We start from the raw sequence: 112,122 nt of genomic DNA on the forward strand, positions 1-112,122 counted from the left end.
CGTTGGGGTTGGTGGCGATGGGATCGGTGACGCGTTCCATCAGCGGGATGTCGTTCTGCGAGTCGCTGTAGAAGTAGCTGCGCTCGAACTGGTCCAGGGTGTGGCCCAGGCGTTCCAGCCAGGCTTCGGTGTGGGTGATCTTGCCCGGGCCGAAGGTCGGCGTGCCGTCGAGCTTGCCGGTCAGGTTGCCCAGGGCATCCAGTTCGGGCAGCGCGGCCAGCAGGTGTTCCACACCGAAGTGGGAGGCGATGGGCTTGGTCACGAAGTGGTTGGTGGCGGTGACGATGGCCACCAGATCACCGGCATCCAGGTGCTTCTTCACCAGGGCCACGGCTTGCGGCAGGATGGCCGGCTTGACCACTTCATCCATGAATTGCAGGTGCATCTCGTCGAGCTGGGTACGCGGGAAGCGCGCCAGGTTGCCCAGCGCGAATTCCAGGTAGGCCACCGGATCGAGCGTGCCGTTCTGGTAGTGGGCGAACCACTGGTCATTGGCCTTCCGGAAGCTGTCGGCATCCACGGCGCCGATACGCGCCATGAATTCGCCCCACTCGTGGTCGGAGTCGAGCGGCAGCAGGGTGTGGTCGAGATCGAAAAGGGCGAGATTCATTGTTTTCCGGATTCCTGTTGTAACAGTTCGCGTAGCAAGGGCAGGGTGATGGCGCGCTTGGTCGCCAGGGAATAGTGATCCAGCGCGTCGAGCATGCGCGACAGTGAGGGCATGTCGCGCCGGTAGTGGGTGAGCATGTACATCATGACCGCCGGCGGGATCTCCAGGCCGCGGTCCAGCGTGATCTGCAGGAGCGCGGCGATCTTCTCATCGTCCGACAGGTCATGCACCTGGTAGATCAGGCCCCAGCCCAGGCGGGTGCGCAAGTCTTCGCGCAGCTCCAGCCGGGTTGGCGGCAGGGTGCCGCTGCAGACCATCCAGCCGCCTTGTTCGCGGATCTGGTTGAAGAGGTTGAAGGCGGCGATCTGCTGTTCCTCGAACAACTGGTCGACGTCGTCGAGCAGGTAGTGGGTGATCTGCGGGCTGTAGTCGAAGTCGCTCTCGGGCGAATCGGTACGGATCAGGCGCGCCTGAGCCCCCACACTGGTGGCCAGGGCGTGCAGCAGGTGGCTCTTGCCGGCACCAGCCTCGGCCCAGAGATAGAGGAAGCGATCAGTGTTGGCACTGCCGGCCTGGATGGACGTGTCCACGCTGGCCTGTGCCAGCAGCTTCATGCGCTCCAGCAGTTCGGCGTTGCGGCCAGTCACGAAGCTGTCGAAGCTTTGCGGCTGTTCCGCGCTCAAATCGAGCGGAATCTGTTTCATCGGCGTGTTTCGGCTACGGATGCCACAGCCAGGCTGCGGCAAGTTAATGCAGGACGGCGCGCGGCGCCAGATCCTGCGCAGCTTCCCGCAAGGACTCGGGGGCTGTGTTCAATCATAGTGACTCTAGCGGTTGTAAAAAAGGCTGGCCAGGTACTCGCGTCGCACATGCATGGCGATCACCGAGACGATGGCCGATGCCGGCAGCGCCAGGAGCACGCCGACAAAACCGAACAGCTGGCCAAAGGCCAGCAGGGCAAAAATCACCACCAGCGGGTGCAAGCCGATACGCTCGCCCACCAGCTTGGGCGTGAGGATGAAGCTTTCCAGCACCTGTCCCACGCCGTAAATCAGGGCCACCCAGACCAGGCCGATGGCGCCATCGAACTGCAGGATGGCCGCCAGCACCGCCAGCACCAGCCCCAGGCCGAAGCCCACATAGGGGATGAACACCAGGACCCCGGTGAGCACACCCACCGGCAGGGCGCTGTCGAAGCCGGCCACACTGAGCGCAACCGAATAATAGACCGCCAGCACCAGCATCACCAGCAATTGCCCGCGCAGGTATTGTCCCAGCAAGCTGTCGACCTCGCTGGCCATGGTGTTGACCCGTGCCACCCAGCGGCGCGGGATCATGACCTGCACGCGCTTGATGAACTGATGCCAGTCCTGCAACAGGTAGAACAGCACCATGGGCACGAACAGCAGGTTGGCCAGCCACGCCAGCAGGGCCGTGCCACCGACCTTGGCGGACGCCAGCAGGGAACTCCAGACTTCATCGCCACCGGTACTGATCTGTTGCGTGAGCAGGGCCTTGATGCCGGCCAGGTCCAGGCGCACGTCGATGCCCAGCTGGTGCAGGCGTGGCGACACGAAGGCATTCAACTTGTCCAGCAGCGGCGGCACCTGGGCCTGCAGCAGCGGGATCTGGCGCAACACCAGCGGCACCACGATCAGTACCAGCGCCAGGGCGGCCAGGATCAGCAGCAGCACCATCACGGTCACGGCCACGAAGCGCGGGATGCGTACCGGCCCCAGGCGGCGGCTGGCGATCCAGTCCACGCCCGGATTGAGGGCGTAGCCGATGATGCCGGCGGCGACGAAAGGCGAGAGCATCGGTCCCAGCGCGGCCAGCAGGGCCAATAGCAAAATTCCGACAATCAGCCAGCCAAGGTTCTGTTTTTGCTCGTCGGACAAAGAAAAAGGCATGGAATCGGAGTTCGGCTGTGTCGGTTTTGTTAAAATCACGGTCTGGCGGGGCGATCTATCCCCCAATCCCCTATTTTACCGTCTTCACTGGCAATATTTCATCATGACTTCACCTTCCAATGTCTCCCTCTCCTACCGCGACGCTGGCGTCGATATCGATGCCGGCGACGCCCTGGTCGAAGCGATCAAGCCCTTCGCCAAGCGTACGACCCGCGAAGGCGTGCTGGGCGGCATTGGCGGTTTCGGCGCCCTGTTCGAGATCAGCAAGAAGTTCAAGGAGCCGGTGCTGGTGTCCGGTACCGACGGCGTGGGCACCAAGCTCAAGCTGGCCTTCCACCTGAACCGCCACGATACGGTCGGTATCGACCTGGTGGCCATGAGCGTCAACGATATCCTGGTGCAGGGCGCCGAGCCGCTGTTCTTGCTGGATTACTTTGCCTGCGGCAAGCTGGACGTGCCCTCGGCCACCGATGTCATCAAGGGCATTGCCGCCGGTTGCGAACAGGCTGGTTGCGCCCTGATCGGTGGCGAAACCGCCGAAATGCCCAGCATGTACCCCGACGGTGAATACGACCTGGCCGGTTTTGCGGTGGGCGCGGTGGAAAAGTCCAAGATCATCGACGGCACCAAGATCGTCCCGGGCGACGTGGTGCTGGGCCTGGCCTCGTCGGGCGCGCACTCCAACGGCTATTCGCTGGTGCGCAAGATCCTGGACGTGGCCAAGCCGGACCTGGAAGCCGATTTCCACGGCCGCAAGCTGGCCGACGTGCTGATGGCCCCGACCCGCATCTACGTCAAGCCGCTGCTGGCACTGATGGAAAAGCTGGAAGTCAAGGGCATGGTCCACATCACCGGTGGTGGCCTGGTCGAGAACATCCCGCGCGTGCTGCAGGATCACCTGACGGCTGAACTGGACGCCAAGTCCTGGACCATGCCGCCGCTGTTCACCTGGCTGCAGCAGCACGGTGGCGTGGCCGACGCTGAAATGCATCGCGTCTTCAACTGCGGCATCGGCATGACCGTGATCGTCTCCAAGGAAGACGCGGATGCCGCCGAAGCCCAGCTGAAGGCCGCCGGCGAGACCGTCTACCGCATCGGCACCATCCGTGCACGCGCTGAAGGCGAAGCACAGACCATCGTGCGCTGATCGCTCCAGGCTTGCTTCAAACAGAAAGGGCTGCATTCAATGCAGCCCTTTTTTATTGTCTGGCGGAAATCAGTTGCCGTGCATACATCACGATCCTGATTGCCCGGAGCCGCAATCAGGCGCTCAGCTCGCCTGTCCCAGCTTGCCATCCTGTTCCGCCAGGATCTGGCGCGGCACCGTCTGTACCCCGCGCGCCACACCACCCGGCGGCGGCACGCGTACCGGCTCGCTGATATCGGCGGCCGAGGAGAGCACATTGAGGGTATCTTCGGGCGGGGCATCCCAGACGGGATCGTCGATGGCCTCGAAGACGCGCTTCAATTGCGAGCCCCAGCTGCGACGGATCATCTGGAAATACTGGTTCTGCTCATCGATGGTCACGAAGCGCGTCACCGCCAGGTCTTCGTTGTTGTAGACCAGCAGATCCAGCGGCAGGCCCACCGAGATGTTGGACTTGAGCGTCGAATCCATGGAGATCAGCGCGCACTTGGCAGCCTCGTCCAGCGTGGTCTGCGGCGTGACCACGCGATCGATGATGGGTTTGCCGTACTTGGATTCGCCGATCTGGAAGTAGGTATTCTCATCGTGCGATTCGATGAAGTTGCCGGCCGAATACATCTGGAACAGGCGGCAGCGCTCGCCACGGATCTGGCCACCGAAGATGATGCTGACGTTGAAGTCGATGCCGAACTTGCTCAGCTCAGCCGCTTCGCGGTCATGCACCGCGCGGATGGCGTCACCCAGGATCTGGGCGGCTTCATACATGGTGGTGGCGGTCCAGATGGTGCGACCTTCGGCATTGGTGCGCTCGGTCAGCAGCTGACGTATCGATTGCGAGATCGACAAGTTGCCTGCGGTCATCATCACCATGACGCGATCGCCAGGATTCTCGTAAACACTCATCTTGCGGAAGGTGCCGATGTGGTCGACGCCGGCATTGGTGCGCGAGTCGGACAGGAACACCAGGCCGCTGTTGAGGCGCATGGCTACGCAGTAGGTCATGATGAAATCGTGGAACTTGGAAACGTAAAGCCGGATTCTACCGTATGCCCCGGTGCCGGAAGTTGCGCGCGGGGTCCACTGTGGCGTTGCATCTACAGTTACGGCAGGTTCGCGGCTTTCCTGAGCCACCGCAGCCGGTGGCGAATGTTATAAATAATTTTCCAGGAAGGGTGCCGGACCCGAGGGCCCGGCACCGGGCTCAGGCCGCCAGCGGGACCAGGAAGTCCCGGCTGATGCGATTGCCCAGTTCGAAGATGCGCTCCAGGAAGACCGTCAGGTAGTCGTGCAAGCCGGCCTCCAGGATCTCCTCGATACGGGCGAACTTCAGGTCGGCATGCAGCTTGCCTGCAAAGCGTTCGGTATCGGCCGAGACATCGTTGCGCACATGATGCAGGTTCGACAGCACATTGCCCATGCAGGCCGCCAGCGAACGCGGCATGTCCGCGCGCAGGATCAGCAGTTCGGCCACGCGTTCGGGGGTGATGACGTCGCGATAGACCTTGCGGTAGATCTCGAAGCCCGACACCGAGCGCAGGATCGCCGCCCAGTAATAGAAGTCGATCTGGCCGACCTCATCTTGGGCTGGCTGGCTTTGCGACTGGGATTGCGACTGCCCGTTCGGCTTCTGCGAGGGCGTTTCCTTGGCGCCGTGGAACTTGACGTCGATGATGCGCGCCGTGTTGTCGGCCCGCTCCAGGAAGGTCCCCAGGCGGATGAAGTGGAAGGCCTCATCCTCCAGCATGGTGCCGATGGTCACGCCCCGCGAGAGATGCGAGCGGTGCTTGACCCATTCGAAGAACTCGGACGGATTCTGCTCCAGCGCATTGGTCTGCAGGTAGGACTGCATCTTGATCCAGGTGGCGTTCTGGATTTCCCAGGCCTCCGTGGTCAGTGCCCCGCGCACGGCGCGTGCATTTTCGCGGGCCTGGCGCAGGCAGGAGGCGATCGACGAGGGATTGTTGGGGTCCCGCACCATGAAGTCGATGACATCCTTCTGCGTGAGCTTGTCGTATTTCTGGTTGTAGCCGTAGAGCAGTTCGGAGATGCCGAGCACGGCGCGCCAGCCCTGCTCGGCGTCGTCGGTCGATTGCGGCAGCAGCGCGGTCTGCACATGCACGTCGAGCATGCGGGCGGTGTTCTCGGCACGCTCGGTGTAGCGGGCCATCCAGAAGAGGTGATCGGCGGTACGGCTGAGCATGACTTATTTCTCCAGAATCCAGGTGTCCTTGGTGCCGCCGCCTTGCGACGAATTCACCACCAGCGAGCCTTCCTTCAAGGCCACGCGCGTCAGGCCGCCCTTGACCATCGTGACCTGCTTGCCCGACAGCACGAAGGGTCGCAGATCCAGGTGGCGCGGCGCGATGCCGGATTCCACGTAGGTCGGGCAGACGGACAGCGCCAGCGTGGGCTGGGCGATGTAGCCGTCGGGCTTGGCGATGACGCGGGCGCGGAAGTCCTCGATCTCCTGCTTGGTCGAGGCCGGGCCGACCAGCATGCCGTAGCCGCCGGCGCCATGCACTTCCTTGACCACCAGCTTTTCCAGGTTGGCCAGCGTGTAGGAGAGGTCCTCCTTCTTGCGGCACTGGTAGGTCGGCACGTTGTTGAGGATGGGGTCTTCGGAGAGATAGAAGCGCACCATGTCCGGTACATACGGATAGATCGACTTGTCGTCGGCCACACCGGTGCCGATGGCATTGGTCAGCGTGACCTTGCCGGCGCGATAGGCCTGCAGCAGGCCCGGCACGCCCAGGGCGGAATCGGGACGGAAGGCCAGCGGATCGAGGAAGTCGTCGTCGATGCGGCGATAGATCACGTCGACCCGCTTGGGGCCGCGCGTGGTGCGCATGTAGACCACGTTGTCCTTGACGAACAGGTCCTGCCCCTCGACCAGTTCCACGCCCATCTGCTGGGCCAGGAAGGCATGCTCGAAGTAGGCCGAGTTGTACATGCCCGGGGTCATCACCACCACCGTCGGATCGGTCACGCCGGCCGGCGCCACCGAGCGCAGGTTGTCCAGCAGCAGGTCGGGATAGTGATCGACCGGCGCGATCTTGTGACGTGTAAAGAGATCGGGGAAGAGCCGCATCATCATCTTGCGGTTCTCCAGCATGTAGGACACGCCGGAGGGTACGCGCAGGTTGTCTTCCAGCACGTAGAACTCACCCTCGCCGGCGCGCACGATATCGACGCCGGCAATGTGGGCGTAGATGTCGTTGACCACGTTGACATCCTGCATCTCGCGCCTGTATTGCGCGTTCTGGAAGATCTGCTCGGCCGGGATGATGCCGGCCTTGACGATCTTCTGCTCGTGATAGATGTCGTGGATGAACATGTTGAGCGCCTTGACGCGCTGGACCAGTCCCGCTTCCAGCTTGGCCCATTCGGCCTTGTGGATGATGCGCGGAATGATGTCGAAAGGGATCAGGCGCTCGGTGCCCGCATCGTTGCCGTAGACCGCGAAGGTGATGCCGACGCGGCGGAAGATCAGGTCTGACTCGGCACGTTTGCGGGCGATGGTCTCGGGCGATTGCGCCGACAGCCAGCTGGCGAATTCTGCATAGTGCTGACGCACTTGACGGTCTTCGCTGCTTGCGCCTCCTGAATACATCTCATCGAAAAAATGTGCCATAGATTTGCTTCGTGTTCCCGCGGAGAGTGGGAATCTTTCTAAATGGGTTGTAACGAAAACAGAGGCGAGGGGTACCGCAAAGCTACAGCTGGTGCGCACTACAGCCTGTACGCACGATTGAAGACTAACAGAGGACTTAATTTTTGGACAGGGGTAAATCGCATGGCGTTGATCGCTTTCACGCGGGTCCGTACCATCCGGATACAGACCCGCCAGGGGCTTAGTTGTTCCAGGGCGTCGAGGCCGGCACCTCGCAGGGAGCGGGCATGTCGATGGTCTTGAAGTCGGCCGGGCTGACGATCTCCAGGTATTCCATGTCCGGCGAATAATCGAACAGGAAATGCACGATCCCCGGACGCTGGTGGACGCAGTCGCCGGCCTTGACCAGGGTGACTTCCTGCTCGTACATGAAACGCGCCCAGCCTTTCAGCATGATGACGATGTGGAAGTTGGCCTCATGCCGGTGCCATCCCGTTCCCGCCTCCGGCGCCATGTTGGCCTTGACCAGTTGCGCCACCACCTGGCCACCGGTGGCCGCGGCAATGCCGAGGTCGCGGTACAGGAAGAAGTCGCGCAGGCCGCCAGTTTCATAGGGCGTATCGCCTTCACTGACGTGCGAGAAACGATTGGCTGCCAAGACACTTTCAGCTACGGTATTCATCACATCCATCCTTTCTGCGGGGGACCCGCATGCGGCCTGCGACAAAAAACGGGCGCGCTGCCGCGCCCTAGAACTCTACGTCCAGCTCATCGATATCCTCCGGCTCCTTCTTGGCCGCCGTGATCCACTGCTGCATCTCGGGCATGGCCATGATGCGCTTGGCATAGGCGGTGCAGATGGGGTCGAGCTTGACGTCATAGGTCATGAAGCGCGTGACCACCGGGGCATACATGGCATCGGCCATGGTGCGCTGTTCGCCGAACAGGAAGGGGCCGCCGTACTTGGCCAGGCATTCCTTCCAGATGGTGGTGATGCGCACGATATCGGCTTCGGCCCGCGACCAGACCTTGAAGTTGGGAAAGTGCGCCTTCAGGTTCATCGGCAGCGCCGCGCGCAGGGCCGAGAAACCCGAATGCATTTCGCCGCATACCGAGCGGCAATGCGCGCGGGCGGCAAGATCGGCCGGCAGCAGCTTGGCGCCGGGGCGGATTTCGTTGAGATATTCGGCAATGGCCAGCGTATCCCATACCAGTACGTCGCCATGATGGAGGCTGGGTACCAGGATGGAGGAAGACAGGAGCAGGATCTCTGCGCGTGCCGTCGGATCGTCCGGCGGCACGATGTCTTCCTCGAATGAGAGTCCCGCGAACTTGGCCATGAGCCAGCCGCGCAGAGACCACGAGGAGTAGTTCTTGCTGGTGATGCGCAAAGTCGTCTTAGGCATGTCAGTCCTTTATCTGTTTTGTGCAGGTTGACTTTGGGCACGCCGCCGCACAGGCGGCGGTGTCACGGTCGCCGGCCCTGTCTGCGCATCAGGGCCGGGCAACGCCGTCATGTCGGCGTCAGTTTCCTTGCTTGCAAAGCTTGTGCCAGCTATGAGAGGACCGGCACGCGTGTTTCCGGCGGGCCACAAATGGCACTCTGCGTGGGCCAAATTGGCGCGCTAGTGGCACGACAATTGCATCGAAGAGGGCACGAGCGACAGACAAAGAGACAATCCAAGGGCGGCGTTCTCATGATCAATACCTATCAGCTCTACCAGAACTACGCCGATGCCACCGACCCGCTGCGCGCCTGCGCCCGGATGATGGCGCCGGTACTGGGGACTACCTGGCCCGGCATGCCGGTCAATCCCTATGTCCGCAAGATGGCCTCGGCCTGTGAGGTCTTTGCGCGCACCCAGCTGACCCATGCACGTCCACCTTTCGACATTCCCACCGTGGAGACGGCTGGACGCACGGTTTCGGTGCATGAAGAGGTCATCAGCGCCACACCATTCTGCGGCCTGCTGCATTTTCGCAAGGACGGTGCGCCGGCCCAGCCCAAGGTGCTGGTGGTGGCGCCGATGTCAGGCCACTTCGCCACCTTGCTGCGCGGCACCGTCAAGACCCTGTTGCGCGACCACGACGTCTACATCACCGACTGGCGCAACGCTCGCGACATTGCCCTGGAGCATGGTCGTTTTGGTCTGGATGAATACGTTTCCCATGTCATCGACTTCCTCGGCGTGCTGGGTCCCGGTGCGCATCTGCTGGCGGTCTGCCAGCCGACCGTGGCCGCGCTCACGGCGGCCGCCGTCATGGCCGAGGACGGCCATCCGGCGCAGCCGCGCACCATGACCCTGATGGCCGGTCCGCTCGATACCCGGGTCAATCCCACCGCCGTCAATGCCCTGGCCAAGAGCAAGCCGATCAGCTGGTTCGAGAAGAACATGATCAGCACCGTGCCGGCGCGCCATCCTGGTGCCGGGCGGCGGGTCTATCCCGGCTTCGTGCAGCTGGGGGCCTTCATGAACATGAACCTGAACCGCCACATCGACGCCTTCCGCAAACTCTATCACCACCTGGTCGAGGGCGAGGAGGCGCAGGCCGGGCAGATCAAGGATTTCTACGAAGAGTATTTCGCCATGTCCGACCTGCCGGCCGAGTTCTACCTCGAAACCGTGCGCACGGTCTTCCAGGAACACGCGCTGCCGCTGGGCCGGCTGACCTATCGCGAGCAGGTGGTCAATCCGCGTGCCATCAAGCGTACCGCGCTCTTCACCATCGAGGGCGAGAAGGACGACATCTGCGCCGTCGGCCAGACCGTGGCCGCACAGGAAATGTGCAGCAGCATCCGGCCTTACATGCGCATGCACCATGTTCAGACGGCGGTGGGGCACTATGGCGTCTTCAACGGTCGTCGCTGGGACAATGAAATCTATCCGCGCCTGCGGGATTTCATTAATATGCATCACAGGTAAGTGCAGTCGTGATGCGCATGTGCCGTCCCGAAAACTAACAGACCGGTTCCGGATGATCCGGCCACCGGCAGCGTCGGAGCGGCCCGGCCATGAAACCATGAAAGTCAGGAAAGTAATAAGGCGGTAAGAAAAACAAGGTATGCATGTCGCCTCAGCAGTCAGGCGCAGGCATGTCGCCAACAACCCGAGCCCCGGCTTGTCCATTTGCTTGTCGTAAAGGAATTCCATGTCGATCCACGTGGCCCTGAACCATGTCACTTCTTACAAGTACGACCATGCCATCAACCTGGGACCGCAGGTCATCCGCCTGCGTCCCGCCCCCCATAGCCGCACCCGCATCCTGAGCTATTCGCTGCGCGTCCTGCCCGAGCCGCATTTCATCAACTGGCAGCAGGACCCTGAATCGAACTACCTGGCACGCCTGGTCTTTCCCGAGAAAACCACCGAATTCAGGATCGAGGTGGATCTGGTGGCCGAGATGTCGGTCATCAATCCCTTCGATTTCTTCCTCGAACCCTATGCCGAGCAATTCCCCTTCGACTACGCCGAGGACCTGCAGAACGAACTGATGCCTTACCGGCAGAAGCTGCCGCTGTCGCCGCTGTTCGAGAAATTCCTCAAGAGCATCCCGCGCGAGAAGGTGGGTAGCGCCAATTTCCTGGTGGCACTGAACCAGCAGCTTGCCTCGCACATCGGCTACACCATCCGCATGGAACCGGGCGTGCAGACGCCGGAAGAAACGCTGGAACTGAAGTCCGGTTCCTGCCGCGACTCGTCCTGGTTGCTGGTGCAGCTGCTGCGCCACCTGGGGCTGGCGGCGCGCTTCGTGTCCGGTTACCTGATCCAGCTGACGGCCGACCAGAAATCGCTGGATGGTCCGTCCGGTCCCGAGGCCGACTTCACCGACCTGCACGCCTGGTGCGAGGTCTACCTGCCCGGTGCAGGCTGGGTCGGCCTGGATCCGACCTCGGGCTTGTTCGCCGGAGAGGGGCATATTCCGCTGTCCTGCACGCCGGAACCCGCCTCGGCGGCACCGGTCAGCGGCCTTGTCGACCCCTGCGAGGTGGAGTTCGAGCACCTGATGTCGGTCAAGCGCATCTGGGAAGCGCCGCGCGTGACCAAGCCCTATACCGAGGAACAATGGAGCGCCATCGAAAAACTCGGTCACGCCATCGATGCCGACCTGGCCGCCAATGACGTGCGCCTGACCATGGGCGGCGAGCCGACCTTCGTGTCGCTGGACCATCCCGACGAGCCGGAATGGAATACCGCCGCCATGGGACCGACCAAGAAACCGCTGGCGGCTGAGCTCTACCACCGCATGCGCGACAAGTATGCGGCGCAGGGCTTGCCGCATTTCGGCCAGGGCAAGTGGTATCCGGGCGAGCAGCTGCCGCGCTGGGCACTGAATTGCTACTGGCGTCGTGATGGCGAACCGATCTGGCTGAACCCTGCCCTGATCGGCGACGAGACCCGGCCCAATGTCACCGATCGCATCGTCACCAGCCACTTCCTGCATCGCGTGGCGCAACGTCTGCAGGTCGATGGCAAGAACGTCTTCCCCGCCTACGAGGACGTGTTCTACTACATGTGGCGCGAGCGTCGCCTGCCGGGTAATGTCGATCCCTTCGATTCGCGCGTGGATGACAAGCAGGAGCGCGAGCGCCTCATGCGCGTCTTCACGCAGGGCTTGCAGAGTTCGGTGGGCCATGTGCTGCCGCTGGCGCGCCGCGACGATGGCCAGGGCTGGCAGAGCGGTTCCTGGTTCCTGCGCAGCGAGCGTTGCTACCTGTATCCGGGCGACTCGCCGCTGGGCTACCGCATGCCACTGGATTCGCTGCCGTGGGTGAAGGAGGGCGAGTATCCGGCGGTGTATCCGGCCGATCCCTCGCAGGCCTTCCGCCCCTTGCCCAGTGCCGCCGAGATCCGGCGCCAGATGGGCAGTCCGCAGGAGCCGAACGTGCGCCAGGCGTCGGCACGCGCTGCTGCTGCTGCTGGCACGGCCGCGTCGTCGGGATCGGTATCGGCGGCATCGGCTGCAAGACCAGGCACGCCACCGGGCGAGTTCGAGTCGGCCAACTGGATCACCCGCACCGCCCTGTGCGCCGAGGTGCGCAACGGCGTGTTCTACCTGTTCATGCCACCGCTGTCGCAGCTGGAACACTACCTGGAGCTGGTAGCGGCCATCGAGGCGGTGGCCGAGGAACTGAAGCAACCGGTGCTGCTGGAAGGCTACGAGCCACCCAACGATCCGCGTCTGCGCAAGTTCAGCGTCACGCCGGATCCGGGCGTGATCGAAGTCAACATTCAGCCGGCCAACAACTGGAGCGAGCTGGTGGAGCAGACCACCCACCTCTACGACGCGGCCCGCGCCTCGCGCCTGACCACCGAGAAGTTCATGCTCGATGGTCACCACTCCGGCACCGGCGGTGGCAACCACATGGTGCTGGGCGGCATCACCACCAGCGATTCGCCCTTCCTGCGCCGGCCCGACCTGTTGCGCAGCCTGATCTCGTACTGGCACAACCATCCTTCGCTGTCCTATCTGTTCTCGGGCATGTTCATCGGCCCCACCTCGCAGGCGCCGCGCATCGACGAGGCGCGCAATGATTCGACGGTGGAGATCGAACTGGCCTTCGCCGAGATGGACAAGCAGGTCGCCAAGGGCGATTGCCCGCCCTGGCTGGTGGATCGCCTGTTGCGCAACCTCCTGATCGATGTGACCGGCAACACCCACCGCGCCGAGTTCTGCATCGACAAGATGTATTCGCCCGACAGCGCCACCGGTCGCCTGGGCCTCTTGGAACTGCGCGCCTTCGAGATGCCGCCGCATGCCCGCATGAGCCTGACCCAGCAACTGCTGTTGCGCGGCCTGGTGGCGCGCTTCTGGAAGGATCCGTACAAGCCGGCGCGGCTGGTGCGCTGGGGCACGGAGTTGCATGACCGCTTCCTGTTGCCGCATTTCATCGAGCAGGATTTCGCCGATGTGATGGCCGACATGAACGAGGCCGGCTATCCGATGCGCGCCGAGTGGTTCGCGCCGCACATGGAATTCCGTTGCCCCAAGATCGGCGACTACGCCGTCAAGGGCATGCAGATCGAATTGCGCACCGCCCTGGAGCCCTGGCATGTCCTGGGCGAGGAAAGCACCGGCGGCGGCACGGCACGCTATGTGGATTCCTCGCTGGAGCGCTTGCAGGTCAGGATCAGCGGCATGGCCTCCGACCGTTATGTGCTCAGCTGCAATGGCGTGGCGGTGCCGTTGCAGCCCACCGGCACGGTTGGCCAGTTCGTGGCCGGCATCCGCTATCGCGCCTGGCAGCCGCCATCGGCGCTGCATCCGACCATCCCCGTCGATACCCCGCTGACCTTCGATCTGGTCGATACCTGGAACGGGCGCAGCCTGGGCGGTTGCCAGTACCATGTGGTGCATCCGGGCGGGCGCAACTACGAGACCTTCCCGGTCAATGCCTTCGAGGCGGAAAGCCGCCGCCTGGCGCGCTATTTCCGCACCAACCATACCCCGGGAAAATGGCAGATCACGCCCGCGCGGCCGTCTATCGAGTTTCCTTTTACGTTAGACTTACGCTACTTCTAACTTAACCGGGTGCGGCTTGATGCCGTCCGCTACCTCCCGCTACCTCCCGCGCCGGTACCGGCGCAGGAGACGGCCCGGTCTTCTTTCATTTATGTCGCAGCGTTTTCTGGAAAGCTATCAGTCTGGCGGCGATCGTTACGACGAGATGCTGCAGGCTGATGGCCGCCTGCGTCCGCACTGGCGCACGCTGATCGACCAGCTGGAAAACCTCTCGCCGGAGATGTTGCGCCGGCGCGCCAACGAGGTGCGCGACGCCATCGCATCGGACGGCGTGACCTATAACGTCTATGCCGATCCCAAGGGCGCCAACCGGCCCTGGGAGCTGGATCTGCTGCCGCACCTGGTATCGGGCGAGGAGTGGGATTTCCTGGAACGCGCCGTGGCCCAGCGCGCGCGCCTGATGAACGGCTTGCTGGCCGACATCTATGGCCCGCAGACGCTCATTGCCGAAGGCCTGCTGCCACCGGCGCTGGTGTTCGGCCAGCATGGCTATCTGATGCCCTGCCATGGCTGGCAGCCACCGGGGGGCGTGCACCTGCATGCCTACGCGATCGACCTGGCACGGTCGGCCGATGGCACCTGGTGGGTGGTGTCGGATCGCACCCAGGGTCCGTCCGGGACCGGCTATGCGCTGCAGAACCGCCAGATCATGGCGCGTGCCATGCCGGAGGCCTTGCGCGACATGCATGTGGAGTCGCCGCATCGTTACTTCCACACGCTGCGCACGATGCTCACGCGGCTGGCGCCGGCCAAGGGCGAGGTGCCGCTGATCGTGCTGCTCACGCCCGGCCCCTATAACGAAACCTATTCCGAGCACGCCTTCCTGGCCCATACGCTGGGCTTCCCGCTGGTGGAGGGCGTCGACCTGACCGTGCGTGGCGAGCAGGTCTTCCTGAAGACGCTCAATGGCCTGCGCCGCGTGCATGCCATCCTGCGCCGCATGGACGACGACTATTGCGATCCGCTGGAGCTGCGCGCCGATTCCGCGCTGGGCGTGCCGGGCCTGACCCAGGCGGCGCGCCTGGGCAATGTGCTCGTCGCCGATTCGCTGGGCAGCGGCGTGCTGGAGTCGACGGCGCTGCATGGCTTCCTGCCGGCCATCAACGAGCGGTTCTATGGCGAATCGCTGCTGCTGCCTTCGGTTGCTTCCTGGTGGTGTGGCGAGAAACCGGCGCTGGATTACACGCTGGAACACTTCGATGACCTGGTGATCGTGCCGGCCTTTTCTTCCATGCGCATGCAGCCGGTGTTCGGCCACACCGTCACCGGTGCGGCGCGTCGTCGCCTCATCGAGAGCCTGCAGTTGCAGCCGCACGCCTATGCGGCGCAGGAATGGGTGCGTCTGTCGCAGGCGCCGGTGATGTCACGCAGCGGTGAGTATCGGCTCATGAACCGCACCATCAGCCTGCGCGTGTTTGCGGTGGCCGATGGCGAGGGTGGCTACCAGGTCATGCCGGGCGGGCTGACCCGCGTGGCACCGCGCCAGCGCCGCGACGTGGTGTCCATGCAGCAGGGCGGCACCAGCAAGGATGTGTGGGTGCTGCGCGCCGAGGACCGGCGGTTTGGCCGTGCCGAGGATGAGCGCGATGGTGGCGAGGCCGTCACCCAGATCCGGGGGACCGTCGATGTCTCGTCGCACTCCGGTGAGAACCTGTTCTGGATGGGGCGCTATTCGGAGCGCGTCAAGAATCTCTCGCGATTGTTGCGCACCACGCTGCAATACACGATGGATGGCCAGAGCGAGAGCCGGGGCATGCTCGGCAGCGTGTCCTGGATCTGCGCCCAACTGGGCGTGCAGATGCCCAAGTCCGATCCGCGCCCGACCATCACCGGCCTGCAGCAGAGCCTGCAGGCCGCGGTGGTCGACCCCTCCGCGCCGGTCAGCGTGGCCATGCAGTTGCGCCAGCTGGCCAATGCCGCCTACCAGGTGCGCGAGCATCTCTCGCTGGACAACTGGCATGCCCTGACCAAAATGCCGGCCATGGTGCAGGAGCGCATCAATACACCGGCAGCGGCCCAGCATGTGCTGGGCAATGTGATCGATGCCTGTTCCGGGCTGGCCGGCCATGCGTTGGATGACATGACGCGCGATGCCGGCTGGCAGTTCCTGATGGTGGGGCGCCACATCGAACGCATGGCCAACATGGCGCTGCTGCTGGACAACTTCCTGCAGCTGCCGCCGCAACGCCAGACGGCAGCCCTGTCGTGGTTGCTGGAGGCGGCCAGCAGCATCGTCACCTATCGCGTGCGCTATCGCCGCACGCCGGAATGGTTGCCGGTGTTGCACCTGCTGGTGTTCGATGTCAGCAATCCCCATGGCATGGCCTACCAGTTCCGCATGCTGCGCCAGTACCTGGCCGATATCGCACAACAGCTGGGCCTGTTGAGCATGAGCATCCCGGCGCACCTGACCAGCCAGCTGGAGGCGATGAACCTGGCCGATTTCGCGCATGGACATCCCCATGCCGAGGTGGCCACGTCGCGCCTGGTGCAATTGATGCGCGATGCGGTCAGCGGGGGCTACATGCTCTCCGACGACCTGTCACGCCACTACTTCACGCCGCTGACCGCCCCGGTCAGCCAGGGGGTCTGACATGAGCGTTACCGGCAAGCCCGCCAGGACCGCACCGCGTGGCCAGGCCGAGCGCGTGGTCTATCGCATCCATCACCAGACGCGTTACCAGTATTCGCTGCCGGTGCGGCTATCGCATCAGGTGCTGCACCTGACGCCACGCGAGCTGCCCTGGCAGCACTGCCTTTCGCACAGCGTCGAGATTGATCCGGCGCCGCAGCTGGTGCGCAGCTACGAAGACAATTTCGGCAATGTCATCAAGGCCTTTTCGCTCGATACCGACCATGCCAGCCTGGATGTGCAGGCCGATTCCTGGGTGGCGTTGACGCCGCGCGGGCAGCCGCGGGCCGACCTGGCCTGGGACGAGGCGGCCATGCTGATGGCCTATCACGGTGGCCAGCTGATGCCGGCGGGGATGCTGGACGCGTCCAATTTCCTGTTCGAATCCTCGCATGTGCGCATCAAGCGCGAATTCATCCGCTATGCGGCCGAGTGCTTTGCGCGCGGCATGTCGGTGGTGGAGGGCGTGCGCGCCCTGATGTTGCGCATCCATGAAGAGTTTGCCTTCGATCCGGCGGCCACGACCGTGTCCACGCCGGTCACCGAGGTCTTCGTCAACCGGCGTGGCGTGTGCCAGGATTTTGCCCACCTGATGCTGTCCTGCCTGCGCTCGATCGGACTGGCGGCACGCTATGTCAGCGGCTACCTGCTGACCGAACCGCCGCCGGGCCAGCCACGCCTGATCGGCGCCGATGCGTCACATGCCTGGGTGTCGGTGTATTGTCCCGGCGTCGATGCGACCGAGGGCGTGTGGATCGATGCCGATCCGACCAATGGCATCTTCCCCGATACCAGTCATATCACGCTGGGCTGGGGCCGTGACTTCCTCGACATCTCACCCCTGCGGGGCGTGCTCATCGGTGGTGGCCACCAGAGCATGCAGGTGGCCGTGACGGTGTTGCCGGGCGAGGAAGCGCGCGGGCTGCAACTGTCCATCTGAGAATCCCAGGGACAACACTGACCGTTCGGACTGAGTAGACCCGCAGGGTCGTATCGAAGGCATGCTGTTTTGCGCGCCTTCGATACGCCGCGTTGCGGCTACTCAGTACGAACGGGTGTCATGTGCTCTCCTTGTTTGGCTATGGGGTGCGGATGTGATCGATCAGCGCCATGGTCGCTTCATCGGGTGGCGGCGTGAGCAGGCTGACGATGACCATGGCTGCCATGCCGACCGGCACGCCGAACACTCCCGCCGAGATCGAGGCGATGTGGAACCACTGTCCGGCCGCGCTGCCGCCGAAGGTCGGATTGGTGTGCAGCATGTAGTACACACACATGAGGAAGCCGCACAGGATGCCCGCGATCGCGCCGGGCTGGTTGGCGCGTTTCCAGAACACCCCCAGCACCAGGACCGGGAACAAGGTCGAGGCCGCCAGCGAGAAGGCCGCGCCGACCATGGAGAGGATGTCGCCCGGCTTGAGCGAGGCGGCATAGGCCGCCAGCAGCGCCACCACCAGCAAGAGCAGCTTGGAGATGGTCACGCGTTTCTGGCTGGAGGCGCTGGGATCGACCACCTTGTAGTAGATGTCATGCGAGAGCGCGTTGGAGATGGTCAGCAGCAGGCCGTCGGCCGTCGACAGCGCTGCCGCCAGTCCGCCGGCGGCGACCAGGCCTGAGACGAAGTAGGGCAGGCCGGCGATCTCGGGCATGGCCAGCACGATGATGTCGCCATCCATGGAAATCTCGCCCAATTGCACCAGGCCGTCATGATTGAGGTCGGTGATGGAGACTAGCGGATTGATCTTGTCCATGTTGGCCCAGTAGTACACCCAGTCCGGCAGGTGACTGTAGCTGCTGCCAACCAGCGAGGTGTAGATATCGTATTTCACCAGCACCGCCAGCGCCGGCACGGTGAGGTAGATCAGCATGATGAAGAACAGCGTCCAGAACACCGACACGCGCGCGCCGGCCACGGTGGGCGTGGTGTAGTAGCGCATGAGGATGTGCGGCAGCGCGGCGGTGCCCAGCATCAGGCAGAACACCAGGGCCAGGAAGTTGTTGCGCTTGATCTCAGAGCTTTCACGGTCGCGCCCGGGGAAGGGCTCGGTCTGCGATACCGGCGGCTGGGCACGCGCCAGGTTGGCCGCGCGGGCTTCGCTCCATTTGCGTTCGGCCTCCTCGGGGGACTTCGGATAAGAGGACAGGACACGGCTGGCTGCCTTGATCTCGGCCAGTGAGGCATGGGTATTGCGCCTGACTTCCTCGGTATGGTTCTGTGCCTCGATGCGGCCGTCCCGCCAGGATTGCGGCAGCGCCTTCAGGCGGCGCTCGTAGTCATCGGCGCGCGCCTGGAAGATCTTGCGGATTTCCTTTTCCTTGGGGTCGTCTTCCAGGCGATGCTCGATGGCGCTGAGCTTGGGCAGTACCGTGCCATAGGCCACCGGCGGCACCGGCACCGTGGTGTGCTTGACCGAGAGCCAGATCACCGGGATCAGGTAGGCGAACAGGATGATGATGTACTGCGCCACCTGGGTCCAGGTGATGGCACGCATGCCACCCAGGAAGGAGCACACCAGGATACTGGCCAGTCCGAGGAAGATGCCGATGGAGAAATCGATGCCGGTGAAGCGCGAGGTGATCAGGCCCACGCCATAGATCTGCGCCACCACATAGGTAAAGGAGATGAGGATGGTGGCCGTCACGGCCAGGATGCGGATGAGATTGGCGCCGTAGCTGCCCGGTCGGCCCGGATAGCGCGCGGCCAGGAAGTCGGGGATGGTGTACTGGCCGAACTTGCGCAGGTAGGGGGCGATCAGCAGCGCCACCAGGCAGTAGCCACCGGTCCAGCCGAGGATATAGGCCAGGCCGTCGAAGCCCTGCAGGTAGAGGCCGCCGGCCAGGCTGATGAAGGTTGCCGCCGAGATCCAGTCGGCGGCGGTGGCCATGCCATTGAACAGTGGCGGCACGCGCCGGCCCGCGACATAGTACTCGGGCACGTCGGAGGTGCGGCAGACCACGCCGATGGCAGCGTACAGGCCGATGGTGACGAACAGGAACAGATAGCCGATCCAGGAGCGCGGCATGCCCTCGCGTTCGAGGATCGCCAGCACGCACAGGAAGGCGATGAAGCCCAGCGTGTAGAGACCGTAGTAGCGGCACAGGCGGCGGAAGAAATCCTGGTTGCTTTCCATGTCCTTACTCGCCCTGTTCCCGACGTACCAGTTGTTCGATGCGGCGCATGCGACGCATGTAGATGACCACGATGGCCAGGTAGATCAGCATCATGCCCTGGGCCGCCATGTAGAACGAGATGGGCCAGCCGAACAGGTGGATGTGGTCGAGCTCGCGGGCGAAGTAGATGAAGAAGAACGTGGAGAAGAACCACAGCGCCAGCAGCCAGGCGGTCATGCGGCGGGTACGGTGCCATTGGTTGCCGGCATCGAGGGGCAGCGGGGCGTGGTCCATGTCAGGTGATGTCGTCGAGGAAGGGAGTGCGCGGCATCATGCGAAAGCTCACGCGGAACAGGCTGCCCGGATACTTGGGATCGGTACAGCGCGGATTGTCGATGATGTCCACGGTGGCGTCGTGCTGTTGGGCGATCTCGCGCACGATCGCCAGGCCCAGGCCGCTGCCGGTGCTGGGCGTGCCGAGGATGCGATAGAAGCGTTCGAACACGTTGGCCCGCTCGGCGGCCGGAATGCCGGGGCCGTTGTCTTCCACCTCCAGGATGGCCAGGCCGCCGCCCTCGTCGGTACGCGCGCGCACGGTGACGCTGCCGTGGCCGTTGTGGGGGGTGTAGTGCAGGGCATTGTCCAGCAGGTTGGACAGCATCTCGCGCAGCATGACGGGGTTGCCGGTGATGAGGATGGGGTGGCCCGGTTGCTCGAAGCCCAGGTCGATGCGCTGGGTGAAGGACATCGGCACCCACTCCTGCACCACGCCACGCGCCAGTTCGCTCAGCTCCACCGCTACCATGCCGCCGGCCTGCGACTGCTGGTTCTCGGCGCGGGCCAGCGAGAGCAGCTGGTTGACCAGGCGGGTGGCGGTTTCGGAACTCTTGGCCAGTTGTTCCAGCGAGCGGCGCACATCGACCTGGTCATCCTGGCGCAGCGCCAGTTCGGATTGCATGCGCATGCCCGCCAGCGGGGTCTTCATCTGGTGGGCGGCGTCGGCGATGAAGCGCTTCTGGATGGCGATGGTCTGCGACAAGCGCTCCAGCATGTCGTTGAGCGAACGTACCAGGGGCGAAATTTCCTCGGGGACCTGGCCGGAGTCGATGGGGGAGAGATCGTCGGGGCGGCGCGCACGGATGCGTTGCTGCAATTCCGACAGCGGCGAGAGGCCACGCGAGAGCGCGAACCAGACCAGGGCCAGCGCCACCGGCAGGATGACGAACTGCGGCAGGATCACGCCCTTGATGATCTCGTTGGCGAGCTGGGCGCGCTTCTCCAGGGTCTCGCCGACCTGCACCGTGGCCAGCCGCGGTTCGCCCGAGGCGGCGCGCTGGGCGGCGCTACGGCGCAGGTCCACCTGCAGGGTGGCGATGCGCACGTCGCTGCCGTGCAGGATGTCACTGCGGAACTGTACCGTGCCGATGGTGCTGCGATCGTCGTCGGGCGGGGGCTGCGACATGTCGTAGTCGCCCTCGATGAATTCGCCGGCCGGGCCGGTGATCTTGTAGTAGATGTTGTCGATATCGTCGGCGCGCAGCAGGTCGCGTGCCGAGACCGGCAGTCGCGCCACCACCCGGCCGTTGACTTCGGTCACCTGCTGGGCCAGCACGGTCACGCTGTCTTCCAGGGCGCGGTCGAAGGGCTGGTTGGCAATCGATTGTGCGATCAGGTAGGTGATGGCGATGCTCATCGGCCACAGCAGCAGCAGCGGGGCCAGCATCCAGTCCAGGATCTCGCCGAAGAGCGAGCGCTGGATGCGTTCGACCGGCTGCGTGGCGAAGGCGGCGCGGCGCTTCTTGCGCGGTGGTGGTGGCGGGGGCGGTTGCGGGGAGTCGCCCTGCGATTCAGGCGCAAGCTGGCCGGGATCACGTGTGCTCATGGGGCTCCCGCACCGCCTGCTGCCATTGAGGCAATAACGTCGCCTCAGGCGGCGCTGTTGCTGGCGACCATGGTCGCGCTGCTGGTGTCAGGGAGTTTTTCCAGGCAATAGCCCAGCCCGCGCACGGTAGCGATGCGCACGCCGCCGACCTCGATTTTCTTGCGCAGGCGATGGACATAGACCTCGATGGCATTGTTGCTGACTTCCTCTCCCCATTCGCACAGGTGGTCGACCAGCTGTTCCTTGGAGACCAGGCGCCCGGTACGTTGTAATAATACTTCGAGCAGGCCCAGTTCCCGTGCCGACAATTCCAGCATCTGCTCGCCGATGTAGGCGATGCGGCCGACCTGGTCATAGGATAGCGGGCCATGCTTGATGACGGTAGGCCCGCCGCCGGCACCGCGCCGGGTCAGGGCGCGCACGCGCGCCTCCAGTTCGGACAGGGCGAAGGGCTTGGCCATGTAGTCGTCGGCACCCAGGTCCAGGCCTTGCACGCGCTGCTCGACCGAGTCGGCGGCGGTCAGGATCAGTACCGGCAGGCGCGAATTGCGCGCGCGCAGGCGTCGCAAGACCTCCAGGCCCGACATCTTGGGCAGGCCCAGGTCCAGGATCAGCAGGTCGAAGTCCTGGGTGGACAGTGCCGAATCGGCTTCCACGCCATTCTTGACGCAATCGGCCGCATAGCCGGAATGGCGCAGGGACCGGGTCAGGCCGTCGGCCAGCACGCTGTCGTCTTCAGCAAGGAGGATGCGCATAGGGGTGCTGCAGGGAGCGGGCTCGCCTGCTTGTCTCGTAATGTGGAATTATTTTGATGCTTTTCTTCATATTCCACTAATTCAAATATCAAAGCAAATCGGGAATATCCCGATTGTTCTCGCCGCCAGGCACATAGTCATGCCGTCATCCGTAAATGTAACAATTCAGGATTGGCCATTGAAGTATGACGCTTAGGCCTTATAGTATGGAGCGTCAGCAAGATTTACTTGCTGCCAGCGCAATTTTTGTTGTTATAATTTCTCGCAATCATTGCTGGAATATCTGATGAAACGTTTGTGGGTCCTGCTGCTGATCTGTCTGTTACCGGTGCAAGTATTTGCAGCGGTGCTGACGTACGCCAGCTCGGTGGCCGCAACCGATTTCTCGGCGCCCAGCGTCGCTACCGCCGCGCATCATCTGGCCTCCAAGACCGTGTCGCTGTCCGACGCCGCCAAGGCTGACGACCACGCCAAGTCCGTGGTGGCCGATACCGGTTCGTCCGACGACGATGGTGCCGGCTATGCCGACAGCGGTGAAGACTTCTCCACGCACGCCGGTATCGGTGACGAACCCGTGCTGACCCACTCGCTGGCCATCGTGCCGCAAGTTTCCCGCCTGGCGCCTGCCCTGAGCAGTGATGCCGCCATGCAACCTCCCTTCCTGCCCCGCGCAGGTCGTCCTCCCCGGGCCTGATCCCGTCGCCTCGCGCGACATGTCTTGCTGCGCCCGCTGAACCGCCCCTGTTAGACCGAGGCCCTGCGTCGTGCGACAGCTGGGACATGCTCGCGCGCGGCCAGCCCTCGCTGCCTGATCCTGTTGTCCGATCCCGCAGCAACCAACCAAGCAATCCAGTATTCCGGCCGATGTGACCGCATCACATCAGATTCCATCTAGGAGATAGCATGAAAAAAGCATTTGTCGCGCTGATAGTGGCGGTCATGACGCTGTCTGTTGGCATGTCGACCGTCGAAGCCAAGCGTCTTGGCGGTGGCGGCTCGATCGGCAAACAGTCCTCGGGTGCCAGCCGCCAGGCGCAAAGCCCGGCCCCGATGCAGCAGAATAACGCTGCGGCTGCCAAGCCGGCCGCACCGGCCGCTGCTCCCGCCGCCGCTGCGGCCAAGCCCAGCATGTGGAAGGGTCTGCTGGGTGGCGCGCTGCTGGGCCTGGGCCTGGGCGCGTTGCTGTCGCACTTCGGCCTGGGCGGCGCCCTGGCCAGCATGATCAGCACCATCCTGATGGTGGCCCTGATCGGCCTGGCGGTGATGTTCGTCATCCGCATGTTCCGCCGCAAGTCGGAAGGTTCGCAGGCTCGTCCGGCCTGGGCTGGCGCGGCACAGCAGCAAGCCGCTGACCATGGTGCAAATGGCACGGCCACCCCGCAGATCGGTTCCATGCTCAAGTCGGAGCAGGCGGCACCGGTGGCGCAAGGCGGTTTCGGTGGCGGCTTCGGCAATGCCGAGGCGGCACCTGCCTATGGCATCCCGGCCGGTTTCGATACCGTGGGCTTCGTGCGCAACGCCAAGACCTACTTCATCCGCCTGCAAGCGGCATGGGACAAGGCCGACATCAACGACATCCGTGAATTCACCACCCCGGAAATGTTTGCCGAGCTGCGTTTGCAGATCCAGGAGCGCGGCGCCGCCGTCAACCAGACCGACGTGGTCTCGCTGGATGCGGAAGTGCTGGGCGTGGAAACCGTGGGCAACGATCACGTGGCCAGCGTGAAGTTCTTCGGCTTCATCAAGGAAGACCAGAACGCCTCGCCGGCGCAGTTCGCCGAGATCTGGAACCTGTCCAAGCCGGTCGCCGGCCAGGGCGGCTGGGTCCTGGCAGGTATCCAGCAGCTGGATCCGGTCACGGCGTAATGCATTGAGCAGTTTGATGGCTTAGTAACAGTTTGGCGCGGAAGGCGGCGGTTAGTGGATGAGCGTCGCCAGTCCGTTTTACCGCCGGCCTTGGCCGGCGGTTTTTTTATGCGCATTCCACGCCTGTCCTGCAGCAAAAAAAAGCACCGCATCAGCGGCGCTTCGATTCTCCTTCCCCTGCCTCGTCGTCCTGGCCTTCATGCTGCCTGCGACCCGGCAAGCGGCCATCCGATAGCGGAAACAGCAAGGCCACCACCACCAGCAGGAACAAGAGCACCAGCGTGACCTGGTCCAGTCCGTCCACGATCAGCCCGCCTGTTGTGGCGTCCAGATCGCCACGTCTGCGGTATTGACCTTCCGGGGCAACAGGCCAGCGGCGAGGAAGGTGTCGGCGATGCGTTGCTGCTCGCCCAGCGAATCCGGCCTCACGGCGCGCACCTCATAGCTACGGCGGCCATTGGCCAGCGCGATGGTATCGGCATCCAGTCCCCACAGCGGCGCCAGGAAGGCCGCTGCCTCCCTGGGCTGCTGCTTGACCCAGGTACCGGTCTTCCTGAGTTCGTCAAAGACCACGCGCAAGACATCAGGCCGCGCCTGGGCGAAGCTGGCGGAGGCCAGGTAGTCGCGCTGGTAGTCGGCCACGTCGCGCCCATCGGCCAGGATACGCACCGGCGACTGGCGCTGCACCCCCGCTAGGAAAGGGTCCCAGGTGACCCAGGCGTCGACGCTGCCGCGCTCGAAGGCTGCGCGTCCGTCGGCCGGGGAGAGGTAGGCGACATCGACGTCGGAGAACTTCAATCCCGCCTTTTCTAGTGTGGCGATCAGCAGGTAATGCACACCCGCCGCCTTGGTGACGGCGACCTTCCTGCCCTTGAGGTCGGTGACCTTGCGCAGCGGTGTATCGGACCGCACGACGATGGCTTGCGCGGCCGGCGAGGGCGACTCCTGGGCGACATAGGCCAGTTGCGCGCCAGCGGCCTGGGCAAAGACCGGCACCGTGTCGGCGACATCGGCGCTGAGATCGACCCCGCCCACATTGAGTGCTTCCAGCAGCGGCAGGCCGCTGGTGAATTCGTGCCAGCTGATCTTCGCGCCGGTGGGCGCCAGCAGCTTTTCCAGCGTGCCGTTGGCCTTGAGGATGGTCAGCAGGGTCGACGACTTCTGGTAGCCGATGCGGATGTTCTTGTTGCCGGCCTGCGCCAGCACGCGGGCCGGCGTCAGGGCGGCAAGTCCTAGCCCGGTGCCGGCTTGCAGCAAGCGGCGGCGGCCTGGGACGAAAGAGGGAGTGGTCATGGGAAGCAAGGGGAGGGTGGTCAGGAATTCTTCTGGCTGGACTGCCGGCGCGCGTCGCGCCAGCCCAGGCTCTTGTGTTCGATGGCGCGCAGCAGGCCGTCGCTGAGCTTGCCCAGCACGGCCAGGATCAGGATGGCGGCCAGCACCAGGTCGGGGCGGCTGCTCTCGCGGCCGTCCGAGAGCAGGTAGCCCACGCCACGTGTGGCGGCGATCAGTTCGGCCGCCACCAGGAACATCCACGCCAGGCTCAGGCCACCCCGCAAGCCCGCGAACAGGTAGGGCAGGGCGGCCGGCAGCAGGATGTGGCGGATCAATTCACCCCGACCCAGACCGGAGCTGGTGCCCACCTCGATGAGCTTGTGGTCGATGTCGCGGATACCGGCCACCAGGTTCAGGTAGACCGGGAAGAAGGCGCCGATGGCGATGAGCACGATCTTGGGTGTCTCGTCGATGCCCAGCCACAGCAGCAGCAAGGGAATCCAGGCCAGGCTGGGGATGGCGCGCAGGGCCTGGAAGCTGGGCTCCAGCCAGGCTTCGGCACGCCGGCTGATGCCCACCAGCAGACCCAGCACGATGGCCAGCAGGCTGCCGATGGCAAATCCTGCCGCCACGCGCGCCAGGCTGGCGGCGATGTGCGGCAGCAGTTCACCGCGCACGGCCAGCGACCACAGGGTGTGCGCCAGTTCGCTGGGGGGCGGCAGCAGGCGTGCCGGGATCCAGTCCAGGTGCGCGCCCAGCTCGGCCAGCAACAGCAAGGCCAGCGGCAGGATCGCACCGGTGAAGCGCCGGGGCCGGTAGCCGTCGTCAGCGGGCCAGCCCTTGGGGCGCAGGCGCTGCGCAGGCGCGCGCGCCGTCCCGTTTGCCGCCGCAGCGGGCGCCGCTGCCATGGTGATCGCGGCCTGGTCGCTCATCGCCTCAGGCCTTCACCACACCCTGGGCATAGGAGGGATCGATGAGTGCGTTGATGGTGCGTGGCAGGTCGGTGTCACGCTTGACCAGGTCTTCTTCGATCAGGATGGGCGCAGCCGCGCGCAGGGCATCGATGTGCTCGCGGCCGATCAGCGGATGCGAGAAATCATTGCGCTTCAATTGCAGGCGCGCCACCGGCGCAGACAGTTTGGCTTCTTCGGAGAGCAGCGCCACGGTCTCGTCGGGATGGGCGATGATCCAGGCGCGTGCCCGTTCATAGGCGGCGATCACGCGCCCGACCTGGTCCGGATGACGGGCCGCGAAACTGTCGCTGACGTTGAGGAAGCCGTAGGTATTGAAATTGACGTTGCGATAGATCAGGCGCGAACCAGCCTCCAGCTCGCTGGCCGCCAGATGCGGGTCGAGGCCGGCCCAGGCCGCCACGCGGCCCTGTTCCAGCGCGGCGCGACCATCGGCGTGCTGCAGGTGGACGATCTCCACGTCGCTTTTCCTGAGTCCGTTCTCATGCAATGCGCGCAGCAGGAACAGGTAGGGATCGGTCCCCTTGGTGGCGGCAATCTTCTTGCCCTTGAGCTCGGTGATGGCCTTGACCGGCGAATCCTTGGCCACGGCCAGCGCGGTCCATTCGGGACGCGAATAGATGTAGACCGCCTTGACCGGATTGCCATTGGCGCGCGCCAGCAAGGCCGCCAGGCCGGCGGTGCTGCCGAAGTCGACGCTGTCGCTGTTGAGGTATTCGAGGGCGCGGTTGCTGCCCTGGCTCAAGACCCACTTGACCTCGGTGCCTTGCGCCTTGAGATCGTCTTCCAGCCAGCCGAACCTGCGCAGCACCAGGCTGGGCGGCGAATAGGTGGCGTAGTCGAGACGGATGATCTTGGGAGGCTTGGCTGCGCGCGCGCTCAGGGGCGCCGCGCCGAGCATGGCTGCGCCGAGCGCGGCCGGTGCCAGGCCGAGGAAGTGTCTGCGTTGCATGGGGTCCGTTCTTGTCGTGTTGGGTGATCCGGGCAAGCAGCCCGGGCAGGACAAACCAGACCCACACTCTAAGGACGAAGCCGATGCGGCAGAACGACTATTTTCGCGCTTGAATATGCGCTTTGCGCATGTCCCCGGCAGGCCAGGACATGCGCCCTTGCAGCATTACGGCAGGGACAGCTCGAACAGGGCGCCGCCATCGGCATGATTGGACAGACGCGCTTCACCGTACCGCGTTTCCTTGTTGTGGGCGGTGGCAATCGCATTGCACAGGTCCATGCCCAGGCCGGTGGAGGGTTTCTTTTCCTGGGTGCCGATACCGGGGCCATCGTCGCGTACGGTGAAGACCACGCCGCCTTCATCCTGGTTGCGACAGCCCACCGCGATATGCGCGCGGGCGAAGCGGCTGGCATTCTGGAGCGCGGCTTCCAGGGCCAGCGCGACCAGGTGTTCGTCGAAGAAGCCGATGATAGGCATCCCTGTCTCGTCGACTTCCAGGGTGATGTCGCTGCCGTTGCGATTGACGCCATGCTCACGCACCAGCGCGTCGAGGAAGTCCAGCGGTGACACCGCCTCCACCTGGGCACGCAGGCCCTGCGAGTCGGCCTTGTACAGGGTCAGGAAGGCAATCAGTTTTTCCTGCAGGGCCAGGCAGGTGACATGGGCCTGCTGGGCAGGCGGCACGTCCTCGGAGAGACGGCGCAGTTCGCCCTCCAGCACGCCCAGGGAGTTCTTGATGTCGTGAATGATGATCGCGGCAAGCTTGGGATCCATGGTCAGCTCTTCGGGGCTACTTTACTGAGGGTATCGCGCAGGAACTTGTGCATCTTGGCGACTCTATCGTTACCGGGGATCAGGCGATCCAGGGTGGCCAGGTAGCGCCGCACGCGCTTGACGTATTCCTCGTTCCAGCCGCGCTGGCTCATCCACAGCAAGTGGAGCTGCGCCGAGGCCAGCAGCACGCCGGTGTTCTCGGGCATGCTGGCCAGTGCCTCCTCCAGCTTGGCCAGCGACTCGTCGGGCTTGGCGCTGCGCATGAGGGCATTGGCCTCGGCAATGATGGACATGCACTGCTTGACGGCGCCATCGATGAGCTCCTCGGCCAGGTTGGCGCGGCCGGTGTCAGCCAGCACCTTGCGCGCCAGCATCTGCAGGGTCTTGTTCTCGTGGTCGGACTTGACGACGTCGGCGATGAGCTTGGCGCCTTCCTCGTCCTTGCCCATCGAGAAGGCGGCCTTGGCCAGCGCCAGTGCGGCGACGTCGGAGTTGTCGCGGCCGGCGGCCTGACGTGCCGCCTCAAAGGCTTGCTGGGCCGAGATCGTGTCGCCCAGCTGCACATAGGCCTGGGCCTGCACGGCCGCCTGGGCCGAGACGAACATGTTGGATTCTTCGTAGCGGCGCGGCGCGCTTTCCAGCAGGCGCAGGGCGGCATCGGGGTCGCCGCTATCGATGTGCACTTGGGCCAGCGAGAGCAGGTCGGTGGGTTGCGCGGTCAGCGATCCCTTGGTGTGCTTGAGTACCTTGTCATAGGCTTCGCGGGCCTGGTCCAGATGGCCACTGCGATAGGCCACGTCGCCCACCAGGCGGCTGCGGCGCGCCGAGGGGATGATCTCGGACGACTTGGTCAGCGCCTCCAGCGCGCCTTCCTGGTTGCCCTGGGCTTCATCGATCTGCGCCATCAGGTCGTAGGCGGCGATGAACTGCTTGTTCTGCTCCAGCACATCGGTGACGATCACGCGCGCGTCATCCATCTGGCCGGCCACGATATTGCAGCGTGCCAGGCCGATCTTGGCCCACACCAGGTCGTCGCGCATGGCCAGGGCCTGCTTGTAGACCTCGCGTGCCTCGTCGATGCGGCGCTGGTCAATCAGCAGCGTACCCTTGGTCTTCATGATCTCGACGATCCACTTGGGCGCGCTCTTGAGGACGTTGTCGCATTCGACGATGGCGCCGGTGAAGTCCTTGCGCTTCATCTTCTCGGTCACCGGCAGCATGGCGTGCTGCTTTTCCAGCAGGCGGTCGACGCGCTCGGCGATGCGACTGGCCGTCAGCGGCTTGAGCATGTAGGCATCGGGCTGGAACTCGGCGGCACTGGCCACCAGGTTGTAGCCGCTTTCGGCGGTCACCATGATGAACATGCAGGTCGGCGAGAGCATGTTCTGGGTGCGGAAGAACTCCAGCAGCTGCTGGCCGTTGCTTTCCTTGTTGAGGTTGTAATCGCAGATGATCAGGTCATAGGTGCCGGATTGCACGAAGCGGATCGCTTCATCGGGCGTGCCGGCCTGGTCGACCTTGGTCACGCCGAGCTGCCCCAGGTGCATGCGGATGTTCTGACGCATCGTCGGCATGTCGTCGATGATCAGGCTGCGCAGGGCGCTGATATGGCTAAAGGGCACTAAACTCATGGGAACAGTCTGTCAAACAATCTTCGGTCTTTGGTCTTTGAATGTTGCTTTATCGCAATTTGCGGAAGATAGCGTGGTTATTCAGCCATATTGACGCAAAACTGACGATTATTTCCTTCCAATTCGCGAGTGTGCCGTTTTTTTGCCTTGCGTGCATCATTCCTCTGCGCATTCTGCCGAATTGAAGGCCCGGAGTCTCATATAATTGTGGTTTTCGCCCCGTCGTTTTCCTGCGGGCGTACAAAAACGCTTGCACCGATCACTGTTTTTTTATACAGTGTCGATCTATCGGGGCAGCGATCCGGCTCGACACCAGTTCGGATGCCCCCGGGCAATGCCTGCACGACCCTCCCCCCTTCTTCACGACATTTTGCCGAGAGAGATTTATGGACGACAAGAAAGCTGCGAACAACTCTGAGAAGAGCAAGGCGCTGGCCGCCGCATTGGCACAGATTGAAAAGCAGTTTGGCAAGGGCTCGGTGATGCGCATGGAAGACGGCGTCATCGCCGAGGAAATCCAGGCGGTCTCCACCGGCTCCCTGGGCCTGGACATCGCCCTGGGCATCGGCGGCCTGCCGCGTGGCCGCGTCATCGAGATCTACGGTCCGGAATCCTCGGGCAAGACCACGCTGACCCTGCAATCGATTGCCGAGATGCAGAAGCTGGGCGGCACCTGCGCCTTCATCGACGCCGAGCACGCGCTGGATGTCACCTACGCCCAGAAGCTGGGCGTGAACCTGAATGACCTGCTGATCTCGCAGCCCGACACCGGCGAACAGGCCCTGGAAATCACCGATGCGCTGGTGCGCTCGGGTGCGGTCGACCTGATCGTGGTGGACTCGGTGGCTGCACTGACTCCGAAGGCGGAAATCGAAGGCGACATGGGCGACTCCCTGCCCGGCCTGCAAGCCCGTCTGATGTCGCAGGCGCTGCGCAAGCTGACCGGCAGCATCAACCGCACCAACACCACCGTGATCTTCATCAACCAGATCCGTATGAAGATCGGTGTCATGTTCGGCAACCCGGAAACCACCACCGGTGGTAACGCACTGAAGTTCTACGCCTCGGTGCGTCTGGACATCCGTCGTACCGGCTCGATCAAGTCGGGTGACGAAGTCATCGGCAGCGAAACCAAGGTCAAGGTCGTCAAGAACAAGGTTGCGCCGCCGTTCCGCGAAGCCCACTTCGACATCCTGTATGGCGAAGGCACTTCCCGCGAAGGCGAGATCCTGGACCTGGGCTCCGAGCACAAGGTCGTGGAAAAGTCCGGCGCCTGGTACAGCTACAACGGCGAGCGCATCGGCCAGGGCAAGGACAACGCCCGTAACTACCTGAAGGAACATCCGGAACTGTCGCGCGAGATCGAGAACAAGGTCCGCGTTGCCCTGGGCGTTCCCGAGCTGGCCAGTGGTGCCGCCGAAGCGCAGGCTTCCTGATCTGTCTTTCAAGCGTCTTCATGGCGGCAAGGTTTGCCTGAGCCGCTGACGCCTTGAAGGCGCCTGTCAGTCCCCGTCCCTTGTGATCCCGACTGCGGTCGGGCTGCAGTGGACGCGGGTGGCAAGAGCGCGGCAGGTTGTGATCGTCGTACCGGCTGCGTTGGTTTTACTGGCACTATCCGTTTCAATTCGTCGTTCGCTTGTTGGCAGCATCGGCAGCATCCGCAGTATCCGCAGTATCTGTACCATCTGTACCATCATCCGCATCATGCTTCATTCGTCTCAACGTCCGTGTCGTCGAAAGTCATGCCCAGACCGCCGATTAGCCTGAAAGCACGGGCGCTCAAGTACCTCTCTTCACGTGAGCACAGTCGCCTGGAACTTGCGCGTAAGCTTGCCCCTTACGCGCAAGAGGGTGACGACATCGAGGCCCTGCTCCAGTGGCTGGAGCAATCCCGTTTCCTTTCCGAAGAACGTTTTTCCGAATCCCTGGTGCATCGCCGCTCGGCGCGCTACGGCAATCAGCGCATCCTGTCAGAGCTGCATGGCCATGGCATCGAGGGCGAGGCACTCAGCGAACTGAAGGCCGATCTGGCCGCCGGCGAGGGTGAGCGCGCGGCCCAGGTGCTGCGCCGCAAATTCAGTGCTCCTCCCCCGGATGCCGAGACCCGTGCCAAGCAGATGCGCTTCCTCCAGCAACGGGGTTTTTCCCATCGCAGCATCCGCGAAGCCTTCCAGACTGCCTGGGCCGACGAGGAAGATCAGGCCTGAACGGCATCGTCCGTCCCGCGCTTTTCCTGCCGCCTGGCAATTCCCGGTCTTTCTTGGCAATGTTAGCGCTACCGGCTTTCAGGGCGCCCGGCCTGTGCTAAAATTCGGAAGTTTTTGCTGCGGCGCGCAAGCCTGAGGAGATATCGCTTGTTGCCGGTTTATTAAAACGGCGCCGCGATGTAAGGCCCACGACAGCAGCAAGAATGGATAATGCGAACGCTTCGGCGCAAGCTGGCGCGTTTCGAATATCAGACCAACTAAAGCAGACGGCATGCACATGCCCAATTCGACGAATTCTCTTGCAACCCGCGCAGCTCACGCCTGCGCCTGTCCCCATCCGGCAACGGATACGACACCCGCCTGCGGGTTGCAGTCTGCTTTCGTGTGGACCGGCATTGCGCCGGACACCGAATTTCAATCCGGCAAGTTTTATTCATTCAGTGTCTAAAGGGAAGCTCCCATGAAAATCCATGAGTATCAGGGTAAAGAAATCCTGCGCCAGTTCGGCGTAACCGTGCCGCGCGGCATTCCGTGCATGTCGGTCGACGAAGTCGAAGCGGCAGCCAAAGAGCTGGGCGGTCCGGTGTGGGTCGTGAAAGCCCAGATCCATGCAGGCGGTCGCGGCAAGGGCGGCGGCGTGAAGGTGGCCAAGTCCATCGAACAGGTCAAGGAATACGCCAACCAGATCATGGGTATGCAACTGATCACCCACCAGACCGGCGCTGAAGGCCAGAAGGTGCGTCGCCTGCTGATCGAAGAAGGCGCCGACATCAAGAAGGAACTGTACGTTTCCCTGGTGACCGACCGCGTTTCGCAAAAGGTCGTGCTGATGGCCTCCAGCGAAGGCGGCATGGACATCGAAGAAGTTGCCCACAGCAACCCGGAAAAGATCCACAACGTCATCATCGATCCGATCGATGGCCTGACCGATGCACAAGCCGATGACGTGGCCGCCAAGATCGGCGTGCCCGCTGCTTCCATCCCGGCTGCTCGTCAGAACCTGCAAGGCCTGTACAAGGCTTACTGGGAAACCGACGCTTCCCTGGCTGAAATCAACCCCCTGATCCTGACCGGCGACGGCAAGGTCATCGCTCTGGACGCCAAGTTCAACTTCGACTCCAACGCCCTGTACCGTCACCCGGAAATCGTCGCCTACCGCGACCTGGACGAAGAAGATCCGGCTGAAGTCGAAGCTTCCAAGTTCGACCTGGCCTACATCTCCCTGGACGGCAACATCGGCTGCCTGGTCAACGGCGCCGGCCTGGCCATGGCCACCATGGACACCATCAAGCTGTTCGGCGGCGAGCCGGCCAACTTCCTGGACGTGGGCGGCGGTGCCACCACCGAGAAGGTCACCGAAGCCTTCAAGATCATGCTGAAGAACCCCGAACTGAAGGCCATCCTGGTCAACATCTTCGGCGGCATCATGCGCTGTGACGTGATCGCCGAAGGCGTGATCGCTGCTTCCAAGGCAGTCTCGCTGAAGGTGCCTCTGGTGGTGCGCATGAAGGGCACCAACGAAGACCTGGGCAAGAAGCTGCTGGCCGATTCCGGTCTGCCGATCATCTCGGCCGACTCCATGGAAGAAGCCGCACAAAAGGTCGTGGCAGCTGCCAAGTAAGTAACCCAACACGAAAGCCTGCGCGGCCAGAGCCGCCGGCTGCACATAGTGCAGTAGCGGGCGCCGCCAGCGGCGCAGGCATCACAGTCAAGGAAGAGAAATGTCGATCCTCATCAACAAAGACACCAAGGTCATCACCCAAGGTATCACCGGCAAGACCGGCCAGTTCCACACCCGCATGTGCCGCGACTACGCGAACGGCAAGAACGCCTTCGTGGCAGGCGTGAACCCGAAGAAGGCCGGTGAAGACTTCGAAGGCATCCCCATCTATGCCAACGTGACCGAAGCCAAGAACGCTACCGGTGCCACCGTGTCGGTGATCTACGTGCCGCCCGCCGGCGCTGCTGCCGCCATCTGGGAAGCTGTCGAAGCCGACCTGGACCTGGCCATCTGCATCACCGAAGGCATCCCCGTTCGTGACATGCTGGCCCTGAAGGACCGCATGGCCAAGGCCGGTTCCAAGACCCTGCTGCTGGGCCCGAACTGCCCCGGCCTGATCACCCCGGACGAAATCAAGATCGGCATCATGCCGGGCCACATCCACAAGAAGGGTCGTATCGGCGTGGTTTCCCGCTCCGGCACCCTGACCTATGAAGCCGTGGGTCAGCTGACCGCCCTGGGCCTGGGTCAATCCTCGGCCGTCGGTATCGGTGGCGACCCGATCAACGGTCTGAAGCACATCGACGTGATGAAGGCCTTCAACGACGATCCGGACACCGATGCTGTCATCATGATCGGTGAAATCGGTGGTCCTGACGAAGCCAACGCAGCGCGCTGGATCAAGGACAACATGAAGAAGCCGGTGGTTGGCTTCATCGCCGGCGTCACCGCGCCCCCGGGCAAGCGTATGGGCCACGCAGGTGCGCTGATCTCCGGTGGTGCTGACACCGCCGAAGCCAAGCTGGCCATCATGGAAGAGTGCGGCATCAAGGTGACCCGCAACCCGTCCGAGATGGGCCGCCTGCTGAAGTCGGTGCTGTAAGCATCCGGCTACGCCAGCCCGGGCGGGTGCCGCTGGCACCGGCCCGACTGGCAAGCAATAGCAAGATCGATAAGATCGGCAACACAGCAAGTCAAGCATGGGGAGCTGCGGCTCCCCATGTCGTTTTCCGGCACACTTCGCGGTGACAGAGTTGACCCTGCCACGCGCCCCCGTTACGGGGTGCGAAGCCCTACTGAGGAAACCCATGGAATTCCTGGCGAACCTGAACTGGATCGCAGTCGGTCAGATCATCCTGATCGATATCCTGCTCGGTGGCGACAACGCCATCGTCATCGCCCTGGCCTGTCGCAACCTGCCTGACAGGCTCCGCATGAAGGGCATCGTCTGGGGCACGGCGGGCGCCATTGCCATCCGCATCGCCCTGATCGCCTTCGCAGTGACCATGCTGCAACTGCCCTACCTGAAACTGGTCGGCGGCATCCTGTTGCTGTGGATAGGGGTGAAGCTGCTCAACGAGCATGAGGATCACGCCGACATCGATGGCAGCGAGCGTCTGTGGGGCGCCGTCAAGACGGTCATCGTGGCCGACCTGGTGATGAGCCTGGACAACGTGATCGCCATCGCCAGCGCCGCTGAACAGGCGGCCGGCGAGCATCGGCTGATGCTGGTTGTCTTCGGTATCGTGGTCAGTATTCCCATCATCGTCTGGGGCAGCACGCTGGTCTTGAAATTGATGGAACGGTTCCCAGTTATCGTCACGCTGGGCGCGGCTTTGCTGGGCTATATTGCCGGCGGCATGATCTTCGGCGACACTGCCATCCAGTCCTTGCTGCAGGGCTTCATCGAGCAGACCGAATTCGTCCTGCCGGGCGCGTCGGTGCAGTTGAGCCTGCCTGGCCTGGTCGGTGCGATCGGCGTGGTGCTGGTCGGATCGAGCCTGAAACGCCGGAAGTCTGCAGAGCGGGCCGGCTAGTCGCCTGGTGCTGCCTGCCAAGGCAAGCAGGCCGGTAGGGTGGGCATGTTTGACACACCTCAGCGCCGGAGCCGATCAAAGCTGCTACTTTGCAATTTTTTCGCTTGGCCGCATTGTTGGCGCTGCCCATACTGGCAACGCCATTTTATTTCTCACGGGGATCCCATGAAACCAGTCGTATCCAATAAATCGCAACAAGGCTTCACCCTGCTCGAACTGATGGTGACGCTGGCCATCGTCGGCATTCTCGCCATGCTGGGCGCCTCGCAATACCAGGATTACATCGCCCGCGCCCGCGTCTCGGAAGGTTTCAACCTGGCCGAGCCCTACAAGCTGGCGGTGACGGAGCAGATCAGCTCCAACAATGGCGTCTTCACTGTGGCCCAGCTGGGCCTGCCGTCCTTCACGGCCACCGACAACGTGGAAAAGATCGAGGTCTCGGCGATGAGCACCCGCGGTGTGGGTGGTGTCATCACCATCACCTATGGCCCGCGTGTGGGCAAGGGTGGCACGCTGACCCTGACCCCGACGATCGCCTCCGGCACCATCCAGTGGCAGTGCGCCGCGGCCGGCACCAAGGCCGCATCGACCCCGGAAGGTGCGACCGCCAATACCGGCTTCGTGGCCGGTACGCTGGAAGCCAAGTACGCGCCGGCCAACTGCCGCGGCGCCTGATGGCGCAGCAGTAGCGATGCCATGAAAAAACGCGCCTGAGGGCGCGTTTTTTGTTGGGCGGCCAGCTTGACGCTCAGGGGCGTTCCATGTGGATGTCGCTCTTGCCGCCACGTTTTTCGGTGACGCAGATATCGCTCATCACCATGGTCTTGTCGACTGCCTTGCTCATGTCGTAGACGGTCAGCAGACCGATCTGCACGGCGGTCAGCGCTTCCATTTCCACCCCGGTCTTGCCGAAGGTTTCCACGCGCGCGGTACAGCGCACCGAGGCGCTGGCGGCATCGGTCTCGAAGTCGACCGAGACATGCGTCAAGGCCAGCGGATGGCACAGCGGGATCAGCTCCCCCGTGCGCTTGGCGGCCATGATGGCGGCGATGCGGGCAATGCCCAGCACGTCGCCCTTCTTGGCGGTGCCGGCTTCGATGATGGCCAGCGTGGCAGGCTGCATGCGGATCACCCCGCTGGCGATGGCTGTGCGATGGGTCTCGTTCTTGGCGCCGACATCGACCATGTGGGCTTGCCCGCCCTGGTCGAAATGGGTGAGGCCGCCATTGGGGGCGTGTTCGCCGGATGTGCTCATGGGTGGTTCGCCGAAAGTGAAATTGGAGCGGAGGAGGGGTATCATAGCAGGCAGCCAGCCGCGCGCCGTACTACGCACACGACCAATTCCAATCGCCTTCGTCCATGCCACGAACCGTCACCGAGACCGACCACCGTACTTCCCGACCTGTCCGCAAGATGCTGGCGCGCGCCCTGAGCGCCGCACTGCTGTTGTTACCGGCGGCGCCGCTGACGCTGGTGCCGGGCCCTGGCGTGGCGCAGGGCTTGCCCACGCTGGGCGATACCGAGCGCGAAGGCCTGTCGCCGCTGATGGAGCGCAAGCTGGGTGAGGAAATCATGCGCGATATCCGCAGCGACCGCGACTACGTCGACGATGGCCCGGTGTCGGAGTACCTCAACAATTTCGGCCTGAACCTGGTGGGCATCCATCCCGAGGTGCGCGGCGAGGCGGGCTTCGATTTCCAGTTCTTCATGGTGCGTGATCCCATGCTCAACGCCTTCGCGTTGCCGGGCGGCTTCATCGGCGTCAACAGCGGCCTGGTGCTGGCGGCACAGTCGGAGTCCGAGCTGGCCGGGGTGATGTCGCACGAGATCGGTCACGTGGCCCAGCGTCACATCGCCCGCATGCTGGGGCAGCAGAAGCAGAATTCCATGATCCAGCTGGCGGCCATCGTGCTGGGCGCGCTGGCCGGTGTCTCCAAGGCCGGTGGCGATGCCGCCATGGCTACCATGATGGGCGGCACCGGGCTGGCCGTGCAGCGCCAGCTCAACTTCAGTCGCGACGCCGAACGCGAGGCCGATCGCATCGGCTTCCAGATCATGCGCGATGGCGGCTTCGATCCGTCCGGCATGGTGACCTTCTTCGGGCGCCTGCAGGCTGCCTCGCGCAACTACAGCGATGTCGTGCCGCCCTATCTGATGACGCACCCGCTGACCACCGAACGGATCGCCGACATCCAGGCGCGCATCCGCGAGCAGCGCTACAAGCAGCGGGTGGACAATCCCGAGTTCCAGCTGGTGCGTGCGCGCACCCAGGTGCTGCAGAACGATACGGTCCAGGGTCTGCGTGATTCGGCCGAGAAATTCCAGGAACAGCTCAAGCAGAACACCAAGCTGCAAACCGCAGCGGCCAAGTACGGCCTGGCCTACGTGTACTACCGCCAGAACAGGTTCGAGCAGGCCGAGGCCATGCTCAAGGAAGCCCAGGAAGCTGCCATTCCCTTGAAGACCGGCATCATGTTCGGCAGCCTGGACATCGATATCAAGATCGCCCGGAAACAGTCCCAGCAAGCAGTCCAGCTGGCCGACAGCCTGCGCCAGCAATTCCCGATCTCGCGCACCATCGCACGCCAGTATGCCGATGCGCTCATCGGCGCGCGCCGCATGGATGAGGCGGTGGCCTACCTGCGCGACCAGGCCCAGCTCTACCGCTCCGATGCCCAGGTCCAGCAGTTGCTGGCCAAGGCTTACGCGGCGCAGGGCAAGCAGGCTCTGCAGCATCTGGCGCTGGCCGAGTCGTATGCGCTCAACGGCAGCCTGCTGGCTGCGATCGAACAGTTGGGCATCGCCCGTCGCGCACCCGATGCGAGCTTCTACGACCAGTCACAGATCGATGCCCGCGAGCGCGAGTGGAAGGCGCAATGGAAGGACCAGCAGAAAGAGCTGAAGGAACGCGGCTAGGTCCGCGTCAGGCTTGGCGGGGCAGGGCGACGAAACCGAACTGCTGCGCAATATCGCTCGCCGTCACCCGCTGCAGTGGCAATGGCTGTGCGCCCGGGCAGAACTGTGGCGCGATGTCGTCGTCGCCGTCCAGCCAGCGCAGTAGCGCCTCCTCGTCGGCACCGGTGTCAGCGACCGGGGCGAGCTGCAAGGCGGGTAGCAGATGGACCAGATCGCGGTCATCCACGCCGGCCACCTGATCGCCGGCGCGCAGGTAGAGGCGTCCCTGCTCATCCATCCATGCCGCCTCGACGGCGCCGAAAACTTCCCCGGTATGCAGCAGCAGTGACGGCAGTCCCTCTGCCGCCGGCTGCGTACGCAGGATGCGCGGCATCCATTCGATATCCACATAGACCCGTTGCGGGCCGTTCTGGAAATACCAGCGGCCCTGTTCGTCATGGGCATAGTTGCGTTCGATGAAGGCCAGCAGGGCCGGGTGACGGATCGCTTCGCCGGCCAGGCCCAGCTGCTGCGCCCGTTCGTCGCGCATGCGCCAGCCGCCCCGGGCATCCAGGCGCAGCCAGGCGAAGCAGTGCGGGACATTGGGCCATTTGCTCATGGCCTGGCGCACGATCTCATCCACGGCGGTGCTCCTCTTGCTGGGCGAAGTTGAAGGCGGAGTCGGCCTTGCCCTCCAGGAAGTGCAGCAGTCGCCGTGGCAGCCAGGCCAGGCTGCCCGGTGGCCCGCCGGCGGCAAAGCCGACATGGCCGCCTTGGGCCGGATAGTCCAGCACCACTTCCGGCGCTGCCGAGCGCGGCAGGTGGCGCGCCGGCAGGAAGGGATCGTTCTGTGCATTGAGCACCAGGGTGGGGACCGTGATGTCATGCAGGATGTGCTTGGCGCTGGCGCGGTCCCAGTAGTCGTCGGTGTTGCGGTAGCCATGCAGGGGCGCGGTGACCACGTTGTCGAAGGCATACAGGTCGCGTGCGGCCAGTACGGCTTCACGGTCGAACAGGCCGGGGAACTGCTCCAGCTTGGCCAGGCACTTGGGACGCATGGTGCGCAGGAACACCCAGGTATAGAGGCGGTTGAAGCCACTGGACAGCGCCGCGCCGCCACCGGCCAGATCAAGCGGCGCCGACACCGCGCAGGCGGCGTCGACGATCTCGGCCTCGTGTTGCGATTCACCCAGCCAGCGCAACAGGGCATTGGCACCCAGCGATACCCCGCAGGCATACAGGTGCGTGGCGGCCAGGTCTTGCTGGCGTTGCTTGAGCCGGCGCAGGATCCAGTCCAGCTCCATGCTGTCGCCGGAGTGATAGAAGCGCGGCGCCAGGTTGATCTCACCCGAACAGCCGCGGAAGTGCGGGATCGCGCCATGCCAGCCACGCCGCTGCACCTCGGCCATCAGGGCGCGGCTGTAGTGGCTGTCGGAAGAGCCTTCCAGCCCATGGAACAGCACCACCAGCGGCCGCCCGGGCTGGCCGTCGACAAAGTCGATATCGACGAAATCGCCATCGGGTGCATCCCAGCGTTCGCGGCGATACGCTACCGCGGGCTTGGACAGGAAGGTCGAGGGGTAGATGGTCTGGAGGTGGCCGCCGGGAAGCCAGCGGGGCGGGATGTAACGCATGGGACTGCCTTGTTCGGGAATGCCGGGTCGAAGATCAAACAGGATGGATTCAATGCAGCATGGCACCGCTGACGATGGCTTCCATCGGCGCGGCGCCGGGGGCCACCGAGGCGTGGTGCATCACCATGCGCCAGCCCAGCGCGGTCTTGAGGTAGACGTTGGTGGCGATCACATGGACGTCGGGTTGCTCCTGGGGGCCGTGATCGATTTCCTCGATGACGCTGTGCACGGCGGTCATCATGTTCTGTGTCGCATGCAGCTGGCGCGGGCGGATATGCAGGCCACCATTGCCGAGGATGTCTTCCCAGACCGAGCGGATCTCGGCATGCCCGACCAGGCGTTGTGCGCCGGGATGGATGCAGACGATTTCCTCGTCGTCGGCCCACAGGTCCATGAGGGCGTCCAGGTCGGCGCGGGAGAGGGCGTCGTAGTAGGCGGCTTCGATCTCGTCGGGCGAGCCATGGATCAGTTTGGTACGCGGCATGACAATCTCCGGTGCAGATGAAAAGAGGGCCTTGCGGGCCCTCTCGTGTCTGGCGTGTTCGCCTGGATCAGTGGTGGCCCTTGACCACGGTGCCCGGCTTCAGCTGGTACTGGGTGCCGCAGTACGGGCACTTGGCCGCGCCGTGCGCATCCAGTTCCAGGAACACGCGCGGGTGCGAGTTCCAGCTGGTCATGCTGGGGTTGGGGCAGTGGGCCGGCAGGTCTTTTCCTTCGAGCAGGACCACGGCCTGCGATGCTTGAGCTTGGCTCATCTTGTTCTCCGTAGATAAAGCGTTGGGGCGTGAAACATTGAAAACGGTGTCGGATGGTGCAGCACTTGTCTTTTCCACCGCGCCAGTGAGCCGGGGCGGGACCTGTGTGCACTGCGGCGGCCTCCATTTTAGCGGATTCACACGAGCAAAAACTTTCATCTGTAGAATGATCGGGCTGAGTAAAAATGTCATACAACACGCATCACATGCCGACGGCCCCTCATTTGCCGCGGCAGTTCGTTCAATCAAGCGCAAAACGGAACAAGAATGCAGAAGGAGACAGGCGAGGCCGCCTCAGGGGACTGCCACAGTCCGGGGAGCGATCCACGCCACATCGAGAAGCAGGCCTTCCAGGAAGGCTGGCGCGCCAGTGCCTCGACCATCCCGGCAGTGCTGGCCTGGGGCATGGTATCGGGGATGGCCATGGTCAAGTCGGGCATGAGCATCTTCCAGTCGCTGGGCATGAGCCTGCTGGTCTATGCCGGTTCGGCCCAGTTTGCGGTGCTGCCGCTGCTGGCGGTGGGGACGCCGCTCCTGGTGGTGTTCTTCACGGCGATGATCGTGAACCTGCGCTTTGTCATCTTCTCCGCCGCCGTGGCGCCGCATTTCGAGCATCTGCCCTGGTATCGCCGCATCTGGTACGGTTTTTTCAACGGCGATATCTCGATGGCCTTCTTCCCGCAACGCTTCCCACCCTCTACCTTCGGCCAGCCGGCGGGCAAGATCGGTTATTTTGCCGCCATCTGCTATCCCGGCTGGGTGGCCTGGCAACTGGGCGCGACCATCGGCATCCTGCTGGCCAGCCAGATCCCGGAGAGCTGGAACATCGGTTTTGCCGGCACCCTGGCCCTGATCGCCATCATGATCCCGATGACCAGCAATCTGCCAGCGCTGGCCGGGGTGGTGGTGTCGGGCACGGTGGCGGTGCTGGCCCTGGGCTTGCCCTACCGGCTGGGTTTGCTGGTGGCCATGCTGCTGGGCATGGCGACGGCCTTGCTGGTCGATAAATTGCTTCCCGGTAACGACAAGGGCGAGGGAGTCGCTGCATGAGCGAATGGTATGTCTGGGCCGCCATCATCCTGATGACCTTGTCGACCCTGCTCACACGCAGCGGCTTCTTCCTCTTCGGCCATGCGGTCAAGCTGCCGCCGCGCCTCAAGCACGCCCTCAGCTATGCGCCGGCCGCGGCTATGGCGGCCATCGTCATTCCTGACCTGGCGGTCTCGCGCGACGTCATCGACATCAGCTTGGCCAATCCGAAGTTGCTGGCCGGCATCGGTGGGGCGGTTTTCTTTGCTGCGACGCGGCATCTGTTGGGAACTATTGTGGCCGGAATGGCACTCTTTACAGTGTTGCGCTGGATGTTGTGAAGTTGCCGACAACGCCGGCCAGGAATCGCCTCAATAGGCCATTCCAGCCGCCCGACCCGCCAAAAAGCCGTCTGGAGAGGGTCAGGCTGGAGTAAAATACGACGTTTTTCGCCCCCTTCTCCGAATTCCTACCTATGAAATTCAACCGACTGAGCGACCTGATTTCTGCCAACCAATTGCAAGGCAAACGCGTCTTCATCCGCGCCGATCTGAACGTACCGCAGGATGATGCAGGCAATATCACCGAAGATACGCGCATCCGCGCTTCGGTACCGGCCATTCGCGAGGCCCAGAAGGCAGGCGCTGCGGTGATGGTCACTTCCCACCTGGGTCGCCCGGTGGAAGGCGAGTTCAAGCCCGAGGATTCGCTGGCCCCGGTGGCCAAGCGCCTCTCCGAGCTGCTCGGTTCGGAAGTCAAGCTGGCCGCCAACTGGGTCGACGGCGTGGACGTGCAACCCGGCCAGGTGGTACTGCTGGAAAATTGCCGCCTGAACAAGGGCGAAAAGAAGAACAGTGACGAGCTGGCGCAAAAGATCGCCAAGCTCTGCGATATCTATGTCAATGACGCTTTCGGCACCGCTCACCGCGCCGAAGCCACCACCTACGGCGTGGCCAAGTTCGCGCCGGTGGCCTGTGCCGGCCCGCTGCTGGCGGCCGAATTGGACGCCCTGGGTAAGGCCCTGAACCAGCCGGCCCGTCCGCTGGTGGCCATCGTGGCCGGTTCCAAGGTCTCGACCAAGCTGACCATCCTGAAGACCCTGGCCGCGAAGGTGGACAACCTCATCGTTGGCGGCGGTATCGCCAATACCTTCATGCTGGCTGCCGGCCTGAAGATCGGCAAGTCCCTGGCCGAGCCGGACCTGGTGGATGATGCCAAGGCCATCATCGAGCTGATGGCCAAGCGCGGCGCCTCGGTACCCATCCCCACCGATGTGGTGGTGGGCAAGGAATTCTCCCCGACCGCCGTGGCGACCGTGAAGGATGCCAAGGACGTGGCCGACGACGACATGATCTTTGACATCGGCCCGCAGACCGCAGCCGCCCTGGCCCAACAGTTGGGCAGTGCCGGCACCATCGTCTGGAACGGCCCGGTGGGCGTGTTCGAGTTCGACCAGTTCGGCGGCGGCACCGAGACCCTGGCACGCGCCATCGCGGCCTCGCCGGGCTTCTCGATTGCCGGTGGTGGCGACACCCTCGCTGCGATCGCCAAGTACGACATCGCTGACAAGGTCGGCTATATCTCCACCGGTGGTGGCGCTTTCCTGGAATTCCTGGAAGGCAAGACCCTGCCGGCCGTGGAGATCCTGCTGCAACGCGCGCAATAAGCGCAATAGATAGGCATAACGGCGAAGCATGAACGGCGCCGCGCCTGCCGGGCGCGGCCCCTTGAGCCTGGCAGTATCCCGGATTCTGAGTCTGAAGCATCAACAAGATGGACGCGCAGGAGACGCGCGTTCGGGGCGGAAGCTCTCCGCCTGAACGGCCCTGCATCGGGCCGGGCAGCGGGCTTCTTCATCTACAGTCGCAACCAGAAGGTTTTCATGTCCAGAGCAACAAAAATCGTCGCTACCATCGGCCCCGCGTCCAGCGACCGCGAGACTCTTACCCGCATGATCCGCGCCGGCGTCGACGTCGTGCGCCTCAATTTCTCCCACGGCAAGCCGCAAGACCACATCGACCGCGCCAGCCTGGTGCGCGAAGTGGCCGACGAGTGCGGCAAGAAGGTCGCCATCATGGCCGACCTGCAAGGTCCGAAGATCCGCGTGGGCAAGTTCGAGCAGGGCAAGGTGATGCTGGCCAACGGCGACAAGTTCATCCTCGACTCCGATTGCCAGATGGGCAACCAGGAACGTGTGGGCCTGGACTACAAGGCCCTGCCGCGCGACCTGCGCGGCAATGACATCCTGCTGTTGAACGACGGCCTGATCGTGCTGAAGGTCGAGCGCGTGCTGGGCAACGAGATCCACACCGTGGTCATGATCGGTGGCGAACTGTCCAACAACAAGGGCATCAACCGCCAGGGCGGCGGCCTGTCCGCGCCGGCGCTCACCGCCAAGGACATGGACGACATCAAGACCGCCATGAGCTTCCAGGCCGACTACGTGGCCGTGTCCTTCCCCAAGAACGCCACCGACATGGAAATGGCGCGCCAGCTCTCCAACGTGGCCGGCGAGCCCTTCGGCCACAAGCCGATGATGATCGCCAAGATCGAGCGTGCCGAAGCGATCCCGCTGCTGCAGGAGATCCTCGACGCCTCCGACGGCATCATGGTGGCCCGTGGCGACCTGGCCGTGGAAGTGGGCAACGCTGCCGTGCCGGGTCTGCAAAAGCGCATGATCAAGATGGCGCGCGCCTCCAACAAGCTGACCATCACCGCGACCCAGATGATGGAGTCCATGATCGTCAATGCCGTGCCGACCCGCGCCGAAGTCTCCGACGTGGCCAACGCCGTGCTCGACGGCACCGACGCCGTGATGACCTCGGCCGAGACCGCCTCCGGCAAGTATCCGGTGGAAACCGTGGAAGCCATGTCGGCCATCTGTATCGAAGCCGAGCGTTCGGACAACGTGCAGCTGGACGCCGATTTCCTGAACCTGCGCTTCACCCGCGTGGACCAGTCGATCGCCTATGGCGCCCTGTTCACCGCGCACCACCTGCGCGTCAAGGCCATCGCCGCGCTCACCGAATCCGGTTCGACGGCGCTGTGGATGAGCCGTCACAACATCGATATCCCGATCTTCGCGATCACCCCCAATGTCGCCACCCGCCGCAAGGCCTCGCTGTTCCGCAACGTCCATACGCTGGAACTGGCGCAGTGTCCCGACACCGAAGCCATGTTGAAGGGCGCCCAGGATCTGCTGCTGGCGCAAGGCGCGGTGCAGAAGGGAGACCTGGTCGTGGCCACCTGGGGCGAGCCCATCGGCCAGGTCGGCGGCACCAATGCGCTGAAGATCCTGCGCGTTGGCGAGTACTGATTTTTTCATCGTTCTGGAGTTTTCATCATGCCTCTCGTATCCATGCGTCAATTGCTGGACCACGCAGCCGAAAACGGCTACGGTCTGCCAGCATTCAACGTCAACAACCTGGAGCAGGTCACCGCCATCATGGAAGCGGCCAACGAAGTTGGTTCGCCGGTGATCATGCAAGCCTCGGCCGGCGCCCGCAAGTACGCCGGTGAAGCCTTCCTGCGCCACCTGATCTCGGCGGCCGTGGAAGCCTATCCGCATATCCCCGTGGTGATGCACCAGGATCACGGCCAGTCGCCGGCCGTCTGCATGGCCGCCATCAAGTCCGGTTTCTCTTCCGTGATGATGGATGGCTCCCTGGAAGCCGACGGCAAGTCGGTGGCCAGCTACGAGTACAACGTCGAAGTCTCGCGCAAGGTGGTCGAGTTCTCGCACGCCATCGGCGTGACCGTCGAAGCCGAACTGGGCGTGCTGGGTTCGCTGGAAACCATGAAGGGTGACAAGGAAGACGGCCACGGCGCCGACGGCACCATGACCCGCGAACAGCTGCTCACCGACGTGAACCAGGCTGCCGACTTCGTCAAGGCCACCCAGTGCGACGCACTGGCCATTGCCATCGGTACCTCGCACGGCGCCTACAAGTTCTCGCGCAAGCCCACCGGCGACATCCTGGCGATCGACCGCATCAAGGAAATCCACGCCCGCATCCCCAACACCCACTTGGTGATGCACGGTTCGTCGTCCGTCCCGCAGGAACTGCTGGCCGAGATCCGCGAATTCGGCGGCGACATGAAGGAAACCTATGGCGTGCCGGTCGAAGAGATCCAGGAAGGCATCAAGCACGGCGTGCGCAAGATCAACATCGACACCGACATCCGCCTGGCCATGACCGGTGCGATCCGTCGCTACCTGGTCGAGAACCCCTCCAAGTTCGACCCGCGCGATTACCTGAAGCCTGCCCGCGAAGCGGCCAAGCTGGTGTGCAAGGCACGCTTCCTGTCCTTCGGTTGCGAAGGCCAGGCAGGCAAGATCAAGCCGGTCTCGCTGGAAAAGATCGCCGAGAAGTACAAGAGCGGCGAACTGGCACAGATCGTCCAGTAAGCGCTGAGAAGCCAGGCGCTGGCACTAACCGACCGGAATCGCCCTGAACATGGCGGTTCCGGTTTTTGACTTTACGGAAGACCACCATGAGCAGTCTGTACAAATCCTCGATCACTTCCCTGCCGCTGTTGGGCACTGGCAAGGTCCGCGAAAACTACGCTGTCGGCGACGACAAGTTGCTGATCGTGACGACCGATCGCCTGTCGGCCTTCGACGTCATCATGAACGAACCGATCCCCGGCAAGGGCAAGGTCCTGAACCAGATGAGCGATTTCTGGTTCGACAAGCTCGGCCACATCGTCCCCAATCACCTCACCGGCGTGGATCCGGAATCGGTGGTGAGCCCGGCCGAAGTGGAACAGGTGCGCGGACGTGCCGTGGTGGCCAAGCGCCTGAAGCCCATCCTGGTGGAGGCCGTGGTGCGCGGCTACATCATCGGCTCCGGCTGGAAGGATTACCAGGCCACCGGCGCGATCTGCGGCATCCAGCTGCCCGCTGGCCTGCAACAGGCCTCCAAGCTGGAACAACCGATCTTCACCCCGGCCGCCAAGGCTGACCTGGGCGAGCACGACGAGAACATCAGCTTCGAGGAAACCGAGAAGCGCATCGGCACCGAGCTGGCGCACAAGATCCGCGACGTCGCCATCCAGCTCTACAAGGAAGCCGCCGACTACGCCGCCACCCGCGGCATCATCATCGCCGACACCAAGTTCGAATTCGGCCTGGATGACAATGGCGTGCTGCACCTGATGGATGAAGTGCTGACCGCCGACTCCTCGCGCTTCTGGCCGGCCGACAGCTACCAGGTCGGTATCTCGCCGCCGTCGTTCGACAAGCAGTTCGTGCGCGACTACCTGGAAACCGTCGACGGCTGGCAAAAGACCCCGCCGGCGCCGCCGCTGCCGGCTGACGTCATCGACAAGACCGGTGCCAAGTACCGTGAGGCGCTGGAGCGCCTGACCGGCAACAAGCTGAAGGACTGAAGATCATGAGCGATACCGTCAAGCCCCTGGTGGGCGTGGTCATGGGTTCGTCGTCGGACTGGGAGGTGATGCAGAATGCGGTCACCATCCTGAAGGACTTCGGCGTGCCCTTCGAAGCCCAGGTGATTTCCGCGCATCGCATGCCGGACCAGATGTTCGCCTATGCCGAGAGCGCCCGCACGCGCGGCCTGCGCGCCATCATCGCCGGTGCCGGCGGTGCCGCGCACCTGCCGGGCATGATCGCGGCCAAGACCATCGTGCCGGTGCTGGGCGTGCCGGTGCCTTCCAAGTATCTGCGCGGCGAGGATTCGCTGTTGTCCATCGTGCAGATGCCCAAGGGCATTCCGGTGGCCACCTACGCCATCGGCGAAGCGGGCGCGGCCAATGCGGCGCTGTCGGCCATCGCCATGCTGGCCACCACCGATGCGGCGCTGGCTGAGAAGCTGGAAGCCTTCCGCAAGACCCAGACGCAAGTCGCTCTCGACATGAAGTTGCCTGTATGACCTCGCAGTTTGCATCCTCTTCGGCGGCCCCCCGTGCCGCCGTGCCTTCCACCACCCCCGCCACCTGGCTGGGCGTGATGGGTGGCGGCCAGTTGGGCCGCATGTTTGCCCACGCCGCACAGAGCATGGGTTTCAAGGTCGCCGTACTGGAGGCCGATGCCGACTGTCCGGCCGGCCAGGTCGCCGATCGCCTCATCAACGCCGCCTATGACGACGCTGCCGCCCTGGCCGAGCTGGGCAAGCTGTGCGCCGCCGTGACCACCGAGTTCGAGAACGTCTCGGCGCAGAGCCTGGCCACGCTGGCTGGCCAGACCTTCGTCGCACCGGCTGCCTCGGGTGTATCGATTGCGCAGGACCGGACTGCCGAAAAGGCTTTCTTCACCGAATGCGGTTCGCATTCGGGCGTGCTGCCCGCGCCGCATCTGGTGATCAACAGCGCCGCTGATATCGATGGACTCGATGCCAGCCTCTTGCCCGGCATCCTCAAGACCGCCCGCATGGGTTACGACGGCAAGGGCCAGGTGCGCGTGCGCTCTGTGGACGACGTGCGCAGCGCCTTCGCCGGCATGAAGGGCGTGACCTGCGTGCTGGAAAAGATGCTGCCACTGGCCTACGAGGTCTCGGTGCTGGTGGCCCGTGGTCACGATGGCCAGGCGGTGGTCTATCCGATCGCCGAGAACGTGCATCGTGACGGCATCCTCTTCACCACCACCGTTCCCGGTCCCAACATCAAGGCCGATGCCGCCGCGCGCGCGCAACAGGCGGCGCTGCAGATCATCGGCGCCATGCAGTACGTGGGTGTGCTGTGCATCGAATTCTTCGTGCTGGAAGATGGCACGCTGGTGGTCAACGAGATGGCACCGCGTCCGCACAACAGCGGCCACTACACCATCGATGCCTGCGTCACCAGCCAGTTCGAGCAACAGGCCCGCGCCATGGCGCGCCTGCCGCTGGGCGATACGCGCCAGCATTCGCCGTCGGTGATGTTGAACATCCTGGGCGATGTCTGGTACGAAGATGATGGCGATGCGCAACGCGAGCCGGCCTGGGATCAGGTACTGGCGCTGCCGGGTGCGCACCTGCATCTGTATGGCAAGGCCGAAGCCCGTCGTGGCCGCAAGATGGGACACGTCACCTTCACCGGTGCCACGCTGGAAGCCGCGCAGCAGCAACTGGCTGCGGCCTGCGCCATTCTCGGCATTGCGCTGTAAGGCCGGGACAGGGCGATGAACGAGAAGAGCACTTCCTCCGCAATGCATATCGATGCCGCGGCCATCATGCATGCCGCCCGCAAGCTGGAGCAGGGCGGCCTGGTGGCGTTTCCCACCGAGACCGTCTACGGCCTCGGTGGCGATGCCGAGAACCCGGCCGCGATTGCCGCCATCTATGCGGCCAAGGGACGTCCGGCCAATCACCCTGTGATCGTGCATGTGTCGCCTGAGGCCGATATCGGTTATTGGGCGGCGTCGGTGCCGGTGCAAGCGCGTCGCCTGATCGCCTCCTTCTGGCCGGGGCCGTTGACCCTGATCCTCAAGCGCGCCGCGCACATTCCCGATGCCGTGGCCGGTGGCCAGGATTCGGTGGGGCTGCGTTGTCCTTCGCACCCGGTGGCGCAAGCCCTGTTGCGTGAATTCCGTGGCGGCAAGGGCGGCATCGCCGGTCCCTCGGCCAACAAGTTCGGCCACGTCAGTCCGACCACGGCCGAGCATGTGCGCGAGGAATTCGGCAGCGATGCCGACAGCCTGGTCGATTACGTGCTCGACGGTGGCCAGAGCGAAGTGGGCATCGAATCGACCATCGTCGATCTCTCCCGCATCGATACACATGGGCCGGTGCTGCTGCGTCCCGGCCAGATCAGCGCCGACCGTATTGCGGCGGTGCTGGGTGTGCCCCTGTCCAGCCCCGATGCCTCCGCGCCGCGTGCTTCCGGTACGCTCGACGCGCACTATGCGCCGAACACGCCGGTGGTGCAGGTTGGCCCGGATGCGCTCCCGCAGGTGCTGGAGAAGCTGGCCGCAGCTGGCAAGAAGGTGGCCCTGATCTGCCGCCTGCAGACATCCCACGTCGTCGCCGTGACGCGACCCATGCCCGAGGCGGCCGATGCCTATGCCCATGATCTCTATGCCGCGCTGCGTGACATGGATCATGCCGGCGTCGACATCATCGTCGTGGAAGCATTGCCGGTGTCGGGGGAGTGGCAGGGCGTCAATGACCGCCTGCGCCGAGCTGCCTTCGACTCGCAAGGTTTGCTGTCCAGCCTGAGCTGATCCGGACATCCTCTGGCGATCCGTTCCCGGATCGCCCCTTTCCCTTCCCACAGATTGATGTCGCCAGGCCCGTACTGACTTTGCGGTCAGTACGCGGTTGTCAAAAGAAGACAAGCACGATCGTGCTCTTCACAACTTCTATACAAACTGTGACAAAGCTGGCATAGTATCCCCACCGAATAGCACGCGCGTTCTTTTTGTTTCGCCAGCGTAAATCGGGGCGGACTTTTGGTTAAGCTCAGTTACGTTAAAAAATGAAAAACGGTAACCAGCCGTGAAGATAGATCCCGTCACACGCCAGCGTCGGGAATAAAAATCCGGGCACAGCCCGCAACTCTTGGAGACAGCAATGCAGAAACAAATTTCCTTCTTGCCCAAAATCGCCGCACTGTCCGTGATGGCAGCCTTCGCTGCCCCGGCCATGGCGCAAAGCGCTGGCAGCAATATCGTCAACGTCGGCTGGTTCCACCTGGCACCGCAGGATTCCAGCGATGTCCTGACCAAGAATGACGGTGTGGGTGCGGGTCCGATCGCGGGTTCGGGTTCGACCATCTCCAACGCCGATACCCTGGGTGTGGCGTTCACGCACTTCTTCACCGACAACTTCGCACTGACCACTGACCTGGGCATTCCGCCTACCTTCAACCTGAATGGCACGGGTACCATTGCCGGCGTCGGCCAGATCGGTAGCGCCAAGCAATGGAGCCCGGCCATCGTGGCCAAGTGGTATTTCGGCGATGCCAACAGCAAGTTCCGTCCCTTCGTGGGCGCTGGTGTGAGCTATGTCTGGTATGACAGCATCCAGCTCAACAGCGGCTTCCAGCAAGCCCTCTCCAGCAAGTACACCGGTGGTGCAGTGACCACCGCCAGCTCCAGCGCCAACCTGAGCTCGTCCTGGGCACCGGTGCTGAACCTGGGTGCGACCTACAACTTCGACAAGAACTGGTCGGTGTCGCTGTCGGTCTCCTATGTGTCGATCAAGACCAATGCCGACATCACCACCAACCTGCCTGCAGCTGCCGGTGGCACCACCCACTCCAGCACCAGCCTGACGATCAACCCGATCGTGAGCTTCCTGTCGGTGGGCTACAAGTTCTAAGCAGCCTCGTCGCAGAAAAAAAAGCGCCCGATCGGGCGCTTTTTTGTTTTGGGAGCGGGCCGCTTTCAGAACGTATCGGTCTTGGTGAAACGGCCGTTGTGGAACACCAGCGCGGCTTGCGGATCGACCTCGCAATGCTCGACCTCGCCGACGAAGATGACGTGATCGCCTTCCGGATACTGGCTGCGGTTATGGCATTCGAACCAGGCCGATACGCCGTCGAGCACCGGCTGGCCGGTGCGCGAAAACGAATAGGCGACACCCTCGAAGCGGTTCTCCATCTTGCTGGCGAACTGCTGCGCCAGGTGGGCCTGGTCGGCACTGAGGATATTGATGACGTAATGCGAATTGCCCGAGAAGACCGGCATGCTGTTGGCCTTGGTCCCCAGGCTCCACAGCACCAGCGGCGGATCCAGCGAGACCGAGTTGAAGGAGCTGGCCGTCAATCCCAGGAGCGTGCCATCGGCCAGCCGCGTGGTGATGACGGTGACACCGGTGGCAAACTGGGACAGGGCCTGGCGGAAATGCGCGGCGTCGAACTGACGCGTCTCGGTGCGCGGAAAACGTGTGTTCATCGGAAATCTGGGATGGCTGTGGGCACGTCGCGCCATCACATTGCATTGATGACGGGCCGACGTATGAATATGCACATGATAACGGATACCGCTGACTCTTGCCGCTGGGGTGGCGAACGCCAGCGGCCAGATAGGCCGCACGTAGCCTGGCGTTTTGGGTTAGAGTTTCACCCAGAGCAACTCGAAACGGGAGATCATCATGGCCAAGGAAATTGCAGTCCTGGGCGGCGGCTGCTTCTGGTGCCTGGAAGCGGTGTACCAGCAGGTCCGGGGTGTGGAGTCGGTGGAATCCGGCTACACCGGTGGCAGCGTTGTCGATCCCAGCTATGAGCAGGTGTGCACGGGCCAGACCGGGCATGCCGAGGTGGTCAAGCTGGCGTTCGATTCCCAGCTGATCAGTTATCGCGAGATCCTGGAGATCTTCTTCACCATCCACGATCCCACCACGCTGAATCGTCAGGGCAATGACGTCGGCACGCAATACCGTTCCGTCATCTACTACCAGGACGAGGCCCAGCACGATATGGCCAGGCACGTCATCGCCGAGATGGCGCTGGTATGGGATGCGCCCATCGTCACCGAACTGGCGGCGCCTGCGCCTTACTACAAGGCCGAGGATTATCATCAAAACTATTTCCAGCAGCATCCCTTCCAGGGCTACTGCGCCTTCGTGGTCGCGCCCAAGCTGGCCAAGTTCCGCGAGGTGTTCGCCGAGAAGAGCAAGCCGGAGTAAGTGCGGCACGCAAAAAAAACGGGCATGCCATGGCATGCCCGTTTTTTTTGTGGCGTGGCGCAGGTCTAGTGGTGATAGATGTAGTTACGTGACCACGGCAGCGTCTGCGCGCTGCTGGCAGCCTTGGTGCAGACCACCTGATACAGCGAGATCCAGTCGCGCTCGAAACCATAGGCGCTGCCGGCCAGGTAGACACGCCAGATGCGGTAGTGCTTTTCGTCGGTCACGCCGTGGATGGCATCGGCATTGGCTTCGAAATTGTCGGCCCAGATGCCGCACGTGCGGGCATAGTGACGCCGCAGGTTCTCGACGTCGAAGGCTTCCAGGCCGCCTTCCTGCATGGTCTTGAGCACGGTGCTGATATGCGGAAGTTCACCGGCCGGGAACACGTACTTGTCGATGAATTCCCCCGCGCCGTAGGGTGACTCGCCGTTGTCGATGTCGGTGGAGGTGATGCCGTGATTCATCGCCATGCCGCCGTCGGCCAGCAGGGCATGGATCTGGCGGAAGTAAGCCGGCAGGTTCTTGATGCCGACGTGCTCGAACATGCCTACGCTGGTGATGCGGTCGAAGGTGCCAGTCACGTCGCGATAGTCCTGCAGGCGGATCTCGATGCGGTCCGACAGGCCAGCGCGCTCGACCCGCTCGCGCGCCAGGGCATACTGGTTCTTGGAGAGTGTCACGCCGACGCAGCGCGCACCGTACTTCTGGGCTGCGCGCAGGACCAGCGCACCCCAGCCACAGCCGATATCGAGCAGGGTCTGGCCCGGCTTGAGCTGGATCTTCTCCAGGATGTGGTCGATCTTCTTGATCTGCGCCGTGGCGAGGTCTTCATCGCCGTTCTCGAAGTAGGCGCAGGAATAGACCATGTTCTCATCCAGGAACAGCTTGTAGAAGTCGTTGGAGACGTCGTAGTGGTACTGGATGGCTTCGGCGTCGCGCTTCTTGGAGTGGGTCACGCTGCGCACCATGCGCCCCAGCCGGCCCTCGGCCTTGAGGGTGTTGGCGGCCAGCGCATTGGCCACGCTGATGATGTTCTTGACCTTGCCTTCGACCTCGATCTTGCCTTCGACATAGGCTTCGCCGAGATTGGCCAGGGAGGGTGACAGCAGTGAGGTGATGGCTGATACGTGGGGGACCTTCAGGGTGACCTCGGGCGTGCCCGTGCTGAAGTCGTATTGCTGTCCGTTCCACAGTACCAGCCGCAGTGGCAGGGCCGATACGTTGCGAATGTTTTCTACCCAGGCGTCAAGCTTCTTTTCCCAAAACACGATTTTCCTCCGCGTTAGTGACGTGAATGCTTAACAGCCCTGCCAGGCGTTGAAGTGTCGTCAGGGCTGCAGGCGCAGTCGCTGCCATTGCCCGTTGCCGTCGCGTGTGTAGAGCACGCGGTCGTGCATGCGAGAGGGGCGGCCTTGCCAGAATTCAATGCGTTCGGGAATGACACGATAGCCGCCCCAGTGCGCGGGACGGGAAGGATGCTCCCCGAATTGCTGCTTGGTTGTTTCGTACTGCCGTTCAAGCGTCTCGCGGTCGGCCACGGACTGGCTCTGGTGCGATGCAATCGCTCCCAGCTGGCTGGCCAGCGGGCGACTGTAGAAGTAGGCGTCACTTTCTTCCTGGCTGACGCGCTCGATCTTTCCTTCGATGCGAACCTGGCGTTCAAGTTCGACCCAGTGGAACAGCAGGGCGACATAGGGATTGTCGATCACGTCGACGCCCTTGCGGCTGTCGTAATTGGTAAACCACGTAAAGCCTTGCTGGTCGAATTGCTTGATCAGCACGATGCGCGAGGATGGTCGTCCATCGCGTCCGACCGTGGCCACGCTCATGGCGTTGGGCTCAGGAATCTGTGCCTTGCTCGCCTCGTCGAACCAGAGGGCAAACTGGTCGATCGGATCGGCGGCGGCATCGAGTTCGGACAAACTGGCGCGGCTGTAGTCTTTACGTAGGTCTGCTAACGACATGCTACTTGCTCCTTGGGGAACGGCGCTAGATTAGCGCGTTTTTAAAAGTTTTGCAGGGCAGCAAAACGGCGAATGCGAGCCATTGTGCGGCTTACGGAGGGATTTCTCCATGATCGCAAGCAAGGCGCGCAAACAAAAAAAGCCGATGCATTATCGCATCGGCTCTCCCGGATTGCCCGGGGCCGGCCCACAGGCTGACCCCTGACAGGCGGATCAGTTGGTCTTGATGGCTTCGACCTGGATGGCCAGCTTGGTCTCGGTGTTGAAACCGTACTTGGCACCGTAGTCGACACCGAAGTCGGCGCGGTTGAAGGTGGCCGAGGCATCGGCGCCGCAGACTTCACGCTTGAGCATCGGGTGCTGGATGCAAGTGAACTTGTTGATGGTCAGGGTCACCGGCTTGGTCACGCCGTGCAGGGTCAGGGTGCCTTCCACGGAGGCCGGCTTGTCGCCGTTGAACTTGATGGCCGTGCCCTTGTATTCGGCGGTCGGGTACTTGGCGACGTCGAACATCTCGGCGCTCTTGGCGTGGTCGTTCATCTTGCCCATGCCGAAGTCGATCGAGGAGGCGTCCACCACGATGTCGACGGTACCGGTCTTGGCGGCGCGATCCAGGGTCACGGTGCCGCTGCTCTTGGTGAACTTGCCACGCCACACCGACACGCCCATGTGGTCAGCTTCGAAGCTGGGATAGGTGTGGTTGGGATCGATGGTGTAGTTGTCGGCAGCGGTGGCGGATGCAGCGGTGCCAGCGGCAACCAGGGCGAGCAGGAGGTGGTTCAGTTTCATGTGATTCATTTCCTTGAGGTGAGAAAAACGCTGGGAAAGCCCGCCTGGCGGCGGGACGTTCTGGCGCGGAAAAACTGTTTTATGTCTTGCGGGAATTACTGGGCAACGATGTGGAACTTGATGGAGACTTCATCAGCCACCATGCCGGTGTCTTTCCATTCACCTTCGCCGATGTTGTAGGTCAGGCGCTTGATGGGCAGCACGCCGTCAAAGACCTGGGTCGCACCGTCCTTCTTCACGGTCAGCGGGAAGCTGACATCGGTGCTCTTGCCCTTGATGGTCAGCTTGCCGCTGACATCGAACTTGCCACCGGCCGCCGGCTTGATGCTGCTGGCCACGAAGCTGGCCTTGGGGAACTGGGCGGCGTTGAACCATTCCTTCTTCAGCACTTCCTTGTTGTACTCGGCTTCACCCAGATCGAAGCTGGTGATGTCGATGTCCACGCTGGCTTTGCCCTCGGCCGGCTTGGCGGCATCGAAGTCGATGGTGGCGGTGAATTTCTTGAACTTGGCGTCCACCGGCACGTTGAGTTGCTTGAAGGTGGCGCCGACGCTGCTCTTGGCGGCATCCACCTTGAGCGGGGCAGCGTGGGCGGCGGCAGCCAGGGAAGCGGCGGCCAGCGCCAGCAGGGTTGGTTTGATGAAGCGCTTGAGGGTCATATCGGGTTCCGTTGAAAAACGAGCACTGTGAAGAAATCGGCCTGCTGCTCAGGGCAGCATGCGCCGCAAGATATTGTCACGATCGATGAATTGGTGCTTGAGTGCGGCCAGGACATGCAGCACGAAGGCCGCCAGCATGGTCATGTTGAGCAGGTAGTGCAGCTCCTTGAGCAGGGGCTTGAGTTCCGGATTGGGGGCCATCAGCACCGGCAGCGGCAGCACGCCCAGGTAGACCACCGGCACGCCCGCCGAGAGGCTGTAGAAATAGCCCGAGACGGGAATGGCGAACATCAGGGCATACAGGCCCAGGTGCAGCCAGTGGGCGGCAGATTGTTGCCATTGCGGCATGTGCGCCGGATAGGCCGGCGCCTTGTGCGTCAGGCGCCAGAGCAGGCGCAGGCAGGCCAGGGCCAGCACGGTCACGCCCAACCATTTGTGCCAGGAGAAATACTTCAGCTTGGTCGGCGTCAGACCGGGGATATTGACCATGGTCAGGCCCAGGCCAAAGGCCGAGATGATCAAGAGGGCGATCAGCCAGTGCAGCAGGACGGCGGGTTTGGTATAGCGTTCCATATCGAGGCGTAGGGTGGGTGGCGTTTGGAGCGGCTGGCTCTGCATTGGTTCTGCAGTACGGGCGGGCAGCCGGGCATCATGGTCATCGTGGAGGATGAATCATGGTGCATCGCATCATGCCACTCTTTTCAAAATGATGAGTATAAAGAGCTTTGGACGTCCGTATTACTTGTTTGATTGGGAGTTCAGCCGTCCGCTTTTGCGAGTAATCACTTGGCGTCGGGGCAAAGAAAAATGGCGCACATTGCTGTGCGCCATTGCATGTCCGCCCGGGGGCGGCGTCAGTCCTGATCAGGACCGGTGTGTAGCTCAGATCTGCTTGGCCAGTTCCACGGCGGTGCCGATGTAGTTGGCGGGGGTCATGGCCAGCAGGTGGTCACGGGCTTCTTGCGGGATGGCCAGGCCGTTGATGAAGTCACGCAGGGCCTCCTTGGAAATGCCCTTGCCGCGGGTCAGTTCCTTCAGCTGCTCGTACGGATTCTCGATGCCATAGCGGCGCATCACGGTCTGCACCGGCTCGGCCAGCACTTCCCAGGTGGCGTCGAGGTCGTCGGCCAGGCGTTGCGGGTTCACTTCCAGCTTGTTCAGGCCGCGCAGGCAGCTGTCATAGGCCAGCAGGGTGTAACCGAAGCCCACGCCGATGTTGCGCAGCACGGTGGAGTCAGTCAGGTCACGCTGCCAGCGCGACACGGGCAGCTTTTCGGCCAGGTGCTTCAACACGGCGTTGGCCATGCCCAGGTTGCCTTCGGAGTTCTCGAAATCGATCGGGTTGACCTTGTGCGGCATGGTCGAGGAACCGATTTCGCCCGCCTTGGTGCGTTGCTTGAAATAGCCCAGGGAGATGTAGCCCCAGATATCGCGGTTCAGGTCCAGCAGGATGGTGTTGGCACGCGCCACGGCATCGAAGAGCTCGGCCATGTAGTCGTGCGGTTCGATCTGGATGGTGTAGGGATTGAAGACCAGGCCCAGGCGCTGTTCCACGACCTGCTTGGAGAAGGCCGCCCAGTCGGTCTGCGGATAGGCCGACAGGTGGGCGTTGTAGTTGCCCACGGCGCCATTCATCTTGCCCAGGATCTCGACGGCGGCGATGCGCTTGGCAGCGCGTTGCAGACGCGCCACGACGTTGGCCACTTCCTTGCCCAGGGTGGTCGGGCTGGCCGGCTGGCCGTGGGTGCGCGAGAGCATCGGCACGGCAGCGTGTTCGTGGGCCAGTTCGGTCAGCTTGGTGATCAGGCCTTGCAGCGAGGGCAGCAGCACGGTGTCGCGCGCGGCCTTCAGCATCATGCCGTGGGAGGTGTTGTTGATGTCTTCGGAGGTGCAGGCGAAGTGGATGAATTCGGAGGCAGCCACCAGTTCCGGCACGTCCTTGACCTGTTCCTTGAGCCAGTATTCCACGGCCTTGACGTCGTGGTTGGTAACGGCTTCGATTTCCTTGATGCGGGCGGCATCGGCCTCGGTGAACTCGGCGGCCAGCTTGTCGAGCAGTGCGCGGGCATTGGCCGAGAACGGCTTGATCTCGGCAAAGCCGGCTTCGGACAGGGCTTGCAGCCAGGCAATCTCGACCTTCACGCGATGGTGCATGAAGCCCGCTTCAGACAGCAGCGGACGCAGTTTATCGGTCTTGGAGGCGTAGCGGCCGTCCAGCGGGGACAGGGCCGAGAGAGCAGAGAGGGACATGATGGAAACGGATGAGATGCGTTGACTGAAGATTGGCGAGTTTTCGGTAGCATTGCACCAAAACCCGAATCGCCTGAGGCCGGCATTTTACCATTGGCGGGCCGGCCAGCCCAGTTTTCCCGTCTGTTGCTTTCCGTTCCATGAATATCCGTTCTGGAATTTGTCAGGAAATGCGAATGTTATAATCAAATCAGATAAAACTTCCAAACGCTATGCTAAAACTCATCGGCTCCAATGCCAGTCCCTTCGTGCGCAAGGTGCGCGTCGTGATGGCCGAAAAAAAGATCGATTACGAATTCATCCTGGAAGATGTCTGGAGCGCATCGACCACCATCCAGCAAAGCAATCCGCTGGGCAAGGTGCCGTGCCTGCTGATGGATGATGGCGGTGCCATGTTCGATTCGCGGGTGATCGTCGAATACCTGGATACCCTCACCCCGGTGGGCAAGCTGTTGCCGCCCAATGGCCGCGAGCGCGCCGAGATCAAGTGCTGGGAAGCCCTGGCCGATGGCATGCTGGATGCGGCCGTGCTGGTGCGCCTGGAAAAGACCCTGCGCCCGACCAAGCAGCAGAGCCCGGAATGGATCAAGCGCCAGTGGAGCAAGGTCGAGGCATCCCTGAAGGCGATGGCCGAGGGCCTGGGAGAAAAGCCCTTCTGCGTCGGCAATCACTACACCCTGGCCGACGTGGCGGTATGCTGTGCGCTGGGCTGGCTGGCGTTCCGCTTCCCCGACCTGGCCTGGCGCGAGGATTACCCGGAGCTGGCACGCCTGTTCGACAAGGTCTCCGAACGGGTTTCCTTCAAGGATACCGTGCCGCATATCTGAAGGTAACGGCTTGCCGGTCGCAATGAAAAAAGCGCGCTCTTGTGGAGCGCGCTTTTTATTTGCCGATCGCGGCCGGGTTTATTCCTCGGCGGGCGACATCTGGCTCTGCAGGTAATTCTGGATACCGACCTTGTCGATCAGGTCCAGCTGCGTTTCCAGCCAGTCGATGTGCTCTTCGGTATCGTCCAGGATCATCAGGAACAGGTCGCGGGAGACATAGTCGCCATGCTGTTCGCAGGTGGCGATGCCTTCCTTGACGGTCTTGTGGGCGGCCTGTTCCAGCTTCAGGTCGCACTCGATCATTTCCTTGGTGTTTTCACCGATCATCAGCTTGTGCAGCGCCTGCAGATTGGGCAGACCGTCCAGCATCAGGATGCGGTCGATCAGCTTGTCGGCATGCTTCATCTCGCCGATCGATTCGGCGTATTCCTTGGCGCCGATCTTGTCCAGGCCCCAGTGCTTGTACATGCGGGCATGCAGGAAATACTGGTTGATGGCCGTGAGTTCGTTGGTCAGTTGTGCGTTGAGCAACTTGATGACTGCGGGATCGCCTTTCATGGGGGACACCTCTCAAAAAATATGGAAGAAAGAAACCGCGTTAGTTATGGGTGACGGATAGCTGCCGGACCGCGGACGGTCGGATCATAGCCTAGGCGTTTTCATTCTTCATTATTAATTATCGGTAATCATTCTTACCTTGGTTGTTCTCCATGTGAAGAAAACAAAAAAAACCTCCGTCGCCGGGGCGAGGGAGGTTTTCGTGACAGCCGGGTGGCTGGTACTGCCGACTACTTTTTCTCGGGATCGGTGACGAAGCCGATCTTGGCCAGGCCACCCGACTGGGCGGCCGACATCACCTGCGCCACCTTTTCATACTGGGTGGTGCGGGCCGCACGCAGATGCAGCTCCGGTTGCGGCTGCTTCTGGGCCGCGGCAGCAATACGCAGGCTCAGTTCGTTGCTGTCGATCTTGTCTTCGTTCCAGAACACGTCACCGGCCGCATCGATGGACAGGTTGATGCTTTCCGGCTTGACCTGGTCAGGCTGGCTGCTGGCCTTGGGCAGGTCGATCTTGACGGCATGGTTCATCACCGGGATGGTGATGATGAAGATGATCAGCAGCACCAGCATCACGTCCACCAGGGGCGTGGTGTTGATCTCGGGGTTGAAGTCGTCGTCCGAATCGGACAGGGAACCCATTGCCATCATGCTCTCCCGACGGCGGTCAGCTTGGCCTTGTTGCCATTCTTCTCGCCATCTTCGGTGGCAGCGCGGGCGCCGGTGACGAACAGGGCGTGCAGGTCGAAGCCGAACTTGTTGAGCTTGGCGATGGTGGTCTTGTTGCCGCGTACCAGGGCGTTGTAGCCGAAGGTGGCGGGGATGGCCACGGCCAGGCCCAGGGCGGTCATGATCAGGGCTTCGCCCACGGGGCCGGCAACCTTGTCGATGCTGGCCTGGCCGCTGGAGCCGATGGCGACCAGCGCGTGATAGATGCCCCAGACGGTGCCGAACAGGCCCACGAACGGTGCCGTGGAGCCCACCGAGGCCAGCACGGCCATGCCGGTCTGCAGCTTGGCCGAGGCTTCGTCGATGGCCTGGCGCAGCGACAGGGTGACCCAGTCGCTCACCGACAGCTGGTCATGCAGGTGACCCTTGTGAGCGGTGTGGTGGCTCATCGCGGTGACGCCGGCGCGGGCCACGTCGGAGAAGGGATTGTCCTGGCCCAGCGTGGCTACGCCTTCGGGCAGGCTGGTGGTATCCCAGAACTGGCGACCAGCGGCTTCCGAGGACTTGCGGAAACGCAGCAGCTGGAAGGCCTTGGTGATGATCACATACCAGGATGCGATCGACATGGCCAGCAACAGGACGGCAACGCCCTTGGTGACGAAATCGCCTTGTGCCCAGAGGCTTTCCAATCCGTACGGACTAACTTCCATGATGTTTCCTTCTATTTCTGTCGATGAGGGGATGATGAAACGTAATGCGGGTTCAGTTCAGCCGGAATGCCAGGCTGCCGACCGTGCTGATGGTGATGGCACGGCCGTTGTCGATGTAGGGTTTGAAGATGGCGCGCATGACGGCGGTGCGCACCGCATCATCCAGTCGCGAGTAACCGGACGACTTGATGATCTCGACCTTCTCGGCGCGGCCGCTGGTATTGACGGTCACGCGGAATTCGACCACGCCTTCCTCGCCCATGCGGCGCGAGACGCTGGGATAGATCGGGTTGGGTTTTTCGATGTATTCGATACCGGAGGTGATCTGCTTGGGCAGTACCGGACCCGGGGGCGCTGCCGGGGCCGGCGTAGGCTCGGCGGCCACCTGCGGTGCCGGTGCGGCAGGTTGTGGCGGCTGCGGCGGGGCGGTAATGGCGGTCGGGGCCGGGGTCTCGGTCACCGGGATGGGCTTGGGCGGCGTGACCGCCTTCTTGACGATCTTCACTTCCTTGGGCGGAGTCGGTTGTGCCTTGGGCGGGGCCGGCTCGGGCGCCTTCTCGGGAACGATGAAGGTAGCGATCACTTCCTTGGGAACGGCGCTGGCGACCTGGTGGATAAGGCCGCTTTGCAGGGCCCAGAAAAAGGCGAGGTGGAGCAGGATGATCAGGCCCAGCGGGCCAATCTTGCGTGCCTGGCGCATCAGCGCGCTGGGTTGGCGGTCAGTCATGAGGGGGGAAGAAATGGCGTTCATTGATCTTGGTTATGCGGCTGCCAGGGCAGGGTGGAACACCACCGGACGCACGTTTTGTTGTGTTTGACGGCTATTGCTGAGGCATTCACGCAGGACATGCTTGGCGCAAGAATGGCATTTGCCGCAGCAAGTACCAACGCCGAGCTGCTTGCGCAACTCGGCCATGGAGGTCATGCCAGCATCGACTGCCTGGTGGATCTTGCCTTCGGAAATGTTATTGCAAACACAAACGATCATTTTACGCCTTGCTGCCTGCTTGAGCAGGCCCTATGCGGATCTCGCGCCTGCCACGATGCGCGAGAAGAAATTGAATTTTTCCGGCTGCGGCATGGTGCGCTCTACCACGTTACCCCACTGTTCCGAGAGTTGCTGGCAGGTTGCCCGCAATACCGGCGCCAGATTGGGCAGGTCCGCCAGGGCCTTCAGGTGTCTCTCGATGACCGAGGCCAGTTTCACGCAGCTCTGCGTTTCCTGGCTGTTGTTGGCGGTGTAGTGCGACATCAAATGCAGTACGGCGGAAACCAGAAGTTCAGGTTGGGCCGGGGCGCTGTTGGGTTCCACGAATGTGGATGTCATCTTGTCGGTAACCATCAAACTCTCCTCGCTAGGCTAGCTTGGCTGGCGATGCGTCCGATTGATCAACGCTGGCTGGCCTGTTTATCCACCTTGGTCCGAAACCGGACGGCTTACGCCGTCAGGATCAGCTTGTTCAACTGGGTCAATCGCAGCTTGTAGATGCGGCCTCCGTGGTCGATCTCCAGTTCTCGCATCTGGCGGAACAGATCCGTACTCTTGATACGGGCGATCGGCGTGCCGTTGGCGGTTGTGCTGGGCTTGTTGCGACGTTCCATGCTTTGGTCGTTCAGTTGGCTCATAACACCTCCTAATAAATGCGAACAATTCTTATTTAGATTATTTGCCATTTGGGGAGGGATTGCAAGCCCTTTTATCGCTGTGATTGATAATTTTTATCATCTGGATGCGGGTTTGAAACATCCTGAGCGCAAACTGCCGGAGATGGTTGCCGAAAAGAAAACGCCCCGCGGCGAAATCGCTGGCGGGGCGCTCAAATATTTCTTTTCTGAAATTGTCAGTCGGGCAAGGCACCGGTCTCGATGATGCCGCCTCCCAGGCAGACATCGCCGTCATAAAGTACTGCCGACTGGCCGGGCGTGACCGCCCATTGCGGCGTATCGAAGGCCAGGGCAAAGGACTGGCCGCCGTCGCTGAAGCTGCAGGGCACGTCGGCCTGGCGATAGCGGGTCTTGGCCGACAGGGCGGCCTGTTGCGGCACGTGCCCGGCCACCCAGCTGATCTGCCCGGCCGAGAGGGTGGGCGAGAGCAGCCAGGGATGATCATGGCCCTGCACGATGTAGAGGGTATTGTCCTGCACGTCCTTGCGTGCCACGTACCAGGCGTCGCCGTGGCCGTCGGCATTCTGGTGTGCCTTCAGGCCGCCGATGCCGATGCCCTTGCGCTGGCCCAGGGTATAGAAGGACAGGCCGACGTGTTCGCCCACGGTCTGGCCGTCGGCGGTCTTGATCGGGCCCGGCTTGTAGGACAGGTAGCGGTTCAGGAATTCACGGAAGGGACGCTCGCCGATGAAGCAGATGCCGGTCGAATCCTTCTTCTTCGCATTGGGCAGCTGCAGTTGTTCGGCGATCCGGCGCACCTCGGTCTTGTGGATCTCGCCCAGGGGGAAGACGGTGCGCGAGAGCTGTTCCTGGTTCAGTCGGTGCAGGAAATAGCTCTGGTCCTTGCTGGCGTCCAGTGCCTTGAGCAGCTGGAAATCGCCCTGCGGACCCTGGCGCACGCGCGCATAGTGGCCGGTGGCGATGAAGTCGGCGCCCAGCTTCATGGCGTGGTCGAGGAAGGCCTTGAACTTGATCTCGGCATTGCACAGCACGTCCGGATTGGGCGTACGGCCGGCCTGGTATTCGCGCAGGAACTCGGCGAAGACGCGGTCCTTGTATTCAGAGGCGAAGTTGACCGCTTCGATATCGACTCCGACCACGTCGGCCACGCTCACGGCGTCGATCCAGTCTTCGCGCGTGGAACAGTATTCCGAATCGTCGTCATCTTCCCAGTTCTTCATGAACAGGCCGATGACTTCATAGCCCTGTTCTTTCAGCAGCCATGCCGAGACCGACGAATCTACGCCGCCTGACATGCCGATGACTACTCTTTTCTTGCTCATGCTTGTATCCGTTGAATGCGGTAATGCGCCGGCCTGGGCTCGCTCACTGCTGCGGCAATGCCCCGATGGCGCTGGGGTCTGCGTGCACCAGTTCCAGTGGCGCGCGCTGGCCGCGCAGGTAATCGTCCACGCAACGCAGCACCAGCGGGCTGCGATGGCGATCGGCGCAGGCCGCCAGTTCGTCGCGTGTCATCCAGAGGGTGCGCAGGATGCCTTCGTCCAGGGCCCGCTCCAGTGGTGCGCCGACGCTGCCGGCAAAGGCGAAGCGCAGATAGGTCACCGACAGGCCGCCGCGCGAGGACGACACATTGCGCGACAGGTAGGTCCCCACCAGCGCGGTGGGCGTGAAGACATGCGCCGATTCTTCCAGCGCCTCGCGCACCACGGCATCGAGCAGCGATTCGCCCGCTTCCAGGTGACCGGCCGGCTGGTTGATGCGAATGCCGTCGCCGCTGTGCTCCTCGACCATCAGGAAGCGGCTCTGGCGCTCGATGATGGCCGCCACCGTGACAGAGGGTTTCCAGACTTCAGACATTGATTACCTCGTGAATCCGGCATTCTACCCTGTCGGCGCCGACTCTTCAGCGCAAAGCCCCGTAGTGTGTGGATTGCGCACGGTTTCCCCATGGCCTGGTAAATTTCCGGGAGAGCAGGGGCAGTCGTGTAAGATTGGGGTAAGAATCAACAAAAAAGGAGCTTGGAATGAGGATAGGGATTCCCGCCGAAAGCCGGGATGGAGAAACGCGTGTCGCAGTCACCCCGGAAACGGTCAAGAAGCTGGTGGCGGCCAAACACGAAGTGATGGTGGAGTCGGGCGCGGGGGTGAAGTCCAGTATTCCGGACGAGGCCTATATCGCCGTCGGTGCCAGCATCGGTAGTGCCGAAGCCGTCTTTACCGCCGAAATCCTCCTCAAGGTACGCGCCCCCAACGAAGCCGAGCGCGCCCGCATCAAGCCGGGCACCGTCGTCATCGGCATGTTGAACCCCTTCGACGCCGACAACATCGCCGCCATGGCCGCCGCCGGCCTCACGGCCTTTGCCCTCGAAGCCGCGCCGCGCACCACCCGCGCACAATCGATGGATGTGCTGTCTTCGCAGGCCAACATCGCCGGCTACAAGGCCGTGCTGATGGCCGCCAACACTTATCAGCGCTTCATGCCCATGTTGATGACCGCCGCCGGCACCGTCAAGGCTGCGCGCATGCTGATCATGGGCGCCGGCGTGGCCGGCCTGCAGGCCATCGCCACGGCCAAGCGCCTGGGTGCGGTGATCGAGGCGTCCGACGTGCGTCCGGCAGTCAAGGAGCAGATCGAATCGCTGGGCGCGAAATTCCTCGACGTGCCCTTCCTGACGGACGAAGAAAAAGAGATCGCCAAGGGTGTGGGCGGCTATGCCCGCCCGATGCCGCCGGACTGGATGAAGCGCCAGGCCGAGCTGGTGCACGAGCGCGCCAAACAGGCCGACATCATCATCACCACCGCCCTGATCCCGGGCCGCAAGGCGCCGGTCCTGATCAGCGAAGACACCGTCAAGGCCATGAAGCCCGGCTCGGTGATCCTGGACATGGCGGTCGACCAGGGCGGCAACTGCCCCTTGTCCGAACCTGGCAAGACCATCATCAAACACGGCGTGCACATCATCGGCGAAGGCAACCTGGCGGCCCTGGTGGCAGCCGATGCGTCGGCACTGTATGCACGCAACGTGCTGGACTTCCTGAAACTGGTCATCGATGCCGAGGGCACGCTGCTGATCAACCGGGAAGACGATATCGTCGCTGCCACGCTGCTCTGCCAGGGCGGCGAGGTCTTGCGCAAATGAATCTGCCGGCCCGGGCGTCGGCAGGAAAACCCGGGCATTTCAACGCCCATCAACACCCTGGAAACATAGAAGGAAGAAGTACATGCAACGCATCATGCTGCGCGCGAAGATCCATCGCGCCTCGGTCACCCAGTGCGACCTGAACTACGAGGGTTCCTGCGGAATCGACGAAGACCTGCTGGAAGCGGCCGACATCCGCGAGTTCGAGAAGATCGAACTCTATAACGTCAACAACGGCGAACGCTTCTCCACCTATGCCATCCGTGGCAAGCGCGGCAGCGGCGAGATCTCCCTCAATGGCGCGGCTGCCCGCCTGGCTCACCTGGGCGACCTGCTGATCATCTGCACCTATGCGCCGATGAGCGACGAGGAAGTGGCCACCTACAAGCCCAAGGTGGTCTTCGTTGACGACAAGAACCGTATCACCAGCCTCAAAGCGATCTGACCCCTGGCCCACAAGCCACACGGCCCGCTGCGCGGGTCGTGCAATAACAGGAGGAACAACATGGAAGTCAGCCATACCATCATCAACCTGATCATCTTCGTGCTGGCCATCTACGTCGGCTACCACGTGGTCTGGACCGTGACCCCCGCCTTGCACACGCCGCTCATGGCCGTGACCAATGCCATCTCCGCCATCATCATCATCGGCGCCATGCTGGCCGCCGGTCTCACCGAGGGCACGGTCGGCCGCATCGCCGGCACGCTGGCCGTGGCGCTGGCCGCCGTCAACGTCTTCGGTGGCTTCATGGTGACCCAGCGCATGCTGGAAATGTTCAAGAAGAAAGAGCCCAAGGCCAAGTCGGGAGCGCAAGCATGAGCATGAACCTGGTGACCCTGTTGTACCTGATCGCATCGATCTTCTTCATCCAAGCCCTGAAGGGCCTGTCCCATCCCGCCACCGCACGGCGCGGCAACAGCTTCGGCATCGCCGGCATGCTCATCGCCGTGCTGACCACGCTGGCCCTGATCGTCAAGCTCAAGGGTGAAGGTACCAACTCCTCCGGTGACATCGGCTACCTGCTGGTGGCCGCCGGTGTTGTGGTCGGCGGCGGCATCGGCGCCTACCTCGCGCGTAGCGTCGAGATGACCAAGATGCCCGAGCTGGTCGCGGCCATGCACTCGCTCATCGGTCTGGCTGCCGTCTGCATTGCGGTAGCCGCCGTGGCCGAACCGTGGGCGCTGGGCATCTCCGGACATGGCCAGGCGATCCCCGTGGGCAATCGCGTGGAACTGTTCATCGGTACCTTCGTCGGCGCCATCACTTTCTCGGGATCCGTGATCGCCTTCGGCAAGCTCTCGGGCAAGTACAAGTTCCGCCTGTTCCAGGGCGCGCCGGTCAACTTCTCCGGCCAGCACTTCCTGAACCTCCTGCTGGCCATCGCCATGATCGGCTTCGGCATCATCTTCGTGCTCACGCAGAACTGGCTGCCCTTCATCATCATGGCGGCGATCGCCTTCGCGCTGGGCGTACTCATCATCATCCCCATCGGCGGCGCCGACATGCCGGTGGTGGTCTCGATGCTGAACAGCTACTCCGGCTGGGCTGCGGCGGGCATCGGCTTCTCGCTCAACAACGCGATGCTGATCATCGCCGGTTCGCTGGTGGGTTCCTCGGGCGCGATCCTGTCCTACATCATGTGCAAGGCCATGAACCGCTCCTTCTTCAACGTGATCCTGGGCGGCTTCGGCGGCGAGGCCGCTGCAGCGGGCGGTGGCACGCAGCAGCAGCGCAACGTCAAGTCGGGGTCGGCCGATGACGCGGCCTTCCTGATGGGCAATGCCGAGACCGTCATCATCGTGCCCGGCTATGGCCTGGCGGTGGCGCGCGCCCAGCATGCCCTGAAGGAACTGACCGAGAAGCTGACCCACAAGGGCGTGACCGTGAAGTACGCGATCCACCCGGTGGCCGGCCGCATGCCGGGTCACATGAACGTGCTGCTGGCCGAGGCCGAGGTGCCCTACGACCAGGTCTTCGAGATGGAAGACATCAACAGCGAGTTCGCCCAGGCCGACGTGGTGCTGGTGCTGGGCGCCAACGACGTGGTCAACCCGGCGGCCAAGGATCCCAAGTCCCCCATCGCCGGCATGCCCATCCTGGAAGCCTACAAGGCCAAGACGGTGATCGTGAACAAGCGCTCCATGGCCGCAGGTTACGCCGGCCTGGACAACGAACTGTTCTACATGGACAAGACCATGATGGTCTTCGGCGATGCCAAGAAGGTCATCGAGGACATGGTCAAGGCAGTGGAGTAAGTCCCTCCGTAGCCTGGGCTGCACACCCTCAATATTCTCATCACCTGAGCGGCTTGCGATCTTTACATCTTGTACAATTCGCAAGCCGTTTTCTATTGTCGCGACTCCTCAGGGGGAGGCGTACCGGCATGCCGTCCACACGATGGCACACATAAAATTCTTATAACGGGTGGGAAATTCCATGAAGGTGATGATGACGGTGCTATGCGCCGTGCTGGTCTCTGGCTGTTCGACCATTACGCAAAGCGATACCCAGGTGGTGGCGCTGACCTCGCTGCATGAAGGCAAGCCGGTGGTGGCGTCCTGCACGCTGATCAATGACAAGGGTTCGTGGGCGGTGCTCACGCCTGCCAACGTGCAGGTGCGCAAGTCCAATGAGGATCTCGACGTGGTGTGCAGGCGGGGTGGCGTACCGGACGGCCTGCTCAAGGCAGTATCGCGCACGGCGGGATCGATGTGGGGCAATCTTCTGTTCGGTGGCGCGATAGGTGCTGTCACCGATCACGTACGTGGCAACGGTTATGACTATCCCAGTCTGTTGCCGGTAAAGATGGGCGAGGCCATCATCGTGGACAAGAAGCAGGCCAGCGAGCCGGCTCCTGCGCCGGCCACGGTCACACCGCTGCCTGTTCCAAATACGCCCAATACACCAAATACGCCCAATACGGTGTCCAGCGCGGATTCGCCGCGCAGCACACGGCAATGACCGCGGGCAGCTGATTCCGGGATTGCGCAACGAGCGCAATCCCGCATCGTAAGGACTTACTTGGTACCGAAGATGCGATCGCCCGCATCCCCCAGACCCGGGACGATATAGGCGTCCCCGTCCAGGTGCGAATCCAGCGAGGCGACGTAGAGCTTGACGTCCGGATGGGCGTCGGCAAACACCTGCACGCCTTCCGGTGCGGCCACCAGGGCCACGAAGATGATGTGCGACGCCGGCACGCCGCGCTTCTTGAGTGCATCCACCGCGTAGACCGCCGAGTTGCCGGTGGCCACCATCGGGTCGCACAGGATCATGATGCGGTCCTGCAGGTCGGGCAGGCGCACCAGGTATTCCACCGGCAGGTGGTTCTCGTCGCGATAGACGCCAATATGGCCCACGCGTGCCGAGGGGATCAGTTCCAGCAGGCCATCGCTCATGCCCACACCGGCGCGCAGCACCGGCACCACGGCCAGTTTCTTGCCGGCGATCACCGGCGCTTCATAGCTCACCAGCGGGGTTTCGATGGTCTCGGTGGTCAGCGGCAGGTCGCGCGTGATCTCGTAGCCCATCAGCAGCGTGATCTCGCGCAGCAGGTCACGGAAGGTGCGGGTGGAGGTGCGCTTGTCGCGCATGTGCGAGAGCTTGTGCTGGATCAGCGGGTGATCGAGGATGAAGAGATTCTTGAAGCGCGGGTCTTGTTTCATGGCAAATGCGTTCTGGCTGTGGGGAAGCGGCGGGCGCCGCGATGGCGCATTGTCTCATTTCCTGACCGTGCGCGCGATGCCGCCGCAACCCCGGTTGCGGCTTATCGACGGCCGAACAGCATGTGTTCGGCCAGCAGGTCGCGTGCGCCCGGGATCAGGTCGATCGCGCCCAGCGACAGGCCTAGCGCGGCCTGCAGCGGCGAGCCCTGGGGTGAGCCGGCGAAGATGCGGGCCATCGTGTCGGTCAGGCGGATGGTCAGGCTACGATCCTGACCACGCTGGCGCTCGAAGGCCTGCAGTGCCTGCGGCGAACGTTCGCGCGCCAGCACATCAGCCAGCACGCGGGCGTCGCGCAGGCCCAGGTTCAGGCCCTGGCCGGCGACCGGATGCAGGGTCTGCGCGGCGTTGCCGATGGCGACCACACGCTGTGTCTGGCCGGGCCGGGCATTGAGACCCAGCGGGAAGGCATGGCGCTGGCTGATGCGGGTGAAGCGGCCCACGCGTTGGCCAAAGGTGGTCTGCAGTGCCGCCAGGAAGGCCGTATCGTCCAGTGCCAGCAGTCGTTCGCCAGTGGCCGGACGCACGCACCAGACCAGCGCGTAGCCGTCGTCCTGCGGCAGCAGGGCCAGCGGTCCTTCATCGGTGAAGCGTTCGAAGGCGCGATGGGCAATCGCCTGGTCGGCATGGACATGGGCGATCACGCCCAGTTGCTGGTAGTCACGCTGCAGGGTTTTCTGTTGCTGCTCGCCGAAGACGCCGCCCTCGGCCTGGATCACCAGTGGTGCGTGCAGCTCTCGACCATCCTTGAGGGTGACGGTGACACCGGTGTCGTTTTCCTCGATGGCCAGGGCCTGGGCCGGCTGCAGCAGGTGCAGGCCGAGCGGGCTGAGGCGGGCGGACAGGGCGCGGTTGACCTCGCCATAGCGGACCACATAGCCCAGCGCCGGCAGCTCGTAGTCCTGGCGGTCCAGCAGCGTGCGGCCGAAGTGGCCGCGGCGCGAGACATGGATCTGTTCGATGGCAGTGGCGGTCGGGCCGATGGCGCTCCAGGCGCCCAGTTCGTCGAGGATCTGGCGGCTGCCGTAGGAGAGGGCGAGGGTGCGCGGATCGGCGGCGGCATCCTCGGGGGTCTTCATGTCGACCAGCGCGATGCGCGCGGCATCCAGTCCACGTTGCGCCAGCAGGATGGCGATACTCTGGCCGACGGGGCCACCGCCACAGATGATGAGGTCGAAATCGACGGATTGCATGATGCCGGGGTGCGCTAGGCAGGAAATTCAGGAAGGCCTCATTGTAACGGAGCGCCCTGCGCCGGGCTTGATCCGGCGCAGGGTGAGCCCCGATCAAGCCTGGCGCATCAGGGCTTCGATCCCGTCCACGGTATTGGGCACGCCGGTGGTCAGCAATTCGCAGCCGGAGGGGGTGACGTGGGCATCGTCCTCGATGCGGATGCCGATGTTCCAGAACTGCTCCGGCACGCCTTCGGCCGGACGCACGTAGATGCCCGGCTCGATGGTCAGCACCATGCCCGGCTGCAGCGTGCGCCAGGGCTTCTTGCCCTGGGCATCGGCGGGGTCGCGGTAGTCGCCCACGTCGTGCACGTCCATGCCCAGCCAGTGGCCGGTGCGGTGCATGTAGAACTGGCGATAGTCGCCTTTCTCGATGACGTCCTGCAGCGAGCCGACCTTGTTGGCGTCGAGCAGGCCGGTGTCCAGCATACCCTGCGCCAGCACCTGCACGGCGGCGTCGTGGCCATCCATGAAGCGCTTGCCCGGGGCAGTCTCGGCGATGGCGGCGTTTTGTGCGGCCAGCACGATTTCATAGAGTGCCTTCTGCGGGCCGCTGAACCTGCCATTGGCCGGGAAGGTGCGGGTGATGTCGGAGGCGTAGCTGTCCAGTTCGCAGCCCGCATCGATCAGCACCAGGTCGCCGTCCCTGATCTCGGCGTCGCCGGCACGGTAGTGCAGCACGCAGCTGTTGGCGCCGGTGGCGACGATGGAGCCGTAGGCCGGATATTGCGAGCCGTTGCGGCGGAATTCGTGCAGCAGTTCGGCTTCGAGATGGTATTCGCGCAAGCCGGGGCGGCAGATGCGCATGGCGCGGCAATGGGCTTCGGCGGAGATGATGCCGGCGCGCTTCATCAGGTCGATTTCAACACCATCCTTGAACAGACGCATGTCGTCCAACAGCACATTGACATCGACCACCGCGCCGGGCGCAGCCACGCCGCTGCGCGCGAGTGCGCGCACACCTTGCAGCCAGCGTTGCAGCTGGGCGTCGCGCTTGTCGTCCTGGCCCAGCGCGTAGTAGACGGCGGGGGCATCGGCGAGCAGGGCGGGCATGCTTTTGTCGAGTTCTTCGACGGGATGGGCCGCGTCCAGGGCGAAGAGCTGCTGGGCAGCCTGCGGGCCATGGCGGTAACCGTCCCAGATCTCGCGCTCCAGGTTCTTGTCGCGGCAGAACAGGATGCTGCGGTTTTCCTTGCCGGCCACCAGCACCAGCACCGCGTCGGGTTCGGTGAAACCGGTCAGGTAGTAGAAGTAGCTGTCATGGCGATACGGATAGTCGGCATCGCGGTTGCGCATCACCTCGGGCGCGGTCGGGATGATGGCCACGCCGCCACCGGCTTTCTGGAGGCTGGCGATCAGGCGCGCACGGCGCGCGGCGAAAGGAGTGGCGTCGAAGCTCATGGGCGGGTTCCTTGCGTGGGCTGGTTCAGGGCTTCCAGTTGTTCAATGGTGCCGACGTTGTGCCACACACCACGATAGACATCGCCGCCGACCTGGCCACGCGCGGCATACTCGCGCAGCAGCGGGCCGAGCTTGGCGTGCTGGCCTGGCGTGATGCCGTCGAACATCTGCGGGCGGTAGACCCCGATGTTGGCGAAGGTCAGCTTGGATTCACCCTCGTTGGCGATGGCGAAGTTGTTGAGCGCAAAGTCACCCTCGGGATGGAAGGGCGGATTCTTGACCAGGTACAGCCAGGCCATGTCGCGCTGGTCCGCGGGCAGCGGATTGCCCCACGGGTCCTCATCCTCCAGCACGGTGAGCAATTCGGCATAGTCGAAATGCGGGCACCAGATGTCGCCGGAGAGGGCGATGAAAGGGTCCTCGCCCAGCAGGTGGCGCGCCTGGGCGATGCCGCCGGCGGTTTCCAGCGCCGTTCCTTCGGCCGAATACTGCAGGCTGGCGCCGTAGCGGCTGCCGTCACCCAGCGTGTCTTCGATCATCTGGCCCAGGTGGGCGTGGTTGATGACGATCTCGGTGATGCCGGCGCGCACCAGCGAGAGTATCTGCCAGACGATCAGTGGCCGTCCGCGGACCTTGAGCAGGGGCTTGGGGCAGGTGTCGGTGAGCGGACGCATGCGTTCGCCACGGCCGGCTGCGAAGATCATGGCTTTCATGGTCGGCGCCTCAGAAGGTGTAGCCGAACTTGGGCGCGTGTTCCTGCTCCAGCTTCTCGATCAGGCGCACCAGCGGTGTGAAGGCCACATAGCGGCGCGCGGTCTTGAGGGTGTATTCCATCACCAGCGGCAGGTCCTTCAGATAGCCGTCCTTGCCGTCGCGGTGCCACAGGCGGGCGAAGATGCCCAGCACCTTGAGGTGGCGCTGCAGGCCCATCCACTCGAAGTCGCGGTAGAAGGTATCGATGTCGGGTGTGACCGGCAGGCCGGCGCGGCGCGCCTTTTCCCAGTAGCGGATGGCCCAGTCCAGCACCATTTCCTCGTCCCACTGGATGTAGGCGTCGCGCAGCAGCGAGACCAGGTCATAGGTGACCGGGCCGTAGACCGCATCCTGGAAATCGATGATGCCGGGATTACCCTTGGGCAGCACCATCAGGTTGCGCGAATGGTAGTCGCGATGGACATAGACCTGCGGTTGCGCCACGACGTTGGCCAGGATGGCATCGAAGGTCTTGTCCAGCACCGCATTCTGTTCATCGGTGAGGGTCACGCCCAGGTGCTTGCCGATATACCACTCGCGGAACAGTTCCAGCTCGCGCAGCAGCAGCGGACGGTCATATTCGGGCAGGGCCTCGGGCTTGCTTTGCGCTTGTAAAAGTACCAAGGCGTCGATCGCATCCATGTATAGTGCGTGCGCGCTATCGGCGCTCAGCTGCGAGAGGTAGGTGGTCGATCCGAGGTCCGAGAGCAGCAGGAAGCCGCGTTCGGCATCCTGGGCCAGTACCTTGGGGACGGTCACGCCGGTCTCGGCGAAGAGGCCAGCCACCTTCACGAAGGGACGGACGTCCTCCTGAGGTGGGGGGGCATCCATCACGATGGCGGTGCCGCCGGCCGGCGTATCCACCCGGAAATACCGGCGGAAACTGGCGTCGGCAGAGGCCGGGCGCAGGGTGGCGGGCAGTACCGGTGTATCGACCAGGGTGTCGAGCCAGGCATGCAATTCGGAAAGACGGAGATCAGGGGTGGAACCAGGTGAAGACATGAACTATCGGAGGAAATCGTTTGACGGGGTTGAGTTCCCATATAATAAGGGATTAAACCCAAAAAATCCGCCTGCACGGTATCTAGCCACTCTTTTCATGATCCGGTTTTCCAAGTCTTTATCCGAACGTACTGTCAACTGGCGGCTGGCGCGTCTGTTTTCCTCGGCGATGGCCGTGGCTTCGGCCTCGGCCCTGTTGCCGTTGACCGTGCACGCGCAGATGACCCTGCCCAAGCCGGCCGCAGCGCCCGTGCAGGACCAGGATGCCCCGGTCAACGTGAGCGCCGAGCAGATGACCGGCCGTCCGGACCGCCAGGTCAATCTCGACCGCGACGTCGAAGTGGTCAAGGGTGCCACCACCATCAAGTCCGACAAGGCCGAATACCGCATCATCCAGGATGAAGTCGAGGCCACCGGCCACGTCTGGATGCAGCGCCTGCAGGACCAGTACACGGGCGACCATGCCCAGATGAACATGGGAACCGGCGCCGGTTTCGTGACCAGTCCGACTTACCTGATCGGCAAGAACGGTGGGCGCGGCAAGGCCGAGCGCATCGATTTCCTGTCCGACGACCAGGCCCAGGTGACCCAGGGCACCTACAGCACCTGCGAGGCGCCGGATCCGGACTGGTACCTGCGTGCCAATACCATGGACCTCGATAGCGGGCGCGATGTCGGCACCATGCACGGTGGCCTGCTGTATTTCAAGGATGTGCCCATCCTGGGTTCGCCCTGGATGACCTTCCCCTTGTCCGGGGAGCGCAAGTCCGGCGTGCTGCCGCCCACCTTTGGCGTGACCAGTACCGGCGGCGCCGAACTGGCCGTGCCGTACTACATCAACCTGGCACCCAACTACGATCTGACGCTGGTGCCCAAGTACATTGCGCGGCGTGGCCTGCAACTGGGCGCCGAGACGCGCTACATGGGCGAGACCTACACCGGCATCACCAATGTGGAAGGGATCCAGGACCAGGTCACCGGCACCAGCCGCTACTCGCTGTCCTCGACCCACACCCAGACCCTGATGCCGGGTCTGCGTCTGGCGTGGGACCTGAACAAGGCCTCGGACAACGACTATCCGTCCGACTTCGCGCATTCCATCACGGGCAGCACGCAGCGCCTGCTGGCGCGCAACGTCAGCATGACCTACACCGGCACCTACTGGAGCCTGGTCGGCCTGGTCTCGAAGTATCAGCTGCTGCAGGACGTCAATGCACCGATCACCAAGCCCTATGACCGGGTTCCGGAAATCACCTTCAACGGCAACCGCTATGACATCGGCGGCTTCGATTTCAGCACCGTGGCCGACTTCACCCGCTTCTCCAGTGGTGACCTGATCGGTGGTGATCGTGCCTATGTGACGCAGTCGGTGTCCTATCCGATCGTGCGTCCGGGTTATTTCATCACGCCCAAGCTGACCGTGGACGCGACGAGCTATAACCTCAACAACGTCTCGGCGGGTCAGCCGACCAACCTGACGCGCACCGTGCCGACGGTGTCGCTGGATTCCGGTCTGGTCTTCGAGCGCGAATCCAACCTGCTCGGCCGCAGCATGACGCAGACGCTGGAACCGCGCCTGTTCTATGTCCGTACACCGTATCGCGACCAGTCGCAGTACCCGGTCTTCGACTCCGGCCTGGCTGATTTCAACTTCGCCCAGATCTTTACCGAAAACCGTTTCGTCGGGCATGACCGCATCAGTGATGCCAACCAGCTGACGGCAGCCCTGACTTCGCGCCTGATCGAGGAAAACGGTCTGGAACGTCTGCGCGCGGCCGTCGGCCAGCGTTATTACTTCGCCGATCCACAGGTCAACATTGCCGGGACCACCAGCACCACGCTGGGTAGCAAGTCCGACCTGCTGCTGGCGCTGGGCGGCCAGATCACCAAGGAATTCTCGACCGACAACACGGTGCAATACAGCGAGACGCTGCGCCAGATGGTGCGCTCGACCTTCGGCGTACGCTGGCAGCCCGCCCCCAAGCGCGTGCTGAATCTGCAATATCGCCTGGACCGTACCTACATCAATCCCTACACCGGCGTGCTTGATCCGCTCAAGCAGGTCGACGTCTCGGGTCAATGGCCGCTCACCGAGCGCGTCTACGCCGTGGGCCGCGTGAACTACTCGATTCCCGACCGTACCGTGGCCGAAGGCCTGGCCGGCTTTGAATACAAGGCCGATTGCTGGGTCTTCCGGGTGGTGGCGCAACGTATCCCGACTTCGTCCACCAAGGCGTCGACGGGCTTCTTCATCCAGCTTGAACTCAATGGCTTCTCCAAGATCGGTTCCAATCCCATGGATGCGATCAAGAGCAGCGTGCCGGGTTACCAGAACGTGAACCTGCCGGATTCGACTCCGGACGGCAATCTCTAACCTTTTTTCGAACCATCGATTAGTCCATGCGTAATATGCGTACCCCACTCCTCGCAAAAACCAAAACAGTGACCGCGCTGCTGTGCATGCTGGGCGTGATCAGCAATGCGCATGCGCAGTTCGCCACGACGATCATCCCGGTGACGCCACCGGAGACCGCGCCGCAACCGGCACCGGCCAAGCCGGCCGCAACCCCTGCGGCCAAGGCTGCGGCCCCGGTCGCAGCACCCGCGCCGGCCGCGGCACCTGCACCGGCTGCTGCCAGCGCCCGTGTCGAGCCGCGTCCGGTCGACTCCATCCTGGTGGTGGTCAACAATGAAGTCATCACCCGCCAGGAAGTCGCCGAGCGCCTGGCCAGCGTGGAAAAGCGCATGGCCTCGCAGAACGTGCAGCTGCCGCCGCGCAACCAGCTGGTGCGCCAGCTGGTCGAGCGCATGATCGTCGAACGCGCCCAGGCCCAGACCGCCAAGGAAAACGGCATCGTCGTCGATGACGCGATGCTGGACCGCGCCATGCAGCGCATTGCCGAGCAGAACAAGCTGTCCATGCCGGAGTTCCGCAAGCGCCTGGAAGCCGAAGGCATGGTCTATTCGTCCTTCCGCGAAGAGATCCGCCGCGAGATCCTGAGCCAGCGCCTGCGTGAGCGTGAGGTGGACAACAAGGTGGTGGTCACCGAGTCCGAGATCGACAACTACCTGGCAGCCGAAGCCAATGCCGGCGGCCAGCGCCAGGAACTGGACATCGCCCAGATCCTGGTGCGCGTGCCCGAGAATGCCTCGCCCGAACAACTGGCCGCGCGTCGCGAGCGTGCCGAGGACGTCCTGCGCCAGCTGAAGACCGGCGCCGATTTTGGCAAGACCGCTGCAACCTATTCCGATGCGTCCGATGCGCTTTCCGGTGGCGATCTCGGCTGGCGTCCGGTTGAACGCCTGCCGCAGCTGTTCCTGGATGGCGTCGCCAAGCTGCAGGATGGCCAGGTCAGCGGCCTGCTCAAGAGCGGCAACGGCTTCCACATCCTCAAGCTGGTCGGCCGCCGTGCGGCCAACGGTGCCCAGGCGGCCGCCCCGGCCGTGCAACAGACCCATGTGCGCCACATCCTGATCAAGGTTAACCAGGTGGTGACCGCTGCCGATGCCAAGCGCAAGCTGACTGAACTCAAGGAGCGCCTGGACCACGGCTCGGCCAGCTTCGAGGAACTGGCCAAGCTGTACTCCAATGACCTGTCGGCAGCCAAGGGTGGCGATCTGGGCTGGGTGTATCCTGGCGATACCGTCCCCGAGTTCGAGCGCGCCATGGACCAGTTGAAGCCGGGCGAAGTCAGCCAGCCCATCGAGTCTCCCTTCGGCTTCCACCTGATCCAGGTGGTGGAGCGCAAGACCGATGACGCCTCCAAGGAGCGCGCCCGCCAGGCAGCCCGCCAGGCCATCCGCGACCGCAAGATCGAGGAAGCCTCCGAAGACTGGATGCGCCAGATCCGCGACCGCGCCTACGTCGAGTATCGCAACGACGAGTAAGCCCCGGTACCGGCAAGCCCCGCGCTTGCCCGAACCCGCGCAAGAGGCCGGCCCAGCAGCCGGCTCTTGCATTTTTGAAGCCCGATATTGCCAAGTGGAAGACGCCATGAACCGACCCATCCTCGCATTGACCTGTGGCGAACCGGCCGGCATCGGCCCCGAAATTTCGCTGCGCGCGGCCTGGGAGCTGCGTCAGGAAGTGCGCTGCATCCTGCTGGGTGACGCTGCCCTGCTGGCCCAGACCGCACACGACATCGATGGCCAGATGCGGGTGGCGGCCATTTCCATCCAGGCCTGGCGCAATGGCGGGTTGCCGCATTTTCCGGTGGATTGCATCACGGTCATCGATTGCCCGGTGGCCGAGCCGGTGCGTCCGGGCGTGCTGGATGCGCGCAATGGCCGCGCCGTGCTGCAGACCCTGGACCTGGCCGTGCAGGGTGCACTGGATGGCGCCTTCGCCGCCATCGTCACCGCGCCCCTGCAAAAGAGCGTGATCAACGATGCCGGCGTCGCCTTCACCGGCCACACCGAATACCTGGCCGAGGTCACCCGTACGCCGCAAGTGGTGATGATGCTGGCCGGTGGCGATGCGCCGCACCTGCGCGTGGCACTGGCGACCACCCACCTGGCGCTCAAGGATGTGCCGGCGGCTATCACGGCCGACAGCCTGGCCCGTACCCTCGATATCCTGCAGGCCGATCTGCGTGGCAAGTTCGGCATCGCCCAGCCGCGTATCCTGGTGACCGGCCTGAACCCCCATGCCGGCGAAAACGGTTACCTGGGACGCGAGGAAATCGACGTCATCACGCCCGCGCTGGAAGCGGCGCGCGCACGCGGCATCGATGCCCGTGGCCCGTATCCGGCCGACACGCTGTTCCAGCCCAAGTACCTGGAAGATGCCGACTGCGTGCTGGCGATGTACCATGACCAGGGCCTGCCGGTGCTGAAGTTCGCCAGCTTCGGCCATGGCATCAACATCACGCTGGGCCTGCCGCTGATCCGTACCTCGGTCGACCATGGCACGGCGCTGGACCTGGCCGCCGCCGGGCTGGGCCGGGCCGACCATGGCAGCATGCTGGTGGCCATCCGCGCCGCCGCCGACATGGCACGCCGGCAAGCCGCCGCACGTACCTGACACACCGCAAGACACACTGGAATCGCCCATGAAACACATCCCGCGCAAACGCTTCGGCCAGAACTTCCTCACCGATGATGTGGTGCTGCACGACATCATCCGCTCCATCGCTGCGGCTCCTGACGATGCCATGGTCGAGATCGGCCCCGGTCTGGCGGCGATGACCGCGCTGCTGCTGGACGACCTGCGCCATCTGCATGTGGTCGAACTCGACCGCGACCTGGTGCAGCGCCTGAACAAACGCTTCGATGCGGCGCGCCTGACCGTGCACTCCGCCGATGCGCTCAAGTTCGACTTCGGCAGCATTCCAGTGCCGGCCGGCCGCAAGCTGCGCGTAGTCGGCAATCTGCCCTACAACATTTCCAGTCCCTTGCTGTTCCACCTGGCCGAGATCGCGCCGCAGGTGCAGGACCAGCATTTCATGCTGCAAAAGGAAGTGGTCGAGCGCATGGTGGCCGAGCCCGGCAGCAAGACCTATGGCCGCCTGTCGGTGATGCTGCAATGGCGTTACCACATGGAGCTGCTGTTCGTGGTCCCACCCACCGCCTTCGATCCGCCGCCCCAGGTCGACTCGGCCATCGTGCGCATGATTCCGCTGGCCCAGCCCCTGGAATGCGACCAGGCGAAGCTGGAACAGGTGGTCACCAAGGCCTTCTCGCAGCGTCGCAAGGTGATCCGCAATTGCGTGGCCGGCCTGTTGTCCGAAGAAGAGCTGGTACAGGCCGGTGTCGATCCGCAGGCCCGCCCCGAAGCCGTCCCGATGGAGCAATTCGTCGCGCTGGCACGGATCCTGGCGGCACGCCAGGCCTGAATTAGACCTGAGACCCGGCCTGAGAATCGGCCTGAAACCGGGCTTGTCACATTGCTCACGCTTGTCGTAGTTGTCACAGCCGCGCCGGGATCCGTAAGAACTGTAACGAAGTTTCATAATCGGTAGATTTGAAGTGAAGCTGGCCTATAGTTGAATCGTGCCGCGACGAAAAGCGGACTTATTTGACAGGAGCCAATCATGGCCAGCAAGAAAATCGCATCGGTATTGATCGCCACCACCCTGCTCGCATCGGCTGCCGCCGTCAGCACGCCTGCCATGGCGCATGACCGGGGCGGCGACGGTGTAGCGATTGCTGCCGGCATCATCGGCGCCGTCGCCATCGGTTCGCTGATCGCCAACGCCAATTCGGCACCGGTCTACCAGGCACCGCCGCAACAGGTCTACTACCAGGCGCCGCAGCCGGTGTATTACCAGCCGCCGCAACAGGTGGTCTATGAGCAGCCGCGCTACTATGCGCCGCCGCCGCGCCCGGTGCGTTATGTCGAGCGTACCGAAGTGCGCAGCTATCGCTACGACGACCGTCCGGACTACTACTACGGCCGTTAAGCGCAGGCATCCACCGTCTTGAGGGAAAAAGGGCGACCGCGAGGTCGCCCTTTTTTCGTTCGTCCTGCCCGCGCCGTGGCAGATCGGGGTGGGCGGGGATAGGTGGCGACAATTCGACGATTTGGTCGCAGAATAGCGAATCATGCAGGACAAACCGCCATTGAACGACGACTCCTATCGAAGCGATGACCAGGGATACGACTAGCCACCCGATGCGAGCGGACATCACTGCCGGAGATCTTCGCTCGGCCTTGACGGCGGGCCATTTCTGGCCCGCCCTGCAACCGCTGGTGCATCTGCGCACGCGCCGCATTGCCGGCTTTGAAATGCTGGCGCGCTGGACTTGCCCGGTGCGCGGATCGGTTGCGCCGGCCGATTTCATTGCCCTGGCCGAAAAGAGTGGCCTGCTTGATGAGCTGCTGCTGGAGCTCTTCTCCGGTGCGACCCACGCCATGCGCAACTGGCCGGATGGCGTGCGCCTTGCCATCAACCTCTCTCCGCGGCAGTTTCTCGACGCCCGCTTGCTGGATCGCCTGCTGGCCGTGATGCAGGAGCGCGGCCTGGCCGTGTCGCGCCTGCAACTGGAAGTGACCGAGAATTCCCTGGTGCAAGACCATGAGCGCACCCTGCAGACCCTGCTGGCCGCCAGGCGTGCCGGCGCCAGCCTGTCGCTGGATGACTTCGGCACCGGCTACTCCAGTCTCACGCGCCTGCAAGCCTATCCCTTCGACGAACTCAAGATCGATGCCAGCTTCGTGCGCACCATGGACCAGGACCCCGACAGTTTTCGCATCGTGCTGGCGGTGGCGGGCCTGGGGCGCAGCCTGAAGCTGCATGTCGTGGCCGAAGGCATCGAGACCGAACACCATGCCCATTTGCTCAGGCGCATGGGTTGCGAATTTGGCCAGGGTTTCCACCTGGGACGTCCCATGCCGGCCGACCAGGCCAGGGATCTCATCATCGCCAGCGGCGTATGGCACAAGCGCGATGACAGCATCGATACCTCACCCTTCCAGCGCTGGCACCAGCTGGAATCGCTCTATCGCAGCGCGCCGGTGGGCTTGTGCTTCCTGGACCCGGCGCTGCGCGTGGTCAGCGCCAATGCGATGATGATCGACCTTCTCGGGGCCAATGCCGGGGCCGAGCTGGAAGGCTCGACCGTGGCGCGCCTGCTGGACCGGTCCGAACATCGGCCCCTGCTGGAACTGATCGACCAGGTGCTGGCCGGCGACGCTGTCGCGCCCATTGAATTCTTCAATTCGCGCACCGGGCGGACTTCCTTGCTGGCATTCCAGGCGGTGCACAGCGATCCCGGGGAGCTGCTGGGCGTGTCCGGCGAGGCCGTCGATATCACCGCCCGGGTCGGGGCCGAGCGCATGGTGCGCGAGAGCGAGGAGCATTTTCACCGGGTCATTGCGCTGTCGCCCAACATCCCCTGGGCGGCCACGCCCGAGGGCGTGGTGGACTACATGGGCCCGACCTTTGAATGGCAGCCCTCCTGGAGCAGCGCCCGGCGCCACCAGCACTGGCTCACCTGCATGCCCGAGGAAGACCGCCTGCGCGTGCGGCGCGAATGGCTGGACAACCTGCCCACGGGCCAGCCTTTCTGTACCGAATTCCGCATCCGCTGGCCTGACGGACAGTGGCGCTGGATGCGCAGCCAGGCCTCGCCGCATCATGGCCCCGACGGGCAGATCGTGCGTTGGTATGGATTGATCGTCGACATCAGCGACGAACATCGTTTGTATCGTCGCATCGCCGAGCTGGAGGAACGCATCGGCCAGCTGGAGCAGGGGCGCCCGGCGGGACCGCCGCAAATATAAGATAATGTCGGCCTGTGTCACACTAGCTATCAAAAGGAGTCGCCAAGTGAGAATGCTGCATACGATGCTGCGCGTGGGCAACCTGGATCGTTCGATCGATTTCTATACCCAGGTACTGGGCATGAAACTGCTGCGCAAGAATGACTACCCCGACGGGAAATTCACGCTGGCCTTCGTCGGTTACGGTGAGGAACGCGACCACACCGTGCTGGAACTGACCCATAACTGGGACACCGAATCCTACGACCTCGGCACCGGCTACGGCCACATCGCCATCGAAGTCGAGGACGCCTATGCCGCCTGTGACGCGGTCAAGGCCAAGGGTGGCGCGGTCACCCGCGAAGCCGGCCCGATGAAGCACGGCAAGACCGTGATCGCCTTCGTCACCGATCCGGATGGCTACAAGATCGAGTTCATCCAGAAGAAAGAGCAGTACAACGCCGCCGACTGAGGCGCGCGCCTGTCAGCCTGCCAGCCCGCTCACGCGGGCTTTTTTCATTGTGCCCGACGCACACAAGACGCAACACCCGATGCATCACAAGAACAGCAGGAACGCCAATTGAGTCTCTACCATCTCTCCCTCCGCCATCTGCGCCGTCTCTGGACCGAGTACGGCATCCTCTGGAGCGGCGCCATCCTGGTCGGCCTGGTGGCGGTGCTGTATGCACAGGCCATCGAGGCCGGCTTCGGTGTCTTCCGTGCCATCGAGCACAGGTCACCCTGGCTGCCGCTGCTGATGACGCCCGCGGTGTGCGCCGCCTGCGTCTGGCTGACACGGCGTTTCTTCCCCGGCTCCGAAGGCAGCGGTATTCCGCAAGCCATCGCCACGCTGCACGGTGACACCGCCGAGCGCGGCAATGCCTTGCTGTCGATACGCGTGTTGCTGGGCAAGATCGTCTTGTCGGTGGTGGCCATCGCCGGTGGCATGACCATCGGTCGCGAGGGCCCCACGGTGCAGATCGGCGCGGCCATCATGTACAACCTGCGCCGTTTCTATCCGGCCGGCTACGGCCACATGGAACGTCGCCTGATCCTGGCCGGTGCAGCAGCCGGCCTGGCGGCGGCCTTCAATACACCGCTGGCGGGGATCGTGTTCGCCATCGAGGAGCTCTCGCGCAGCTTCGAGCAGCGTGCCAGTGGCGTGGTCATCACCACCATCATCTTCGCCGGCCTGGTGGCGCTGTCCATCAATGGCAACTACACCTATTTCGGCTCGATTGCCTTTCCTGGCGAGACCAGCGGCCGGCTGATCCTGGCGGTGGTGGTGACGGCGGTCCTGATGGGCGTGGCCGGCGGCGTGTTCTGCTGGCTCATCCTCAATCCGACGCGCTGGATTCCCGCCACCGTGGTGCGCTTGCGCGCCGAACGTCCGGTGATCTTTGCGGCGCTGTGTGGCTTCATCGTGGCGGTGATCGGCGTGGCTGCCGGTGGCGCCACTTTCGGCAGTGGCTATGAGCAGGCCCACGGCCTGCTCAATGACGGCCATGGACTGTCGGTGTTCTATCCCTTCCTGAAGTTCGCCTCGATGATCGGCTCTTACCTGCCGGGTCTGCCGGGCGGCATCTTCGCGCCCTCGCTGTCCATCGGCGCCGGGTTTGGCAACCTCCTGCACCTGCTCTTCGGCGGCACGTCGCTGCCGATGCTGGTGGCGCTGGCGATGGTCGGGTATCTGGCCGCGGTGACGCAGTCACCCATCACGGCCTTCGTGATCGTCATGGAAATGGTCGATGGCCACGCGCTGGTGATTTCGCTAATGGCCACGGCACTGATTGCCTCGGCGGTGTCCAAGCTGTTTGCACCGCCGCTCTATGAAACCCTGGCCGAGCGCTACCTGAAGCACTGATCCGTCACGACCGCCGGCGCCGATTAGCAGTGCCGATTACCAGCGCAGCAGGCGCGGCCCCAGCAGCAGGCCGATGGCGGCCGGGATCAGGATCCCCAGGAAGTACCACAGTCCCCAGAAAGGCACGCCCATCTCCGGGCAGTGCAGGCAATACACCAGCGTGGCCGAGGAACCGGCTAGCAGGCCCGCTACGCCGCCGCACAGGCGCAGGCGGGTCGGGGCCATGGCCTTGACGGCCCAGGTGATGCTGCATAACAGCGGCAGCGAGAGCAGGGCGATGTTGAAGGGGCAACTGCGCCAGGTCGAGCCCATCAGCAGGGGGATGCGGTCGGCGGCCGGCGCCAGTGCCAGCACCAGGGCGCTGCCGATCCAGATCGCCAGGCTCGGGGCGGCCACGCCCGCCCAGCGCATCCCCACATCCAGTCCGGGATGCAGCAGGCGATGCAGTACCAGCAGGGCGCCCGCCGCCAGCGCGGCAGGGAAGGCCAGCTTGACCCAGAACAGCGGCGTCCTGGCGATGTACATCAGGTCCGGCCGCAGGCCATACAGCATCAGCAACAGCACCAGGCTGGCCACGCCACCCAGCAGCAGGGCCTGGACCATGCGCCGGCGCGGCAAGCCGCGATCCACGGGCGCCACGTCACTGGCCATCATCGAAATCAGGTCATCGGTCTTCATGATTTACAAACTCTCTCGTATGCGGGCTGCCAGCGCCTTGAGGCCGCGGTGGATGCCCACCTTCACGGCCGACTCCGACAACCCCGTCAGTTGCGCCGTCTGCGCTACCGACAGGCCTTCCAGCTTGACGTGCACGATCGGCAGGCGCTGCTTGTCGGGCAGTTGCTCCAGCAGCACGCCGATATCGCGCCGGGCCTGGGCCGGCTCGTCATCGCTGGCGGCAAACAGGTCCTGTGCCTCGTCCAGCGGATCGTTGAAGGCTTCACGGCGCGAGCGCGAGCGCAGGAAGTCCATCAGCTTGTAGCGCGCAATGGCGTGCACCCAGGCCGTCAGCGGTTGCTCGGGGCGATAGGTGTGGCGCGCATTGTGGACCGCCAGCAAGGTCTCCTGGACGATATCCTCGACTTCATCCTGCAGGTGATGCAGGCGCTTGCGCAGGAAGGCACGCAGGCGTCCGCTCAGTTCCGCCAGGAAAGTACGGTAGGCCACCGCATCGCCATCCAGTCCGGCCAGCAGGAGGGCGCGCAGGCGCTCTTCGCTGGGATGGGCTTGCGCGCGTGCGGCCTGTGCAGTGTCGCGCGGGGCTGGCAAATCATTGGCAGGCAGGCGTGGACTGTTGCTCACGGAATAGACCAGGAAATTAGTTGCCAGCATTATGCACTCCCGGGCCGGGCTGCGGTCTGTCGATTTGCTTCATGCCTCTCATCCAGTCTGCTATCCAATCTGCGATTGCGGCCTGCGCGGCCATTGTCCATTTTCCTGACAATTCGCTGCGCAAGGTCCACCGGTTACAGCGCCCGCCAAAAAAATAGATCGTGAAAATTTTCGTCGCGGCTGTAACCGCCGGCGACGAGGCCGCGAATTAGCCTACAGACCGGCGACGAAAACGCTGCCGGTCACCGCTGTTCCCAGACGTACCTAACCATTCTTCAATCCAGACCAGGAGTCACACCATGAACACCCGTACCTTCGCCACCGCTGCCTTCACCCTCGCCACCCTCGCTTCCGGTGTCGCCATGGCCCAGACCCAGCAACCCGCCAAGCCCGCCGCCATGGAAAAGTGCTATGGCGTGGCCATGGCCGGCCAGAACGATTGCAAGGCCGGTGAAGGCACCACCTGCGCCGGCACCGCCAAGATGGATTACCAGGCCAATGCCTGGAAGAATGTCCCGGCCGGCACCTGCACCTCGATCAAGACCCCGCGCGGCATGGGCTCCCTGAAGGCCATGTAAGGAGTGCCACGATGAAAGCGCCACGCATGCACACCGGCGCCGGTCTCGGCCTCAAGCCCCGGCACTTCGATCTGGCCCTGGCCAGCGATGCGCCCGGCTTGTGGTTCGAGGTCCATCCGGAAAACTACATGATGGATGGTGGACCGCGCCTGGCCTGGCTGGAAGCGGTACGCGGCCGGCATCCGGTGGCCCTGCATGGCGTGTCGCTTTCGCTGGCCGGGCCCGATGCCCCGGACCCGCAACACCTGCGCCGCCTGGCGGCGCTGGCCGAGCGTATCGAGCCGGTGCTGGTCTCTGAGCACCTGGCCTGGTCGCGCGCCGACGGCCGTTATTTTCCTGACCTGCTGCCGGTGCCGCGTAACAGCACCACCCTGCAGCGTCTGGTCAGCCATATCACCCAGACCCAGGACACCCTGAAGCGCCGCATCGTCCTGGAGAATCCCTCGCACTACCTGCACATGGATGCCCACACGTGGAGCGAGCCCGAGTTCCTGGCCGAACTGGTCAGGCGTACCGGCTGCGGCCTGCTGGTGGACGTGAACAACGTCCACGTCAGCGCGGCCAATATCGGCATCGATGCCGTGGCCTACTTGGCGCAATTGCCGGCGGACGCCATCGAGGAAATCCACCTGGCCGGTCACAGCAGTGACCAGAGCCTGCCCGGCCTGCTGGTCGACAGCCACGATGCCGCCATCGCGCCGGCGGTGTGGCAGCTCTACCGCACGCTGGTGGGGCGCATCGGACCCCGGCCCACGCTCATCGAGCGTGACGGCAATATCCCTGAATTCGAGGTCCTGCTGGACGAACGCGAGATCGCCCAGCAGGTGCTGGATGGGCTCTCGCAGGAGCAGGCAGCATGATGCGCGACGACTATCACCAGCAATTCCTGCAGGCCATCTGGCACGGCCAGAGCACGCATCCGCTGGTGGCGGCGCTGGCCGCACAGCCGGCCTTCGCGGTCTATCGCAACACCATCTTCAAGGGGTGTGTCGATGCGCTGGCCGGCAACTATCCGACGCTGCAACGTCTCATCGGTGACGCCTGCTTCCACGACCTGGCGTTGGCCTATGCGCGTGAACATGCGCCTGACGATGTCTGCCTGATCAACTACGGACGCGGCTTTCCGGCCTTCGTCGCCTGCGCGGAGGCATTGGCGGAGCTACCCTATCTGCCGGGTGTGGCAGCCCTGGATCGCGCCTGGAGCGAGGCCCATCTCGCCGCTGACGACGCACCGCTGGAAATGGCGGCATTGCATGAGGCGCTGGCGCAAGGCCAGGATGTGCGGCTGGTCCTGCATGCCGCCACCCGCTGGCACAGCGACGACAGCCATCCGGTGTTCTCGATCTGGAGCACCCAGCGCCAGGAGGAGGCCGCACCTTCCGCCGAGTTGCCCTGGCAGGGTGAAAGTGCGCTGCTGACCCGGCCTGACGGCGAGGTGCAATGGCGCGCCATTGACCGCGGTGCCTGCGCCTTCCTCGCCGCCTGCCAGCGCGGCACGCCCATTGCCGAAGCCGCCGCACTGGCGCAACACGCCGAACCCGGACTGGATATCGCCCTGATGCTGGGCGAGCTGATCCAGGCGGGCGCCTTTACTTCCTTCCAATTCCAATGACGGAGAACGACATGTCCCATCCTGCCTCGTCGCACATCAGCGATGTGCAAGCCACATCCCCTTCGCTCTGGGCACGTGGTGCCGCGCTGGCCAGTCGCCTCATCGGCGAGAGCCTGCTGGCGCTGGTGGCGCGCATATCGATTGCGGCGATCTTCTTCCTCTCGGGACGTACCAAGGTCAGCGGTTTCCTGACCCTGAAGGACAGTACCTATGTGCTGTTCCAGGAGGAATATCGCATCCCGCTGGTGCCGCCCGATATCGCCGCGCACATGGCGGCCTATGCCGAGCATCTGTTCCCGCTGCTGCTGGTGCTGGGCCTGTTTACGCGTGGTGCGGCACTGGCCTTGCTGGGCATGACCACGGTCATCGAGGTGTTCGTCTATCCCGATGCCTGGCCCACGCATTTGTCCTGGGCCGGCCTGTTGTTGTTGCTGGTGGCGCGCGGTGGTGGCGCATGGTCGCTGGATCGTCGCCTGGGAATTGCATAATCATTGACTTAACTTTTTTGCTGGCAGCAGCTGCGTCAATTTGACGCAGCTGCTGCTTCCCGCCACCACGGCCTCTCTCCAACCCGACGACGCGTGTGTCGCCGTCACCGCGACAATATGTCGCAAGGAAGCCCCGTTGTAGTTGCCGATAATCGGCCCCGCCTGTCGCGCCCCGGCGCGCAGGAACCGATAACGACAACCACAGGGGAATCCCATGCAACTCACACCTTGCGCCTGCGCCATCGCGCTGGCCTTTACCGTGTCCGGCCCCGTGCAGGCACAGACCCAGGACGATGAACGCCTGCCCACGATCACCGTGCGCAGCGACAAGCCGGTCGAGACCAACAGTGGCACCAGCGACAGCGCCTTGCTGCTCACTGATCAACCCGGTTATGCCACGGCCGCCGGTGGTGGCGTGTCGGCCTTGCCGGTACTTAATGGCTTCGCCGCCGACCGCCTCAAGATCCGGCTCGACGGCATGGAAGTCACCGCCGCCTGCGGCAACCAGATGAACGCGCCCATGTCCTATATGCCACCCGCTCAGGTGGGCTACACGCGCGTGATCGCCGGCATCACGCCGGTGAGCATCGGTGGCGACAGCATCGGCGGCACCATCGAACTGTCCTCGCCGGTGCCGCAATTCTCCAATGAGCCCGGCAAATTGTTCAGCAAGGGCGGCTTCTCGGTATCGGCGCGCAGCGTCAATTCGGAAGTCTCGGCCTCGGTCAATGCCAGCGTCGCCAGCGAGAACCTGTCGGTGGCTTATGTGGGTAGCCGCTCGCGTGCAGAGAGCTACAGCGCCGGCAATGGCGACAAGGTTCTCTCCAGTCTCTACGAGAGCAACAACCACGCGCTCACCATGGCCGCCCGCGGCGACGGCCAGCAGGTCGTGCTGAAGGTCGGCCAGCAATACATTCCCTATCAGGGCTTCCCCAACGAATACATGGACATGACCAGCAACCGCTCCACCTTTGCCAATCTTGGTTACGACCGCCGTTATGACTGGGGCAAGCTGTATGCGAAGTTGTACTGGCAGCGTACCGAGCATGAGATGGGATTCTTCTCCAGCGAGCGCAAGGGGACGATGCCGATGGACACGCGTGGTCGCGACATGGGCTACACCCTGCGGGCCGACATCGACCTGGGGCAGGACGGCGCCGGTGTGTTGCGCGTGGGGCAGGAGTATCACAGCTTCCGCCTCAATGACTACTGGCCGCCGGTGAGCGGTTCGATGATGATGGGGCCGCGTACCTACGTGAACATCAACGATGGCACGCGCGACCGCATTGCGCTCTTCGCCGAGTGGGAGCAGAAACTGGATGCGCGCTGGACCACCCTGGTGGGCGTGCGCGATGAACTGGTCAAGAGCGATGCCGGCAACGTGCAGTCCTATGGCACCAACATGATGAACCTGCCCGACCTGAATGCCGCCAATACCTTCAATGCCCGTGACCATGCTCGCACCGACAACAACATCGACCTGACGGCACTGGCACGCTTCGCCCCCGACGATGGCCAGACCGTCGAGTTCGGCTACGCCCGCAAGACCCGTTCGCCCAATCTCTACGAACGCTATACCTGGGGACGCGGCGGCATGGCCATGCGCATGACCAACTGGTTCGGCGATGGCAGCGGCTATGTCGGCAATCTCGATCTCAAGCCCGAGATCGCCAATACCCTCTCCGGCACGGTCGACTGGCATAGCGCCGACAAAGAGGGGGGCGAGGGTGGTGTGCCTCACTGGTTCGTCAGGCTGACGCCCTATTTCAGTTATGTCCAGAACTACATCGATGCTGATGTCGTCGGCAGTTTCAATACCTACGGCGTGGCCGCCGCACCTGGCAACCTGCTGCAGTTCGCCAACCACGATGCCCGTCTCTACGGTATCAACGCCTCATGGAAGTGGCCGCTGCTGCGTTCGGAGGGTATGGGCGAGATCGCCTTCACCGGCAAGGCCGGCATCACGCGCGGCAAGCGTAGCGACGGCGGTAACCTCTACCACATGATGCCCTTCAATGTCCTGGCGGCGCTGGAGCAGAAACTGGGGGCCTGGATCAACCGCGCCGAACTCGCCTACGTGGCGCGCAAGACCCTGGTCGATGCCAACCGGCGCGAACCGGTCACGGCCAGTTACACGGTGGTCAACCTCAAGAGCAGCTACCAGTTCAACCGGAGCATCACGGTCTCGGCGGGTGTGTCCAACCTGTTCAATCGCAACTATGCCGATCCGCTGGGCGGGGTCTATCTCTCCGGCCTGGCCGCTAGCCGCTCGGGCGCCTTGCAGGCCTTGCCGGGATATGGTCGCTCGCTCGACGTCGGTGTCAACGTGAGCTTCTGACGTCGTGGAGGAAGACGGAGATCGGGCCGATCAGAAGATCGGCATGGTCTCCGGCGCGCTGTCGCGCAGGGCCTTCTTGGCCGATTCGAATTCGGGGAAGATCGATTGCACCGTGGCCCAGAAGCGTGGGCTGTGGTTCATCTCGCGCAGGTGCGCCAGTTCGTGCGCAATGACGTAGTCGATCAGTGGCAGGGCGAAATGCATCAGCCGCCAGTTCAGGCGGATGCGCGCGTCCGAAGTGCAGGAACCCCATTGCGTGGTGGCCGAGGACAGGGCGAAGGAGCGATAACGCACGCCCAGCTTGTCGGCGTAGATCATCAGGCGCTTGCCGAACAGCTCCTCGGCGCGTGCCTGTATCCAGCCTTGCACGCGGTCTTTCAGCTGCTGCTCGCCGGCATCGGCGGGCAGGCTCACGTTCAGTTCGCGCGTGACTTCGTCGAGGTAGACCGCCAGGCGCTGGCCGGTGCGGATGCGCAGTGTGATGTCGCTGCCCAGATAGGGCAGGGTGGCGCCGTCGCGCCATTGCATCTGTGGCTGCAGGCGACGCGCCGAACGCTCGCGGCGCTCGTTGAGCTTGGTGAGGATCCAGCGCTGCTTCTCGCGGATGGCATTGTCGATCTCGGCCAGCGTGACCCATTTGGGCGCAGTCACGCGCAAGCCTTCGTCGCTGACCAGGAAACCGATGGTACGGCGCTTGGAACGCAACAGGGCGAAATCGATGATGTGCTCGCCCAGCTGGATGCGCCGCTTGCCATCGGCCGGACGGCCGCTGGGCGGGGCCAGCAGCGGCTTGGCCGGCGCCGGTGGTTCCGGGATCAGGGGCGTGGGCAGCGGGGCGGCATGCACTACCGGGTTGGGTGTGACGATCAGGGGCGGTTGCACCGTCGGCGATGGCAGGGCGGGGCCCGGGTCGCGCGGCGGCGCAGCTGCGGGCGCAGGTTCGGACGCTGCAAACAAGTCCAGTTGCAGCGAGAGCTGGTCGGGATTGGTCTTGGGTTTGCGGAGCAGTATCAAGGCAGTCGCGGCGTCCTGTGTTGCAGTTGGCTAAGGATCAAGACCCTGCAGCATCGCTGGAAGCAGCGGCTGGAGCGGCCGGCCGGGGCGCGCTGTTTTTATAGACGTCCGGCGAAATCACGCGCATCTCGGATTCTATCCAATTTTCGACGCGCTCGTTCAACTCCTGCGCAGTGAGGCCTTCCGGGGAGATCGGCTTGCCGATGGAGACGGTGATGAGACCAGGCTTCTTCACGAAGCTGCCCTTGGGCCAGCATTCGCCTGAGTTCATGGCAACGGGCACCACCAGGGTGCTGGTTTCCACGGCCAGGCGCGAGCCACCGGCCTTGTACTTGCCCTGGGAGCCGACTGCGGTACGTGTGCCTTCCGGGAACATCATGATCCACTGGCCATCGCGCAGGCGGCGACGGCCGTGCTCCAGCACCTGCGAGAAGGCATCGCGGCCCTTCTTGCGGTCGATCGGGATCATGCGCAAGAGACCGATGCCCCAGCCGAAGAAGGGGATGTAGGTCAGTTCCTTCTTGAACACGAACACCAGCGGACGCGGCGTGTTGATGACGTAGAAGATGGTTTCCCAGGCCGACTGGTGCTTGGAGAGCAGGATCGCCGGGGCATCGGGGAAGTTTTCGGCGCCGCGGATCTCGTAGCGGATGCCGCAGATCACGCGGGCCGTCCAGATCACGAAGACGTTCCAGCGCGAGGTCCACCAGTAGCGCTGGGCGTAAGGGAAGGGCGCCGACAACAGGCAGGCGAAGGACCAGATGACGGTGGCCACGGCCATGAGGACCATGAAGACCACCGAACGCAGGATCAGGATGAGGCGCAAAGTTCTATCTCCCATGCCGTAGCATGTCTATGAGTTGGATGAGGGCGGGATGAGGGCGGCCCGGACCATCCGGGCCGGCACCACTATACCGAAACGCCGACGGGCGACTTCAGGATGAAATCAACAACCGCCGATAAATCCGGGTAGACCAGCGTGCCCGGCGGCAGGCCGCCCTTGGCCTGGGTCTTCTCGCCCTTGCCGGTCAGTACCAGGTAGGGGGCGCAACCGGCGACATATCCGGCCTGCAGGTCGCGCAGCGAATCGCCCACGGTGGCCACGCCGCCGCGCAGGCTGATGTTGAAGCGCTTGGCGATCTCGTGGAACATGCCCGGCTTGGGCTTGCGGCAGTCGCAATTGTCGTCGGCCGAGTGCGGGCAGAAGAACACTGCATCGATATCGGCACCGACCTGCTGGGCCGCGCTGTGCATCTTCTGGTGGATGGCGTTGAGGGTCTGGATGTCGAACAGGCCACGCGCCACGCCCGACTGGTTGGTCGCCACCACCACGCGATAGCCGGCCTGATTCAGGCGCGCAATCGCTTCCAGCGAACCCTTGATCGGGATCCACTCGTCGGGCGACTTGATGAAGGCGTCGGAATCATGATTGATGACGCCGTCGCGATCGAGAATGATCAGTTTCATGCCTTTTGCTTCCCTTCATGAACACCGCCGCGCAGGGACTGGCCCATGCGCGGCGGAGCGGTATTGCGGTTGCCATCGCCGTCACGACAGCGACGGCTGCCTTCTCAGGCGGCCAGCTTGGAAATGTCAGCCACCTGGTTGAGCATGCCATGCAGCTCGGCCAGCAGGGCCTGACGGTTCTTGCGCAACTGCTCGTCCTCGGCGTTGACCATCACGTCGTTGAAGAAGGCATCGACGTTCTGGCGCAACTGCGCCAGCGCCTTCAACGCGCCGGCGAAGTCGCCTTGCGCATAGGCGGCCTGCACCTGCGGACGGGTGGTTTGCATGGCACCGAACAGGCCTTGCTCGGCGGCTTCCTTGAGCAAGCCTGCCTGCACCGCACCGTGGCCATCGATGGCCACGCCTTCGATCTTCTTGAGGATGTTGGTGATGCGCTTGTTGGCCGCTGCCAGGGCTTCGGCTTCGGGCAGGGCGGCGAAGGCTTGCACGGCTTGCAGGCGTTCCACCACGTTGTCCAGCACGTCGGGCTGTTGCGCCACCACGGCTTCCACTTCGTTCTGGGCAAAGCCGCGCTCGCGCAGCAGGCCGCGCAGGCGGTCGTAGATGAAGGCCTGCACGTCGGCGCGCGGATCCTTGAAGTTGGCGTTGCCGGCGAACAGCCCCACGGCGGCGTCAAGCAGCGCGTTCAGCGACAGCGGCAGGCGCTTCTCGACCAGCATGCGCAGCACGCCCAGGGCGTGGCGACGCAGGGCGAACGGATCCTTGTCACCGGTCGGTTGCAGGCCGATGCCCCAGATGCCGACCAGGGTTTCCAGCTTGTCGGCCAGGGCCACGGCGGTGCCGGTGGCGGTGGCGGGCAGGGCATCGCCGGCAAAGCGCGGCTGGTAGTGTTCGGAGGCGGCCAGCGCGACGTCGTCGGCTTCGCCGTCATGACGCGCGTAGTAGGTCCCCATGATGCCTTGCAGCTCGGGGAACTCGCCCACCATGTCGGTGAGCAGGTCGGCCTTGGCCAGCAGTGCGCCACGTTGGGCCAGTGCCACGTCGCCACCCAGCAGGCCCGCGATCTTGCCGGCCAGGGCTTGCACGCGCTCGGTGCGCTGCAGCTGGTTGCCCAGCTTGTTGTGGTAGACCACGTTGGCCAGCAGGGGCACGCGATCGGCCAGGGTTTTCTTCTTGTCCTGCTCGAAGAAGAACTTGGCATCCGACAGGCGCGGACGCACCACGCGCTCGTTGCCGCCGATGATGTGCTCGGGCTGGGCGGTCTCCAGGTTGGAGACGATCAGGAAGCGCGAACGCAACTTGCCGTTGGCGTCGGTCAGGGCGAAATACTTCTGGTTGGTCTGCATGGTCAGGATCAGGCATTCCTGCGGCACGGCCAGGAATTCATCCTCGAACTTGCATTCGTAGACCACCGGCCATTCGACCAGGGCGGTCACTTCGTCCAGCAGCGAGTCGGGCATCAGCACCTGGTCGGCGCCGGCCTTGGCCAGCAGGGCGGTGCGGATCTTCTCGCGGCGCTCGGTGAAGCTGGCGATGACCTTGCCTTGTGCGGCCAGGGTCTCGACGTAGGCGTCGGGCGCGGTGATCTGCAGCGCGCCGGAGGACAGGAAGCGGTGGCCCAGCGTGGTACGACCGGCATCCAGGCCCAGCGTGTTGACCGGCACCACATCCTGGCCCAGCAGCGCCACCAGGTAGTGGGCGGGACGCACGAAGTGCACGGTCTCGCCGGCGGCGCGGCCGAACTGGCGCTGGTAGCTCATCACCTTGGGGATGGGCAGCTTGGACAGGCTCTCGTCGAGCGCCGCCTGCAGGCCCACGGCCAGGGCCGAACCCTTGGCGGTATAGGTGTAGAAGAAGCTCTCGGCCTTGCCATCCTGGGCGCGTTCGAGCTGGTCGGGCGTGATCACGGTGGCGCCGGTGGAGGCGGCCAGCGCGGCCAGCTTCTTGACCAGCGGTGCCGACGGACGGCCTTCGGCATCCAGGGCGACGGTTACCGGCAGCACCTTTTCACGGATGGACTTGTCGGGCGAGGCGGCACGTACGCCGGTGATGGACACGGCCAGGCGACGCGGGGTCGCATAGGCGGTGGCGGCGGAATCGGATTCGAGATAGCCGCGGCTTTGCAGGCCATTGAAAATGCCGTTGGCAAAGGCATCACCCAGCTTGGCCAGCGCCTTGGGAGGCAGTTCTTCGGTCAGAATTTCAATCAGAATGCTGTCGATCATGCTAGTTCGCCTCCTGCACGGCGAGCTACAGTTGCCATGTATTCGTCTCCGTACTGCTGTAACAAAATTTGGGAATTCGCTTCATTTAGCTCCCACATAGGGAAGCCTAATTCAGCTCGAGATTTGTAATACGCTTGCGCCACGGCACGCGAGAGATTGCGGATGCGACCGATGTAGGCTGCGCGCTCGGTGACCGAGATGGCGCCACGGGCGTCGAGCATGTTGAAGGTGTGGGCCGCCTTGAGCACCTGCTCGTAGGCCGGCAGCGCCAGCGGCACTTCCATGAGACGCTTGGCTTCGGCTTCGTAGTTGGAAAACAGCGAGAAGAGGAACTCGGTGTTCGAATACTCGAAGTTGAAGGTCGATTGTTCCACCTCGTTCTGGTGGAACACGTCGCCGTAGGTCAGGCGCTTGGTCTCGCCGTTCTCGGTCCATTCGGTCCAGACCAGGTCGTAGACGTTTTCCACACCCTGCAGGTACATCGCCAGGCGTTCGATACCGTAGGTGATTTCGCCCAGCACCGGCTTGCAATCCAGGCCGCCGACCTGCTGGAAGTAGGTGAACTGGGTCACTTCCATGCCGTTCAACCACACTTCCCAGCCCAGGCCCCAGGCGCCCAGGGTGGGGTTTTCCCAGTCATCCTCGACGAAGCGCACATCGTTCTGCTGCAGGTCCAGGCCCAGCGCCTGCAACGAGCCCAGGTACAGGTCCAGGATGTTTTCCGGCGCCGGCTTCAACACCACCTGGTACTGGTAGTAGTGCTGCATGCGGTTGGGGTTCTCGCCGTAACGGCCATCCTTGGGACGACGCGAGGGCTGGACATAGGCGGCGCGCCACGGCTCCGGGCCGATCGCGCGCAGGAAGGTCGCGGTGTGCGAGGTACCCGCGCCGACTTCCATGTCGTAGGGCTGCAGCAGTGCGCAGCCTTGGGCGTCCCAATATTCTTGCAACTTGAGGATGATTTGTTGAAATGTCAGCATCGTGTGTGGTTGCCTGGTGAACCGGCGGAGCAATTGCGAAAACCTTGGATTTTAGCGTCTTTTGGGGTGTTTGACCCGGTTTTGGCCGGGCCGGCGCCACACCGGGAGGCTGGTGTGGCGCAGAGTCGCCTCAGTGGCGGATGCGGGCGGCCTTGTTGCGGCCCCAGGCCAGCAGCAGCATCAGGATGGCCAGGCCGACCACCAGCTTGTTGCCCAGCAGAATGTAGGGCGTCTGGCCGCCATAGCCCTGCACCTGCGCGGCCAGGGTGCCACGGGTATAGGGCGGCAATTCGCTGGTCTGGCCACTCGGCAGGATCACGGCGGTGGTACCGGTATTGGTGGCGCGCAACATCGGCCGGCCGGTTTCCAGCGCACGCATCTGCGAGATCTGCAGATGCTGGGGGAGGGCGATGGAATTGCCGAACCAGGCGATATTGGAGAGGTTCAGCAGCACGCTGGCCTCGGGCTGGGCGGCGCGATACGCATCACGCAACTGGCCGGCGATCTCTTCGCCGAACAGGTCTTCGTAGCAGATGTTGGGCAGCACCCACTGGTCCTTGACGCCGAAGGGGGATTGCACCGGCGCGCCGCGGCTCATGTCGCCCAGCGGGATGTGCATCATGTCCACGAACCAGCGGAAACCGGGCGGGATGAATTCGCCGAAGGGCACCAGATGGTGCTTGTCATAGCGATAGGGCAACAGTTCCGAACCGACGCCGGGGCCGAAGCCCAGCACCGAGTTGGCATAGACCTGCGGGCCGTCGGAGAGCGGGATGCCCAGCGCGAGATGGCTGTGGCTGGTCTGCACGAAGCGGGCGATGCGCGCCAGGTAGGCCGGTGGCAGTTGCTGCGGCAGCAGGGGGATGGCGGTCTCGGGCGTGGCGATCAGGTCGGCCGGCGCGGCGCTGATCATCTGCTCGTACAGGGTGAGCGTGGAGACCAGGGCATCGTTGGAGAATTTCATTTCCTGCGGGATATTGCCTTGCAGCAGGCGCACCGTGATCGGCTGGCCTTGCGGCGCGGTCCACTTCACTTGGCGCAACACCACGCCGGCGGCGCACAGCAGCGCCACCATGCACAGCGGCAGGATGATGCGTTGTCCGGTGCCGGCCACGCCCTTGCGGCGCAGGCTCATCCACAGCAGTGCCAGGGCGCCGGCGGCCAGCGCGGCGATCCAGCCCACGCCATAGACCCCGCCGACGGCGGCGAAGCCGGCCAGGGGGCCGACCGTATGGGCATAGCCCGATACCAGCCAGGGGAAGCCGGTAAAGACCCAGCCACGCGCCCACTCCGACAAGGCCCACAGCGCCGGCAGCATGCACAGCGCCAGCACCAGTGGCTGCGAGGACCAGCGATCACGCAGCCAGCCCGCCAGCGCCGTGGCGGCGCCCGCATAGAGGCCCAGATAGAGGGCCAGCAAGGCCACCGCCAGCGCCGCCATCCAGGCCGGCATGCCGCCATAGTCGTGCATGCTGATGTAGAGCCAGTGCACGCCTGCCGCCGCCCAGCCGAAGCCGTACAGCCAGCCGCGCAGGAAATGGCCGCGCACGCCGTGCCGCTGCTCGGCCGGCGAGGCGATCACGCCATGGAACAGCCAGGCCAGTGCCAGGACCTGCAAGGGCCACAGCTTGAAGGGCGCGAAGGCGAACACATTGAGGGCGCCGACGGCGGCCGGCAGCAGCAGGCTGGTCAGCGCGCCGAGGCGACCGCGCGCGGCAGTGTCCCCGCGCAGTCCGGGCAGATCGTGTGGGGCAGGGGAGTTCACGCTAGGCAGGTACGGCGAGGAAGAACATCACTGGTCGTCCAGCGGCAGCGGCGGCAGCTTGGACACCAGCAGGACATGGACCTGGCGCGCATCGGCGCGCAGCACTTCGAAATGCAGGCCATCGATATCGAATTCGTCACCCTTGCGCGGCACGCGGCCCACATGGTTGGCGACCAGTCCGCCGATGGTGTCGGCATCCTCGTCGGAGAAACGGCTGCCGACTTCGGTATTGAACTGCTCGATCTCGGTCAGGGCCTTGACGCGCCAGCGCGCGCCGTTGGGACCGTCCTTGAGAGCCAGCACATTGTCTTCGGCTTCATCGAAATCGTATTCGTCCTCGATATCGCCGACGATCTGTTCCAGCACATCCTCGATGGTGATCAGGCCGGCCACGCCGCCGTATTCATCGACCACGATGGCCATGTGGTTGCGGTTGGCGCGGAAGTCGCGCAGCAGTACGTTGAGGCGCTTGGATTCGGGAATGAAGATGGCCGGGCGCAGCATGTCGCGCACGTCGAAGGATTCCTCGGCGTAATAGCGCAGCAGGTCCTTGGCCAGCAGGATGCCGACCACCTTGTCGCGTTCGCCATCCACGGCCGGGAAGCGCGAGTGCGAGGTCGACAGCACGTCCGGCATCCAGGTCTCGATGGGCTTGGAGATATCGATGGTATCCATCTGCGAGCGCGGCACCATGATGTCGCGCGCGGCCAGGTCGGAGACCTGGAACACGCCTTCGATCATCGACAGCGCATCGGCATCGATGAGATTGCGCTCGTGTGCGTCGTGCAACACTTCGAGCAGTTCTGCCCGGTTCTCGGGCTCGGGGGAAATCAGTGCGGTGAGTCGTTCGAACAAAGAACGATGGGGTTTAGCGTCAGATTTGACGCTACTAGGGTGATCTTGCATGGCGTTAGGCGCGAGCCCGACGTAGTTTCGAAGAGCCATAGGATACAACAATTATGTGACAAGTCCACTAAAGGCAGCCTGTACGCGACACCCCTCCAGGTCAATTGACGTCGCATTTTCCGGCAGGAAATCCGCGATGAAACAAAAAAAAGCCGGCATCAGGGATGCCGGCAAGAACTTCCTCAGGGATGTCAAACAACTACAAATCGATACGACTACTTTCACAACGTGCTGCTACTACCCACTGCAACTACTCTGTGACGATGCTTGATCCTGTATGGCCCGTTGCAGGTGCTCCTGGTCAGGCGTAGGCCAGGGCTTCCATGCGCATGCCACTGTCCGCGGCCACCGCCGGCACCATCGTGCGGCTGGCTTGCGGCGCGGCTTGTGCCGGCGACAGCTTGAATACGCTCACCAAATCAGTCAGTGCCACGGTCTGTTGTTGCATCGACGCGGCGGCGGCAGCGGCCTGCTCGACCAGGGCGGCGTTCTGCTGGGTGGTTTCGTCGATGAGGGCGATGGCGCTGTTGATCTGCTCGATGCCCATGGTCTGTTCGGTGCTGGCGGTGCTGATGTCATGCATGATGTGGGTCACGCTCTGGATGCTTTCCACCACCTCGTGCATGGTGGACCCGGCTTCGCTGACCTGCTTCTCGCCCATGCCGACCTTGGTGACCGACTCATTGATGAGGCTGGCGATTTCCTTGGCGGCGGTGGCAGAACGTTGCGCCAGGGTACGCACTTCCGAGGCGACCACGGCGAAACCACGTCCCTGCTCACCGGCACGCGCCGCTTCCACGGCTGCATTCAGGGCCAGGATGTTGGTCTGGAAGGCGATGCCGTCGATGACACTGATGATGTCCACGATCTTGCGGGAGGAGTCGCTGATGGCCTGCATGGTATCGACCACGCGGCCCACCGCAGCACCGCCACGGGCGGCCACTTGCGCGGCCTGGTCGGCCAGGCGGTTGGCCTGGCTGGCGTTTTCGGAGTTCTGCTTCACGGCCGAGGTCAGCTGTTCCATTGCCGAGGCGGTTTCCTGCAGGGAGCCTGCCTGTTGTTCGGTACGGTGTGACAGGTCCATATTGCCGCGCTTGATTTCATCGGAGGCCACGGCGATGGTGTCGGTACCCTGGCGCACTTCGCCGACGATGTTGACCAGGCTGTCGTTCATGCCCTTGAGTGCGGTCATCAGCTGGCCGAGTTCATCGCGGCCCCTGACTTCGATATGGCTGCCCAGATCACCGGCCTGGACACGCTGTGCCACGGTCACGGCCTGTTCCAGCGGACGGGAGATCGAGCGGGTCAGCAGCCAGGCAATGAACGAACCCAGTACCAGGGCGGCGATGCTGGCCACCAGCATGGTCCACTTGGAGAGCTGGTAGGCGGCTTCGGCATCGGCCACATTGGCTTGCGAACTGGCGCTCAGGACGGCGTTGAATTGTGCGATGTGGGCGATGACGCGGTTCAGGATGGGCATGCAATCCTTGACCAGCGAGGCCCGTGCGGCTTCATTCTGTTGCGAGGTGGCCTTCTTGACGATATCCACGGCCACCGGCAGGTACTCGGCCTCGAGCTTGCGCAACTGCTCCAGCATCTCCACTTCCTGTGCCGGGGTGGCCGGATCCTTCATCAGCTCGGCCAGACGGGCCATGCCGGAATCGATATCCTTTTGCGCGCTGCCCACCAGGTCGAGGTCACCCTTCTGGCCGGCGGGATCCTGCACCAGCGCCAGGTTGCGTGCGGCAATGGCGCGCAGGCCAATGGCAAATTGTACTTTCGAGAGCGCGGCCAGCTTGCCTTCGTCCACGCTGGTCAGATAAACCACCCGTTCATTGAGACGTGCCACCTGTTGCAGTCCGAATCCAGCCACCGCTACCAACAAGACCAGTACTGCGGCAAAGCCGAGGCCAAGACGATGGCCGATCTTCAAGTTGTTCATGAGACTCTCCCTGTTTGGAATTGGACTGCTTTGTAATGGATTCATTGTTGTCCATACAAAGCGCGATTTCCATAGGGCGATTCCTGATCTTGAACATAAATAATTAACAAGATCACGTGATTTTCGATGAGGAAATATTGTCTTGAAACACTGTTGCCAGTTTCTTGCCAGACGGCACCGGCGAGGACGATGAACAGAGTGGCAATTTTTCTTTGCGGCAGCATGGCGGCAGGCGAAAAAAAACCGGCGCTGCTGGCGCAGGCCGGTTCGCATCGCGATGCAGAGAGACGGTCTCAGCGGGCCGCGTAAGGATTGTCGTAACCCAACTCGGCCAGGATCTCGGTTTCCAGGGATTCCATCTCGGTGGCTTCCTCGTCGTCCTCGTGATCGTAGCCCTGGGCATGCAGCACGCCATGCACGACCAGGTGGGCGGTGTGCTCTTCCACGCTCTTCTTCTGCTCGGCGGCTTCCTTTTCCAGCACGTCGGTGCAGAAGATGATGTCGGCCTGGGTGACTTCGCTGTCCTCGTCCTCGGTATAGGCGAAGGTCAGCACGTTGGTGGCGTAGTCCTTGCCGCGATAGTCGCGATTGAGGTCGCGGCCCTCTTCACTGCCCACGAAACGCAGGGTCAGTTCAGCCGGCGCGAACAGCGCTGCCTGTACCCAGCGGCGCAGCAGGGGGCGGGTGATGGCTTCTTTGAGGCGGTCGTCGGCGTATTGCACCGACAGGGTGAGCTTAGGCTTTGGCATGACGTGGCTTGGCGGATTTGGTCAGGAGATTGGTGGCTGCGCGGGCGGTGGCGCGCGCGGTATCGGGTTTGTGGTTGCCGGCGGCGTCATAGGCATCGACGATGCGCGCCACCAGCGGGTGACGGACCACGTCGGCGCTGGTAAAGCGCGAGAAGGCGATGCCGCGCACATCGTGCAGCACCGAGATGGCGTCGACCAGGCCGCTCTTCTGGCCATGGTGCAGGTCGACCTGGGTGACGTCGCCGGTGATGACGGCCTTGCTGCCGAAGCCGATGCGGGTGAGGAACATCTTCATCTGTTCCGGCGTGGTGTTCTGCGCCTCGTCGAGGATGATGAAGGCGTGGTTCAGCGTGCGGCCACGCATGTAGGCCAGCGGTGCAATCTCGATGGCCTGCTTTTCGAAGAGCTTCTGGGTGCGGTCGAAGCCCAGCAGGTCGTACAGGGCGTCATACAGCGGGCGCAGGTAGGGATCGACCTTCTGTGCCAGGTCGCCCGGCAGGAAGCCCAGGCGTTCGCCGGCTTCCACGGCAGGGCGCGTGAGCACGATGCGCTGTACGGCGTCGCGTTCCAGCGCATCGACCGCGCAGGCCACTGCCAGGTAGGTCTTGCCGGTACCGGCCGGGCCGACGCCAAAGGTGATGTCGTGTTCCAGGATGGCGTTGAGGTACTGGCTCTGGTGCGGTGTGCGGCCGCGCAGGTCATGCTTGCGCGTCTTCAGTACCGGGCTGTCGGGCGGCAGGGCATCCTGGCTCTCCCGGGTGTCGATGATGGCGGCCGCAGCTGCCGCGGCGGCCGCAGCCGAAGTCGCCTTGCCACGGCGCGCCGGCAAGGGCGGCAGGCCGGCTTCTTCGTCGGCGGCGGCATTGGCGCGCTGCTCGACCAGGGCCAGCTGGATATCGTCCACGGCGATGGCGCGGTCGGCCGTGGTATAGAAGCGCTCCAGCACTTCCACCGCACGCTCGGCATTGGTGCCGGTGACCACGAAGCGGTCGCCCCGGCGGAAGATGGTCACGTCCAGCGCCGCCGAGATCTGGCGCAGGTTTTCATCGAGCGGGCCGCACAGGTTGGCCAGGCGCCTGTTGTCCAGCGGCTGGGGCGTGAAGTGGTGAGGCTGGTTGGGGATCTTTTTCAATGCGGGATTCCGGGTTCAGGGTTCGGTATTCGGTATCAGTGCTGGGTCACGATCTCGCCACGCAGCGAGAAGGGGAAGGCTTCACGGACAGTCACCTCGACGAACTGGCCGATGAGGCGCTGGCCCTGGGGGCCGCCGTCGAAGTTGACCACGCGGTTGTTCTCGGTGCGGCCCTGCAGTTCGTGCTCGCGGCGCTTGGAGACGCCTTCGACCAGGATGCGTTGCACGCTGCCGACCATGGCCGCGCTGATCCTGGCGGCATTGTCGTTGATGGCGGCCTGCAAACGCTGCAGTCGCTGCAGCTTGACCTCGGGCGGGGTGTCGTCGGCCAGGTTGGCCGCCGGCGTGCCGGGGCGGGCGCTGAAGATGAAGGAGAAGCTGTTGTCAAAGCCTACATCCTCCACCAGCTTGAGCAGGGCCTGGAAATCTTCCTCGGTCTCACCGGGGAAGCCGACGATGAAGTCCGACTGCACCGTGATATCGGGGCGCACCTTGCGCATGCGGCGGATCACCGACTTGTATTCCAGCGCCGTATAGCCGCGCTTCATGGCCGCCAGCGTGCGGTCCGAGCCATGCTGGGCCGGCAGGTAGAGGTGATTGCACAGCTTGGGCACCTTGGCGTAGGTGTCGATGAGGCGCTGCGAGAATTCCTTGGGATGGCTGGTCACGAAGCGGATGCGCTCGATGCCGGGCAGCTCGGCGATGTATTCGATCAACAGCGCGAAGTCGGCGATCTCGCCATCTTCCATCGTGCCGCGATAGGCATTGACGTTCTGGCCCAGCAGCATGATTTCTTTCACGCCCTGGTCGGCCAGTCCGGCCACTTCGGTCAGCACGTCCTCGAAGCGGCGCGAGACTTCCTCGCCGCGGGTATAGGGCACCACGCAATAACTGCAATACTTGCTGCAGCCTTCCATGATGGAGACATAGGCGCTGGCGCCCTCCACGCGGGCCGGCGGCAGGTGGTCGAACTTCTCGATCTCGGGGAAGCTGATGTCGACCTGCGGGCGGCCGCTGTAGCGGCGCTCGGTAATCATCTGCGGCAGGCGGTGCAGGGTCTGCGGGCCGAACACCATGTCCACGAAAGGCGCGCGCTTGATGATGGCATCGCCCTCCTGGGAGGCCACGCAGCCGCCCACGCCGATGAGCAGATCGGGATTGTTCTTCTTCAGCGAACGCAGCCGGCCGAGGTCGGAAAACACCTTTTCCTGGGCCTTCTCGCGAATCGAGCAGGTGTTCAGGAGGATCACGTCAGCCTCTTCAGGGCGATCGGTCTTGACCAGGCCTTCGGCCAGGTTGAGCACGTCGGCCATCTTGTCCGAGTCATACTCGTTCATCTGGCAGCCGAAGGTTTTGATGAATACTTTTTTCTGCATAAATCTTTAACTAGCGAAGAGCGCGAAGAAGTTCGCATGCCATCATGCGGGCGCTGGCCCGGGGGGAGGGCGGCGGGCCGCCGGAATCGGGTGCCGGGGTGGTGGACGAGCCTGTCCTCAAAGGATCGCGATTATAGCACCGGAAGCCCCGCCAGGCGGCCCTGGCAGCCGCCCGGATGCTGTCTGCCCGGCAATCCTCACAGTTCCCGGCAGCAGGCCTGCAACCACTCCAGCACCGCCCGCAGGCGGGGGACAGCCTTGAGGTCGCGGTGGAAGACCGCCCACATCTCGCGTTCGACCTGTGGCGTGGCGTCCACGGTCTGCAGTTCGGGCGCCACCAGGTAGCCCGGCAACAGCGCCATGCCCACGCCGGCGCGGGCGGCCATGCACTGCGCCATCAGGCTGCTGCTGCGAAAGCGCACCGGATTGCCCGCCGCATGGGCGGCGATCCAGCGCGTCTCGGGAATGTCGGGCAGGCCGTCGTCATAGCCAACGAAAGGCACCGTCCTGCGATCGCGCCGCCAGGCGGCGACATGCTGGGGCGTACCGCACAGGTAGAAGCGCATCGTTCCCAGCGGGCGGGCGATCAGCTCGCCATCCTGCGGCCGTGCAAAGCGCAGCGCCAGGTCGGCTTCGCGCCGGGCCAGGCTGACGGTCTGGTGGCTCATGGTGAATTCCACGTCCAGCGCCGGCCAGCGTTCCAGCAGGGCCGGCAGGCGCGGCGCCAGGAACAGGGTGCCGATGGCATCGGTGCAGGCCAGGCGCAGCTTGCCTTCCAGGCGCAGGTCCTCGCCGGCCAGGGCGCGGGCCAGCTGGCGCGTCTGCTCCTGCATGGCGCGGGCGGCGGCCAGCACGCTCTCGCCCAGGCGGGTCAGTTCGATATCGTCGGCGCGGCGCGAAAACAGCGGCGCGCCCAGCGATTGCTCCAGTTGCTGCAGGCGCCGGCCGATGGTGGCATGGGTGACCTCCAGCGCGCGCGCCGCGCCCGAGAGGCTGCCGGCATCGATGAAGGCGGCGAAGCTGCGCAGGCTTTCCCAGTCGGCCCGTTCGCTGGCGCGGGCGGAACGGGCCTTGGCTGTTAATTTATTCACAGGTGGATAGCGATTTATTGGAATGGTGGTGCGTATTTTAACGGGCTAACATCGCTTCATCCCATCACCTGTCTTCATCCAGAAAAGGAGCTTGACCATGGCTATCCCCCAGACCCTGATCCAGATCGCCGGCGGCGTCGCACGCATCGCCTCCTGGCAAGAGGCGGTACTGGTGGTCATCGACCACCAGACCGAATACACCACCGGCCGTGCACCCATGAGCGGCATCGATGCCGCCGTGACCGAGATCGGCGCGCTGCTGGCACAGGCGCGTGCCGCCGGTGCGCCGGTGATCCACGTCGTCCATCATGGCAAGCCGGGTGGGGCGATGTTCGATCCGCAGGGGCCGCACGTGGCCATCATCGCCGGCATTGAACCTGTGGTCGGCGAGGTGACGGTCGTCAAGGGCTTGCCCAACTCCTTCGCAGGCACCACCCTGGATGCCGAACTGAAGAAGACCGGACGCAAGTCGCTGGTGGTGGCCGGTTTCGCGACCCATATGTGTGTCAGCGCCACCGTGCGCTCGGCGCTGGACCATGGCTACGCCTCTACCGTGGTGGCAGCCGCCTGCGCTACCCGCGACCTGCCCGATCCGCTGGGTGGCCAGCCCCTCGCGGCCGCTGACATCCAGCGCATCGCCCTGGCCGAGCTGGCCGATCGGTCTGCTACCGTGGTGGCCCGGGCTGCTGACCTGCTGGCGGGCTGATGCGGCCACGGCTGAGGTAGTCCCGGCAATGCAAGGTAAGGCGAAGAGGATGGCACGAGGGTGCCATCCTCTTTTTTATTTGTGACGTAGTGACGTGACTTATCGAGAAGCGGATCGATATCGCCGAATTCCTCACAAAATTTCATCGCGTTGAGGCCTGGGAACTAGCAATAATTAGAAATTGCGAGGAAAGATTCATTGAGGCAAAAAATGCCGGAATGAAATCAGTTAGTTTGTCGGCTGTTCAAAAAACATGCATCAGCGGCAAGTCGGCTGCCAACGCCGCCCGCATGGTGCAGGCCAGGCTTGCAAGCAGCAACGCGGCGCCGCGTGCTGTGCAGGCATTTCATAACAGAATGCACCCCCTACGGGCTGGATGCCGATGCGGCAGCGGCCAAAAAGGATTAGTCGCCCATGATGTCGGCAGTCTATCGCGACAGGCTAGATGCCTTGCTCGCCAGTGGTCAGCGCAGGATCCTCGGTATCGCCGGTGCGCCCGGCAGTGGCAAGTCCACGCTGGCGCAAGCCTTGCTGGAGCAGGCCGGCGAACGCGCCGTGGTGCTGCCCATGGACGGCTATCACCTGGCCAATGCCGAGCTGGCCCGCCTGGGTCGCGCCAGCCGCAAGGGCGCCGAGGATACCTTCGACAGCGCCGGCTATGTCCACCTGCTGGCGCGGCTGCACGGGCAGGCGCAACGCGCATCGGGCGAAGTGGTCTATGCGCCGCAGTTCCTGCGCGAGATCGAGGAAGCGGTCGCCGGCGCCATCGCCGTGCCACCCGACACCCAGCTCATCATCACCGAAGGCAATTACCTGCTGCTGGAACGCGGCCACTGGGCGCGCGTGCGTCCGTTGCTGGATGAGTGCTGGTACGTGGAGATCGATGCCGCCCTGCGCGTGGAGCGGCTCATCGCCCGTCACATGCAATTCGGCCGCAGTCGCGAGCAAGCCACGGCCTGGGTCATGGGCAGCGACGAAGTCAACGCCGCCCTGATCGAGACCACCCGCGCGCGTGCCGACCTGGTGTTTCGCTGGGACTGAGACGTCCGGCGTGCATGGCCTTCCCGGTCGGGAAGGTGGCAATACCCGTAGTGTCCGCAGCAAGCAGTCAACAACAATCATCCCCCCTAAAAAACGGAGACAAGCATGATCAAGAAATCCCTCGCCATGGCCTGTTCGATGCTGCTGCTGGGCGCCGTCGCCCAGTCCGTGCAGGCGGCCGACAAGCCGCTCAAGTCGGTCGGCGTCACCCTGGGCGACCTGGCCAATCCCTTCTTCGTGGCCATTGCCAAGGGTGCCGAAAGCGGCGCGCACAAGATCAATCCGGACGCCAAGGTGACTGTGGTCTCGTCCAAGTACGACCTCAATACCCAGGTCGGCCAGATCGAGAACTTCATCGCCAACAAGGTCGACATGATCGTGGTCAATGCCGCCGATTCCAAGGGCATCGGCCCGGCGGTGAAGAAGGCCAAGAAGGCCGGCATCGTCGTGGTGGCGGTGGATGTGGCCGCCGAGGGCGCCGACGTGACCGTGATGTCGGATAACACCATGGCCGGCGCCGAGTCGTGCAGGTTCCTGGCCGACAAGCTGCAGGGCAAGGGCAATGTGGTCATCGTCAATGGCCCGCCGGTGTCGGCGGTGATGGATCGCGTCACCGGTTGCAAGGCCGAGTTCAAGAGGTCGCCCGGCATCAAGATCCTCTCCGACAACCAGAATGCCGGCGGCAGCCGCGATGGCGGCCTGACCACCATGTCCAACCTGCTGGCCGCGCACGGCAAGATCGATGCGGTCTTCGCCATCAACGACCCGACTGCCATCGGTGCCGAACTGGCGATCCGCCAGGCCAAGCGCAGCGACATCAAGTGGATCAGCGGCGTCGATGGTGCCCCCGATGCCGAGCGCGCCCTCAAGGATGGCAAGTCGCTCTTCGCCGCCTCGCCGGCCCAGGATCCGTATGGCATGGCCGCCGAGAGCGTGGCCATCGGCTATCAGCTCATGAACGGCCATGCGCCCGAGAAGAACGTCAAGCTCCTGCCGGTCAAGCTGATCACGCGCGATAACGTGGCCGACTACAAGGGCTGGGTGCCGGCCAACTGAGCTGGCGCTGGCGCTTCATCCCTGCCTGCCGGCGCAAGTCGTCCCTGAACGGATGCGCCGGCAGGACCTACTTCTTCCTGTAACCATGACCTCCACTCCGATATTGCAGATGAGCGGCATCAGCAAGTCCTTCGGCGCGACACGGGCGCTGTCGGACATGCACCTGAACATCCGCCCCGGCGAGATCCACGCGCTCATGGGGGAGAACGGCGCCGGCAAGAGCACGCTGATGAAGGTGCTCTCCGGCGTTCATGCCCCGGACCACGGCCAGATCCTGCTGGACGGCAAGCCGGTCGCGCTGCGCGACCCGGCCGCCAGCCGCGCCGCCGGCATCAACCTGATCTACCAGGAACTGGCGGTGGCGCCCAATATCAGCGTGGCCGCCAATGTCTTCATGGGCAGCGAACTGCGCAACCGCCTGGGCCTGATCGACCATGCCGCCATGCGGAGTCGCACCGATGCGGTGCTGGCGCAACTGGGGGCGGCCTTCCGGGCGGTGGACCGTGCCGGGCGGCTGTCCATTGCCGAGCAGCAGCAGGTGGAGATCGCCCGCACGCTGGTACATCGCAGCCGCATCCTCATCATGGATGAGCCGACGGCGGCGCTGTCCGAACGCGAGACCGAGCAGCTCTTCGGCGTGGTACGCCGGCTGCGCGACGAGGGCCTGGCGGTGATCTACATCAGCCACCGCATGGCCGAGGTACACGCCCTGGCCGATCGCGTGACGGTGCTGCGCGATGGCAGCTTCGTGGGCGAGCTGTCGCGTGAGCAGATCGATACCGAGCGCATCGTGCAGATGATGGTGGGGCGTTCGCTGGGCGAGTTCTACCAGCATCGCCGCCTGTCGGGGCAGGAGACGGCGCAATTGAAGACGGTGCTGCAGGTACGAGGCCTGGCCGGTGGCAAGGTCAGGCCGGCCTCCTTCGAGGCGCGCGCGGGTGAGGTGCTGGGCCTGGCCGGCCTGGTCGGCGCCGGGCGCACCGAGCTGGCGCGCCTGCTCTTCGGGGCCGATGCCAAGAGTGCCGGCGACATCTTGCTCGATGGCGTGGCCGTGCAGATCGACACGCCGCGCGCGGCCATGCGCCAGGGCATCGCCTATGTGCCCGAGGATCGTAAGGGCCAGGGCCTGTTCCTGCAGATGGCGGTGGCGGCCAATGCCACCATGAACGTGGCGGGGCGCCATGCGCGCCTGGGCCTGATCCGGCGCCGCTCGCTGCAAGGCGTGGCCGGTGCCGCAATCAAGCGGCTCAATGTCAAGGTTGCCCACGGCGAGGTGGCGGTGGGCAAGCTCTCCGGCGGCAACCAGCAGAAGGTCTTGCTGGCGCGCTGGCTGGAGATCGCCCCGCGCGTGCTGATCCTCGACGAACCCACGCGGGGTGTGGATATCTATGCCAAGAGCGAGATCTACCAACTTGTCCACAAGCTGGCCGGGCAGGGCGTGGCCGTGATCGTCATCTCCAGCGAGTTGCCGGAGGTGATCGGCATCTGCGACCGCGTGCTGGTGATGCGTGAAGGCAGCATCACCGGCGAACTCGACGGCGCCGACATCACCCAGGAAAACGTCATGCGCCTGGCCACCGATACCGGCGCCGCCCCCGATACGACTCTCCCTACCGATTCCCATGGCTGATACCAGGACCCCCATGATGCACAACGCCGATGCTGGCGCACAGGCTGCGCCGCGCTCTTCCTCCACCGCACAATGGCTGCTGCACCGGCTGGGCATGTTGCCGGTGCTGGTGGTGCTGTACCTGCTGTTCTATGCGCTGACGATCTATCTCAGTGGCGATGGCACCTCCAACTTTGCCTCCGCCGAAAACACCATGAATATCCTGCGCCAGGTCGCCATCAACCTGGTGCTGGCCGCCGGCATGACCTTCGTCATCCTCACCGCCGGCATCGACCTGTCGGTGGGCTCGGTGCTGGCCGTGTCGGCGGTGCTGGGCATGCAGGTCTCGCTGGGCGCAGCACCGGGATGGTCGATCCCGGTCTTCGTCTTCTCCGGGCTGGTGATGGGCATGATCAATGGCGCCATGGTGGCCTTCCTCAACATCAATGCCTTCGTGGTGACGCTGGGCACGATGACGGCCTTCCGGGGTGCGGCCTATCTGCTGGCCGACGGCACCTCGGTGCTCAACAACGAGATCCCCAGCTTCGAGTGGATAGGCAATGGCGACTTTCTGCACGTGCCCTGGCTGATCTGGGTGGCGGTCGCGGTGGTGCTGCTATCCTGGATCATCCTGCGCAAGACGGTGCTGGGCATGCACATCTACGCCATCGGCGGCAACCTGCAGGCGGCGCGCCTCACCGGCATCCGCGTGGGCCTGGTGCTGCTGTTCGTCTATGCCATCAGCGGCTTGTTCTCCGGGCTGGCCGGCGCCATGTCGGCCAGCCGCCTGTACGGCGCCAACGGCAACTGGGGCAGCGGCTATGAACTGGATGCGATCGCCGCCGTCGTGCTGGGCGGCACCAGCCTGATGGGGGGCGTCGGTACGATCTGGGGCACGGTGGTGGGCGCGCTCATCATCGGTGTGATGAACAACGGCTTGACCATCCTCGGACTGTCGTCGTTCTGGCAATACGTGGCCAAGGGCGCGGTGATCGTGCTGGCGGTGATTCTGGACAAATGGCGTCAGAAGGACGCAACGCAATGAGGACCCACATGATGCAAGTTCCCGATGTCGAAAGCCGCCGTTTCCTGCAGGACCATGTCGCCGCCACGCTGGCTTTCTACGACCGTCATGCCATCGATCCGCAGGGCGGCTTCTATCACTACCTGAAGGATGATGGCAGCGTCTACAACACTACCCATCGCCACCTGGTCAGCGCCACGCGGCTGGTGTTCACGCAGGCCATGGCCTATACCCACACCGGCCAGGCGCGCTATCTGCAGCAGGCCCGGCAGGCGCTGACGCAGATGGAAACTTTCCGCCATGCCCAGGGGCCGCTGGCCGGCCTGTTCGCCTGGACCACCGAGAACGGCCGCATCGAGGATGGTACGGTGATGGCCTACGGACAGGCCTTCGTGCTGCTGGCCTATGCGCATGCACATCGCATCGGCCTGTGCGATGAAGCGGCGGTGGCGCAGGCCTTCGAACGGATGGAAACGGCCTTCTTCGAGCCGCAGCAGCGCGCCTACGCCGACGAGATCACCCCGACCGGCGAGTGCATCGCCTATCGCGGCCAGAACGCCAACATGCACATGTGCGAAGCCTGCCTGGCCGCCTATGAGGCCACCGGACAGCACCGCTACCTGGCGCGTGCACAACTGCTCATCGAGCGCTTCGTCTTCGAGCTGGCACGGCAATCGCAGGGACTGGTGTGGGAACACTATCGCCAGGACTGGTCGCTGGACGAGGACTACAACCGCGGCAATCGCGACAACATCTTCAAGCCCTGGGGCTTCCAGACTGGCCACCAGACCGAATGGGCCAAGCTGCTGTTGATCGCCCACGCGCACGAGGCGCAACCGGCCTATGTGGCCCGTGCGGCCGAGTTGCAGCGCGCGGCCTGGCAGCATGGCTGGGATCCCCTGTACGGTGGCCTGATCTACGGCTTCGACACCGACTTGCGGCCCTACGATACGGACAAGTATTTCTGGGTACAGGCCGAGTCCTTCGCCAGTGCCTGGCGCCTGTGGCGGGTCACCGGGGAAGTGGAGTTCCTCGACCAGTACCGTGCCATCTGGGCATGGAGCTGGGTGCACCTGGTCGATCACCAGTACGGCGCGTGGTTCCGCATTCTCGCCGCCGATGGCAGCAAGCTGGAAGACACCAAGTCACCGGCCGGCAAGGTGGACTACCACACCATGGGCGCCTGCTGGGATGTGATGGCGGCAGGGGGATTGCGCGAGCAGGACTGATCCGGGCGCCTCGTTCAGGGCATCTTGAGGAAGACGCTGTCGTAGAGCTTGCGGATCTCGGCGGCCGAGTCGGGATCGTGCCAGCGTTGCACGATGGCGCGGTAATAGGGCTTGTCGCGCTGGGTGACCAGCACCTTGTTGACCTGCTCGATGACCTGGCGGCCCCATTCGTTCTTCGGGCACATCACCCGGTTGAAGACCACTTCGTCGGCCTCCTGCGTGGGGATTGCCACCAGTTCGCCAGGATGGCCCATGACGCTGGCCTGGTAGAACGCCAGCAGGGGCAATTCGATCATGTAGTCGATACGTCCGGCCAGCAGCATGCTGATGGCCTCGACCTGTTCCGAATAATTCTCGCGGGGTGGATAGGCAGCCAGCAGCCGGTCCACGGTCGGACTGTAGGAGCGGTCACGCATCACCGAGGTGATGAACTGGCGGTTCTGCAGCAGGGCCTGCAGCGATTGCGGTGACCTGAACTGTGCCTGGCGGTCGCGCCGCACAATGATGCGCAGTGGCAGGAAGATCGAGGTCGGCAGCGAAAAGTAGGCATAGGCGTCGCGCTCGGGCGTCTTCAGCGCGCCGATATAACACCAGTGGCTACCCTTCCTGATCTCGGTCATCACACGCGGGAAAGGCGCGGACAGATCGACATGATCGTACTGGGGCAGGTGCTCGCGGATGACATCCAGGGTCAGGTCGAAGATGCCCTGGTGCGCCCATTCGCCCTCCCGGATCATGTAGGGCGGCACATGGTGCCGGCCCCAGACGATCTGGTCGCCGGCCACGGCCAGCAGGCTGGGCAGCGCCAGCAGAAGCAGGG

General features: G+C 63.6%; 109 protein-coding genes (2 of these 109 only partly in view). 50 read left to right on the forward strand and 59 right to left on the reverse strand.

Annotated features, from left to right (window positions below; translation table 11 throughout):
* The 3 genes from ACIPHN_RS07410 to ACIPHN_RS07420 form a co-directional block, all read right to left on the reverse strand.
* A protein-coding gene (locus tag ACIPHN_RS07410; protein WP_400434783.1) for an HAD family hydrolase crosses the window boundary here: on the reverse strand, nt 1–610 show its 5' portion. Its footprint begins 74 nt before the window's first position; the window shows 610 of its 684 coding nt (coding positions 1–610); its start codon is at nt 608–610; its stop codon lies off the left edge, out of view.
* Nucleotides 607–1,314: a DnaA regulatory inactivator Hda gene (gene hda, locus ACIPHN_RS07415; RefSeq protein ID WP_400434785.1), complete on the reverse strand. Its 708-nt coding sequence runs from the start codon at nt 1,312–1,314 to the stop codon at nt 607–609. The genes ACIPHN_RS07410 and hda overlap by 4 nt, the downstream gene beginning before the upstream one ends.
* A gap of 123 nt (nt 1,315–1,437) precedes the next feature.
* The gene (locus ACIPHN_RS07420) at nt 1,438–2,520 is read right to left on the reverse strand and encodes an AI-2E family transporter (RefSeq protein WP_400434787.1); all 1,083 of its coding nucleotides are present in this window, start codon (nt 2,518–2,520) and stop codon (nt 1,438–1,440) included.
* A gap of 103 nt (nt 2,521–2,623) precedes the next feature.
* On the opposite strand from ACIPHN_RS07420, the gene purM reads away from it, so the two are divergent.
* Entirely contained in the window at nt 2,624–3,667 is a 1,044-nt protein-coding gene (gene purM / locus ACIPHN_RS07425; RefSeq protein ID WP_400434789.1) for a phosphoribosylformylglycinamidine cyclo-ligase, read from the forward strand.
* 123 nt (nt 3,668–3,790) lie between these two features.
* Here the strand turns inward: purM and ACIPHN_RS07430 are convergent, their stop codons facing one another.
* The 5 genes from ACIPHN_RS07430 to ACIPHN_RS07450 all read right to left on the reverse strand — a co-directional run bounded on the left by ACIPHN_RS07430 (nt 3,791) and on the right by ACIPHN_RS07450 (nt 8,683).
* Nucleotides 3,791–4,669 carry a peptidase gene (locus ACIPHN_RS07430; RefSeq protein ID WP_400434791.1) on the reverse strand — a complete coding sequence of 293 codons (879 nt, stop codon included), beginning with the start codon at nt 4,667–4,669 and terminating at the stop codon, nt 3,791–3,793.
* Between the two features lie 199 nt (nt 4,670–4,868).
* Nucleotides 4,869–5,867, reverse strand: a complete 999-nt coding sequence (locus ACIPHN_RS07435) for an alpha-E domain-containing protein (protein WP_400434793.1) — start codon at nt 5,865–5,867, stop codon at nt 4,869–4,871.
* A 3-nt stretch (nt 5,868–5,870) separates the two neighbouring features.
* A complete protein-coding gene (locus ACIPHN_RS07440; RefSeq protein WP_400434795.1) occupies nt 5,871–7,298 on the reverse strand; it encodes a circularly permuted type 2 ATP-grasp protein in 1,428 nt (475 codons plus the stop codon).
* A 220-nt stretch (nt 7,299–7,518) separates the two neighbouring features.
* Nucleotides 7,519–7,959 (reverse strand): cupin domain-containing protein, encoded by a 441-nt coding sequence (locus tag ACIPHN_RS07445; RefSeq protein WP_400434797.1) that lies wholly within the window; start codon nt 7,957–7,959, stop codon nt 7,519–7,521.
* Between the two features lie 67 nt (nt 7,960–8,026).
* Nucleotides 8,027–8,683: a glutathione S-transferase family protein gene (locus tag ACIPHN_RS07450; protein ID WP_400434799.1), complete on the reverse strand. Its 657-nt coding sequence runs from the start codon at nt 8,681–8,683 to the stop codon at nt 8,027–8,029.
* Between the two features lie 291 nt (nt 8,684–8,974).
* Here ACIPHN_RS07450 and ACIPHN_RS07455 point away from each other — a divergent pair, with 291 nt between their 5' ends.
* From ACIPHN_RS07455 to ACIPHN_RS07470, 4 genes are all read left to right on the forward strand, one after another.
* Nucleotides 8,975–10,201 carry a polyhydroxyalkanoate depolymerase gene (locus tag ACIPHN_RS07455; RefSeq protein ID WP_400434800.1) on the forward strand — a complete coding sequence of 409 codons (1,227 nt, stop codon included), beginning with the start codon at nt 8,975–8,977 and terminating at the stop codon, nt 10,199–10,201.
* Between the two features lie 226 nt (nt 10,202–10,427).
* Nucleotides 10,428–13,799: a DUF2126 domain-containing protein gene (locus tag ACIPHN_RS07460; protein ID WP_400434802.1), complete on the forward strand. Its 3,372-nt coding sequence runs from the start codon at nt 10,428–10,430 to the stop codon at nt 13,797–13,799.
* A 91-nt stretch (nt 13,800–13,890) separates the two neighbouring features.
* Nucleotides 13,891–16,392, forward strand: coding sequence for a circularly permuted type 2 ATP-grasp protein (locus ACIPHN_RS07465; RefSeq protein ID WP_400434804.1), 2,502 nt, complete (start codon nt 13,891–13,893; stop codon nt 16,390–16,392).
* A 1-nt stretch (nt 16,393) separates the two neighbouring features.
* Nucleotides 16,394–17,371: a transglutaminase N-terminal domain-containing protein gene (locus tag ACIPHN_RS07470; protein WP_400434806.1), complete on the forward strand. Its 978-nt coding sequence runs from the start codon at nt 16,394–16,396 to the stop codon at nt 17,369–17,371.
* Between the two features lie 139 nt (nt 17,372–17,510).
* On the opposite strand, the gene ACIPHN_RS07475 is transcribed toward ACIPHN_RS07470, so the two are convergent.
* From ACIPHN_RS07475 to ACIPHN_RS07490, 4 genes are read right to left on the reverse strand one after another with little or no spacing between them, the layout of a single operon-like run.
* Nucleotides 17,511–19,562: a VC_2705 family sodium/solute symporter gene (locus tag ACIPHN_RS07475; RefSeq protein WP_400434808.1), complete on the reverse strand. Its 2,052-nt coding sequence runs from the start codon at nt 19,560–19,562 to the stop codon at nt 17,511–17,513.
* A 4-nt stretch (nt 19,563–19,566) separates the two neighbouring features.
* Entirely contained in the window at nt 19,567–19,836 is a 270-nt protein-coding gene (locus ACIPHN_RS07480; protein WP_400434810.1) for a DUF4212 domain-containing protein, read from the reverse strand.
* A 1-nt stretch (nt 19,837) separates the two neighbouring features.
* Nucleotides 19,838–21,424, reverse strand: coding sequence for a sensor histidine kinase N-terminal domain-containing protein (locus tag ACIPHN_RS07485; RefSeq protein ID WP_400434812.1), 1,587 nt, complete (start codon nt 21,422–21,424; stop codon nt 19,838–19,840).
* A gap of 44 nt (nt 21,425–21,468) precedes the next feature.
* A complete protein-coding gene (locus ACIPHN_RS07490; protein ID WP_400434814.1) occupies nt 21,469–22,179 on the reverse strand; it encodes a response regulator in 711 nt (236 codons plus the stop codon).
* 286 nt (nt 22,180–22,465) lie between these two features.
* On the opposite strand from ACIPHN_RS07490, the gene ACIPHN_RS07495 reads away from it, so the two are divergent.
* Entirely contained in the window at nt 22,466–22,873 is a 408-nt protein-coding gene (locus ACIPHN_RS07495; protein WP_400434816.1) for a hypothetical protein, read from the forward strand.
* 209 nt (nt 22,874–23,082) lie between these two features.
* The gene (locus ACIPHN_RS07500; protein ID WP_400434818.1) at nt 23,083–24,045 is read left to right on the forward strand and encodes a Tim44 domain-containing protein; all 963 of its coding nucleotides are present in this window, start codon (nt 23,083–23,085) and stop codon (nt 24,043–24,045) included.
* A gap of 151 nt (nt 24,046–24,196) precedes the next feature.
* Here the strand turns inward: ACIPHN_RS07500 and ACIPHN_RS07505 are convergent, their stop codons facing one another.
* The 6 genes from ACIPHN_RS07505 to ACIPHN_RS07530 all read right to left on the reverse strand — a co-directional run bounded on the left by ACIPHN_RS07505 (nt 24,197) and on the right by ACIPHN_RS07530 (nt 29,645).
* The gene (locus ACIPHN_RS07505; protein ID WP_400434820.1) at nt 24,197–24,349 is read right to left on the reverse strand and encodes a hypothetical protein; all 153 of its coding nucleotides are present in this window, start codon (nt 24,347–24,349) and stop codon (nt 24,197–24,199) included.
* A 2-nt stretch (nt 24,350–24,351) separates the two neighbouring features.
* Complete coding sequence (locus ACIPHN_RS07510) at nt 24,352–25,338, reverse strand: aliphatic sulfonate ABC transporter substrate-binding protein (RefSeq protein WP_400434822.1); 987 nt, start codon at nt 25,336–25,338, stop codon at nt 24,352–24,354.
* Nucleotides 25,339–25,358: 20 nt separating this feature from the next.
* Nucleotides 25,359–26,249 (reverse strand): ABC transporter permease, encoded by an 891-nt coding sequence (locus tag ACIPHN_RS07515; RefSeq protein ID WP_400434823.1) that lies wholly within the window; start codon nt 26,247–26,249, stop codon nt 25,359–25,361.
* Between the two features lie 4 nt (nt 26,250–26,253).
* A complete protein-coding gene (locus tag ACIPHN_RS07520; protein ID WP_400434825.1) occupies nt 26,254–27,240 on the reverse strand; it encodes an aliphatic sulfonate ABC transporter substrate-binding protein in 987 nt (328 codons plus the stop codon).
* 165 nt (nt 27,241–27,405) lie between these two features.
* Nucleotides 27,406–28,014 carry a sensor histidine kinase gene (locus ACIPHN_RS07525; RefSeq protein ID WP_400434827.1) on the reverse strand — a complete coding sequence of 203 codons (609 nt, stop codon included), beginning with the start codon at nt 28,012–28,014 and terminating at the stop codon, nt 27,406–27,408.
* Between the two features lie 2 nt (nt 28,015–28,016).
* Nucleotides 28,017–29,645, reverse strand: coding sequence for a tetratricopeptide repeat protein (locus tag ACIPHN_RS07530; RefSeq protein WP_400434829.1), 1,629 nt, complete (start codon nt 29,643–29,645; stop codon nt 28,017–28,019).
* 386 nt (nt 29,646–30,031) lie between these two features.
* Here ACIPHN_RS07530 and recA point away from each other — a divergent pair, with 386 nt between their 5' ends.
* From recA to ACIPHN_RS07560, 6 genes are all read left to right on the forward strand, one after another.
* Entirely contained in the window at nt 30,032–31,081 is a 1,050-nt protein-coding gene (gene recA, locus ACIPHN_RS07535; protein ID WP_198981265.1) for a recombinase RecA, read from the forward strand.
* Nucleotides 31,082–31,387: 306 nt separating this feature from the next.
* Nucleotides 31,388–31,852, forward strand: coding sequence for a recombination regulator RecX (gene recX, locus ACIPHN_RS07540; protein ID WP_400434831.1), 465 nt, complete (start codon nt 31,388–31,390; stop codon nt 31,850–31,852).
* Between the two features lie 460 nt (nt 31,853–32,312).
* Nucleotides 32,313–33,473, forward strand: a complete 1,161-nt coding sequence (gene sucC / locus ACIPHN_RS07545; RefSeq protein WP_400434833.1) for an ADP-forming succinate--CoA ligase subunit beta — start codon at nt 32,313–32,315, stop codon at nt 33,471–33,473.
* Between the two features lie 100 nt (nt 33,474–33,573).
* On the forward strand, nt 33,574–34,455 hold the full coding sequence (gene sucD / locus ACIPHN_RS07550; RefSeq protein ID WP_006461749.1) for a succinate--CoA ligase subunit alpha: 882 nt from the start codon (nt 33,574–33,576) through the stop codon (nt 34,453–34,455).
* Between the two features lie 205 nt (nt 34,456–34,660).
* Nucleotides 34,661–35,389 (forward strand): TerC family protein, encoded by a 729-nt coding sequence (locus ACIPHN_RS07555; protein ID WP_400434836.1) that lies wholly within the window; start codon nt 34,661–34,663, stop codon nt 35,387–35,389.
* Between the two features lie 165 nt (nt 35,390–35,554).
* Complete coding sequence (locus ACIPHN_RS07560; RefSeq protein ID WP_400434838.1) at nt 35,555–36,064, forward strand: pilin; 510 nt, start codon at nt 35,555–35,557, stop codon at nt 36,062–36,064.
* 73 nt (nt 36,065–36,137) lie between these two features.
* Here the strand turns inward: ACIPHN_RS07560 and moaC are convergent, their stop codons facing one another.
* On the reverse strand, nt 36,138–36,644 hold the full coding sequence (moaC, locus tag ACIPHN_RS07565; protein WP_400434840.1) for a cyclic pyranopterin monophosphate synthase MoaC: 507 nt from the start codon (nt 36,642–36,644) through the stop codon (nt 36,138–36,140).
* Between the two features lie 104 nt (nt 36,645–36,748).
* Here moaC and ACIPHN_RS07570 point away from each other — a divergent pair, with 104 nt between their 5' ends.
* Nucleotides 36,749–38,305 (forward strand): M48 family metalloprotease, encoded by a 1,557-nt coding sequence (locus ACIPHN_RS07570; RefSeq protein WP_400434841.1) that lies wholly within the window; start codon nt 36,749–36,751, stop codon nt 38,303–38,305.
* Between the two features lie 7 nt (nt 38,306–38,312).
* Here the strand turns inward: ACIPHN_RS07570 and ACIPHN_RS07575 are convergent, their stop codons facing one another.
* The 4 genes from ACIPHN_RS07575 to ACIPHN_RS07590 form a co-directional block, all read right to left on the reverse strand.
* Nucleotides 38,313–38,927 (reverse strand): DUF2946 family protein, encoded by a 615-nt coding sequence (locus tag ACIPHN_RS07575; RefSeq protein WP_400434843.1) that lies wholly within the window; start codon nt 38,925–38,927, stop codon nt 38,313–38,315.
* Nucleotides 38,920–39,918, reverse strand: coding sequence for a YheT family hydrolase (locus ACIPHN_RS07580; protein WP_400434845.1), 999 nt, complete (start codon nt 39,916–39,918; stop codon nt 38,920–38,922). The genes ACIPHN_RS07575 and ACIPHN_RS07580 overlap by 8 nt, the downstream gene beginning before the upstream one ends.
* Before the next feature lie 49 nt (nt 39,919–39,967).
* On the reverse strand, nt 39,968–40,402 hold the full coding sequence (locus ACIPHN_RS07585; protein WP_400434847.1) for a YybH family protein: 435 nt from the start codon (nt 40,400–40,402) through the stop codon (nt 39,968–39,970).
* Nucleotides 40,403–40,469: 67 nt separating this feature from the next.
* Complete coding sequence (locus ACIPHN_RS07590; RefSeq protein ID WP_198982969.1) at nt 40,470–40,673, reverse strand: zinc-finger domain-containing protein; 204 nt, start codon at nt 40,671–40,673, stop codon at nt 40,470–40,472.
* Between the two features lie 267 nt (nt 40,674–40,940).
* Between ACIPHN_RS07590 and ACIPHN_RS07595 the strand changes: the two genes are divergently transcribed.
* From ACIPHN_RS07595 to ACIPHN_RS07640, 10 genes are all read left to right on the forward strand, one after another.
* Complete coding sequence (locus ACIPHN_RS07595) at nt 40,941–41,723, forward strand: AzlC family ABC transporter permease (protein ID WP_400434850.1); 783 nt, start codon at nt 40,941–40,943, stop codon at nt 41,721–41,723.
* Nucleotides 41,720–42,043: an AzlD domain-containing protein gene (locus ACIPHN_RS07600; protein WP_400434852.1), complete on the forward strand. Its 324-nt coding sequence runs from the start codon at nt 41,720–41,722 to the stop codon at nt 42,041–42,043. Before ACIPHN_RS07595 ends, ACIPHN_RS07600 begins: the two co-directional genes overlap by 4 nt.
* Before the next feature lie 134 nt (nt 42,044–42,177).
* Nucleotides 42,178–43,368, forward strand: coding sequence for a phosphoglycerate kinase (locus tag ACIPHN_RS07605; protein ID WP_400434854.1), 1,191 nt, complete (start codon nt 42,178–42,180; stop codon nt 43,366–43,368).
* A gap of 216 nt (nt 43,369–43,584) precedes the next feature.
* Nucleotides 43,585–45,018 carry a pyruvate kinase gene (gene pyk / locus ACIPHN_RS07610; protein WP_400434856.1) on the forward strand — a complete coding sequence of 478 codons (1,434 nt, stop codon included), beginning with the start codon at nt 43,585–43,587 and terminating at the stop codon, nt 45,016–45,018.
* Nucleotides 45,019–45,045: 27 nt separating this feature from the next.
* Nucleotides 45,046–46,110 carry a class II fructose-bisphosphate aldolase gene (gene fba, locus ACIPHN_RS07615; protein ID WP_400434858.1) on the forward strand — a complete coding sequence of 355 codons (1,065 nt, stop codon included), beginning with the start codon at nt 45,046–45,048 and terminating at the stop codon, nt 46,108–46,110.
* 86 nt (nt 46,111–46,196) lie between these two features.
* Nucleotides 46,197–47,093, forward strand: coding sequence for a phosphoribosylaminoimidazolesuccinocarboxamide synthase (locus tag ACIPHN_RS07620; protein ID WP_400434860.1), 897 nt, complete (start codon nt 46,197–46,199; stop codon nt 47,091–47,093).
* Between the two features lie 5 nt (nt 47,094–47,098).
* Complete coding sequence (purE, locus tag ACIPHN_RS07625) at nt 47,099–47,596, forward strand: 5-(carboxyamino)imidazole ribonucleotide mutase (RefSeq protein WP_400434862.1); 498 nt, start codon at nt 47,099–47,101, stop codon at nt 47,594–47,596.
* Nucleotides 47,593–48,807 (forward strand): 5-(carboxyamino)imidazole ribonucleotide synthase, encoded by a 1,215-nt coding sequence (locus ACIPHN_RS07630; RefSeq protein ID WP_400434864.1) that lies wholly within the window; start codon nt 47,593–47,595, stop codon nt 48,805–48,807. Before purE ends, ACIPHN_RS07630 begins: the two co-directional genes overlap by 4 nt.
* A gap of 15 nt (nt 48,808–48,822) precedes the next feature.
* Nucleotides 48,823–49,863 carry an L-threonylcarbamoyladenylate synthase gene (locus ACIPHN_RS07635; RefSeq protein WP_400434866.1) on the forward strand — a complete coding sequence of 347 codons (1,041 nt, stop codon included), beginning with the start codon at nt 48,823–48,825 and terminating at the stop codon, nt 49,861–49,863.
* A 349-nt stretch (nt 49,864–50,212) separates the two neighbouring features.
* Nucleotides 50,213–50,962 carry an OmpW family protein gene (locus tag ACIPHN_RS07640; protein WP_400434868.1) on the forward strand — a complete coding sequence of 250 codons (750 nt, stop codon included), beginning with the start codon at nt 50,213–50,215 and terminating at the stop codon, nt 50,960–50,962.
* Nucleotides 50,963–51,027: 65 nt separating this feature from the next.
* Here the strand turns inward: ACIPHN_RS07640 and ACIPHN_RS07645 are convergent, their stop codons facing one another.
* The gene (locus tag ACIPHN_RS07645; protein WP_400434870.1) at nt 51,028–51,537 is read right to left on the reverse strand and encodes a flavin reductase family protein; all 510 of its coding nucleotides are present in this window, start codon (nt 51,535–51,537) and stop codon (nt 51,028–51,030) included.
* Nucleotides 51,538–51,736: 199 nt separating this feature from the next.
* Here ACIPHN_RS07645 and msrA point away from each other — a divergent pair, with 199 nt between their 5' ends.
* Complete coding sequence (gene msrA, locus ACIPHN_RS07650) at nt 51,737–52,270, forward strand: peptide-methionine (S)-S-oxide reductase MsrA (protein ID WP_400434872.1); 534 nt, start codon at nt 51,737–51,739, stop codon at nt 52,268–52,270.
* A gap of 65 nt (nt 52,271–52,335) precedes the next feature.
* Here the strand turns inward: msrA and ACIPHN_RS07655 are convergent, their stop codons facing one another.
* From ACIPHN_RS07655 to purB, 6 genes are all read right to left on the reverse strand, one after another.
* On the reverse strand, nt 52,336–53,541 hold the full coding sequence (locus tag ACIPHN_RS07655) for a class I SAM-dependent methyltransferase (protein WP_400434874.1): 1,206 nt from the start codon (nt 53,539–53,541) through the stop codon (nt 52,336–52,338).
* Between the two features lie 60 nt (nt 53,542–53,601).
* On the reverse strand, nt 53,602–54,237 hold the full coding sequence (gene pdxH / locus ACIPHN_RS07660; protein WP_400434876.1) for a pyridoxamine 5'-phosphate oxidase: 636 nt from the start codon (nt 54,235–54,237) through the stop codon (nt 53,602–53,604).
* 213 nt (nt 54,238–54,450) lie between these two features.
* Nucleotides 54,451–55,026 (reverse strand): YceI family protein, encoded by a 576-nt coding sequence (locus tag ACIPHN_RS07665; RefSeq protein WP_400434878.1) that lies wholly within the window; start codon nt 55,024–55,026, stop codon nt 54,451–54,453.
* Between the two features lie 95 nt (nt 55,027–55,121).
* Nucleotides 55,122–55,685 (reverse strand): YceI family protein, encoded by a 564-nt coding sequence (locus ACIPHN_RS07670; protein WP_400434880.1) that lies wholly within the window; start codon nt 55,683–55,685, stop codon nt 55,122–55,124.
* Nucleotides 55,686–55,733: 48 nt separating this feature from the next.
* Nucleotides 55,734–56,258: a cytochrome b gene (locus tag ACIPHN_RS07675; protein WP_400434882.1), complete on the reverse strand. Its 525-nt coding sequence runs from the start codon at nt 56,256–56,258 to the stop codon at nt 55,734–55,736.
* Between the two features lie 309 nt (nt 56,259–56,567).
* Nucleotides 56,568–57,935, reverse strand: a complete 1,368-nt coding sequence (purB, locus tag ACIPHN_RS07680; protein ID WP_400434884.1) for an adenylosuccinate lyase — start codon at nt 57,933–57,935, stop codon at nt 56,568–56,570.
* Between the two features lie 212 nt (nt 57,936–58,147).
* On the opposite strand from purB, the gene ACIPHN_RS07685 reads away from it, so the two are divergent.
* Nucleotides 58,148–58,762 (forward strand): glutathione S-transferase family protein, encoded by a 615-nt coding sequence (locus ACIPHN_RS07685; protein ID WP_400434885.1) that lies wholly within the window; start codon nt 58,148–58,150, stop codon nt 58,760–58,762.
* Between the two features lie 78 nt (nt 58,763–58,840).
* Here the strand turns inward: ACIPHN_RS07685 and bfr are convergent, their stop codons facing one another.
* The 9 genes from bfr to ACIPHN_RS07730 all read right to left on the reverse strand — a co-directional run bounded on the left by bfr (nt 58,841) and on the right by ACIPHN_RS07730 (nt 64,181).
* Complete coding sequence (gene bfr, locus ACIPHN_RS07690; RefSeq protein WP_198982949.1) at nt 58,841–59,320, reverse strand: bacterioferritin; 480 nt, start codon at nt 59,318–59,320, stop codon at nt 58,841–58,843.
* Nucleotides 59,321–59,550: 230 nt separating this feature from the next.
* A complete protein-coding gene (locus tag ACIPHN_RS07695; protein WP_400434888.1) occupies nt 59,551–59,967 on the reverse strand; it encodes an ExbD/TolR family protein in 417 nt (138 codons plus the stop codon).
* A complete protein-coding gene (locus ACIPHN_RS07700; protein WP_400434890.1) occupies nt 59,967–60,698 on the reverse strand; it encodes a MotA/TolQ/ExbB proton channel family protein in 732 nt (243 codons plus the stop codon). The genes ACIPHN_RS07695 and ACIPHN_RS07700 overlap by 1 nt, the downstream gene beginning before the upstream one ends.
* 52 nt (nt 60,699–60,750) lie before the next feature.
* The gene (locus tag ACIPHN_RS07705) at nt 60,751–61,449 is read right to left on the reverse strand and encodes an energy transducer TonB (RefSeq protein WP_400434892.1); all 699 of its coding nucleotides are present in this window, start codon (nt 61,447–61,449) and stop codon (nt 60,751–60,753) included.
* A 9-nt stretch (nt 61,450–61,458) separates the two neighbouring features.
* Nucleotides 61,459–61,686 carry a bacterioferritin-associated ferredoxin gene (locus ACIPHN_RS07710; RefSeq protein ID WP_198982945.1) on the reverse strand — a complete coding sequence of 76 codons (228 nt, stop codon included), beginning with the start codon at nt 61,684–61,686 and terminating at the stop codon, nt 61,459–61,461.
* 30 nt (nt 61,687–61,716) lie between these two features.
* The gene (locus ACIPHN_RS07715; RefSeq protein WP_400434894.1) at nt 61,717–62,040 is read right to left on the reverse strand and encodes a hypothetical protein; all 324 of its coding nucleotides are present in this window, start codon (nt 62,038–62,040) and stop codon (nt 61,717–61,719) included.
* 95 nt (nt 62,041–62,135) lie between these two features.
* On the reverse strand, nt 62,136–62,324 hold the full coding sequence (hemP, locus tag ACIPHN_RS07720) for a hemin uptake protein HemP (protein ID WP_198982943.1): 189 nt from the start codon (nt 62,322–62,324) through the stop codon (nt 62,136–62,138).
* A gap of 215 nt (nt 62,325–62,539) precedes the next feature.
* Nucleotides 62,540–63,646, reverse strand: coding sequence for a tRNA 2-thiouridine(34) synthase MnmA (gene mnmA / locus ACIPHN_RS07725; protein WP_400434897.1), 1,107 nt, complete (start codon nt 63,644–63,646; stop codon nt 62,540–62,542).
* Nucleotides 63,647–63,689: 43 nt separating this feature from the next.
* Nucleotides 63,690–64,181 (reverse strand): NUDIX hydrolase, encoded by a 492-nt coding sequence (locus ACIPHN_RS07730; RefSeq protein WP_400434899.1) that lies wholly within the window; start codon nt 64,179–64,181, stop codon nt 63,690–63,692.
* 167 nt (nt 64,182–64,348) lie between these two features.
* Between ACIPHN_RS07730 and ACIPHN_RS07735 the strand changes: the two genes are divergently transcribed.
* The 5 genes from ACIPHN_RS07735 (at nt 64,349) to ACIPHN_RS07755 (ending at nt 68,426) form a co-directional block, all read left to right on the forward strand.
* Nucleotides 64,349–65,464, forward strand: coding sequence for a Re/Si-specific NAD(P)(+) transhydrogenase subunit alpha (locus tag ACIPHN_RS07735; protein WP_400434901.1), 1,116 nt, complete (start codon nt 64,349–64,351; stop codon nt 65,462–65,464).
* A gap of 82 nt (nt 65,465–65,546) precedes the next feature.
* Nucleotides 65,547–65,909: an aspartate 1-decarboxylase gene (gene panD, locus ACIPHN_RS07740; protein WP_006461708.1), complete on the forward strand. Its 363-nt coding sequence runs from the start codon at nt 65,547–65,549 to the stop codon at nt 65,907–65,909.
* Between the two features lie 60 nt (nt 65,910–65,969).
* The gene (locus tag ACIPHN_RS07745; protein ID WP_198982939.1) at nt 65,970–66,284 is read left to right on the forward strand and encodes an NAD(P) transhydrogenase subunit alpha; all 315 of its coding nucleotides are present in this window, start codon (nt 65,970–65,972) and stop codon (nt 66,282–66,284) included.
* The gene (locus ACIPHN_RS07750; RefSeq protein ID WP_400434903.1) at nt 66,281–67,720 is read left to right on the forward strand and encodes an NAD(P)(+) transhydrogenase (Re/Si-specific) subunit beta; all 1,440 of its coding nucleotides are present in this window, start codon (nt 66,281–66,283) and stop codon (nt 67,718–67,720) included. The genes ACIPHN_RS07745 and ACIPHN_RS07750 overlap by 4 nt, the downstream gene beginning before the upstream one ends.
* A gap of 181 nt (nt 67,721–67,901) precedes the next feature.
* Nucleotides 67,902–68,426 (forward strand): hypothetical protein, encoded by a 525-nt coding sequence (locus ACIPHN_RS07755; RefSeq protein WP_400434905.1) that lies wholly within the window; start codon nt 67,902–67,904, stop codon nt 68,424–68,426.
* Between the two features lie 56 nt (nt 68,427–68,482).
* On the opposite strand, the gene upp is transcribed toward ACIPHN_RS07755, so the two are convergent.
* From upp to ACIPHN_RS07780, 5 genes are all read right to left on the reverse strand, one after another.
* The gene (gene upp / locus ACIPHN_RS07760) at nt 68,483–69,130 is read right to left on the reverse strand and encodes a uracil phosphoribosyltransferase (RefSeq protein WP_400434907.1); all 648 of its coding nucleotides are present in this window, start codon (nt 69,128–69,130) and stop codon (nt 68,483–68,485) included.
* A 101-nt stretch (nt 69,131–69,231) separates the two neighbouring features.
* Entirely contained in the window at nt 69,232–70,380 is a 1,149-nt protein-coding gene (locus ACIPHN_RS07765; protein ID WP_400434909.1) for an FAD-dependent monooxygenase, read from the reverse strand.
* A gap of 93 nt (nt 70,381–70,473) precedes the next feature.
* Complete coding sequence (locus tag ACIPHN_RS07770) at nt 70,474–71,820, reverse strand: aminopeptidase P N-terminal domain-containing protein (RefSeq protein ID WP_400434911.1); 1,347 nt, start codon at nt 71,818–71,820, stop codon at nt 70,474–70,476.
* Nucleotides 71,817–72,533: an N-acetylmuramate alpha-1-phosphate uridylyltransferase MurU gene (gene murU, locus ACIPHN_RS07775; RefSeq protein ID WP_400434913.1), complete on the reverse strand. Its 717-nt coding sequence runs from the start codon at nt 72,531–72,533 to the stop codon at nt 71,817–71,819. Before murU ends, ACIPHN_RS07770 begins: the two co-directional genes overlap by 4 nt.
* A gap of 10 nt (nt 72,534–72,543) precedes the next feature.
* Entirely contained in the window at nt 72,544–73,575 is a 1,032-nt protein-coding gene (locus tag ACIPHN_RS07780) for an aminoglycoside phosphotransferase family protein (RefSeq protein ID WP_400434915.1), read from the reverse strand.
* A gap of 97 nt (nt 73,576–73,672) precedes the next feature.
* On the opposite strand from ACIPHN_RS07780, the gene ACIPHN_RS07785 reads away from it, so the two are divergent.
* From ACIPHN_RS07785 to ACIPHN_RS07820, 8 genes are all read left to right on the forward strand, one after another.
* Nucleotides 73,673–75,949 carry an LPS-assembly protein LptD gene (locus ACIPHN_RS07785; RefSeq protein WP_400434917.1) on the forward strand — a complete coding sequence of 759 codons (2,277 nt, stop codon included), beginning with the start codon at nt 73,673–73,675 and terminating at the stop codon, nt 75,947–75,949.
* A 26-nt stretch (nt 75,950–75,975) separates the two neighbouring features.
* On the forward strand, nt 75,976–77,463 hold the full coding sequence (locus ACIPHN_RS07790; protein WP_400434919.1) for a peptidylprolyl isomerase: 1,488 nt from the start codon (nt 75,976–75,978) through the stop codon (nt 77,461–77,463).
* Nucleotides 77,464–77,569: 106 nt separating this feature from the next.
* Entirely contained in the window at nt 77,570–78,598 is a 1,029-nt protein-coding gene (gene pdxA / locus ACIPHN_RS07795) for a 4-hydroxythreonine-4-phosphate dehydrogenase PdxA (protein WP_400434921.1), read from the forward strand.
* Nucleotides 78,599–78,626: 28 nt separating this feature from the next.
* A complete protein-coding gene (gene rsmA, locus ACIPHN_RS07800) occupies nt 78,627–79,409 on the forward strand; it encodes a 16S rRNA (adenine(1518)-N(6)/adenine(1519)-N(6))-dimethyltransferase RsmA (RefSeq protein ID WP_400434923.1) in 783 nt (260 codons plus the stop codon).
* Nucleotides 79,410–79,607: 198 nt separating this feature from the next.
* Nucleotides 79,608–79,976: a hypothetical protein gene (locus tag ACIPHN_RS07805; RefSeq protein ID WP_400434925.1), complete on the forward strand. Its 369-nt coding sequence runs from the start codon at nt 79,608–79,610 to the stop codon at nt 79,974–79,976.
* A 212-nt stretch (nt 79,977–80,188) separates the two neighbouring features.
* Nucleotides 80,189–81,799: an EAL domain-containing protein gene (locus ACIPHN_RS07810; RefSeq protein ID WP_400434927.1), complete on the forward strand. Its 1,611-nt coding sequence runs from the start codon at nt 80,189–80,191 to the stop codon at nt 81,797–81,799.
* Between the two features lie 46 nt (nt 81,800–81,845).
* Entirely contained in the window at nt 81,846–82,250 is a 405-nt protein-coding gene (gene gloA, locus ACIPHN_RS07815; RefSeq protein WP_400434929.1) for a lactoylglutathione lyase, read from the forward strand.
* Nucleotides 82,251–82,358: 108 nt separating this feature from the next.
* Nucleotides 82,359–83,642: a chloride channel protein gene (locus tag ACIPHN_RS07820; RefSeq protein ID WP_400434931.1), complete on the forward strand. Its 1,284-nt coding sequence runs from the start codon at nt 82,359–82,361 to the stop codon at nt 83,640–83,642.
* Nucleotides 83,643–83,678: 36 nt separating this feature from the next.
* Here ACIPHN_RS07820 and ACIPHN_RS07825 read toward each other — a convergent pair whose 3' ends face one another.
* Nucleotides 83,679–84,320 carry a DUF1109 domain-containing protein gene (locus ACIPHN_RS07825; RefSeq protein ID WP_400434933.1) on the reverse strand — a complete coding sequence of 214 codons (642 nt, stop codon included), beginning with the start codon at nt 84,318–84,320 and terminating at the stop codon, nt 83,679–83,681.
* Nucleotides 84,321–84,323: 3 nt separating this feature from the next.
* Nucleotides 84,324–84,944 carry a sigma-70 family RNA polymerase sigma factor gene (locus ACIPHN_RS07830; RefSeq protein ID WP_400435207.1) on the reverse strand — a complete coding sequence of 207 codons (621 nt, stop codon included), beginning with the start codon at nt 84,942–84,944 and terminating at the stop codon, nt 84,324–84,326.
* A gap of 329 nt (nt 84,945–85,273) precedes the next feature.
* On the opposite strand from ACIPHN_RS07830, the gene ACIPHN_RS07835 reads away from it, so the two are divergent.
* From ACIPHN_RS07835 to ACIPHN_RS07855, 5 genes are all read left to right on the forward strand, one after another.
* Entirely contained in the window at nt 85,274–85,552 is a 279-nt protein-coding gene (locus ACIPHN_RS07835; RefSeq protein WP_400434935.1) for a DUF2282 domain-containing protein, read from the forward strand.
* An 11-nt stretch (nt 85,553–85,563) separates the two neighbouring features.
* Nucleotides 85,564–86,412, forward strand: coding sequence for a DUF692 domain-containing protein (locus ACIPHN_RS07840; RefSeq protein WP_400434937.1), 849 nt, complete (start codon nt 85,564–85,566; stop codon nt 86,410–86,412).
* Complete coding sequence (locus tag ACIPHN_RS07845; RefSeq protein WP_400434939.1) at nt 86,409–87,164, forward strand: putative DNA-binding domain-containing protein; 756 nt, start codon at nt 86,409–86,411, stop codon at nt 87,162–87,164. The genes ACIPHN_RS07840 and ACIPHN_RS07845 overlap by 4 nt, the downstream gene beginning before the upstream one ends.
* Before the next feature lie 11 nt (nt 87,165–87,175).
* Complete coding sequence (locus ACIPHN_RS07850) at nt 87,176–87,652, forward strand: DoxX family protein (protein WP_400434941.1); 477 nt, start codon at nt 87,176–87,178, stop codon at nt 87,650–87,652.
* 214 nt (nt 87,653–87,866) lie between these two features.
* Nucleotides 87,867–89,990 (forward strand): TonB-dependent receptor, encoded by a 2,124-nt coding sequence (locus ACIPHN_RS07855; protein ID WP_400434943.1) that lies wholly within the window; start codon nt 87,867–87,869, stop codon nt 89,988–89,990.
* Nucleotides 89,991–90,020: 30 nt separating this feature from the next.
* On the opposite strand, the gene ACIPHN_RS07860 is transcribed toward ACIPHN_RS07855, so the two are convergent.
* The 12 genes from ACIPHN_RS07860 to ACIPHN_RS07915 all read right to left on the reverse strand — a co-directional run bounded on the left by ACIPHN_RS07860 (nt 90,021) and on the right by ACIPHN_RS07915 (nt 104,637).
* Nucleotides 90,021–91,004, reverse strand: a complete 984-nt coding sequence (locus ACIPHN_RS07860; RefSeq protein ID WP_400434945.1) for a YgjP-like metallopeptidase domain-containing protein — start codon at nt 91,002–91,004, stop codon at nt 90,021–90,023.
* Nucleotides 91,005–91,041: 37 nt separating this feature from the next.
* Nucleotides 91,042–91,845, reverse strand: a complete 804-nt coding sequence (locus ACIPHN_RS07865) for a lysophospholipid acyltransferase family protein (protein ID WP_400434947.1) — start codon at nt 91,843–91,845, stop codon at nt 91,042–91,044.
* 68 nt (nt 91,846–91,913) lie between these two features.
* Nucleotides 91,914–92,471, reverse strand: a complete 558-nt coding sequence (gene gmhB / locus ACIPHN_RS07870) for a D-glycero-beta-D-manno-heptose 1,7-bisphosphate 7-phosphatase (protein ID WP_400434949.1) — start codon at nt 92,469–92,471, stop codon at nt 91,914–91,916.
* A 104-nt stretch (nt 92,472–92,575) separates the two neighbouring features.
* On the reverse strand, nt 92,576–94,696 hold the full coding sequence (gene glyS / locus ACIPHN_RS07875) for a glycine--tRNA ligase subunit beta (RefSeq protein ID WP_400434951.1): 2,121 nt from the start codon (nt 94,694–94,696) through the stop codon (nt 92,576–92,578).
* Nucleotides 94,693–95,676 carry a glycine--tRNA ligase subunit alpha gene (gene glyQ / locus ACIPHN_RS07880; RefSeq protein WP_400434953.1) on the reverse strand — a complete coding sequence of 328 codons (984 nt, stop codon included), beginning with the start codon at nt 95,674–95,676 and terminating at the stop codon, nt 94,693–94,695. Before glyQ ends, glyS begins: the two co-directional genes overlap by 4 nt.
* A 130-nt stretch (nt 95,677–95,806) precedes the next feature.
* Nucleotides 95,807–97,441, reverse strand: coding sequence for an apolipoprotein N-acyltransferase (lnt, locus tag ACIPHN_RS07885; RefSeq protein ID WP_400434955.1), 1,635 nt, complete (start codon nt 97,439–97,441; stop codon nt 95,807–95,809).
* A 27-nt stretch (nt 97,442–97,468) separates the two neighbouring features.
* Nucleotides 97,469–98,347, reverse strand: a complete 879-nt coding sequence (locus tag ACIPHN_RS07890) for an HlyC/CorC family transporter (protein ID WP_400434957.1) — start codon at nt 98,345–98,347, stop codon at nt 97,469–97,471.
* Nucleotides 98,348–98,648: 301 nt separating this feature from the next.
* The gene (locus ACIPHN_RS07895; protein WP_400434959.1) at nt 98,649–100,289 is read right to left on the reverse strand and encodes a methyl-accepting chemotaxis protein; all 1,641 of its coding nucleotides are present in this window, start codon (nt 100,287–100,289) and stop codon (nt 98,649–98,651) included.
* Nucleotides 100,290–100,582: 293 nt separating this feature from the next.
* Nucleotides 100,583–101,038, reverse strand: coding sequence for an rRNA maturation RNase YbeY (gene ybeY, locus ACIPHN_RS07900; RefSeq protein ID WP_400434961.1), 456 nt, complete (start codon nt 101,036–101,038; stop codon nt 100,583–100,585).
* Nucleotides 101,025–102,170 (reverse strand): PhoH family protein, encoded by a 1,146-nt coding sequence (locus tag ACIPHN_RS07905; RefSeq protein ID WP_400434963.1) that lies wholly within the window; start codon nt 102,168–102,170, stop codon nt 101,025–101,027. The genes ybeY and ACIPHN_RS07905 overlap by 14 nt, the downstream gene beginning before the upstream one ends.
* A 35-nt stretch (nt 102,171–102,205) precedes the next feature.
* Nucleotides 102,206–103,546, reverse strand: a complete 1,341-nt coding sequence (gene miaB, locus ACIPHN_RS07910) for a tRNA (N6-isopentenyl adenosine(37)-C2)-methylthiotransferase MiaB (RefSeq protein WP_400434965.1) — start codon at nt 103,544–103,546, stop codon at nt 102,206–102,208.
* A 197-nt stretch (nt 103,547–103,743) separates the two neighbouring features.
* A complete protein-coding gene (locus tag ACIPHN_RS07915; RefSeq protein ID WP_400434967.1) occupies nt 103,744–104,637 on the reverse strand; it encodes a LysR family transcriptional regulator in 894 nt (297 codons plus the stop codon).
* Between the two features lie 97 nt (nt 104,638–104,734).
* Here ACIPHN_RS07915 and ACIPHN_RS07920 point away from each other — a divergent pair, with 97 nt between their 5' ends.
* From ACIPHN_RS07920 to ACIPHN_RS07945, 6 genes are all read left to right on the forward strand, one after another.
* The gene (locus tag ACIPHN_RS07920; protein WP_400434969.1) at nt 104,735–105,343 is read left to right on the forward strand and encodes a cysteine hydrolase family protein; all 609 of its coding nucleotides are present in this window, start codon (nt 104,735–104,737) and stop codon (nt 105,341–105,343) included.
* Nucleotides 105,344–105,757: 414 nt separating this feature from the next.
* Nucleotides 105,758–106,384 (forward strand): nucleoside/nucleotide kinase family protein, encoded by a 627-nt coding sequence (locus tag ACIPHN_RS07925; RefSeq protein WP_400434971.1) that lies wholly within the window; start codon nt 105,758–105,760, stop codon nt 106,382–106,384.
* A 105-nt stretch (nt 106,385–106,489) separates the two neighbouring features.
* A complete protein-coding gene (locus tag ACIPHN_RS07930) occupies nt 106,490–107,440 on the forward strand; it encodes an ABC transporter substrate-binding protein (RefSeq protein ID WP_400434972.1) in 951 nt (316 codons plus the stop codon).
* 85 nt (nt 107,441–107,525) lie between these two features.
* The gene (locus ACIPHN_RS07935) at nt 107,526–109,070 is read left to right on the forward strand and encodes a sugar ABC transporter ATP-binding protein (protein WP_400434974.1); all 1,545 of its coding nucleotides are present in this window, start codon (nt 107,526–107,528) and stop codon (nt 109,068–109,070) included.
* Nucleotides 109,071–109,086: 16 nt separating this feature from the next.
* Nucleotides 109,087–110,094 (forward strand): ribose ABC transporter permease, encoded by a 1,008-nt coding sequence (locus ACIPHN_RS07940; RefSeq protein WP_400435209.1) that lies wholly within the window; start codon nt 109,087–109,089, stop codon nt 110,092–110,094.
* Between the two features lie 11 nt (nt 110,095–110,105).
* Nucleotides 110,106–111,302: an AGE family epimerase/isomerase gene (locus tag ACIPHN_RS07945; RefSeq protein WP_400435211.1), complete on the forward strand. Its 1,197-nt coding sequence runs from the start codon at nt 110,106–110,108 to the stop codon at nt 111,300–111,302.
* 14 nt (nt 111,303–111,316) lie between these two features.
* Here the strand turns inward: ACIPHN_RS07945 and ACIPHN_RS07950 are convergent, their stop codons facing one another.
* Nucleotides 111,317–112,122: the 3' portion of a TIGR02285 family protein gene (locus ACIPHN_RS07950; protein WP_400434976.1), read on the reverse strand. The gene runs 31 nt beyond the window's last position; 806 of the gene's 837 nt are visible here — the last part of the coding sequence; its start codon lies off the right edge, out of view; it ends in the stop codon at nt 111,317–111,319.

Origin of the sequence: Herbaspirillum sp. NPDC087042 (assembly GCF_044745245.1) — a bacterium.
In the GTDB taxonomy this organism is placed as follows: domain Bacteria; phylum Pseudomonadota; class Gammaproteobacteria; order Burkholderiales; family Burkholderiaceae_D; genus Herbaspirillum.

What these genes read in the sequence shown, in the direction of transcription:
- pdxH (WP_400434876.1), bottom strand. Translation starts at nt 54,237, where the DNA reads ATGTCGTTAGCAGACCTACGTAAAGACTACAGCCGCGCCAGTTTGTCC.
- ACIPHN_RS07825 (WP_400434933.1), bottom strand. Translation starts at nt 84,320, where the DNA reads ATGAAGACCGATGACCTGATTTCGATGATGGCCAGTGACGTGGCGCCC.
- hemP (WP_198982943.1), bottom strand. Translation starts at nt 62,324, where the DNA reads ATGAGCCAACTGAACGACCAAAGCATGGAACGTCGCAACAAGCCCAGC.
- ACIPHN_RS07940 (WP_400435209.1), top strand. Translation starts at nt 109,087, where the DNA reads ATGCACAACGCCGATGCTGGCGCACAGGCTGCGCCGCGCTCTTCCTCC.
- ACIPHN_RS07735 (WP_400434901.1), top strand. Translation starts at nt 64,349, where the DNA reads ATGAGGATAGGGATTCCCGCCGAAAGCCGGGATGGAGAAACGCGTGTC.
- ACIPHN_RS07715 (WP_400434894.1), bottom strand. Translation starts at nt 62,040, where the DNA reads ATGGTTACCGACAAGATGACATCCACATTCGTGGAACCCAACAGCGCC.
- ACIPHN_RS07520 (WP_400434825.1), bottom strand. Translation starts at nt 27,240, where the DNA reads ATGCAACGCAGACACTTCCTCGGCCTGGCACCGGCCGCGCTCGGCGCA.
- ACIPHN_RS07495 (WP_400434816.1), top strand. Translation starts at nt 22,466, where the DNA reads ATGAAACGTTTGTGGGTCCTGCTGCTGATCTGTCTGTTACCGGTGCAA.
- pyk (WP_400434856.1), top strand. Translation starts at nt 43,585, where the DNA reads ATGTCCAGAGCAACAAAAATCGTCGCTACCATCGGCCCCGCGTCCAGC.
- ACIPHN_RS07515 (WP_400434823.1), bottom strand. Translation starts at nt 26,249, where the DNA reads ATGAGCGACCAGGCCGCGATCACCATGGCAGCGGCGCCCGCTGCGGCG.
- ACIPHN_RS07635 (WP_400434866.1), top strand. Translation starts at nt 48,823, where the DNA reads ATGAACGAGAAGAGCACTTCCTCCGCAATGCATATCGATGCCGCGGCC.
- ACIPHN_RS07710 (WP_198982945.1), bottom strand. Translation starts at nt 61,686, where the DNA reads ATGATCGTTTGTGTTTGCAATAACATTTCCGAAGGCAAGATCCACCAG.
- ACIPHN_RS07585 (WP_400434847.1), bottom strand. Translation starts at nt 40,402, where the DNA reads ATGCCGCGTACCAAACTGATCCATGGCTCGCCCGACGAGATCGAAGCC.
- ACIPHN_RS07440 (WP_400434795.1), bottom strand. Translation starts at nt 7,298, where the DNA reads ATGGCACATTTTTTCGATGAGATGTATTCAGGAGGCGCAAGCAGCGAA.
- ACIPHN_RS07865 (WP_400434947.1), bottom strand. Translation starts at nt 91,845, where the DNA reads ATGGGAGATAGAACTTTGCGCCTCATCCTGATCCTGCGTTCGGTGGTC.
- ACIPHN_RS07945 (WP_400435211.1), top strand. Translation starts at nt 110,106, where the DNA reads ATGCAAGTTCCCGATGTCGAAAGCCGCCGTTTCCTGCAGGACCATGTC.
- ACIPHN_RS07755 (WP_400434905.1), top strand. Translation starts at nt 67,902, where the DNA reads ATGAAGGTGATGATGACGGTGCTATGCGCCGTGCTGGTCTCTGGCTGT.
- ACIPHN_RS07640 (WP_400434868.1), top strand. Translation starts at nt 50,213, where the DNA reads ATGCAGAAACAAATTTCCTTCTTGCCCAAAATCGCCGCACTGTCCGTG.
- ACIPHN_RS07445 (WP_400434797.1), bottom strand. Translation starts at nt 7,959, where the DNA reads ATGAATACCGTAGCTGAAAGTGTCTTGGCAGCCAATCGTTTCTCGCAC.
- miaB (WP_400434965.1), bottom strand. Translation starts at nt 103,546, where the DNA reads ATGCAGAAAAAAGTATTCATCAAAACCTTCGGCTGCCAGATGAACGAG.
- ACIPHN_RS07805 (WP_400434925.1), top strand. Translation starts at nt 79,608, where the DNA reads ATGGCCAGCAAGAAAATCGCATCGGTATTGATCGCCACCACCCTGCTC.
- ACIPHN_RS07920 (WP_400434969.1), top strand. Translation starts at nt 104,735, where the DNA reads ATGGCTATCCCCCAGACCCTGATCCAGATCGCCGGCGGCGTCGCACGC.
- moaC (WP_400434840.1), bottom strand. Translation starts at nt 36,644, where the DNA reads ATGAGCACATCCGGCGAACACGCCCCCAATGGCGGCCTCACCCATTTC.
- ACIPHN_RS07510 (WP_400434822.1), bottom strand. Translation starts at nt 25,338, where the DNA reads ATGACCACTCCCTCTTTCGTCCCAGGCCGCCGCCGCTTGCTGCAAGCC.
- ACIPHN_RS07555 (WP_400434836.1), top strand. Translation starts at nt 34,661, where the DNA reads ATGGAATTCCTGGCGAACCTGAACTGGATCGCAGTCGGTCAGATCATC.
- ACIPHN_RS07485 (WP_400434812.1), bottom strand. Translation starts at nt 21,424, where the DNA reads ATGAGCACACGTGATCCCGGCCAGCTTGCGCCTGAATCGCAGGGCGAC.
- murU (WP_400434913.1), bottom strand. Translation starts at nt 72,533, where the DNA reads ATGAAAGCCATGATCTTCGCAGCCGGCCGTGGCGAACGCATGCGTCCG.
- pdxA (WP_400434921.1), top strand. Translation starts at nt 77,570, where the DNA reads ATGAACCGACCCATCCTCGCATTGACCTGTGGCGAACCGGCCGGCATC.
- ACIPHN_RS07455 (WP_400434800.1), top strand. Translation starts at nt 8,975, where the DNA reads ATGATCAATACCTATCAGCTCTACCAGAACTACGCCGATGCCACCGAC.
- ACIPHN_RS07620 (WP_400434860.1), top strand. Translation starts at nt 46,197, where the DNA reads ATGAGCAGTCTGTACAAATCCTCGATCACTTCCCTGCCGCTGTTGGGC.
- ACIPHN_RS07770 (WP_400434911.1), bottom strand. Translation starts at nt 71,820, where the DNA reads ATGAGCTTCGACGCCACTCCTTTCGCCGCGCGCCGTGCGCGCCTGATC.
- gmhB (WP_400434949.1), bottom strand. Translation starts at nt 92,471, where the DNA reads ATGAAACTGATCATTCTCGATCGCGACGGCGTCATCAATCATGATTCC.
- bfr (WP_198982949.1), bottom strand. Translation starts at nt 59,320, where the DNA reads ATGAAAGGCGATCCCGCAGTCATCAAGTTGCTCAACGCACAACTGACC.
- ACIPHN_RS07630 (WP_400434864.1), top strand. Translation starts at nt 47,593, where the DNA reads ATGACCTCGCAGTTTGCATCCTCTTCGGCGGCCCCCCGTGCCGCCGTG.
- ACIPHN_RS07435 (WP_400434793.1), bottom strand. Translation starts at nt 5,867, where the DNA reads ATGCTCAGCCGTACCGCCGATCACCTCTTCTGGATGGCCCGCTACACC.
- ACIPHN_RS07480 (WP_400434810.1), bottom strand. Translation starts at nt 19,836, where the DNA reads ATGGACCACGCCCCGCTGCCCCTCGATGCCGGCAACCAATGGCACCGT.
- ACIPHN_RS07850 (WP_400434941.1), top strand. Translation starts at nt 87,176, where the DNA reads ATGTCCCATCCTGCCTCGTCGCACATCAGCGATGTGCAAGCCACATCC.
- rsmA (WP_400434923.1), top strand. Translation starts at nt 78,627, where the DNA reads ATGAAACACATCCCGCGCAAACGCTTCGGCCAGAACTTCCTCACCGAT.
- ACIPHN_RS07590 (WP_198982969.1), bottom strand. Translation starts at nt 40,673, where the DNA reads ATGAGCCAAGCTCAAGCATCGCAGGCCGTGGTCCTGCTCGAAGGAAAA.
- ACIPHN_RS07890 (WP_400434957.1), bottom strand. Translation starts at nt 98,347, where the DNA reads ATGCAAGATCACCCTAGTAGCGTCAAATCTGACGCTAAACCCCATCGT.
- upp (WP_400434907.1), bottom strand. Translation starts at nt 69,130, where the DNA reads ATGAAACAAGACCCGCGCTTCAAGAATCTCTTCATCCTCGATCACCCG.
- ACIPHN_RS07665 (WP_400434878.1), bottom strand. Translation starts at nt 55,026, where the DNA reads ATGAAACTGAACCACCTCCTGCTCGCCCTGGTTGCCGCTGGCACCGCT.
- sucC (WP_400434833.1), top strand. Translation starts at nt 32,313, where the DNA reads ATGAAAATCCATGAGTATCAGGGTAAAGAAATCCTGCGCCAGTTCGGC.
- recA (WP_198981265.1), top strand. Translation starts at nt 30,032, where the DNA reads ATGGACGACAAGAAAGCTGCGAACAACTCTGAGAAGAGCAAGGCGCTG.
- ACIPHN_RS07695 (WP_400434888.1), bottom strand. Translation starts at nt 59,967, where the DNA reads ATGGCAATGGGTTCCCTGTCCGATTCGGACGACGACTTCAACCCCGAG.
- recX (WP_400434831.1), top strand. Translation starts at nt 31,388, where the DNA reads ATGCCCAGACCGCCGATTAGCCTGAAAGCACGGGCGCTCAAGTACCTC.
- panD (WP_006461708.1), top strand. Translation starts at nt 65,547, where the DNA reads ATGCAACGCATCATGCTGCGCGCGAAGATCCATCGCGCCTCGGTCACC.
- ACIPHN_RS07840 (WP_400434937.1), top strand. Translation starts at nt 85,564, where the DNA reads ATGAAAGCGCCACGCATGCACACCGGCGCCGGTCTCGGCCTCAAGCCC.
- ACIPHN_RS07925 (WP_400434971.1), top strand. Translation starts at nt 105,758, where the DNA reads ATGATGTCGGCAGTCTATCGCGACAGGCTAGATGCCTTGCTCGCCAGT.
- ACIPHN_RS07685 (WP_400434885.1), top strand. Translation starts at nt 58,148, where the DNA reads ATGCTAAAACTCATCGGCTCCAATGCCAGTCCCTTCGTGCGCAAGGTG.
- ACIPHN_RS07810 (WP_400434927.1), top strand. Translation starts at nt 80,189, where the DNA reads ATGCGAGCGGACATCACTGCCGGAGATCTTCGCTCGGCCTTGACGGCG.
- ACIPHN_RS07705 (WP_400434892.1), bottom strand. Translation starts at nt 61,449, where the DNA reads ATGAACGCCATTTCTTCCCCCCTCATGACTGACCGCCAACCCAGCGCG.
- ACIPHN_RS07785 (WP_400434917.1), top strand. Translation starts at nt 73,673, where the DNA reads ATGATCCGGTTTTCCAAGTCTTTATCCGAACGTACTGTCAACTGGCGG.
- ACIPHN_RS07465 (WP_400434804.1), top strand. Translation starts at nt 13,891, where the DNA reads ATGTCGCAGCGTTTTCTGGAAAGCTATCAGTCTGGCGGCGATCGTTAC.
- ACIPHN_RS07700 (WP_400434890.1), bottom strand. Translation starts at nt 60,698, where the DNA reads ATGGAAGTTAGTCCGTACGGATTGGAAAGCCTCTGGGCACAAGGCGAT.
- ACIPHN_RS07420 (WP_400434787.1), bottom strand. Translation starts at nt 2,520, where the DNA reads ATGCCTTTTTCTTTGTCCGACGAGCAAAAACAGAACCTTGGCTGGCTG.
- ACIPHN_RS07605 (WP_400434854.1), top strand. Translation starts at nt 42,178, where the DNA reads ATGAAATTCAACCGACTGAGCGACCTGATTTCTGCCAACCAATTGCAA.
- sucD (WP_006461749.1), top strand. Translation starts at nt 33,574, where the DNA reads ATGTCGATCCTCATCAACAAAGACACCAAGGTCATCACCCAAGGTATC.
- ACIPHN_RS07895 (WP_400434959.1), bottom strand. Translation starts at nt 100,289, where the DNA reads ATGAACAACTTGAAGATCGGCCATCGTCTTGGCCTCGGCTTTGCCGCA.
- ACIPHN_RS07675 (WP_400434882.1), bottom strand. Translation starts at nt 56,258, where the DNA reads ATGGAACGCTATACCAAACCCGCCGTCCTGCTGCACTGGCTGATCGCC.
- msrA (WP_400434872.1), top strand. Translation starts at nt 51,737, where the DNA reads ATGGCCAAGGAAATTGCAGTCCTGGGCGGCGGCTGCTTCTGGTGCCTG.
- ACIPHN_RS07490 (WP_400434814.1), bottom strand. Translation starts at nt 22,179, where the DNA reads ATGCGCATCCTCCTTGCTGAAGACGACAGCGTGCTGGCCGACGGCCTG.
- mnmA (WP_400434897.1), bottom strand. Translation starts at nt 63,646, where the DNA reads ATGAGCAAGAAAAGAGTAGTCATCGGCATGTCAGGCGGCGTAGATTCG.
- ACIPHN_RS07430 (WP_400434791.1), bottom strand. Translation starts at nt 4,669, where the DNA reads ATGACCTACTGCGTAGCCATGCGCCTCAACAGCGGCCTGGTGTTCCTG.
- ACIPHN_RS07935 (WP_400434974.1), top strand. Translation starts at nt 107,526, where the DNA reads ATGACCTCCACTCCGATATTGCAGATGAGCGGCATCAGCAAGTCCTTC.
- ybeY (WP_400434961.1), bottom strand. Translation starts at nt 101,038, where the DNA reads ATGCCAAAGCCTAAGCTCACCCTGTCGGTGCAATACGCCGACGACCGC.
- ACIPHN_RS07530 (WP_400434829.1), bottom strand. Translation starts at nt 29,645, where the DNA reads ATGAGTTTAGTGCCCTTTAGCCATATCAGCGCCCTGCGCAGCCTGATC.
- purB (WP_400434884.1), bottom strand. Translation starts at nt 57,935, where the DNA reads ATGTCCCTCTCTGCTCTCTCGGCCCTGTCCCCGCTGGACGGCCGCTAC.
- ACIPHN_RS07835 (WP_400434935.1), top strand. Translation starts at nt 85,274, where the DNA reads ATGAACACCCGTACCTTCGCCACCGCTGCCTTCACCCTCGCCACCCTC.
- purE (WP_400434862.1), top strand. Translation starts at nt 47,099, where the DNA reads ATGAGCGATACCGTCAAGCCCCTGGTGGGCGTGGTCATGGGTTCGTCG.
- ACIPHN_RS07930 (WP_400434972.1), top strand. Translation starts at nt 106,490, where the DNA reads ATGATCAAGAAATCCCTCGCCATGGCCTGTTCGATGCTGCTGCTGGGC.
- ACIPHN_RS07845 (WP_400434939.1), top strand. Translation starts at nt 86,409, where the DNA reads ATGATGCGCGACGACTATCACCAGCAATTCCTGCAGGCCATCTGGCAC.
- ACIPHN_RS07460 (WP_400434802.1), top strand. Translation starts at nt 10,428, where the DNA reads ATGTCGATCCACGTGGCCCTGAACCATGTCACTTCTTACAAGTACGAC.
- ACIPHN_RS07580 (WP_400434845.1), bottom strand. Translation starts at nt 39,918, where the DNA reads ATGCGTTACATCCCGCCCCGCTGGCTTCCCGGCGGCCACCTCCAGACC.
- purM (WP_400434789.1), top strand. Translation starts at nt 2,624, where the DNA reads ATGACTTCACCTTCCAATGTCTCCCTCTCCTACCGCGACGCTGGCGTC.
- ACIPHN_RS07525 (WP_400434827.1), bottom strand. Translation starts at nt 28,014, where the DNA reads ATGGATCCCAAGCTTGCCGCGATCATCATTCACGACATCAAGAACTCC.
- ACIPHN_RS07745 (WP_198982939.1), top strand. Translation starts at nt 65,970, where the DNA reads ATGGAAGTCAGCCATACCATCATCAACCTGATCATCTTCGTGCTGGCC.
- ACIPHN_RS07730 (WP_400434899.1), bottom strand. Translation starts at nt 64,181, where the DNA reads ATGTCTGAAGTCTGGAAACCCTCTGTCACGGTGGCGGCCATCATCGAG.
- ACIPHN_RS07450 (WP_400434799.1), bottom strand. Translation starts at nt 8,683, where the DNA reads ATGCCTAAGACGACTTTGCGCATCACCAGCAAGAACTACTCCTCGTGG.
- ACIPHN_RS07470 (WP_400434806.1), top strand. Translation starts at nt 16,394, where the DNA reads ATGAGCGTTACCGGCAAGCCCGCCAGGACCGCACCGCGTGGCCAGGCC.
- glyS (WP_400434951.1), bottom strand. Translation starts at nt 94,696, where the DNA reads ATGATCGACAGCATTCTGATTGAAATTCTGACCGAAGAACTGCCTCCC.
- ACIPHN_RS07750 (WP_400434903.1), top strand. Translation starts at nt 66,281, where the DNA reads ATGAGCATGAACCTGGTGACCCTGTTGTACCTGATCGCATCGATCTTC.
- ACIPHN_RS07645 (WP_400434870.1), bottom strand. Translation starts at nt 51,537, where the DNA reads ATGAACACACGTTTTCCGCGCACCGAGACGCGTCAGTTCGACGCCGCG.
- fba (WP_400434858.1), top strand. Translation starts at nt 45,046, where the DNA reads ATGCCTCTCGTATCCATGCGTCAATTGCTGGACCACGCAGCCGAAAAC.
- ACIPHN_RS07475 (WP_400434808.1), bottom strand. Translation starts at nt 19,562, where the DNA reads ATGGAAAGCAACCAGGATTTCTTCCGCCGCCTGTGCCGCTACTACGGT.
- ACIPHN_RS07670 (WP_400434880.1), bottom strand. Translation starts at nt 55,685, where the DNA reads ATGACCCTCAAGCGCTTCATCAAACCAACCCTGCTGGCGCTGGCCGCC.
- ACIPHN_RS07790 (WP_400434919.1), top strand. Translation starts at nt 75,976, where the DNA reads ATGCGTAATATGCGTACCCCACTCCTCGCAAAAACCAAAACAGTGACC.
- hda (WP_400434785.1), bottom strand. Translation starts at nt 1,314, where the DNA reads ATGAAACAGATTCCGCTCGATTTGAGCGCGGAACAGCCGCAAAGCTTC.
- ACIPHN_RS07765 (WP_400434909.1), bottom strand. Translation starts at nt 70,380, where the DNA reads ATGCAATCCGTCGATTTCGACCTCATCATCTGTGGCGGTGGCCCCGTC.
- ACIPHN_RS07855 (WP_400434943.1), top strand. Translation starts at nt 87,867, where the DNA reads ATGCAACTCACACCTTGCGCCTGCGCCATCGCGCTGGCCTTTACCGTG.
- ACIPHN_RS07570 (WP_400434841.1), top strand. Translation starts at nt 36,749, where the DNA reads ATGCCACGAACCGTCACCGAGACCGACCACCGTACTTCCCGACCTGTC.
- ACIPHN_RS07600 (WP_400434852.1), top strand. Translation starts at nt 41,720, where the DNA reads ATGAGCGAATGGTATGTCTGGGCCGCCATCATCCTGATGACCTTGTCG.
- ACIPHN_RS07560 (WP_400434838.1), top strand. Translation starts at nt 35,555, where the DNA reads ATGAAACCAGTCGTATCCAATAAATCGCAACAAGGCTTCACCCTGCTC.
- glyQ (WP_400434953.1), bottom strand. Translation starts at nt 95,676, where the DNA reads ATGCTGACATTTCAACAAATCATCCTCAAGTTGCAAGAATATTGGGAC.
- ACIPHN_RS07500 (WP_400434818.1), top strand. Translation starts at nt 23,083, where the DNA reads ATGAAAAAAGCATTTGTCGCGCTGATAGTGGCGGTCATGACGCTGTCT.
- ACIPHN_RS07780 (WP_400434915.1), bottom strand. Translation starts at nt 73,575, where the DNA reads ATGTCTTCACCTGGTTCCACCCCTGATCTCCGTCTTTCCGAATTGCAT.
- ACIPHN_RS07595 (WP_400434850.1), top strand. Translation starts at nt 40,941, where the DNA reads ATGCAGAAGGAGACAGGCGAGGCCGCCTCAGGGGACTGCCACAGTCCG.